This is a genomic window from Pseudoalteromonas sp. SWYJ118, assembly GCF_015864505.1.
Classification (GTDB): Bacteria; Pseudomonadota; Gammaproteobacteria; order Enterobacterales; family Alteromonadaceae; genus Pseudoalteromonas; species Pseudoalteromonas arctica.
The window spans coordinates 230,687-346,029 of sequence record NZ_JADYXC010000001.1 but is presented as its reverse complement, the minus strand read 5'-3'; the positions used below and the strand labels follow the sequence as shown (position 1 = coordinate 346,029).

At 39.1% G+C, this 115,343-nt stretch carries 105 protein-coding genes, 1 tRNA gene, 1 pseudogene and 1 riboswitch (2 of these 108 running past the window's edge); of the genes and pseudogenes, 38 read left to right on the top strand and 69 right to left on the bottom strand.

Translation table 11 applies throughout. The features are described 5' to 3' along the window. The 3 genes from I6F48_RS01685 to I6F48_RS01675 form a co-directional block, all read right to left on the bottom strand. Positions 1 to 1,009, bottom strand: the 5' portion of a protein-coding gene (locus tag I6F48_RS01685) for an Lcl C-terminal domain-containing protein (RefSeq protein WP_197118678.1). Its footprint begins 641 nt before the window's first position; 1,009 of the gene's 1,650 nt are visible here — the first part of the coding sequence; its start codon is at positions 1,007 to 1,009; its stop codon lies beyond the left edge, outside the window. Positions 1,010 to 1,078: 69 nt separating this feature from the next. Continuing rightward, on the bottom strand, positions 1,079 to 1,411 hold the full coding sequence (locus I6F48_RS01680; RefSeq protein ID WP_197118677.1) for a hypothetical protein: 333 nt from the start codon (positions 1,409 to 1,411) through the stop codon (positions 1,079 to 1,081). Between the two features lie 21 nt (positions 1,412 to 1,432). Then, the gene (locus I6F48_RS01675; protein WP_166377303.1) at positions 1,433 to 2,137 is read right to left on the bottom strand and encodes a DUF2982 domain-containing protein; all 705 of its coding nucleotides are present in this window, start codon (positions 2,135 to 2,137) and stop codon (positions 1,433 to 1,435) included. 246 nt (positions 2,138 to 2,383) lie between these two features. Between I6F48_RS01675 and I6F48_RS01670 the strand changes: the two genes are divergently transcribed. The 3 genes from I6F48_RS01670 (at position 2,384) to msrA (ending at position 7,160) form a co-directional block, all read left to right on the top strand. Beyond that, positions 2,384 to 3,436: an efflux RND transporter periplasmic adaptor subunit gene (locus tag I6F48_RS01670; RefSeq protein WP_024590017.1), complete on the top strand. Its 1,053-nt coding sequence runs from the start codon at positions 2,384 to 2,386 to the stop codon at positions 3,434 to 3,436. Positions 3,437 to 3,439: 3 nt separating this feature from the next. Further along, positions 3,440 to 6,538, top strand: coding sequence for an efflux RND transporter permease subunit (locus tag I6F48_RS01665; RefSeq protein ID WP_197118676.1), 3,099 nt, complete (start codon positions 3,440 to 3,442; stop codon positions 6,536 to 6,538). 85 nt (positions 6,539 to 6,623) lie between these two features. Continuing rightward, the gene (gene msrA / locus I6F48_RS01660; protein ID WP_197110885.1) at positions 6,624 to 7,160 is read left to right on the top strand and encodes a peptide-methionine (S)-S-oxide reductase MsrA; all 537 of its coding nucleotides are present in this window, start codon (positions 6,624 to 6,626) and stop codon (positions 7,158 to 7,160) included. A gap of 90 nt (positions 7,161 to 7,250) precedes the next feature. Here msrA and I6F48_RS01655 read toward each other — a convergent pair whose 3' ends face one another. The 3 genes from I6F48_RS01655 to I6F48_RS01645 form a co-directional block, all read right to left on the bottom strand. Further along, positions 7,251 to 9,080: a TonB-dependent receptor domain-containing protein gene (locus I6F48_RS01655; RefSeq protein WP_197118675.1), complete on the bottom strand. Its 1,830-nt coding sequence runs from the start codon at positions 9,078 to 9,080 to the stop codon at positions 7,251 to 7,253. A 37-nt stretch (positions 9,081 to 9,117) separates the two neighbouring features. Next, a riboswitch (cobalamin riboswitch) is annotated at positions 9,118 to 9,301 on the bottom strand. Positions 9,302 to 9,364: 63 nt separating this feature from the next. Continuing rightward, positions 9,365 to 10,150 carry an ABC transporter substrate-binding protein gene (locus tag I6F48_RS01650; RefSeq protein ID WP_197118674.1) on the bottom strand — a complete coding sequence of 262 codons (786 nt, stop codon included), beginning with the start codon at positions 10,148 to 10,150 and terminating at the stop codon, positions 9,365 to 9,367. Positions 10,151 to 10,351: 201 nt separating this feature from the next. Continuing rightward, complete coding sequence (locus I6F48_RS01645) at positions 10,352 to 10,834, bottom strand: YajQ family cyclic di-GMP-binding protein (RefSeq protein ID WP_007377833.1); 483 nt, start codon at positions 10,832 to 10,834, stop codon at positions 10,352 to 10,354. Between the two features lie 152 nt (positions 10,835 to 10,986). On the opposite strand from I6F48_RS01645, the gene I6F48_RS01640 reads away from it, so the two are divergent. Beyond that, the gene (locus I6F48_RS01640; RefSeq protein WP_007581666.1) at positions 10,987 to 11,340 is read left to right on the top strand and encodes a VanZ family protein; all 354 of its coding nucleotides are present in this window, start codon (positions 10,987 to 10,989) and stop codon (positions 11,338 to 11,340) included. Continuing rightward, positions 11,333 to 12,235, top strand: a complete 903-nt coding sequence (locus I6F48_RS01635; RefSeq protein ID WP_197118673.1) for a ketopantoate reductase family protein — start codon at positions 11,333 to 11,335, stop codon at positions 12,233 to 12,235. The genes I6F48_RS01640 and I6F48_RS01635 overlap by 8 nt, the downstream gene beginning before the upstream one ends. Positions 12,236 to 12,275: 40 nt before the next feature. On the opposite strand, the gene thiI is transcribed toward I6F48_RS01635, so the two are convergent. Together thiI and I6F48_RS01625 are read right to left on the bottom strand one after the other, a co-directional pair. Further along, positions 12,276 to 13,733: a tRNA uracil 4-sulfurtransferase ThiI gene (thiI, locus tag I6F48_RS01630; RefSeq protein WP_101164302.1), complete on the bottom strand. Its 1,458-nt coding sequence runs from the start codon at positions 13,731 to 13,733 to the stop codon at positions 12,276 to 12,278. Between the two features lie 324 nt (positions 13,734 to 14,057). Further along, a complete protein-coding gene (locus I6F48_RS01625) occupies positions 14,058 to 14,750 on the bottom strand; it encodes a TetR/AcrR family transcriptional regulator (protein ID WP_024592300.1) in 693 nt (230 codons plus the stop codon). A gap of 198 nt (positions 14,751 to 14,948) precedes the next feature. On the opposite strand from I6F48_RS01625, the gene coaD reads away from it, so the two are divergent. Continuing rightward, positions 14,949 to 15,440 carry a pantetheine-phosphate adenylyltransferase gene (gene coaD, locus I6F48_RS01620; protein ID WP_165727579.1) on the top strand — a complete coding sequence of 164 codons (492 nt, stop codon included), beginning with the start codon at positions 14,949 to 14,951 and terminating at the stop codon, positions 15,438 to 15,440. A gap of 35 nt (positions 15,441 to 15,475) precedes the next feature. On the opposite strand, the gene I6F48_RS01615 is transcribed toward coaD, so the two are convergent. The 10 genes from I6F48_RS01615 to argC all read right to left on the bottom strand — a co-directional run bounded on the left by I6F48_RS01615 (position 15,476) and on the right by argC (position 24,453). Further along, complete coding sequence (locus tag I6F48_RS01615; RefSeq protein ID WP_165727580.1) at positions 15,476 to 15,982, bottom strand: hypothetical protein; 507 nt, start codon at positions 15,980 to 15,982, stop codon at positions 15,476 to 15,478. 104 nt (positions 15,983 to 16,086) lie between these two features. Continuing rightward, positions 16,087 to 16,599 carry a hypothetical protein gene (locus tag I6F48_RS01610; protein WP_197118672.1) on the bottom strand — a complete coding sequence of 171 codons (513 nt, stop codon included), beginning with the start codon at positions 16,597 to 16,599 and terminating at the stop codon, positions 16,087 to 16,089. A gap of 494 nt (positions 16,600 to 17,093) precedes the next feature. Then, positions 17,094 to 17,591, bottom strand: coding sequence for a hypothetical protein (locus tag I6F48_RS01605; RefSeq protein WP_197118671.1), 498 nt, complete (start codon positions 17,589 to 17,591; stop codon positions 17,094 to 17,096). A gap of 5 nt (positions 17,592 to 17,596) precedes the next feature. Beyond that, positions 17,597 to 18,130, bottom strand: a complete 534-nt coding sequence (locus I6F48_RS01600; RefSeq protein ID WP_024590032.1) for a hypothetical protein — start codon at positions 18,128 to 18,130, stop codon at positions 17,597 to 17,599. 14 nt (positions 18,131 to 18,144) lie between these two features. Continuing rightward, entirely contained in the window at positions 18,145 to 18,354 is a 210-nt protein-coding gene (locus I6F48_RS01595; protein WP_024590033.1) for a hypothetical protein, read from the bottom strand. Positions 18,355 to 18,620: 266 nt separating this feature from the next. Continuing rightward, positions 18,621 to 20,486 carry an argininosuccinate lyase gene (gene argH, locus I6F48_RS01590; protein ID WP_007581654.1) on the bottom strand — a complete coding sequence of 622 codons (1,866 nt, stop codon included), beginning with the start codon at positions 20,484 to 20,486 and terminating at the stop codon, positions 18,621 to 18,623. A gap of 49 nt (positions 20,487 to 20,535) precedes the next feature. After that, positions 20,536 to 21,738, bottom strand: a complete 1,203-nt coding sequence (locus I6F48_RS01585; protein WP_007581653.1) for an argininosuccinate synthase — start codon at positions 21,736 to 21,738, stop codon at positions 20,536 to 20,538. Beyond that, positions 21,735 to 22,667 (bottom strand): ornithine carbamoyltransferase, encoded by a 933-nt coding sequence (locus I6F48_RS01580; RefSeq protein WP_024592295.1) that lies wholly within the window; start codon positions 22,665 to 22,667, stop codon positions 21,735 to 21,737. Before I6F48_RS01580 ends, I6F48_RS01585 begins: the two co-directional genes overlap by 4 nt. A gap of 7 nt (positions 22,668 to 22,674) precedes the next feature. Beyond that, positions 22,675 to 23,442, bottom strand: coding sequence for an acetylglutamate kinase (gene argB / locus I6F48_RS01575; protein WP_165727586.1), 768 nt, complete (start codon positions 23,440 to 23,442; stop codon positions 22,675 to 22,677). Next, positions 23,443 to 24,453 (bottom strand): N-acetyl-gamma-glutamyl-phosphate reductase, encoded by a 1,011-nt coding sequence (gene argC, locus I6F48_RS01570; RefSeq protein ID WP_197118670.1) that lies wholly within the window; start codon positions 24,451 to 24,453, stop codon positions 23,443 to 23,445. 223 nt (positions 24,454 to 24,676) lie between these two features. Here argC and argE point away from each other — a divergent pair, with 223 nt between their 5' ends. Further along, on the top strand, positions 24,677 to 25,837 hold the full coding sequence (gene argE, locus I6F48_RS01565) for an acetylornithine deacetylase (RefSeq protein ID WP_197118669.1): 1,161 nt from the start codon (positions 24,677 to 24,679) through the stop codon (positions 25,835 to 25,837). A 68-nt stretch (positions 25,838 to 25,905) separates the two neighbouring features. On the opposite strand, the gene I6F48_RS01560 is transcribed toward argE, so the two are convergent. Next, entirely contained in the window at positions 25,906 to 26,838 is a 933-nt protein-coding gene (locus tag I6F48_RS01560; RefSeq protein ID WP_024598619.1) for a hypothetical protein, read from the bottom strand. Positions 26,839 to 26,913: 75 nt separating this feature from the next. Continuing rightward, positions 26,914 to 28,299 carry a DNA repair protein RadA gene (gene radA / locus I6F48_RS01555; RefSeq protein ID WP_024590039.1) on the bottom strand — a complete coding sequence of 462 codons (1,386 nt, stop codon included), beginning with the start codon at positions 28,297 to 28,299 and terminating at the stop codon, positions 26,914 to 26,916. 362 nt (positions 28,300 to 28,661) lie between these two features. On the opposite strand from radA, the gene I6F48_RS01550 reads away from it, so the two are divergent. Next, positions 28,662 to 31,139, top strand: coding sequence for a PilZ domain-containing protein (locus tag I6F48_RS01550; RefSeq protein ID WP_197118668.1), 2,478 nt, complete (start codon positions 28,662 to 28,664; stop codon positions 31,137 to 31,139). 20 nt (positions 31,140 to 31,159) lie between these two features. Here the strand turns inward: I6F48_RS01550 and serB are convergent, their stop codons facing one another. After that, on the bottom strand, positions 31,160 to 32,188 hold the full coding sequence (gene serB / locus I6F48_RS01545) for a phosphoserine phosphatase SerB (RefSeq protein ID WP_197118667.1): 1,029 nt from the start codon (positions 32,186 to 32,188) through the stop codon (positions 31,160 to 31,162). Between the two features lie 152 nt (positions 32,189 to 32,340). Here serB and I6F48_RS01540 point away from each other — a divergent pair, with 152 nt between their 5' ends. Then, complete coding sequence (locus I6F48_RS01540) at positions 32,341 to 32,961, top strand: AhpA/YtjB family protein (RefSeq protein WP_197118666.1); 621 nt, start codon at positions 32,341 to 32,343, stop codon at positions 32,959 to 32,961. Here the strand turns inward: I6F48_RS01540 and I6F48_RS01535 are convergent. The 4 genes from I6F48_RS01535 to prfC all read right to left on the bottom strand — a co-directional run bounded on the left by I6F48_RS01535 (position 32,928) and on the right by prfC (position 38,249). After that, the gene (locus I6F48_RS01535) at positions 32,928 to 33,695 is read right to left on the bottom strand and encodes a TatD family hydrolase (protein ID WP_197118665.1); all 768 of its coding nucleotides are present in this window, start codon (positions 33,693 to 33,695) and stop codon (positions 32,928 to 32,930) included. The two genes, I6F48_RS01540 and I6F48_RS01535, sit on opposite strands and share 34 nt — an antisense overlap. Positions 33,696 to 33,716: 21 nt before the next feature. Beyond that, entirely contained in the window at positions 33,717 to 34,355 is a 639-nt protein-coding gene (gene pdxH / locus I6F48_RS01530) for a pyridoxamine 5'-phosphate oxidase (protein WP_197118664.1), read from the bottom strand. Between the two features lie 502 nt (positions 34,356 to 34,857). Then, on the bottom strand, positions 34,858 to 36,600 hold the full coding sequence (gene argS / locus I6F48_RS01525) for an arginine--tRNA ligase (protein ID WP_197118663.1): 1,743 nt from the start codon (positions 36,598 to 36,600) through the stop codon (positions 34,858 to 34,860). A gap of 59 nt (positions 36,601 to 36,659) precedes the next feature. Next, positions 36,660 to 38,249: a peptide chain release factor 3 gene (prfC, locus tag I6F48_RS01520; RefSeq protein ID WP_007581628.1), complete on the bottom strand. Its 1,590-nt coding sequence runs from the start codon at positions 38,247 to 38,249 to the stop codon at positions 36,660 to 36,662. An 852-nt stretch (positions 38,250 to 39,101) separates the two neighbouring features. On the opposite strand from prfC, the gene I6F48_RS01515 reads away from it, so the two are divergent. Continuing rightward, positions 39,102 to 41,768, top strand: coding sequence for an ATP-binding protein (locus I6F48_RS01515; protein ID WP_007581624.1), 2,667 nt, complete (start codon positions 39,102 to 39,104; stop codon positions 41,766 to 41,768). A gap of 75 nt (positions 41,769 to 41,843) precedes the next feature. On the opposite strand, the gene rimI is transcribed toward I6F48_RS01515, so the two are convergent. From rimI to guaB, 5 genes are all read right to left on the bottom strand, one after another. Further along, the gene (rimI, locus tag I6F48_RS01510; protein ID WP_165727697.1) at positions 41,844 to 42,311 is read right to left on the bottom strand and encodes a ribosomal protein S18-alanine N-acetyltransferase; all 468 of its coding nucleotides are present in this window, start codon (positions 42,309 to 42,311) and stop codon (positions 41,844 to 41,846) included. Next, positions 42,298 to 42,603 (bottom strand): hypothetical protein, encoded by a 306-nt coding sequence (locus tag I6F48_RS01505; RefSeq protein WP_197118662.1) that lies wholly within the window; start codon positions 42,601 to 42,603, stop codon positions 42,298 to 42,300. The genes rimI and I6F48_RS01505 overlap by 14 nt, the downstream gene beginning before the upstream one ends. Positions 42,604 to 42,667: 64 nt before the next feature. Further along, positions 42,668 to 42,744, bottom strand: a tRNA-Trp gene (locus tag I6F48_RS01500). Positions 42,745 to 42,899: 155 nt separating this feature from the next. After that, on the bottom strand, positions 42,900 to 44,477 hold the full coding sequence (guaA, locus tag I6F48_RS01495) for a glutamine-hydrolyzing GMP synthase (RefSeq protein ID WP_165727593.1): 1,578 nt from the start codon (positions 44,475 to 44,477) through the stop codon (positions 42,900 to 42,902). Between the two features lie 102 nt (positions 44,478 to 44,579). Then, the gene (gene guaB / locus I6F48_RS01490; protein ID WP_165727594.1) at positions 44,580 to 46,049 is read right to left on the bottom strand and encodes an IMP dehydrogenase; all 1,470 of its coding nucleotides are present in this window, start codon (positions 46,047 to 46,049) and stop codon (positions 44,580 to 44,582) included. A 135-nt stretch (positions 46,050 to 46,184) separates the two neighbouring features. Between guaB and xseA the strand changes: the two genes are divergently transcribed. Beyond that, positions 46,185 to 47,525, top strand: a complete 1,341-nt coding sequence (gene xseA / locus I6F48_RS01485) for an exodeoxyribonuclease VII large subunit (protein ID WP_165721065.1) — start codon at positions 46,185 to 46,187, stop codon at positions 47,523 to 47,525. Positions 47,526 to 47,537: 12 nt separating this feature from the next. On the opposite strand, the gene I6F48_RS01480 is transcribed toward xseA, so the two are convergent. Both I6F48_RS01480 and cysE read right to left on the bottom strand, forming a co-directional pair. Continuing rightward, positions 47,538 to 48,218, bottom strand: coding sequence for a hypothetical protein (locus tag I6F48_RS01480; protein WP_165740795.1), 681 nt, complete (start codon positions 48,216 to 48,218; stop codon positions 47,538 to 47,540). 35 nt (positions 48,219 to 48,253) lie between these two features. Then, positions 48,254 to 49,072 (bottom strand): serine O-acetyltransferase, encoded by an 819-nt coding sequence (cysE, locus tag I6F48_RS01475; protein ID WP_165727596.1) that lies wholly within the window; start codon positions 49,070 to 49,072, stop codon positions 48,254 to 48,256. A gap of 705 nt (positions 49,073 to 49,777) precedes the next feature. Between cysE and I6F48_RS01470 the strand changes: the two genes are divergently transcribed. Further along, positions 49,778 to 50,182 carry a hypothetical protein gene (locus I6F48_RS01470; protein WP_197118730.1) on the top strand — a complete coding sequence of 135 codons (405 nt, stop codon included), beginning with the start codon at positions 49,778 to 49,780 and terminating at the stop codon, positions 50,180 to 50,182. Position 50,183: 1 nt separating this feature from the next. After that, the gene (locus tag I6F48_RS01465; RefSeq protein WP_024598636.1) at positions 50,184 to 50,504 is read left to right on the top strand and encodes a helix-turn-helix domain-containing protein; all 321 of its coding nucleotides are present in this window, start codon (positions 50,184 to 50,186) and stop codon (positions 50,502 to 50,504) included. A 191-nt stretch (positions 50,505 to 50,695) separates the two neighbouring features. Here I6F48_RS01465 and I6F48_RS01460 read toward each other — a convergent pair whose 3' ends face one another. Then, positions 50,696 to 53,578: a M16 family metallopeptidase gene (locus I6F48_RS01460; RefSeq protein WP_197118661.1), complete on the bottom strand. Its 2,883-nt coding sequence runs from the start codon at positions 53,576 to 53,578 to the stop codon at positions 50,696 to 50,698. 250 nt (positions 53,579 to 53,828) lie between these two features. On the opposite strand from I6F48_RS01460, the gene I6F48_RS01455 reads away from it, so the two are divergent. After that, the gene (locus I6F48_RS01455) at positions 53,829 to 54,785 is read left to right on the top strand and encodes a methylenetetrahydrofolate reductase (protein ID WP_197118660.1); all 957 of its coding nucleotides are present in this window, start codon (positions 53,829 to 53,831) and stop codon (positions 54,783 to 54,785) included. A gap of 83 nt (positions 54,786 to 54,868) precedes the next feature. On the opposite strand, the gene I6F48_RS01450 is transcribed toward I6F48_RS01455, so the two are convergent. From I6F48_RS01450 to I6F48_RS01435, 4 genes are all read right to left on the bottom strand, one after another. Next, positions 54,869 to 55,753: a hypothetical protein gene (locus I6F48_RS01450; protein WP_197118659.1), complete on the bottom strand. Its 885-nt coding sequence runs from the start codon at positions 55,751 to 55,753 to the stop codon at positions 54,869 to 54,871. 145 nt (positions 55,754 to 55,898) lie between these two features. Beyond that, positions 55,899 to 56,882 (bottom strand): sensor domain-containing diguanylate cyclase, encoded by a 984-nt coding sequence (locus I6F48_RS01445; RefSeq protein ID WP_197118658.1) that lies wholly within the window; start codon positions 56,880 to 56,882, stop codon positions 55,899 to 55,901. Positions 56,883 to 56,940: 58 nt separating this feature from the next. Beyond that, positions 56,941 to 58,188: a DEAD/DEAH box helicase gene (locus I6F48_RS01440; RefSeq protein ID WP_024593280.1), complete on the bottom strand. Its 1,248-nt coding sequence runs from the start codon at positions 58,186 to 58,188 to the stop codon at positions 56,941 to 56,943. A gap of 176 nt (positions 58,189 to 58,364) precedes the next feature. Then, a complete protein-coding gene (locus tag I6F48_RS01435; RefSeq protein ID WP_007581602.1) occupies positions 58,365 to 59,066 on the bottom strand; it encodes a DUF3581 domain-containing protein in 702 nt (233 codons plus the stop codon). A gap of 112 nt (positions 59,067 to 59,178) precedes the next feature. On the opposite strand from I6F48_RS01435, the gene I6F48_RS01430 reads away from it, so the two are divergent. Beyond that, positions 59,179 to 60,048 carry a CPBP family intramembrane glutamic endopeptidase gene (locus I6F48_RS01430; RefSeq protein ID WP_165727601.1) on the top strand — a complete coding sequence of 290 codons (870 nt, stop codon included), beginning with the start codon at positions 59,179 to 59,181 and terminating at the stop codon, positions 60,046 to 60,048. A 104-nt stretch (positions 60,049 to 60,152) separates the two neighbouring features. Next, on the top strand, positions 60,153 to 60,545 hold the full coding sequence (locus I6F48_RS01425) for a hypothetical protein (protein WP_024593283.1): 393 nt from the start codon (positions 60,153 to 60,155) through the stop codon (positions 60,543 to 60,545). Between the two features lie 16 nt (positions 60,546 to 60,561). On the opposite strand, the gene I6F48_RS01420 is transcribed toward I6F48_RS01425, so the two are convergent. The 4 genes from I6F48_RS01420 to proB form a co-directional block, all read right to left on the bottom strand. After that, positions 60,562 to 60,861: a hypothetical protein gene (locus I6F48_RS01420; protein ID WP_021032137.1), complete on the bottom strand. Its 300-nt coding sequence runs from the start codon at positions 60,859 to 60,861 to the stop codon at positions 60,562 to 60,564. 436 nt (positions 60,862 to 61,297) lie between these two features. Then, positions 61,298 to 62,782: a glutamate--tRNA ligase gene (gene gltX, locus I6F48_RS01415; RefSeq protein ID WP_007581594.1), complete on the bottom strand. Its 1,485-nt coding sequence runs from the start codon at positions 62,780 to 62,782 to the stop codon at positions 61,298 to 61,300. A gap of 39 nt (positions 62,783 to 62,821) precedes the next feature. After that, positions 62,822 to 63,181: a glutaredoxin family protein gene (locus I6F48_RS01410; protein ID WP_007581591.1), complete on the bottom strand. Its 360-nt coding sequence runs from the start codon at positions 63,179 to 63,181 to the stop codon at positions 62,822 to 62,824. A gap of 116 nt (positions 63,182 to 63,297) precedes the next feature. Then, positions 63,298 to 64,401 carry a glutamate 5-kinase gene (gene proB, locus I6F48_RS01405; protein WP_165740286.1) on the bottom strand — a complete coding sequence of 368 codons (1,104 nt, stop codon included), beginning with the start codon at positions 64,399 to 64,401 and terminating at the stop codon, positions 63,298 to 63,300. Positions 64,402 to 64,520: 119 nt separating this feature from the next. Between proB and I6F48_RS01400 the strand changes: the two genes are divergently transcribed. After that, the gene (locus I6F48_RS01400) at positions 64,521 to 65,480 is read left to right on the top strand and encodes a DMT family transporter (RefSeq protein ID WP_197118729.1); all 960 of its coding nucleotides are present in this window, start codon (positions 64,521 to 64,523) and stop codon (positions 65,478 to 65,480) included. Here the strand turns inward: I6F48_RS01400 and I6F48_RS01395 are convergent. Genes I6F48_RS01395 through pdsO form a run of 3 tightly spaced genes read right to left on the bottom strand, consistent with a single transcriptional unit; the run spans position 65,375 to position 68,796 of the window. Next, positions 65,375 to 65,980, bottom strand: coding sequence for a class GN sortase (locus I6F48_RS01395; RefSeq protein ID WP_197118657.1), 606 nt, complete (start codon positions 65,978 to 65,980; stop codon positions 65,375 to 65,377). The two genes, I6F48_RS01400 and I6F48_RS01395, sit on opposite strands and share 106 nt — an antisense overlap. Continuing rightward, positions 65,977 to 68,013, bottom strand: a complete 2,037-nt coding sequence (locus tag I6F48_RS01390; RefSeq protein WP_197118728.1) for a marine proteobacterial sortase target protein — start codon at positions 68,011 to 68,013, stop codon at positions 65,977 to 65,979. The genes I6F48_RS01395 and I6F48_RS01390 overlap by 4 nt, the downstream gene beginning before the upstream one ends. Before the next feature lie 51 nt (positions 68,014 to 68,064). Then, positions 68,065 to 68,796: a sortase-associated OmpA-like protein PdsO gene (pdsO, locus tag I6F48_RS01385; RefSeq protein WP_197118656.1), complete on the bottom strand. Its 732-nt coding sequence runs from the start codon at positions 68,794 to 68,796 to the stop codon at positions 68,065 to 68,067. 204 nt (positions 68,797 to 69,000) lie between these two features. Here pdsO and pdsR point away from each other — a divergent pair, with 204 nt between their 5' ends. Together pdsR and pdsS are read left to right on the top strand one after the other, a co-directional pair. After that, the gene (gene pdsR / locus I6F48_RS01380; protein ID WP_197118655.1) at positions 69,001 to 69,690 is read left to right on the top strand and encodes a proteobacterial dedicated sortase system response regulator; all 690 of its coding nucleotides are present in this window, start codon (positions 69,001 to 69,003) and stop codon (positions 69,688 to 69,690) included. After that, entirely contained in the window at positions 69,690 to 71,825 is a 2,136-nt protein-coding gene (pdsS, locus tag I6F48_RS01375; RefSeq protein WP_197118654.1) for a proteobacterial dedicated sortase system histidine kinase, read from the top strand. The genes pdsR and pdsS overlap by 1 nt, the downstream gene beginning before the upstream one ends. 3 nt (positions 71,826 to 71,828) lie before the next feature. On the opposite strand, the gene I6F48_RS01370 is transcribed toward pdsS, so the two are convergent. Further along, the gene (locus I6F48_RS01370) at positions 71,829 to 72,860 is read right to left on the bottom strand and encodes a hypothetical protein (protein WP_197118653.1); all 1,032 of its coding nucleotides are present in this window, start codon (positions 72,858 to 72,860) and stop codon (positions 71,829 to 71,831) included. A 216-nt stretch (positions 72,861 to 73,076) separates the two neighbouring features. Here I6F48_RS01370 and I6F48_RS01365 point away from each other — a divergent pair, with 216 nt between their 5' ends. Beyond that, positions 73,077 to 73,241, top strand: a complete 165-nt coding sequence (locus I6F48_RS01365) for a hypothetical protein (protein ID WP_007581574.1) — start codon at positions 73,077 to 73,079, stop codon at positions 73,239 to 73,241. A gap of 5 nt (positions 73,242 to 73,246) precedes the next feature. Here I6F48_RS01365 and I6F48_RS01360 read toward each other — a convergent pair whose 3' ends face one another. Next, the gene (locus tag I6F48_RS01360) at positions 73,247 to 74,497 is read right to left on the bottom strand and encodes a multifunctional CCA addition/repair protein (protein ID WP_197118652.1); all 1,251 of its coding nucleotides are present in this window, start codon (positions 74,495 to 74,497) and stop codon (positions 73,247 to 73,249) included. Positions 74,498 to 74,629: 132 nt separating this feature from the next. Here I6F48_RS01360 and I6F48_RS01355 point away from each other — a divergent pair, with 132 nt between their 5' ends. Next, positions 74,630 to 74,857: a hypothetical protein gene (locus I6F48_RS01355; RefSeq protein ID WP_007581571.1), complete on the top strand. Its 228-nt coding sequence runs from the start codon at positions 74,630 to 74,632 to the stop codon at positions 74,855 to 74,857. 30 nt (positions 74,858 to 74,887) lie between these two features. Here I6F48_RS01355 and I6F48_RS01350 read toward each other — a convergent pair whose 3' ends face one another. From I6F48_RS01350 to I6F48_RS01335, 4 genes are read right to left on the bottom strand one after another with little or no spacing between them, the layout of a single operon-like run. Beyond that, positions 74,888 to 75,388, bottom strand: coding sequence for a DUF1543 domain-containing protein (locus I6F48_RS01350; RefSeq protein WP_165727610.1), 501 nt, complete (start codon positions 75,386 to 75,388; stop codon positions 74,888 to 74,890). Positions 75,389 to 75,396: 8 nt separating this feature from the next. Then, positions 75,397 to 76,746, bottom strand: coding sequence for a sigma 54-interacting transcriptional regulator (locus I6F48_RS01345; RefSeq protein WP_010553151.1), 1,350 nt, complete (start codon positions 76,744 to 76,746; stop codon positions 75,397 to 75,399). A 2-nt stretch (positions 76,747 to 76,748) separates the two neighbouring features. Next, the gene (locus I6F48_RS01340; protein ID WP_024607489.1) at positions 76,749 to 77,294 is read right to left on the bottom strand and encodes a hypothetical protein; all 546 of its coding nucleotides are present in this window, start codon (positions 77,292 to 77,294) and stop codon (positions 76,749 to 76,751) included. 1 nt (position 77,295) lies between these two features. Then, on the bottom strand, positions 77,296 to 78,753 hold the full coding sequence (locus I6F48_RS01335) for a sensor histidine kinase (protein WP_165740274.1): 1,458 nt from the start codon (positions 78,751 to 78,753) through the stop codon (positions 77,296 to 77,298). Positions 78,754 to 79,083: 330 nt separating this feature from the next. On the opposite strand from I6F48_RS01335, the gene I6F48_RS01330 reads away from it, so the two are divergent. From I6F48_RS01330 to I6F48_RS01315, 4 genes are all read left to right on the top strand, one after another. Next, the gene (locus I6F48_RS01330) at positions 79,084 to 79,317 is read left to right on the top strand and encodes a cag pathogenicity island protein Cag25 (RefSeq protein WP_007581561.1); all 234 of its coding nucleotides are present in this window, start codon (positions 79,084 to 79,086) and stop codon (positions 79,315 to 79,317) included. Between the two features lie 24 nt (positions 79,318 to 79,341). Further along, positions 79,342 to 79,569 (top strand): hypothetical protein, encoded by a 228-nt coding sequence (locus tag I6F48_RS01325; RefSeq protein ID WP_007581559.1) that lies wholly within the window; start codon positions 79,342 to 79,344, stop codon positions 79,567 to 79,569. Between the two features lie 187 nt (positions 79,570 to 79,756). Then, positions 79,757 to 79,993 carry a hypothetical protein gene (locus tag I6F48_RS01320; protein ID WP_007581558.1) on the top strand — a complete coding sequence of 79 codons (237 nt, stop codon included), beginning with the start codon at positions 79,757 to 79,759 and terminating at the stop codon, positions 79,991 to 79,993. Between the two features lie 9 nt (positions 79,994 to 80,002). Continuing rightward, positions 80,003 to 80,239: a calcium-binding protein gene (locus tag I6F48_RS01315; RefSeq protein ID WP_024598659.1), complete on the top strand. Its 237-nt coding sequence runs from the start codon at positions 80,003 to 80,005 to the stop codon at positions 80,237 to 80,239. Between the two features lie 57 nt (positions 80,240 to 80,296). On the opposite strand, the gene I6F48_RS01310 is transcribed toward I6F48_RS01315, so the two are convergent. Next, entirely contained in the window at positions 80,297 to 80,749 is a 453-nt protein-coding gene (locus tag I6F48_RS01310) for an energy transducer TonB (protein WP_165739632.1), read from the bottom strand. A 183-nt stretch (positions 80,750 to 80,932) separates the two neighbouring features. Beyond that, the gene (locus I6F48_RS01305; protein WP_197118651.1) at positions 80,933 to 81,454 is read right to left on the bottom strand and encodes an energy transducer TonB; all 522 of its coding nucleotides are present in this window, start codon (positions 81,452 to 81,454) and stop codon (positions 80,933 to 80,935) included. A gap of 172 nt (positions 81,455 to 81,626) precedes the next feature. Between I6F48_RS01305 and I6F48_RS01300 the strand changes: the two genes are divergently transcribed. Continuing rightward, entirely contained in the window at positions 81,627 to 83,309 is a 1,683-nt protein-coding gene (locus tag I6F48_RS01300) for an amidohydrolase (protein WP_165739628.1), read from the top strand. 55 nt (positions 83,310 to 83,364) lie between these two features. On the opposite strand, the gene I6F48_RS01295 is transcribed toward I6F48_RS01300, so the two are convergent. Then, the gene (locus I6F48_RS01295; RefSeq protein WP_024590070.1) at positions 83,365 to 84,204 is read right to left on the bottom strand and encodes an HDOD domain-containing protein; all 840 of its coding nucleotides are present in this window, start codon (positions 84,202 to 84,204) and stop codon (positions 83,365 to 83,367) included. A gap of 296 nt (positions 84,205 to 84,500) precedes the next feature. Between I6F48_RS01295 and I6F48_RS01290 the strand changes: the two genes are divergently transcribed. Beyond that, the gene (locus I6F48_RS01290; protein ID WP_024590071.1) at positions 84,501 to 86,201 is read left to right on the top strand and encodes a dipeptidyl-peptidase 3 family protein; all 1,701 of its coding nucleotides are present in this window, start codon (positions 84,501 to 84,503) and stop codon (positions 86,199 to 86,201) included. 41 nt (positions 86,202 to 86,242) lie between these two features. Here the strand turns inward: I6F48_RS01290 and I6F48_RS01285 are convergent, their stop codons facing one another. Next, positions 86,243 to 86,647, bottom strand: coding sequence for an HIT domain-containing protein (locus I6F48_RS01285; RefSeq protein WP_165739623.1), 405 nt, complete (start codon positions 86,645 to 86,647; stop codon positions 86,243 to 86,245). Positions 86,648 to 86,758: 111 nt separating this feature from the next. Here I6F48_RS01285 and I6F48_RS01280 point away from each other — a divergent pair, with 111 nt between their 5' ends. Both I6F48_RS01280 and I6F48_RS01275 read left to right on the top strand, forming a co-directional pair. Continuing rightward, entirely contained in the window at positions 86,759 to 88,984 is a 2,226-nt protein-coding gene (locus I6F48_RS01280; RefSeq protein ID WP_165739621.1) for a S9 family peptidase, read from the top strand. A gap of 142 nt (positions 88,985 to 89,126) precedes the next feature. Beyond that, complete coding sequence (locus I6F48_RS01275) at positions 89,127 to 90,764, top strand: methyl-accepting chemotaxis protein (RefSeq protein WP_007581540.1); 1,638 nt, start codon at positions 89,127 to 89,129, stop codon at positions 90,762 to 90,764. A gap of 72 nt (positions 90,765 to 90,836) precedes the next feature. Here the strand turns inward: I6F48_RS01275 and I6F48_RS01270 are convergent, their stop codons facing one another. Together I6F48_RS01270 and dinB are read right to left on the bottom strand one after the other, a co-directional pair. Next, entirely contained in the window at positions 90,837 to 92,357 is a 1,521-nt protein-coding gene (locus I6F48_RS01270; protein ID WP_197112398.1) for a M17 family metallopeptidase, read from the bottom strand. 129 nt (positions 92,358 to 92,486) lie between these two features. Then, positions 92,487 to 93,539 (bottom strand): DNA polymerase IV, encoded by a 1,053-nt coding sequence (gene dinB / locus I6F48_RS01265; protein WP_024590076.1) that lies wholly within the window; start codon positions 93,537 to 93,539, stop codon positions 92,487 to 92,489. 679 nt (positions 93,540 to 94,218) lie between these two features. Between dinB and I6F48_RS01260 the strand changes: the two genes are divergently transcribed. The 3 genes and pseudogenes from I6F48_RS01260 (at position 94,219) to I6F48_RS01250 (ending at position 96,754) form a co-directional block, all read left to right on the top strand. Further along, on the top strand, positions 94,219 to 94,653 hold the full coding sequence (locus tag I6F48_RS01260; RefSeq protein WP_010553137.1) for an acyl-CoA thioesterase: 435 nt from the start codon (positions 94,219 to 94,221) through the stop codon (positions 94,651 to 94,653). A gap of 9 nt (positions 94,654 to 94,662) precedes the next feature. Then, on the top strand, positions 94,663 to 95,715 hold the full coding sequence (locus I6F48_RS01255; protein ID WP_165739615.1) for an aldo/keto reductase: 1,053 nt from the start codon (positions 94,663 to 94,665) through the stop codon (positions 95,713 to 95,715). Positions 95,716 to 95,831: 116 nt separating this feature from the next. Further along, positions 95,832 to 96,754, top strand: a pseudogene (locus I6F48_RS01250) (ABC transporter substrate-binding protein). Here the strand turns inward: I6F48_RS01250 and I6F48_RS01245 are convergent. From I6F48_RS01245 to I6F48_RS01220, 6 genes are all read right to left on the bottom strand, one after another. Beyond that, positions 96,705 to 97,325 (bottom strand): fumarylacetoacetate hydrolase family protein, encoded by a 621-nt coding sequence (locus I6F48_RS01245; protein ID WP_165739611.1) that lies wholly within the window; start codon positions 97,323 to 97,325, stop codon positions 96,705 to 96,707. The pseudogene I6F48_RS01250 and the gene I6F48_RS01245 sit on opposite strands and share 50 nt — an antisense overlap. 379 nt (positions 97,326 to 97,704) lie before the next feature. Next, positions 97,705 to 99,672, bottom strand: a complete 1,968-nt coding sequence (locus I6F48_RS01240) for a response regulator (protein ID WP_197118650.1) — start codon at positions 99,670 to 99,672, stop codon at positions 97,705 to 97,707. Positions 99,673 to 99,682: 10 nt separating this feature from the next. After that, positions 99,683 to 100,144, bottom strand: coding sequence for a response regulator (locus I6F48_RS01235; protein WP_165739606.1), 462 nt, complete (start codon positions 100,142 to 100,144; stop codon positions 99,683 to 99,685). Further along, positions 100,145 to 101,629 carry a sensor histidine kinase gene (locus I6F48_RS01230; RefSeq protein WP_165739604.1) on the bottom strand — a complete coding sequence of 495 codons (1,485 nt, stop codon included), beginning with the start codon at positions 101,627 to 101,629 and terminating at the stop codon, positions 100,145 to 100,147. A gap of 35 nt (positions 101,630 to 101,664) precedes the next feature. Then, positions 101,665 to 101,874, bottom strand: a complete 210-nt coding sequence (locus tag I6F48_RS01225; RefSeq protein ID WP_166420498.1) for a histidine kinase dimerization/phospho-acceptor domain-containing protein — start codon at positions 101,872 to 101,874, stop codon at positions 101,665 to 101,667. Between the two features lie 14 nt (positions 101,875 to 101,888). After that, positions 101,889 to 103,229: a sigma-54-dependent transcriptional regulator gene (locus I6F48_RS01220; RefSeq protein ID WP_165727625.1), complete on the bottom strand. Its 1,341-nt coding sequence runs from the start codon at positions 103,227 to 103,229 to the stop codon at positions 101,889 to 101,891. 224 nt (positions 103,230 to 103,453) lie between these two features. Here I6F48_RS01220 and I6F48_RS01215 point away from each other — a divergent pair, with 224 nt between their 5' ends. After that, positions 103,454 to 103,969: an NUDIX hydrolase gene (locus tag I6F48_RS01215; protein WP_165727626.1), complete on the top strand. Its 516-nt coding sequence runs from the start codon at positions 103,454 to 103,456 to the stop codon at positions 103,967 to 103,969. 39 nt (positions 103,970 to 104,008) lie between these two features. On the opposite strand, the gene I6F48_RS01210 is transcribed toward I6F48_RS01215, so the two are convergent. Beyond that, entirely contained in the window at positions 104,009 to 104,503 is a 495-nt protein-coding gene (locus I6F48_RS01210) for a YgjV family protein (protein ID WP_197118649.1), read from the bottom strand. Between the two features lie 49 nt (positions 104,504 to 104,552). Then, a complete protein-coding gene (locus tag I6F48_RS01205; RefSeq protein ID WP_197118648.1) occupies positions 104,553 to 105,119 on the bottom strand; it encodes a Crp/Fnr family transcriptional regulator in 567 nt (188 codons plus the stop codon). A 358-nt stretch (positions 105,120 to 105,477) separates the two neighbouring features. Between I6F48_RS01205 and I6F48_RS01200 the strand changes: the two genes are divergently transcribed. Beyond that, on the top strand, positions 105,478 to 106,854 hold the full coding sequence (locus tag I6F48_RS01200) for an NAD-dependent succinate-semialdehyde dehydrogenase (RefSeq protein ID WP_165742193.1): 1,377 nt from the start codon (positions 105,478 to 105,480) through the stop codon (positions 106,852 to 106,854). A 636-nt stretch (positions 106,855 to 107,490) separates the two neighbouring features. On the opposite strand, the gene I6F48_RS01195 is transcribed toward I6F48_RS01200, so the two are convergent. The 4 genes from I6F48_RS01195 to I6F48_RS01180 all read right to left on the bottom strand — a co-directional run bounded on the left by I6F48_RS01195 (position 107,491) and on the right by I6F48_RS01180 (position 109,847). After that, positions 107,491 to 107,805, bottom strand: coding sequence for a hypothetical protein (locus I6F48_RS01195; RefSeq protein ID WP_197118647.1), 315 nt, complete (start codon positions 107,803 to 107,805; stop codon positions 107,491 to 107,493). A 254-nt stretch (positions 107,806 to 108,059) separates the two neighbouring features. Then, a complete protein-coding gene (locus I6F48_RS01190) occupies positions 108,060 to 109,136 on the bottom strand; it encodes an endonuclease/exonuclease/phosphatase family protein (protein ID WP_197118646.1) in 1,077 nt (358 codons plus the stop codon). A 23-nt stretch (positions 109,137 to 109,159) separates the two neighbouring features. Continuing rightward, a complete protein-coding gene (locus tag I6F48_RS01185) occupies positions 109,160 to 109,522 on the bottom strand; it encodes a hypothetical protein (protein ID WP_165727633.1) in 363 nt (120 codons plus the stop codon). A gap of 76 nt (positions 109,523 to 109,598) precedes the next feature. Continuing rightward, positions 109,599 to 109,847, bottom strand: a complete 249-nt coding sequence (locus tag I6F48_RS01180; protein WP_166378022.1) for a TIGR03643 family protein — start codon at positions 109,845 to 109,847, stop codon at positions 109,599 to 109,601. Positions 109,848 to 109,970: 123 nt separating this feature from the next. Between I6F48_RS01180 and I6F48_RS01175 the strand changes: the two genes are divergently transcribed. From I6F48_RS01175 to I6F48_RS01165, 3 genes are all read left to right on the top strand, one after another. Then, on the top strand, positions 109,971 to 110,660 hold the full coding sequence (locus I6F48_RS01175; protein WP_197118645.1) for a substrate-binding periplasmic protein: 690 nt from the start codon (positions 109,971 to 109,973) through the stop codon (positions 110,658 to 110,660). 29 nt (positions 110,661 to 110,689) lie between these two features. Then, positions 110,690 to 111,346, top strand: a complete 657-nt coding sequence (locus I6F48_RS01170) for a YoaK family protein (RefSeq protein ID WP_197118644.1) — start codon at positions 110,690 to 110,692, stop codon at positions 111,344 to 111,346. Positions 111,347 to 111,420: 74 nt separating this feature from the next. Beyond that, entirely contained in the window at positions 111,421 to 113,481 is a 2,061-nt protein-coding gene (locus tag I6F48_RS01165; RefSeq protein WP_197118643.1) for a TonB-dependent receptor, read from the top strand. Positions 113,482 to 113,517: 36 nt separating this feature from the next. Here I6F48_RS01165 and I6F48_RS01160 read toward each other — a convergent pair whose 3' ends face one another. After that, complete coding sequence (locus I6F48_RS01160; protein ID WP_197118642.1) at positions 113,518 to 114,309, bottom strand: AraC family transcriptional regulator; 792 nt, start codon at positions 114,307 to 114,309, stop codon at positions 113,518 to 113,520. A 106-nt stretch (positions 114,310 to 114,415) separates the two neighbouring features. Between I6F48_RS01160 and I6F48_RS01155 the strand changes: the two genes are divergently transcribed. Then, a protein-coding gene (locus I6F48_RS01155; RefSeq protein ID WP_165740952.1) for an MFS transporter crosses the window boundary here: on the top strand, positions 114,416 to 115,343 show its 5' portion. The gene runs 269 nt beyond the window's last position; the window shows 928 of its 1,197 coding nt (coding positions 1-928); its start codon is at positions 114,416 to 114,418; its stop codon lies beyond the right edge, outside the window.

Genomic DNA, 115,343 nt, shown 5'->3' with positions numbered 1-115,343 from the left:
CACAGTTAATGCGTTGGGTGTTGTTATAGCACTCACCAACACCACTATCGTTTATAAGCCCAAGCGCTTTTGGTGATACATCAACAAATAAAGAATCTGTATCGGTGCGTCCTTTTGAGTCGGTTACCGTTACTTCAAAGCTCAACGTGGATTCAGTATCTACATCAGAGGCAAAAAATGTCGTTGTACATTGGTCGCTATTACTTAATGTTTCGCTATTACCGGTAAGTTGTTGCCACTTACACTGATAGGTATCGGTGACAGTTTCGCTATTCGTTGCATCAAGCGTTACTTCTTCAAACTCTTCGACATTTTGATCAGCGCCTGCATTTGCATCCACTAGTTCATTTGTTTTATTAAGCGTCATTGAATATTGAGTACTCGCCTCACCGCCTTCATCATCAGTGACTGTTAGCTGCCAAGACAAATTTACGTTACTTTCTAGTAAAGGATGAGAAAAGCTAAGAGTTGACTCATTAAAGCTAGCAATATCTAAGTCAGGACCTGATAGCAGTTGCCACAAATAACTATCAATTTGGCCATTATCATCAGGATCGCTCGACTCAAGGGCGCTCAAAGTCACTGTATCTTTGTATACAGAAGGAAGTGTTTCAGGAGATGTTTGGGTAACAACAGCAAGAGGGAGTTGATTATTAGAGCTCACTGAAATAGAAATGTCGTCACTAACAGCGCTACTACCCGTGCTTTGATAGCTCACTCTTAAGATTATTTCACTATCAGTTTTTACGTCAGGGGCTGTCAATGTTTGCTCAGCGCCTTCAAGCGGAAAACCTTCTAAGCTTGGGCCGCTAACTTGTTGCCATGAAAACGTACCATCAGCGGGAGAACCTTGTGCTGTGATGGTAAATTCAGTTTTTTCGATAATTTGTAAATCGGTTCCAGCATTAACAGATGTTTCTACAACTGTATTATCGCTATCACCGCCACCTCCTCCACACGCACTCAGCAAACCGCAAGAAATGAGGGGGATTAAAGCAAACGCTTTCATACGCAGCACCTTATTATGTCAAATAATTACTATAGTGTAATTACTAGCAATAAAGATGCCATTAAAGTACTACATATATGTATCTTGATGAATGCGTACAAACAACTTCGTACCGATTTTACTGTAATCTACTTTGTATTCACGCCCATCTAAAGCTTGAATAAATAGTAATTGTTTTTCTTCGCCAAATACATCAGGGCTTCCAACATAGACTATTTCTAAATAGCGATCTTTTGCATCACGGCGGTTTTTAGGTAACTCTTCTTTAAATGGCTCTAAGCCATGTTGAGTCACTTTAATTTTAGGATGAATTTCAGAGTTTACAATCACTAAATCATGCTTTTTATCTTTATGTATTATGGTGTTTCGACCACTTTTTAAAAAGGCTCTGTCTTGGCTCATTTTCTTTCCTACAGCCGCAGCTTAATTATTAATTTGCGACGCTATAAACTGACTAGGTTCGCGCTTCCACTTATTTAAGTTAGCACTGAATACCCAAATATCTCTATCTAACACACTGGCTGGTAATAATAAATCGTAACCGGTTAACAGTTGAAGGTGCTTAGTCCTGTTAGCAAACATAGCTATAAGCCCAGTATAGCTTATCCCTTTATGGGATGTATAATGTGTATCTTCTATTAGCCATTCTGATGGGCAATTACCATATTTGCAATGTTTTTGAACAACTTGCATAAATAAGTTGCGCTGCTCTATTAATAACTTTCCGGCAATTCGAGGCGCTATACTTGTTAAAAAGTCATCTATGTCGTTTACCTTAACACCAACCGCATTTAATTCTAAATAATCAAAGCCATCTTCTACTTTGGGTATACCACTGTGATGAAAGTTACTGTGAGGCATACACCAAGCTCCGTACTTATGGCAATAAATGAGCTCAGATTCACTTAATATAAGGCTATGATATGGCTCTTGGGTTTTTAAAAAGCCAATAAAGATAGCAGCAAGGCACAAACTCACTAAAAAAACTTCAAGGATACTGATCTCCCCTGGCCTTAGTAAATTAAATAACATAATAAAGACTAAGCCTATTGCACCTGCAATAAGCACCTCAATTGCGTTTCGCGCACCTTGTGCCCGAAACTTAATGACATTGTTAGATTTATCCATGTTGGTAAAACATCATATAAAAAACAAACATAATAATAGCCCAAATCATGAGTTTTCTTGTTGTTATACATAAGTTACAAGTGGTTTTAAATTTCATACATTACCGCTTTTTCCTCAACAAAATAGGAACAATGAATAAATCTTATTTACTTTTACGCTTAACGCACAAATTTATGAGACACATAACCGCCTTTTCCCGGTCTTATTTCGTACAATACATATAATTAATTTTCAGGTATGAAAACGATGTACTCAAGACAGTCAGGTAAAGCACTTTTTCCATTTATTATTACGTTACTACTAATATTTAGCGTTTATTTATATTTACCCGCTAGCCACGGCGAACAAGCCGATTTATCACAAATGTCTACTCAAGTAACAGCTCATACTGTTACTTCTCAGGAAAACGCAGTGATGATAGAAGCGATCGGTAGCGCGCGTGCAAACCAAGCAATCTATATAAAAAGTGCGCAAAACGATTATGTCACAGATATATATTTTAAAGACGGCGACTTAGTCAGTAAAGGACAAAAGTTAGTACAGTTACAGAGCCAACAAGAACAGCTTGCCGTTAAAGAGCTTGGCATTAACTTACGTGAAGAACAACGTCAGTTAGATCGCCTAACCGAACTTTCACGCTCGCAATCAACGGCAAAGTCGTTACTTGAAGAGCAGTTATCTCGTGTTGATGCAACAGAGGCCCAACTAGAAAGCGCTAAAACTAAATTAAACGAAATGACTATTAGTGCGCCCTTTTCAGGCCTGTTAGGTAAGCGTGAAATATCAATAGGTGCTTACGTAAGTAATACAACAATAATCACAACACTTGATGATATTAGTATTATTAAAGTTGACTTTAAAGTACCTGAAAAATATTTAGCACAATTAAATATGGGCATGAAAGTGCTTACGCAAAACGATGCCTACCCAGGACAAACATTTAACGGCAAGGTAACGCATATTAGCTCGCGTATTGATTCGGTTACTCGCAGTGTTGAAGTTACAGCAAGTTTTGCCAATAAATCAGGATTACTTCGCCCTGGTATGTTACTAAATACAGCACTTGAGCTAAGCAGCAACCAAGCTTTAATGGTGCCAGAAAAAGCGGTTATACCTTTGCAAGACAAACACTTTGTTTTTCAAATTCAAGATGGGATAGCTAATAAAATTGAAGTGCATGTTGCTAGCAGAAATAATGGCTGGGTTGCTATCGACGAGGGCCTAACTGATGGCGAGCAAATTGTTACTGAGGGGCTAATAAAAATTCGCTCTGGAAGTAAAGTAAGCGTAAAGGGGTAATACGTGAAAATTACAGATACTAGCGTCAAGCGCCCCGTTTTTGCCATTGTAATTAATTTACTGCTTCTTACTTTTGGACTGGTTGCGTTTACTATGCTGCCACTTCGTGAATACCCGGATATTGAAACGCCGATTGTAAATATCAGCACTGAATACACAGGTGCTTCTGCCGAAATTATAGAAACCAAAATAACGCAAATAATAGAAAATCGAATTTCAGGTATTGAAGGTATTAAAAGTATTAACTCATCGAGTCGTAATGGACGTTCAAACATTACCATTGAGTTTGATATTAACCGCGACATAGATGCAGCATCTAACGATGTACGCGAACGTGTAGCACGTGCACTTGATAGTTTGCCGGATCAGGTACGCCCGCCAGAAGTATCTAAATCAAATAGTGATGAAAGCCCAATCGCCTGGTTTGTATTAAACAGCGAAACAATGGACTCGTTACAGCTCTCTGATTACGCGCAGCGTTTTATTGTTGACCGCTTAGCCGTAGTAGATGGTGTATCTAACGTACGTATTGGTGGTGAGCGCCAATACGCCATGAAAATTTGGCTAAACCGCCAAGCAATGGCTGCACGTGGCATTACCTCAAGCGATATTGAAAATACACTGCGTATAGAAAACGTTGAACTACCCGCCGGCGAAATAGAATCTATAGATCGTGACTTTACCGTGCGTACTGCCCGTAGTTATAAAGATCAGCGCGATTTTAAAAACCTGGTAATTAAACGTGGTGATGAAGGTTACTTAGTACGTTTAGGTGAAGTTGCCGATGTACGTTTAGAAGCTGCCGATGACGAAAGCTTATTTCGTGGTAACGGGCGTAATATGATTGGCTTAGGTATTGTAAAACAAGCTAAAGCAAACACACTTACCGTAGTAGATAACGCACGCAGCGAACTTGAAAAAATCAAACGCAACCTACCTGAAGGCACTACAATTCAAGACAGCTACGATTCGTCTGTATTTATTAAAGAGTCTATTAATGAAGTTTACAGCACACTTGCCATCTCTATGGGTTTAGTCGTACTCGTTATATTTTTGTTTTTAGGCAATATACGAGCAACGCTTATTCCTGCGGTCACCGTACCGGTCGCACTTGTTGGTAGCTTTATGTTTTTATTGGCAATGGGCTACTCAATTAACTTACTAACTTTACTTGCCTTAGTACTGGCCATTGGTTTAGTAGTAGATGATGCTATTGTAATGCTTGAAAACATTCACCGCCGTATTGAACTGGGTGAGCCGCCGTTACTAGCTGCATTTAGAGGCGCGCGTGAAGTAGGTTTCGCTATAGTAGCAACCACGCTTGTACTAATATCGGTGTTTGTGCCATTAGTATTTATGGATGGCCGTATAGGTGCATTATTTACTGAGTTTGCTATGGCGGTAAGTGCTGCCGTATTTTTCTCAAGTGTTACAGCACTGACTCTCGCACCAGCCTTGTGCTCTAAAGTACTTAAAGTATCAGACAAACCAAATAAATTTAGCCAATGGATGGACCGCCAATTTACTAAAATTGAAGTAAGTTACCGTAATTCACTCTCCACCAACATAACCCGTAAATGGGGTTTAATGGTGAGCTTATTATTAGCTGGCTTTGTTAGTTACTCGTTGTTTTTACAAGTTCCTTCTGAGCTAACGCCAAAAGAAGATCGTGGTACGTTCTTTATTATGATGAGCGGCCCTGAGGGCGCAAGTTACGAAAATAACGCCGCTAATATGGCTAAAATTGAAGAGCGCTTAATGCCTTACTCGCAAGCCGGTGAGCTAAGTCGCGTACTTGTTCGAGTGCCTGGCTGGGGTGGCAGCGGCGGTGTTGCGATTGTGGGTATGGCCGATTGGGATAAACGCAAACGCTCAACGTGGGAAGTAATGGATGAAATAAGCGGTAAAATGCAAGAAGTTACCGATGTTCGTGCATTTGCCATTATGCGCCGTGGTATTGGTGGTGGTGGCTCATCTCGCCCAATTGAGTTTGTACTGCAAGGTAATGATTACGCTCAACTAGCCGATTGGCGTGACCGTATAATTAAGCGTGCTGAACAAAACCCAGGTTTAGTAAGAATCGATCATGATTATAAAGAAACCTTCCCGCAGTTTTTAGTCAGCATAGATAAAAACAAAGCTGCCGATTTAGGCGTTTCGGTATCTGATGTAGGCCGTACACTAGAAACAATGCTTGGCCAGCGCCGTGTTACGACCTTTATTGACCGCGGTGAAGAATACGATGTGATTTTAAAAGGAACAAAAGAAGATTTTACCAATCCTACTGATATTTCAAATATATACCTTAAATCACGAAGCGGTGAACTAGTTCCACTTGATAGCCTTATCAGCTTAAAAGAAGAAGCAACAGCATCGCGCTTAAACCGTTACAACCGTATGCGCGCAATTACATTAAGCGCCAACTTAGCTGATGGCTATACACTTGAGCAAGCGCTTAACTTTTTAAACGAAGTAGCCGCGCAAGAAAACGATATAGATGGCGCAGTAGATTACAAAGGTGAATCGCAGCTTTATTACGAAGGCGCATCCGCGATGACCTACGTATTTATACTTGCACTCACCGTTACTTTTTTAGTACTTGCTGCGCAGTTTGAAAGCTTTATGCACCCGTTTGTTATTATGCTTACTGTACCACTTGGTTTAATGGGCGCTATGTTCGGGCTTTGGGCTACAGGACTTACCTTAAATATTTACAGCCAAATAGGTATTGTTATGCTCATAGGGTTAAGCGCTAAAAATGGTATTTTGATTGTAGAGTTTACTAATCAATTACGCGATAAAGGCGTTGAGTTTAGTGAAGCAATACTACAGGCAGCTACCCAGCGCCTTCGCCCAATAATAATGACCTCACTTACAACCGTTATGAGCTCTGTTCCTTTAGTTTTTGCTTCAGGCCCCGGCGCCGAAAGCCGTATGGTAATTGGTGTAGTTGTGTTTACAGGGGTTATTGTATCTACCCTGCTGACTCTTTTTGTTGTACCTGCTGCGTATTATGCTCTATCGAAAAATACACAGTCACCTGAGTTTTTACAACAAAAGCTGAATAAACAAGCTGCTGAAAAGCCTTTCGAAGAGATCTAATCTCTTTATTGCGCCGTAACCTTGTTGTTGCGGCGCATACAATTTATGCTCGCCTTTAAACTCCATATACATTTTAGGAATACTTATGAGCTCAACAACGCAAGTAGCAACATTTGGTGGCGGCTGTTTTTGGTGTATAGATGCAGCATTTAGACGTGTAAATGGCGTATTAGATGTGAGTTCTGGCTATACCGGTGGCGAAACCGACACCCCAACCTATAATTCAGTATGCTCTGGCACAACTGGGCACGCTGAGGTTGTTAAAATTGAATTTGATACTACTGTAGTTAGCTTTGAAACACTTTTAGCAATGTTTTTCACTTTGCATGATGCAACACAATTGAATCGCCAAGGTAACGATATAGGCACACAGTATAGAAGCGTTGTTTACTATCACGATGAAGCCCAACTAAAGCAAACCAATGAAATGATAGCTCAACTGCAAAGCCATGTGAGTGAGCCAATTGTGACAGAAGTCAGCCCTGCCACTACGTATTATCCAGCAGAGCATTATCATCAAGATTACTATAACGAAAACCCACAGCAGGGTTACTGTAGTATTTTAATAGCACCTAAATTACATAAGTTTGAAACCGTCTTTAAAGAGTTCTTAGCTGGCTAGCTAATTTGAGTAGTTAAATTGATTAGTTAAACTTAGCTACACATTAAAAAGCCCGACATAAGTCGGGCTTTTTAATATTAATAAATACCGTTAAAACTGGTAGCTTGCGCCTGCAAAAAAGCGACGCTCTGGAGTGTTGTAGTAATACACTTGAGCCGTTGTAAAATCAGTATTTGAATCAACAGCGTTATACTCTTTATCAAATAAGTTTTCTACACGAAGCGAAACTTCAATATGCTCATTTACTTGATAATTACCCGCTAAGTTCCAAAGCGTGTATGACCCTAAACGCGTCACAGCACCTTGTCGGTCGCTACGGTATTGCATGTCTAAGCTTGCATCAAAAGCACCAAACTGTTTTGCAAGTTCCCAGTTAAAAGTACGTTTAGCAACATTACGTAACTCTGCGCCCGTTTCTTCGTCTTCAGCGCTTAAGTAAGCAAAGTTAAGGTTGCTATCAAAACCAAAAAACTGCTGAGATAAGCTAAATTCAACCCCTTCGTAGCGTGCTTCATTTAAGTTGATAGGAAAGAAGTTAGAATCTAAAGATATCTTATCTTCAATATCATTTCTAAAAATAGCAACGTCAATACTTGCTATATCAAAATCTACATTTAACCCAATCTCTTGATTTAATGATTTCTCAGGCTCTAAATCAGGATTAGATGAAGGTGGAAAACCAGGAAAAGCCGGAAAGTATAAATCGTTAAATGTAGGTGCTTTAAAACCAGTGCTTTGGCTTATGCGGAACGTGGCGTCTTCAGATAAATGATAACCTGCAGCGGCTGTATATGTTGTTTCATCACCAAATTGTTCATCATCGTCTTGGCGAATTGTTAAATTAGCTAACACTTTTTCAGCATTGTAATAAGCCCCAACAAATACTGCTAATACATCACGCTCTTGCATATCATACTGCGTTGAACTGTGCGATACATCATCGTTGTACCAGTTAACACCACCGCTAATATTAAGCTCTTCAGATAATATATATTGACCGTTATAATCAAATTGCACACGTTTCGTTATAAAATCATTTACACCAAATGCTGAGGTATCGTGAGAATCATCTGTTGAAATAGCAATATCAATACTGTGCGATTGGTTAGTGTAGTTTTTACTCCAACCTGCAGAAAGCTGATAGTTTTTAAAATCACCTGTTTCCATAGTACTTGTGGCTGGACTAAAGCGACTGTCGTAATCTGCATAGCCTTCACTGTATTGACCTAATAACTTAAAGTCGCCGTAGTGTGCATCAGTATAATTTACTTTAAAACCAAGGTTTTTATTTTCATAGCCATCTTCATCTGGTGCTACGCCTTGCAGTGCATCAAAGTTATCTGTTTTTTCAAAGCCTGCATTAAATGCTGTTGTTATATCGCCTGATTTTACAGAGCCTGCCACTTGATAATTTTGGTAAGAATCAGAACCAAACGTAGCACTCACAGATAAGTTATCTGATTCACGCGTTATAATGTTAATTACGCCAGCAAGTGCATCAGAGCCGTAAACAGCCGCGCGAGAACCCTTAATAATTTCAATGCGTTCAATACTATTTAAAGGGACATTATTTAATGCTTTTTGACCAAGTGTTGCTGAGCCTGTACGTACACCGTCAATCAAAATTAGCGTATCGCCAGAGCCAGTACCACGAAGTGACACACCTGTATTTTGGCCAAAACCACCGTTTGGATTAACCTGAAAACCAACTCGCGTGCTTAATAAGGTTGGTAAATCGCGTACGTTGCTTGCTTCTATTTCTGCACGCTCAATAACATTTACACTTGCTAAAACGTCATTGATTGATTGCTCAAATTTATTAGCTGTAACGGTTATTTTTTCAATTGATTGCTCTGCGCCAGACACAGAAAATGAAAGCGCAGCAGAAATAGCAACGCCTAAAGTTGTTTTGTTTAACATGATGTCCCCTACCTTTGCCCACCGCAAAGATTTAAGTAAGTAAGATTGCATCAAGGCCGGTCTCCGGACTCAGTAAGCACATCAAAATATGCAATACTTTACCGTTGCGGGGGCAGTGTTGGGCTTGTAGTCATCATGAAAACGCACCAACTTCCCGATTATCCTGCTAAAAAAATCATTACATGAAGTGGCTAGCAAGCACCTTGAAAATATGTCGCTATTGTGAGTATTTTGTTTACAAATGTCAATGGACGTCTATACAGCTAAAAACCTTTAAAATGCAGTTAAGGGCTAGTATAGTTTGAAGGAACGCCATATTTATTAAGTAGCTTCTGAAGTTGTATTTGTGCAGTAGGTAAGCTTAGTATTTCATCCATTTTATTACTAGTGATCTTATTTGATTTAGAGTTAACTAAAAAGTGCGTTTCATAAACGGCATCTGGTACGTTACTTTTATAGAGTAAATCCATATTAAAAGTATTTTGATTTTTAAAATATTGGTAAGCAATATTATTTAAAACGCCTACTTCCGCGCGCTTTAATAGCAGCATTTTAACCACATTGAATTCATCAATGGTTAAACTTACTTGATGTTCCTCACTTAAAAATTCGGCATCTGTATTAAATCCAGCAAATTGATACGAGTACCCCAGAACCCCAACCTTTGTTAATGACGTAATGTCGTCAAAGTAAGCTTGCTCATTTGTATTTTCTTTAAGCGTATAAAGCTCATTTTTGGTAATGGTATAAAATTCGGTTTTTTTAATATTCTCTTGCGCTGATTGTGGGATCCATTGCAGTGCCATTAAAAATAAAACATCAAAATTATTTTTTTCAACTGACAAAGCAAGCCTTTTTACAGGTAGAGACTTAAGTACGAAGTTAAACTCCTGCTGTGCGCCGTTTAAAATCTTAATAAACTCAGGAGCAAAACCCTGTTTTTTTTGCGCATTAATAATAATGGGAAAGTAGCCATCTTCAACCAGTACATCAATATCAACTGTTTTTGATAAGCTTGGTTTGGTAAATGTAAGCAAAACAAATAACAAAAATAATTGATGAAGTTTCATTTTAATACCTTCTAGTGTGAAGTACTTAATTGCATGTGATTAAATATAATAGCTTAAATATCAAAAAGAAGATTAATACATACGGGAGTATCTAGGCAGCAAAGAGGGATAATAGTGAGATATTTAAAAAGAGTAAGTAGCTTCAATCTGTCTGTAAGTATAAACAGATTAAAGCATGCTTAATTTAAAACTATTTATTAATTAATCGCGGAAATTTTTAAACTGAAAAGGTTGACCTAGCTCAGCACTGCGCACTACTTGCATAGCCTCTTGAAGATCGTCACGTTTTTTACCCGTTACACGTACTTCTTCGCCTTGGATAGCAGCTTGAACTTTAACTTTAGAGTCTTTAATGGCTTTAACTACTTTTTTAGCCATGTCCTTTTCGATACCCTGCTTTAAGCCAACGTTACGAAATACATTTTTACCTGCACGGGTAATATCTTGAAGCTCTAAGCTTGATACATCCATACCACGCTTAGATATTTTGTTAGCTAAAATATCAAATAATTGCATAACCTGAGAGTCTGCTTCAGCTTTAAGCTTAATTGTTTTGTCATTTAGCTCAATAGATGCATCAACGCCTCTAAAGTCAAAGCGAGTCTCTAGCTCACGATTTGCATTATCAACTGCGTTTTTAGCTTCGTTCATTTCTACTTCAGATACAATATCAAATGAAGGCATTGGTTTGCTCCTAACTATTTAATCTTAATTTTATGTGGTAATTATAACGCTAAAATTATAAATCTTTACATTTTTCTGCATCTTGTTCAGGTGCGATATTAAATTAGTTTGATATACTTGCGCCTCTTTTTTAAGCGATTTTAGGATTTGTCGTGACAAGGCGTGTTTATCAAGCAATTTTTTTAATCAGCATAGTAGCTTTTACCTTTTTATTTGCCAAAGAAATAAAAGGTGGCGTTGTAAATTTATTTCCTCATGTTGATAAAGTCGCCCATTTTGGGATTTTTTTTATACTAGCCATAATAATGGATAAAGCGTTTAAGCTTCCTTTATATGCGCAAATACTTTTATTGGCTGGTTATGGCGCCTCTATAGAAATAATGCAAGACGCACTTCCATATAGGCAAGCATCACTCGGTGATTTTTTTGCTGATTTTGCAGGTGCCGCAAGCTACTTTTTACTTAGAGTAATTTTTACACCTCGAAAAAAGAACCCATATGGCTAATATTTTAATTGTCGGCGATGGTGCTATTGGCTTGTTACTTAGTCATTTTCTAAGTGCGTCGCATAATGTCAGTGTTTTAACTCGCAAAAGCCCAACAAATACCCGCTTTTATAGTCGAGGTAAGGGTGCATCTAAAAAAATTGACGCACAATTTATTGCATTAAATCAGCTAAATAAAGCGGCTGAATTTGATGTTGTTTTATTTACCGTTAAAGCCTTTCAAGTACTTGATGCATTTACGCAAATAAAGCCTCTTCTACCAAGTCATTGCTCTGTTGTACTTTCGCATAACGGCATGGGTAATGTTGATGAGGTAAATAGCCAGCTAAGCACTCACCAAGCACTCTACTTTTTAACGACAAGCATAGCGGGCTTTAAATCAAACCAATACATTGTGCAGCACACTGGTGAGGGACAAAGTGTTATTGGTGCTTGTAATGAATTAGCTTTTCAAAATAGCGCGCCAATAGCTGATATTTTTAAAGTAATACCCAGCCTAAAGTTTACTAATAACATTCAGCAGCTTCGTTTTGAAAAACTACTCGTAAATATTGCCATTAACCCATTAAGCGCTTTAAGTAATGTAAAAAATGGTGAGTTACGCGCACCTAAGTACAACGCTATAATTTTTAATGCACTCACTGAAGCATGCAATATAGCAAAGGTACAAGGGCTTAATATCCCATTGATTAAAGCACTTAATACCGCTTATAAAATAATGGAATTAACGTCTGACAATTACTCTTCAATGCAGCAAGACGTCGCGCATTGCAGAGAAACTGAAATATCAGCTATATGTGGCTATATTAGCCAACAAGGCAAACTTCACGGTATTCCTACACCTTACAACGATGAGTTGTTTGTCAAAATTCAGGCAAAAAAAAGCGTGGTATAAACCACGCTTATATAAATTCTTAACTTTAAGACGACAAACCTTATGGGCGGTAAACTTTTACCGTTTCAAAGCCTTGTTCGTGCAGCATAAGTGCCTGTAGTTGGCTCATTACGCCTCGATCACAATATAAATAGTAGTCGGTGTCTTTTGGTAAATCACCAAACTTAGTCGCCAGACGGAAGAACGGTAAATGAACCACTTCAACACCGTCGATTGCAAGCGGTGCAGCTTCTTCTTCTTCTGGTGAGCGAATATCAACTACCACAGAGCCTACAGGCAAATCAGCAACCGATTCAGCTTCTTTAAGTTCTTGTTTGGCTTCTACGTCAATATCACGCACGTCCATTATACGTGCGTTGTTTACAACGGTATCAAGTACATCAAAGTCGAACTTTTCTTCTTCACCAAGAATAACGTCTATTTTGGCTTTAACCGTTGGCTTTTTAGAAATAACACCACAGTATTCAGGCATTGTTTCTGCCATTTCGGCCGTACCAATTTGACGAGCAATATTAATAATTTCTTGCTTATCGTGTTGAATAAGCGGGCGTAAAATAAGCGTTTCAGTAACACGGTCAATCACGCTTAAATTCGCTAATGTTTGACTAGATACTTGGCCAATACTTTCGCCAGTGACAAGTGCTTGAATGTTTAACTTTTGCGCAACCACACTCCCTGCGCGCATCATCATACGTTTAAGTACAACACCCATTTGACTGTTTTCAACGTTTTCTAAAATTTCAGCAACAACAGGTTCAAAATCAACCGTTACAAATTTAACTTTATGTGTAGAGCTGTATTTTTTCCATAAGTAGTAGCTTGCTTGCTTAACGCCAATTTCGTGCGCTGCGCCACCTAGATTAAAGAATAAAAAGTGTGTGCGTGCGCCTTTACGAATCATTTGGTAACTTGCTACGCCAGAGTCAAAACCACCAGACATAAGCGAAAGCACATCTTCTTGAGTTGGCAAAGGAAAACCAGCCATACCAAAATGTGTATGAGAAACAATGTAAGCTTTATCGTCTTTTACTTCTAGGCGTATTGTTACTTCTGGGCGGCTAAGCTTTACGCTTGCGCCTTCAATATGCTGATTTAATCCACCACCAACATAACGCTCTAAATCAGTTGAGGTAAAATCGTGTTGCCCTATGCGCTTAGCACGAACACAAAAGGTTTTACCTACAATAGTATGACCAACTAAAGCGATGGTTTTTTGATAAATATCATCAAGAGTTTCGAATTGTGTTTCGGTTACTTCAATAAATTGAACAATGCCAGGGATGCGTTTAAGGCTATCGATAAAATCAAGGCGAACTTGCGCGTCTTCAAGCTTTGTAACAACTGAAATGTTATCCCAGTTATTTCTTACTTGTACTTTTTCGTCAACACGGCGCAATACAATTTTAATGTTATTTTCTAACACTTTAGTAAAGCGTTTACGGACTGAACGGCTTTTAATGGCTATTTCAGGATGTAGTTTGACGATAAATTTAAGCATAGTTCACTCTTAGACTGCGGGAATTCGCGCTCCCAGGCATTTGGCGCGGGATTATAGCAAAAAATTCAGCGCCTAGGAAACAGCCTATTACTATCGATTAAACTACAGCTAGGGCCTGTTTATCTTTCGAGGTTAAATTTGCAGCAGTGTGTTTGGTATTTAGGCAAGGCAGAGCCTATGTAGTGTGGTTATTCCCCATAAATAGGCGATAACGTAGCATAAATACCAAACAAGCGCTGCCCAAAGGGTTTAGCCTAGGGGCGATTAACTCTTTGTTGCTTGGTTTTTACTTAGCCCACTAGGTTACAAACCTCGCGTCGCGATTTAATCGCCCCTAGATTGAACAAATTTTAATCCTGAAAGGTCAACAGGCCCTAAGGCTTGTTGCGCTAATTCAGTATATTTTTCACGTAGCAGGTTCATTTTATCAATGCTTTTATCGGTACTGTACGCTCTAAATAATGTAAGTACTTTTAAAATGCCATGATATATATCTTGCTCAGCAAGCGTACCACTTGGCCTACGGGCTTTAATATAAGGCGTCCAAAAACTAACCGTTAACTTTAATGTATGTGCTAAATCAATGACATCTTGCTCATCAATAGCAATCATTTCACTGTCGCGAAGTCCTAAAATAATTTTACGAACTTGCTCTAACAACTCTAACTGAAAATCAATATAAGCTTGTTTTAAATCAGCATCTCTAGAGAGAATATCCCCGAGATTATCGTAAAAAAAATGATAGCGCCACATCAGCTCAAATAACGAATCTAGGTAAGCCGTTAAATGATTAAATGCATCATCATCTTTATTAATAGGTTTAAAGTGAGTATTTAAATGATCGCGATACAGCGCAAAAATATGACGGATAATGTCTTCTTTATTTTTAAAATGATAATAAAGATTACCCGGGCTCATCCCTAAGTTTGATGCAATATGATTTGTCGTTATTGCACGCTCACCATTTTCGTTAAACAACAAAATACTGGTGTGTATTATTTTATCCTTGGTATTCATATGCTAATACTCAAATTATCTATAGGCTACATTACACTCAAAAGAGGTAAACAGTATAAACAAATATGAATCATTAAAACACTCCCACCATGGACTGACCTGTTTAAAGAAAGTAAGTGTTTATATGCTTTTTTAGCTAGGCTGCTTTGTGGCATAAACACTGTTAAACTAGCGCTAAAATAATAAATAGTGAACATTATGAAAGTTATTGCAATTTACCCTGGCACCTTTGATCCACTAACTAATGGGCACACAGACCTTATTCAACGTGCAGCTAAAATGTTTGATACTGTATTAGTTGCGGTTGCTAATAACCCAAGTAAAAAACCCTGCTTTAACCTTGAAGAACGTGTTGAGCTTGCAAACACTATTTTAAGCCACATAGATAATGTTAAGGTGATTGGTTTTTCTGGTTTATTGGCTGATCTTGCACGCGAGCACAATGCTAATGTGCTTATTCGCGGTATTAGAGCTGTATCTGATTTTGACTATGAATTTCAATTAGCTAACATGAACCGCCGCCTGAACCCCGACTTAGAAAGTGTATTTTTAACACCCGCAGAGCGAAATTCATTTATTTCATCAACACTCGTTAAAGAAGTAGCTCGCCACAATGGTGATGTAAGCGAGTTTGTAGACCCTGTAATTGTTAAAGCGCTAAAAACTAAATTGGGTTGTGGTAGCAGTTAATAATAAATAAGGCCTGTTAGCACTGAAATCCATTACTAATAGGCCCTTTTATTAAACACTTTATTTAGCTTTCCTTCTAACCAAGTAAGTTTTAAAACATCTTTACCTATAAAGAAAACTAAAACCATGGTCAAATCTGTAAAATTTATACCTACTATGTACACCCACCAGAACCACCAAAAATCATAATGGTGCATAACATCATTATCTATATACATTGCAAAAAATAGTAAGGTGTTTATACCTAAACCAAATAATAAATAAATGTATATGCTGCTAATCTTTATAAAAAAACCAGATAAAATAATAACAAATAGAGTAATAATATCGAATAAGAAAAAATCGAAGTAAGTTATTGCGTCCATATCAATAAACATACTAGAAGAGTAAGAAAGTGCCATGATGAAAGATAGCCAAACAATGCTTTTATCTGCGCTATTTATAGAGCTTACTAAAGAATATAAAAAAGCCATCAAAAAGCCCCACTGTACAAAAACACCTATATAAAACGAGATATTTGTATTTAAAAGTAGCTCAACCATTTTACTCCAACACTAGATAAAAAATTATTATACCGCTTTACATATTACGGCAACATCAAATAAAGGCACAAAATCACTCTTCTTTTAAGTTGAGCTTTACTGCCTCAGCGATCTAAACTTAACTTTCTAACACATCTTAAAAGCTTGTTTAAGCCTAAAAAATCCTTATTGATGATTAATACCAATGCCATGGTAAAATCGACAAAATACATCCCGAATGTGTAAATGGTCCAAAACCACCAATAGTAAAGAGTGCCAACGATTACAATGTCGTAATGCATACCCAGGAACAGACACGCATTAATAAATAGACCAACAATTACATAGACAAAAGCAATGGAGACAGGATTTTTACATACAGCTCGCCAAAGTAATAAAGTACCTATGGTAGCAAAATCAAAATAAAAGTAATTTAAGTGAGAAGTCGAAGTTCGAGGATCCATAAAAAGACTTGAAGTATAAGAAACCAGCATAATGAATGATAACTGTAGCAGGCTTTTATCTGCCTTATTTATACTTGCTGATAGATTATATAAAAATGAAATTAAAAAGAACCAAGTAAATAATAGCCCTATATTATCGCCTAAATCGACAAGACTCCAGAGTAGGTCAGCCATCAACTGTCCTTTTCAAACTAGTAATCAAACCATTTCTAAATTTCATCAAGTATAAAAAATCTTTGTTTATAAAAAATATAGCTACCATTATAAAATCAGCAGCGTTGACCCCTATCGCGCAAGCATTCCAAAGCCACCAGTAGCTTGTATTATTTGATATATAGATGTCGTAATGCATGAGAAAATGCAGGGTTGAGTTTATAGCTAAACCAGTAATAATATATAGATAGGTAATACCATCATGCCAGAGCCGCCTAAGGGAAATGATAACTAGGAGAGTTAAAATATCGGAAAACAAAAAATCTAGATAAGTTACCGTATCCATATTTGTAAATATACTAAACGAATATGAAACACTCATAACCAAAGACAAATACACTCTTTCTTTATTAGGCTTATTAATCGAATGAGCAAGGGAGTACAAAAAAGCCATAAGAAACCCCCATTGTACAAATGCACCTATGTACAGAGAAATTGTTGGGCTAATTAAAAGCTCATTCAATATTTTTCAACTTTTTAAAGTTCAATGTAACCCCTCTTTTAAAAGTGGTATTTTTATTGAATACTAGTGAAAGAAACATTAAAACATCGAACATATTAACGCCAATAGAATAAACACTCCAATACCACCAAGGCTCATAGTTATATAAAACGTATAGATCGTAATGCAATATTAAGGTGAGCACAGCATTTATTATTAACGCAAAGATGATGAAGTGAAAAGCTATAGAGCGGTGAAGTACTTTAAAGTACTCTAAAATTAACAAAGCTAAAATTGTAATAAAATCGTAGAGCGCCCAATTTAAATATAAACTTTCTAATAAGTTTATGTAACCACTGGAAATATATGAGCAGAGCATAAGCGCAGATAAATAAACCGAGGATTTATTTTCTTTATTTATACTGGAAGCTAAACAGTATAAGAAGGCCATTAAAAAGCCCCATTGAGAGAAAGCTTCTACATAATCCATCAGGGCTTCAGTAACGTACATTTAAACTAGGTCGTTATTTTTATTTTTCTCGATTTAAACAATCGAATTAATTTTCTTTTTATCCTGTGTAGCCCTAAAAAGTCTCTATCTACAATTAATGCTACAACCATTGCTAAGTCATTAAAAGCAACGAAACCTACATATATTTCCCAGAAAAACCATGGTTCATTATTTTTATACACATATACATCTAAATACATTAACAGTACTAATAGCATATTTATTGATAGACCAACGATCAAATATAAGAAGGATGTAGTTGTTTTTTTCAATAATTTAAAGCTAAAGATGAGTACAATAATAGTAATTAAATCATGAATAGCCCAGTCCAAATATGTGGTGTTATAGTATGAAAGCCACGTATAGAAGTAATCTGTGGCTGTATAAGATATCATCATGATTAATGAACTGAGTAATAAGGTAGTCTTTCTTTTAACGTCTAAGCTATATACAAAAACATTGAAAAAGAAGGCCATTAAAAAAGCCCACATAACAAAAGCTGATAATGAGAAAAGACCAAAAAACTCAGTTAAAAACATTCAATACCTTATTACTACTTAGGACGAGTGCCTGTACCACCAGAAAGAATAGCAAGGCCACGTTCAACAGAGTTAACACTCGCAGCAGCCATACCTTCTTGAGAGATGCTTACTGTATCAGATTGCAGGGTTTTAGGGCTAGCAGTTTGTTCCATTGCAGGCTTTAATTGTTGTGTTTTGTTGTATGCTTGCATTTGTACTTGGCTATTAGCTGAAACTTGCATGTGATTGATCCTTGTAAAAGTTTTAATTATATTTGGTGCAACTTTTAACCACATTATTATGTAGATAAATGCATCACCTGTTTAAAGTAGTGATAGCTATTTTGCTATCTACCTTATACAAAGCAACCAATGTGCCAACTTTTTTTTGACACCTTAAAACTCACTCAAAACATACTTATATAATCAAACCAAACAGCTCCGACCAGTTTACTACAAACATAAAAAAACGCACAGGGATAACCGTACGTTTTTTGTATCCAGGGAGTTTAAGCTACGTATTTACACGGGATCTCCGCACGTGTACTTAGCTTCAAAATATATTCCATTGCTACTTCGTCACAATTTTCTTTACGAAGGCAAAGTTCACAATCTTTCATTACTTTTTCAGGCAAAGAGTCTTTGCTACAAAAAGTAAAACGTTGTTGTTCAAAAAAATCTGGTACGCGTGTTAATACAATAACTCGGTTAAGTGCCAATTTTTTGGCTTTAGTAAGTAGATGATCTACAAGCTGTCTACCCTGCCCCGACACTTTACTTTTTGGGTCTATACCCAATGAGCGTATTTCAGCAAGGCCGGTATCGTAAATGTATAACGACGCACAGCCCGACACTTTTCCATTTATTTCTGTTACTGCAAACTCGTTAATAGAGTGCACCATATCGCTTTTTGCACGAGGCAGGTTTTCACCTACCGTTGCCCAATGCTGTATAAGCGTGGCAATTGCTTCTACATCATCTAAATTTGCATCACGTACCGTTATTTGCTGTTTTTTTTTGGCTTCTTTAACAGCATTCGTTACTTGTTCAATAGACGTCCCACCAAGGGCTTTACGTGCTTTTATACATGCATCAATTTCAAGTACTGGGTAAACATCGTCTTCAAATACAGTGTTTACTGATTTGTACTGCTCAAGCGATAGCTCTTCAAGCGTTTTACCTTCGCTAATCGCAAGCTGTACAAGTACACCTACAATGTGATGCCCTTCTCTAAATGGCACACCTTTAGCAACTAAGTAATCAGCAAGTTCGGTGGCATTTGCATGCCCTCCTTTTGCTGCAGCAAGTGTCTTATCGCCGTTTACTTTAACGCCTTTAATACATGCTTGCGCCATATGAATACATGCAAGCCATGTTGGCATAGCGTCGAATAGCCCTTCTTTGTCTTCTTGCATATCTTTATTGTATGCAAGTGGCAGCGCTTTTAACGTCATCATCATAGCGCTAAATGCACCAAACACACGTCCGGTTTTACCGCGAATAAGCTCGAGTGCATCAGGATTTTTTTTCTGAGGCATGAGCGATGAGCCTGATGTTACGTTATCAGCAAGCTCTATAAATCCGGCTTCACCCGAATTATAAAAAATCAAATCCTCTGACATACGAGATAAGTGAATCATCGAAATAGACGCACAACTTAAAAGATCTAAAACAAAATCACGATCAGATACACCATCAAGGCTGTTTTTTGTAGCCGCTGTAAAACCTAGCCCATGCGCTAATGCTTGGCGATCAATCGGATAAGCTGTACCTGCTAATGCACCACTGCCTAATGGGCAAAAATTCATGCGCGCTTTAGCATCTTGCAAGCGGCTTTCATCACGCTCTAGCATCTCTACATACGCCATACACCAGTGGCTAAATAATACTGGTTGTGCGCGCTGTAAGTGCGTGTAACCTGGTAATATTGTGCCAAGCTCTCGCTCTGCAAGCGCTACAAACTCGCCTTTAAGCTGTGCAATAGCATCTAGTAAATGGTCAGCCGTATCACGGCACCATAATCTAAAGTCGGTGGCAACTTGGTCATTACGGCTTCGGCCTGTATGTAATTTTTTAGCTAAATCACCTACTTTTTCAATTAGAGCTGCTTCAACATGTGAATGAATATCCTCTGCACCTGAAGTAGCTACCGCTTGTGGATCTGCTTTAACTTCTTCAAGCAGCTCATTTAATGCAGCCACTAATCTTGTGTGCTCGTCACTTGAAAGTACACTTACCTGTTCAAGTGCACCAGCCCATGCCACAGAGCCAATAATATCTTGCTCTGCTAACTGGTAGTCAAAGGGAAGAGAGTCGTTAAATTGCTTAAACGCCTCATCTGGACCCGTAGAAAAACGTCCGCCCCATAATGCCATGAAATCTCTCCAAACCCTGTAGTGCCCCTTTTATGAGGGGCGTAATAAATTACTTTTTAGCGAGTGCTGAAATTCTGCTTGAAAGCGAGAATAAACGAATAAAGCCTTCAGCGTGTGATTGGTCGTACACATCATCTTCGCCAAATGTAGCAAATGCTTCGCTGTATAAGCTATTTGGTGACTGCTTTTGAACTGCAGTTACTTGGCCTTTGTATAGCTTAAGTACCACTTCACCTGTTGCCACTTTAGAAAGTGCTTCAGCACCGGCTAAAATAGAATCTTTAAGAGGCGTAAACCAACGGCCGTCGTATACTAAATGTGAAAACTCACCACCGAGTACTTCTTTCCACTTACGGCTTGCTTTATCAAGCACTAGCTCGTCAATGGCTTGAAGCGCTGCCATAATGACTGTGCCGCCTGGCGTTTCATAACAACCGCGTGACTTCATGCCAACTAAACGGTTTTCTACAATATCAACACGTCCAACACCATGAGGCGATGCAATATCGTTTAATTTAACTAAACAATCGTAAGGTTTAAGCTCTACGCCATTTACAGCAACCACTTCGCCTTCAACAACTTTTAATGTTACTAGTTCTGATTTATCTGGTGCTTGCTCTGGAGAGTTAGTCCAAGTCCATACTTGTTCAGTTGGTTGACACCATGGGTCTTCAAGCTCACCACCTTCGTGCGAAATATGCCATGCGTTAGCATCACGGCTATAAATTTTTGTAGCAGATGCTGAACACGGAATGTCACGCTCTGCTAAGTAATCAAGTAATGATTCACGGCTCGATAAGTCCCACTCACGCCATGGCGCAATTACTTTTAAATCAGGGGCTAGTGCTGCAAAACATGATTCAAAACGAACTTGGTCATTACCTTTACCAGTACAACCATGAGAAAGTGCATCAGCACCTACTTTACGTGCAATTTCAACTTGTGCTTTAGCAATAATTGGGCGCGCCATAGAAGTACCTAATAAATAAGTACCTTCGTAAATTGAGCCCGTTTTAAGCGTTGGGTAAATGTAATCACTTACCATTTCATCTTTTAAGTCAACTACGTAACATTCAGATGCACCAGAGGCAATTGCTTTAGCTTCTACGCCTTCAAGTTCTTCAGCGCCTTGACCTACATCGGCAACAAACGCGATTACTTCACAGCCGTAGTTTTCTTTTAACCATGGCACGATAGCCGACGTATCAAGACCACCAGAATAGGCTAAAACGACTTTTTTAATTGAACTCATAGGTGTTCCTTAACAAAATTTGGATTTAGTAATGTAACTAGCAGAGCATTTTGCGCATGCATGCGATTCTCTGCTTGTTGAATGATTTTTGATGCTGGACCATCCATTACCTCAGAGGTAATTTCAAATTCACGGTGTGCCGGTTGGCAATGTAATACCGTAGTCGCACCTGTTTGATCTAGCAATGCCTGGTTTAATTGATAAGGCATGTATTTTTCTTTTACTTGCTCAAGCGGCGTTGTATCACCCATTGATACCCATGTATCTGCGTATACAACGTTTGCACCAACCGCAGCTTCAACTCTATCGCTCACCATGACTGATGCGCCATTCATTGCTGCAATTTGCTCTGCTTTTTTAAGTATTTGTGAATCTGGCGAACACCCTTTTGGTGTTACAGCAACAAAGTCAGTACCTAGCGTTGCGGCAAGTAACATCAATGAATGAGTCACGTTATTGCCCTCACCTAAGTAAGCTACTTTAAGCTGACTCACATCGCCATGTACTTCTTGAAGTGTTAAAAAATCAGCAAGTGCTTGGCAAGGGTGGTACAAGTCACACAAGCTATTAACTACCGGTACCGATGAATATTCACCTAACGTAGTTAATGTGCTGTGCTGATTTACACGCGCCACAATACCATCAGCCCAAGTAGAAATATTAAGTGCAAAATCTTTAATTGATTCACGTGCACCCATAGCGCCATTTTGCTGATCTAAATAAACAGCATGACCACCAAGGCGATTAATACCTATATCAAACGATAAACGTGTACGTAAACTTTGCTTTTCAAACAATGTTACGATTGATTTACCCGATAATACTTGGCTGTATTTTTCTGGCTTTGCTTTTATATCTTGCGCTAACTTTAATAAATTAAGTGCGCCTTCTTGGTCTAATTCTAAACCCGTTAAAAAATTCTCAAACATAATAAACCTATGGTGTAATCTTTGTTCCGACATGCTCACCTTGCAGCAGAGCAGTTAAATTTTCTGGCTTTTGCCAGCTGGAAATATACACACCGCGTCGTAAATGTTGGGCAGCGTGAAGGCTGGTCTTAACTTTGACCTCCATCCCGCCCACAATTACTCCATCTGTAATTAAAGTATCAATGTGTTTTGTGTCAAGTTGATGTAACGGTTGTTTATTTGCGTCAAGTACCGCTTCTACATCCGTCATAAAAATTAGTTCTGCATTTAAATTACTGGCAATAGCCGCTGCAGCTTCATCTGCATTTACGTTGTACCACAAGCCTTGTTCATCAAAGCCGATAGAGCTAACAATAGGTAAACGAGAAATTCTAAGTAAATCATTGATGATAGAATCGTCGTTACTTGTGCATTTACCCACTAAGCAAAGCGCTTTTAATTTTTGGGTTGCAGTCACACCCGCCTCAAAAAGACTTAAGCCGACAGGCTTATGCCCTGCGCTTATAGCTTGAGTCATTAATTGTTTATTAGCGCAACCTGCAAGCGCACCTACTATATAAGGCATTTGCTCTGCTGGACTAATACGTAAACCTTGGTGTTTAGCACTAGCAAAACCCGCTTGCTTTAGCCATGTATCTACTAAAGAGCCACCGCCATGAACAATGACAAACTCATCATTTTTTTGCTCGCTTAGCACATCAAATAACGCTTTTGCTGCATTTTCTGTATTAAGTACTGCACCACCGAGTTTAATAACCCACGTTTTTTTACTCATTTAAAACGCTCCTTTTAAGCCCGTAGTGTGATCTAAATTCATAGAAATATTAATACACTGCAAAGCTTGTCCAGCAGCGCCTTTTAATAAGTTATCAATGGCAGACATTACAATTAACTGCGTGCCTTGTTGCTGCCAACCAATATCAACAAATGGTTGCTTAGCAACACCTTTAATTGAAGGTATTTTATCGCCTAACAAACGAATTAATGGTTCGTTAGCAAGCACTTGATAAGCAGATGCAACGTTTTCCTTGGTAACGCCAGGCTTAAGTTGTACATAAATAGTTTCTAAAATACCGCGCGCAAAGCTACCTAGATGCGGTGTAAATAATACTTTGTGGCCAAGGTGTTGTTCAATTTCAGGACCGTGGCGATGGTTAAACAAACCATAAGGTGCAAGCGATACCTCACAAAAATGTGTTCCTACACTCGCTTTACGCCCGGCACCCGTAACACCCGAAACGGCATTAATAATAATACTTTCGCTGCTCAATAAGCCTGCTTGTTTAAGCGGTTTAAGTGCATTGAGCGCCGCTGTTGGGTAACAGCCTGCAACAGCAATTAGCTTTGCGTTAGCGATAGCATCATGGTTCCACTCTGCTAAACCGTAAGCCGCTTCATTTAAAAGCTCTGGGTGTTGATGCTCAAAACCATAGTAAGTAACGTAATCATCATTATTTGCTAGGCGATAGCCACCAGATAAATCAAATACTTTTTTACCCATAGCTAAAAATTGAGGCGCTAAATCAACACTTACTTTGTGATCGGTACATAAACACACATAGTCAGCATCACTTTGAATGTCATCAAAAGCTGATGCACTAAGAGGAAGTAAAGGACAATCTAGTAAGCCAAGGTGCTCTGGGTATAAATCACTTAGTAATTTATTTTTATCTAAGCTACCCTCAGATACATAACAGCCTGTTAAGGTAAGGTTTGGATGCTTAGCAACTAAACTTGCTAACTCTGCGCCGCTATAACCGCTTGCGCCAATAATCACTACATTCATTTGTTACTCGTTATCTTAAAATTAGTTACTACTTACTTATAATGTTCGCTTAAACTAGCTTAGATGCTAATTAAGTCTTTTTTATTAATGAATTTTGATTATCGTCGCATTATTTTCATAGCGTTACTTTAATATATTTATGCTTAAAAAGTGAATTGATATTCATCATAAATACTTTTATATTGTTATGCAATTAAATTGAATACTTATTTTGGATTTTTTTATGCCTTTACCTTCGTTTATTTCTATGTATCAACAATTGATTGCAGCCCCTTCTATTAGTGCAATTGAAGACAGCTTGTGTATGAGCAATAAAAACGTAATTGAACTCCTTGCTAGGTGGTGCGAAACACTCGGTTTTACGTGTGAAATTATTGAATTAGAAGGAGGTAAAGGCCGCTTTAATTTATTAGCAAAGCGTGGAAAAGGCGATGGCGGGTTAATGCTTGCGGGCCACACAGATACAGTGCCTTTTGATGACAGCCGCTGGAACCACAATCCGTTTAAACTTACCGAACTAGACAATAAATTGTATGGGCTGGGAAGCATTGATATGAAAGGATTTTTTGCTTTTGTATTACAAGCGATTAGTGAATTTGATGAAAAGCAGCAAACTCAACCTATTTTAATACTCGCCACTGCCGATGAAGAAACAACTATGGCAGGTGCACAGCAAATATGTAAGCACCCTAATTTAAAACCTGCACGCTGTATAATTGGCGAACCTACTGATATGACACCAGTATTTATGCACAAGGGCCATATGAGTACAGCAATAAGAGTGGTTGGTCGCTCTGGGCATAGCTCAGATCCCGAACGTGGCCTTAACGCCATTGAAGTAATGCATAAAGTGATTACAAAATTGATGATCTTAAAAGAGCAATTAAAGCATAAGTATTCAATAAATCACTTTGAAATTCCTTATCCAACATTGAACTTGGGTAATATTCATGGCGGCGATAACGCGAATAGAATTTGTGGTTGCTGTGAAATGCACATAGATATGCGCCCATTACCAGGTTTAAGTGTACAAGAACTACAAGCATTAGTGCTTGATGCAACGAAAGAAATTAATGATCAATACCCTAATGCTGTGAGTGTTATTGATTTACACGAGCCCATTCCTGCATTTAGTGGCAGTACCGACAGTGCTTTAGTTAAAATGGCTGAAAAAATAGCGGGTCAAAAAGCGGTCGCGGTAAATTACTGTACTGAAGCTCCTTTTATCCAGCAACTCGGTTGTGAAACAATTGTAATGGGCCCTGGCTCAATTAACCAAGCGCATCAACCTGATGAGTTTTTAGCAATGGAAAAAATAAAACCATCCCAACAAATAATCACCGATATTATTAAAGCCAATTGCTTTAGCTATCAGGGTCACTAGCTGCTTATAACAACACAAATAATAAAGGCGCCAATCGGCGCCTTTATTAGATGATTAAATACTAATATTTAATCACCTTTAACTTCTAAATTAATAAACTTAACTAGCTCTTCAGGTTGCCCTACTAGCATCATAACCTGTTGATTAATTTCCATCATGGTTTTGCCTTCAGGTAGCTTTGCAGATACGCTAAATGAATTTAAACCTTTAGCAAAGCTAGTTAAAGCTGCGGCTATGTCTTCAGTAACAGGCGCTTGCTGCAACTGTTGCTCTAGCGTCATTTCCATCTGCTCAAGCGTCATACCTTGCTTTTCAAGCTCGCTTGATAATAAATCTTTTAGCTTACCTTGGTTATTTAAAACAAAGCTGACATTACGCGGCTCTAACTTACTCATTGCTTGCATAACAAGTGTTTGCTGCTGTAACTCTTGCTCGTAAGTAAGTGGCTGGTTACCCGCCTCTTGTTGCGCTTTACTAATCGCTAATGAGGCATCCATTAAGGCTTTTGAATTAGCCAAGCCCATATCCATGTTAAAACTAACAATGTCTTTTGCATCAAGCTTAACAACTACATCACTATTGCCAGACTCTTCATCGTAATCAAGTGATGAATGTAAGTCATAACTTGCCGACGCTAGCATTTCGTTTGTGTCAGCAGGTAATTTTGAAACAAAATCTTTGTCAAACTGAAAGCTTTTTACATCAAACGATGTATGTGGTGATATTTTATCTGGCTCGTAACCAGTTATTTCAATGCTTTGAATATTAGCAACATTGTCACCCTCAGGGCTTATTACTTCCATGTTTGTTATTTCTACGCTTTTTGAAATAACACTTGCTGATAAACCAGCATATTTAAATGTAGCGCCAGTTTGCTCGCTTACTAAAGCAAGTTGCTTATCTACTTCTGCACGCACTTCTTGTGTAGCTACATAATTTGCATAGCTCACGCCACCAACGCCCGCAGCTACAATTGCTGCAACTATTACTAACTTTTTCATGTTATTTCCTTATTCTATTATTTGTGTAAACCGAGTTTTATTAAGAGTAACATTACACATTAACACCCGTAAGTGTTAATTAATTAAACTAAGCAACTCATGTACTGTTTTAACTGGCGTAATTTTAGCACCAAGCCCTTCCATTGATTTATGATAATTACGAAATGGAATATATATTTCTGTAAAACCATGCTGAGCGGCTTCTTTAACACGTGGTACACCGCTATCGATTGGGCGTACATCGCCGTTTAAGCTAAGCTCGCCCATAATACAAGTGGTTCGCGGTACAACAAACTCATTTAAGCTGCTAAGTAGCGCGGTAACTAATGCTAAATCAATACAAGTTTCTGTTTCATCAATTCTTAGGCCACCCACAATATTAAAAAACGTATCGTGGAATATTTTGGTTTTAGTGTGTTTTCGTAATATGCCAGTCAGCATTTTTATGCGGTTCATGTTTAAACCAACGCACACACGCTGCGGAAATTCCGCCTCGGTTTCGGTCGTTAAACACTGAATTTCCAGCAATAAATTACGATTGCCTTTACGAATACAGGTAATTGTAGAGCCTGGCGAGTCAGTGGTTGAACCCGACAAGAAAATTTCGCTCGGGTTATCAACGCTTAACATCCCACGTTCGCACATTTTAAAAATGCCAACGGTATCTATATCACCAAAGCGGTTTTTATTTGCCCTAAGGGTTCGAATTTGCCCATCGTTGGTGTCTATGTGTAAAAGCGCATCGACAATATGTACAAGTGTTTGAGGACCTGCTATTTCGTTATTTTTATTTACATGAGCAATAATAAACATGGTTACATCATTTTGCTTACAGTATTGAGTCAATGCTTGGGCGGCACTTTTTACTTGCGAAGGCGAACCTGGGCTACCATTTGCCGTTTCGGTTACAACCGCTTGAATAGAGTCAATAACAGCAAACTTAATTTTATTTTTCTCGAGCTCTTCAATGATGGTTTCAACACTGGTTTCTGAAAGTAAATAAAGCTCGTCAGGGTTATAGTTTAACTTTAAACGATTTACCCTGTTTTTAAACTGCGATAATGACTCCTCGGCCGTACAGTAAAGTGACGGCATACGTTGTGACATTCTCGCCACTAGATCAGATAGCAAGGTTGTTTTACCAGCACCTGGATCACCCGAAATTATATTAACAGAGCCGGTAGTTACACCACCGCTTAGCACACGATCGAGCTCGCCTATTTCAGTTAGCTGTTTTTCTGCCTCTGACGTAGCAATATCATTAATTTTTTTAGAGCCGCCACCAGCACCGCCAGCATAACCACCTACATTTGCTCGAACTGACGCTTTTTTACTCTGCCCTGCTGAAGGTTTAAATTCTGCTAATGTGTTCCACGCACCGCAGCGGCATTGACCCTGCCAACGTGGGTAGTTCATGCCACATTCTGTACACACAAACTCTATTTTTGCCGCTTTAGTCATTTATAACCTTATCTACGATTCTCTAATTTTAAAAACATTTACTTCTAATAACTTATTTTGCCACTTCAAGCATTTACTTAGCAACAAACTCTTGCCTGCGTAAAAATCTAGCGTCACAATCATTAAATACACATGGTGTTTCTTTTTAGCTATAATTTAGGGCATACTTTTTGCTTTGAAATAGTTTAAAGTAACTTGCCAACAAAATGGCATATAACACATAATAACAAGAGCTAAACAGTAGTAACTAAAATAATTGTACCTATATTAATAACATAGCGCGATTTAACGTTTATTGAACTTCTAATAAATGGACTTAACAGTATACCTACTTTTTCAATTAGACGGTGATGGTTTTATAAATGGCTGATGACATAATGCTCAAACACGAAGACCTCGTGAATGAGTTAAAAACATATTTAGGCAATGCTAAATTTGACCTAATTTTCAAATCAAAAACCGCTGGGTTAACCAAACCTGAGCAATTTTTGATGAAAATGGAAATGTCACGCTTATCTCAGCCAGTGGCACGCTTTGTTGATCTTCGTGGATTAGTGACGGGCCAAGTAAAACCGTATGAGCATAACGGCAAACAGCACTTTATGGATGACACAGCCATTGAAGTGTTTGAAAAAGCACTTAAACAGCATGGTGAATATACCCTAGCCGTTTACGAAGCCGTAATGAATACAGAAAATAACCACCGAGTATTACAAAAACAAGCCGCCGAAAAATCAGAACTACAAGAATCAGAAAGTAACTTAAGCACTGAAGTCATTAAGTTTGCCTCTTACGAGAGCCGCCGTGAAGAACGGATGAATTACTCAATAAAAGTAACTATTGATTACAAAGATAAAAAGAACATTGCTGCTAGCACCTCAGATATATCTTTAAGCGGTTGTAAAGTTAAGCTTGCAACGCGCTACTCTATAAAAAAAGGTGAACTAATAGCAATGCGCTTGGTAGGCCTTGAACAAGACTTTGAACTTGGCCTAAAAAACGGTATTCAATACGAGGTTGTTGCCGTTGAAAATATCTCTCGTGAATACAACCACATTCGCTTAAAACGCACTTATATCGAAAATAACGACGCCTTTAATGACTTTTTAGAAAGCTTTATTCACGGTAATAAACGTCGTTATAAAGTAAATTTAGATAACACGCTCGATGCTGTAGTATCAAAGGGGTATGAGCAATACTACATCCCTCGTGTAACGTCTTTATATGTATTTTTAAGCAAAAAAGATGAACAGTATTACCCAAGCCTTAGCCTTACTACTGAAAATAATATTTCTATCCAGCGCTATTTTACCGATGAAAGAAAAACACCGTGTTTGTACAATATACTCAATCATCAGCGCATTACACAATTACTAACCCAAATTACCGCGGTCAAAGAAGATTACCTCTATACATTTACACATATATCATCGGGTAAAATTTATTACTACTCAGCAACGCGTACAGAACTAAGTAACAACCCTAATTTACGCGATTTATTTTTAGGTTTTGGTAGTCAAAAAGAGAGTTGGCAGTGCTTTAAAATACAAATAATGCCAAGCCACCCGGATGATTCTTTTATACCGCTTTCATTACCAAATAGTGCTGGTGAAAATATAGAAAAATTAAATAAGCCGCCTTCACCTCGTGTAAAAGGCCTTATAAAAGACGTTAAATATATTGTTGTACTCACTAGTATTGGCAATAAAGCAGAGCAAGCAGATTATAAACAGCTTACTTTTGATAAAGCATTAGTAAATCAGCTTAAGCATTTTGGTCATGCTAAACACAAAACTCCACCTTATTTAGATATTGTGCCACTTGAATACGTAAATTTACGCTCACATAAGCGCTACCTTTATAAAACACCGGTTAGTGTCACGATTAATGATGAAGTATTTAACGGTTATACACGTGACTTTTCAGTAATGGGTTTGCAGTTAGAGTGCGAACAACCAGCTACATTTAAAAAAGGCGACATTGTACTTTTAACATTTCCTGAGCTTCAAAAAATAACTAAAAAGCATAAACTTAGTGAGCTAAAGTACGAAGTAATGGCCATCAGTAAATCATTCACTACTATCAACTTAAAAGCGAATCGCATTGCTGATTTACCCCATGCCGGCGTGACCTTTTTCACTCAGCTAATAGAAGGGAATAAAGACAAACTTAAAGTATCTGAAGAAGCGCCAAAAGTAGAAGGCCTATCTACCGCACTTAGAAATATGGTGACGAAAAGCGTTTGCCAATTTCCGCTGTATTTACACAAAGAAGTAGCACACTTTAAAACGGGTGCAATTGGTTATGGTTTATACGCTAGCCCTATTCATGTGATTTTGCAAAACTTTGGTTTATTAGGCAATAAAACTGATTTTTCGAGCATTCTGACCGAAGAGCAGATTATTAATGTAATAACACCTAATATAAAAGATCGTAGCCGCCAAGACCCACCACTTGCTTTTACACTCGCTATTAATTTTGACCCTCGTAAAGGCAGTATTGAAGAGGCTATTGTTAGCCAATGCGCCCTAGGTGAAGACTACTCCAGCTTTTATAAACAAATTAGCAAAGGCATTACATCACAGCTTATATTTGTGATGCGTTTGTATATTTCGCGCACAGGCCGCCCCGATACTGACTACCTATCTAATGAGCTTAAATACGTAAGCCAGTACGCAATGCACAAAGCAAAAGATTTAGAAGAAGCATTATGGGCTGTTGCAGGCGTGGGTGATGTAGTAGATATAACTGAAGAAGCTTTAAGCCATTTAGAACTTAAAAAAGAGCAAGTTGAACAAATGGGCCGCCGTAAGCTAATTTGGTTAAACCGCTTGCGCTAAGCGGTTTAACTTAAACAACTTTAAAGAGCGGGCTCATTTTCTAACGGAATAGCCAACATATACAACAATTGCAATAATGATCCTTCACAAATAGCCGCTTGTGCTTGCTCAACTACTTTAGGCTTGCCATGTACTGCTACACCTAAACCTGCTTTTGCCATCATGATTAAATCATTTGCGCCATCACCAATAGCAACTGTTTGCGACTTCTCAAGCCCTAGTTTATGTTGTAACGACTCTAAAATAATTGCTTTTTGCTGTGCATCTACAATTGTACCTAGTACTTTTCCTGTTAGTTTATCGTCTTTAAATTCAAGTACATTAGCGTGTACTTCATCTAAATTAATAAGCTCTTGAACGCGCTCTGCAAACGGTACAAAACCACCTGATGCAATTGCTAAATACCAGTCATGCTGTTTTAGAATTTGACACAGCACTTTAATACCAGGCATGAGTGGCAATGCACTTTTTAGCTCTTCAATTAAGCTTTTTTCAATACCAGCCAGTTTAGCTACGCGCTGATTTAAACTCTCGCTAAAATCAAGTTTACCCGCCATTGCAAGTGCGGTTACAGAGGCAACTTCGTCGTAAACATCCGCAAGGCGTGCTATTTCGTCTATGCACTCAATAGTTATTGCAGTTGAATCCATATCCATAACCAATAAACCAGGCTCATATAAATTAGGCACAGTAGCAACTTGCACTAATTGACAATCTAGAGTGCTTGAAAACTCTTGTAGTACTAACGGGTTTATAGCTTGATCGGAGTTTTGCGCGTAAAAACACAGTGCTGGAGCTAACCCTAAATCTGGTTGATATTGGCATATAGCAGTGACGGTTTGGTTATGCATAGCTAAAAAATCAATAATGCTAACAATGTGTTTTTCTTCAAAATCACCCGCAAATGCGATGCTAAATAACCCTAATGCTTTGTTTGGTATATAATCAAGAGGTGTAAATGCACCACCACTATAGCTAAACCATTTATTTAGAGTTAAGTGTTGTAATGGTTGCTCAGCAGCTTGCTGTGCCATGTTGATTTGCGACATGGAATCTCCGTGTTTATTTTTATTTTCCTGATAATTGGCATATCATAACTGGTATTCTCAACACTAAATTCGCCATCAGGTGGGGTTTAAGGTTATAGTTAGTGTAGTTGTAACATCAAATCAAAATGCTGTCAGTAGCATAAACGGTGACTATGAAAAATAACCATATTAAAAACCCTATTACTGCTTCTCAAAGAAAACGACTTGTTCGCTTAATACTAGCGGCTGGTTGTTTTGTATTACTAAGCTGGGTAGGTGTTAATAGTAGTTTTCAGAGTCATCAGTTACTTTATGATAGTGCCGATAGCACGGCAAAAAGCCTCACTCAGTTTATGGCTTTAAATGTTAAAACACCGCTTATTGAAAAAAACAAACCACAGCTCAACGCCATTTGTAACGATATAAGTAAAGATGAATTTGTACTTTCTGCGACTATTTATGATCAACAAGGCATTTTAATTGCTAGCAGTGACAATTGGCAGTCACATCATATTTATGGACAACTCCCTGACTCTACACCGGGTATTAGTAAACTAAAAACACCTTTTATGGAACCCGTGATAAGCGATGATGACCGCCCTATAGGCTTTGTGTCTGTTACTTATTTAACTCGCGCCGCAATATCCGACAGCCATAATCATTTTCATGACTTAGGTCGTCAAGTATTGTTAATGCTAGTGATTGCATGTATTTTTACGTGGCAGTTAGGGCGTGGATTAAAACGTTGGCAGGTAAATCGCTATATGCAAAAAACATCTGAACAAGAACCGTAAAGCTGCTTTGCAAGCGTCCCTCTTTCACTATGTGGCTTTAAATCACATAACGCGTTAAATACATCAGGTATATGTAATGGCGTGTTAACTTCACCTTGATGACCGCTTAACGGCATTGAAGGTGAGTCGGTTTCAAGCACTAAGTGCTCTGGCTCAATAGCAGCAATAACAGCGCGTGTTTTAACTGCGCGATCATAGGTAATAACACCGCCTATGCCAAGCTTAAAACCCTGCTTAATATAGTACTGCGCTTGTTGAAGTGAGCCCGAAAAGGCATGAATCACTCCCCCGTTTTTTGGCTTACACTGCTTAAACGATTGCGCAATTAAATCATGGCTTTGCCTATGATGCACAATAAGCGGTAAATTAAGCTCATTAGAAAGCCCTATTTGCTGCTCAAATAAATAAGTTTGTTTAGGAAGGTTTTCAATACTTCGATCAAGCCCGCACTCCCCAATAGCAACCAGCTGATGTTTATTTGTAGTCGCGAATTCAAATAACGCTTCTATGTGCGATTCGTTATGTTGCTCTAAAAAGTAAGGATGTAGCCCTGCGGCTATTTTTATACTTGGGTAAGTTGCTTTGAGTTTTATGAGAGTATGTGATTGAGCAAGCGTAATACCCGGCACAACAAACTGATTAACTCCCTTTGCTACACACTCACTTATGAGCGATTCACGATTCGAATCAAACTCGCTAAAGTCGAGGTGGCAATGAGAGTCAATAAATTGCACGGTTACTTACTCATCTTTTAATTAAGGGTTTAAGCGTGTAATTTGCCAGCTGTTATCTGCTTGGCGCTGATATATAAAGCGATCATGCAAACGATGCGCCCCACCTTGCCAAAACTCAATTTTAGTGGGTACTACACAATATCCGCCCCAAAAATCAGGCAATGGAATTTCACATTTAGCAAACTTACTTTTCATGTTGGCGAAGGTTTCCATTAGTACTTTACGTGATGACACCGGACGACTTTGCGCTGATGCCCATGCAGCTAATTGGCTTTCTTTAGGACGAGATAAAAAGTACTTTGCCACAGCAGAGGTAGGTAATGGTTTAGCCTCGCCATATACAATAACTTGGCGTTCCATGTGGTGCCACGGAAAGTGCAGCGATATTTTATTATTACCTTTAAGCTCTTGCGCTTTACGCGAACCTGTATTGGTAAAAAATACAAAACCGTTATCATCCAGATGCTTTAAAAGCACAATGCGCTGTGAAGGTTGACCGGTTTCATCAACAGTTGCTACAACCATTGCTGTTGGATCGGGTAGTTTGCTTGCTACCGCATGCTCAAGCCATGTTTCAAACTGCTTGAATGGATCATCTTGCAAGTTATCTTCGCTTAACGCGTCTTGCAGGTATTCACGGCGGATATCTTCGAGTTTCATAACAAGTCCTTTAAATAAAGCCTTAGAAAAGAGCTTAGAGTAGCGAGCTTAAAACAATGGATGTTGAGTAGTAACAAATATTAAGATTCAGGTGTACGCGATAGCAATAACACCGAGTCTCGAGTGTATTCGATAGCAATAAACACAGAGCCTCAGGTGCATTCGATAGCAGTAAACATAGAGTCTCAGGTGTATCGTTGGGTTTCGTTTCACTCAACCCAACCTACAACGTAAACTACACAACTCAGATATCTGCAAGTGTAGAAGTGCTGACAAGACGGAGTGCTTTTTTATGCCAAGGAGCATACATTTAGTATGTGACTTAGGCTAAAAAAGCACGACAACGCAGTCAAAGCGAACTACACGCAGCAGACGGTTCACCTAAGTAGTTTAGCCTAAGACAAGGCATCCAACCCGACTTATCCCTATGAGCATACGGTTTGTATGTGATTAGGGTAAGTTGGGGTGGATAACGCAGTATTAGGTTAAAATACAACGGTGATTACATTTGCTCCATGACTTCAATGCCGAGTAAGTCCAATCCCGTTTCTAATGTTCTTGAAACCAAATTACACAACACTAAACGGCTGTCGCGCACGCTTGGCTCTACGCCCTCTTTAAGTACTGGGCAGGCTTCGTAAAATGTCATGTATAAGCTTGCTAGCTCATATAAGTAACCACATAATACGTGCGGTGTTGCTTCGCTGATCATTAAATCAAGTACTTCTTCAAGCTGTAGTAGCTTAAGTGCTAGTGCTTTTTCTTGAGGCTCAACAATTGCTACGTCTGAATTTAACGCAGCTGCATCAACGCCTGATTTACGGAAAATACTGCGTATACGTGTATAAGCATATTGTAAGTAAGGGGCTGTTGCGCCTTCAAAGCTTAGCATGCTGTCCCAGTTAAAAATGTAATCACTGGTACGGTGCTTAGAAAGGTCGGCGTATTTAACTGCGCCAATACCTACTTTACGTGCAATCTCGCTGCGATCGCTATCACTTAAATCCGATTCACGTTCAGCTAGTTTTGCAGCTGCACGGTTAATTGATTCTTCTAATAAGTCAGCAAGTTTTACTGTGCCGCCAGTACGTGTTTTAAATGGTTTGTTATCGGCGCCCATCATGGTGCCAAACGGGCAAAACTCGTAACTTGTTTCGTCTCGTAATAAACCTGCTTTACGCGCTGTTAGCTCTACTTGATTAAAGTGTAGATTTTGACGTGCATCTACAAAAATTAAGATACGATCAGCACCTAATTTATTTGAACGATAATCACATGCCGCTAAATCTGTTGTTGCATATAAAAAACCACCGCCAGATTTTTGTACGATAAACGCAGATGGTTCACCATCTTTGTTGGCAAGTTCATCTAAAAACACAACTTGCGCGCCTTGCGACTCTACTGCAATATTTTTATCTTTAAGTAGGCTAATAATATCGTTAAGTTCTGCGTTGTATGCGCTTTCAGCCATAATATCAGCTTGAGTAAGTGTTACATTTAAACGCTTGTATACTTCTTCAGAATGCTTAACTGAGGTAGCTATAAACAGTTTCCAAAGTTTTTCACAGTGCGCATCGCCGCCTTGTAATTTAACAACGTAATTACGTGCTTTATCAGCAAAGCCTTCTTCGTCGTCAAAGCGTTTTTTAGCATCGCGGTAAAAGGTTTCTAAATCAGCAAGCGCTACAGAATCTAAATCAACACCTTGGCTAATTTGATCTTCCAAATGCGCGATTAACATACCAAATTGCGTGCCCCAATCACCCATGTGATTTTGACGTACAACCGTATCGCCTCTAAATTCAAGCGCACGCACAATTGAGTCACCAATAATGGTTGAACGTAAATGGCCTACGTGCATTTCTTTAGCAAGGTTTGGTGATGAATAGTCAACAACCACTTTTTGCGGGTTAGCATGCTCGTTTACAGCAAGCTTTGCATCACTGTTAGCGGCTTGTACGCTTTGAGCTAAAAACTCAGGCTTTAAATGAATATTAATAAAACCTGGGCCAGCAATTTCAGTCTTTTGAGCAATATCGCTTACATCAAGATTATCTATAATTTTTTGCGCAAGCTCACGTGGGTTGCTTTTCATTTTTTTAGCCGCGCCCATTGCTGCATTAATTTGGTAATCACCAAATTGTGGACGTGTGCTTTGTGTTACTGCTGGGTTTGTATCTTCAGGTAAGCCTGCGCCCGCCATAGCGGCAATGGCTTTTTCGATTAAAATAGTACGAATATTCATATTTTTTACCTTTGTAAGCCCGCCAAAGCAGGCTTTCAGTTAACTGTAGTCAGTCGATTCTAGTTTTCGCGAGTGTGGTTAAATGTCACTTCTGGGTAACGCTCTACTGATAAATTAAGATTTACACGGCTCGGCGCAATGTAAGTTAAGTTATCGCCACCATCGAGTGCTAAATTACTTTCGCACTTGCGCTTAAAGTCTTCAAACTTTTTAACATCGTCGCTGCTTACCCAACGCGCTGTATTTACGTTTACACCTTCGTAAATAGCATCTACGTTATATTCGGCTTTTAAGCGCGCTACAACTACATCAAACTGAAGTACACCTACCGCGCCCACAATTAAATCGTTGTTTATAAGCGGTCTAAATACTTGCACAGCACCTTCTTCAGAAAGCTGTACTAAGCCTTTTAATAATTGCTTTTGCTTAAGTGGATCGCGAAGACGAATACGGCGGAATAATTCAGGCGCAAAGTTAGGGATACCGCTAAATTTAAGTTTTTCGCCTTGTGTGAACGTATCACCAATTTGAATGGTACCGTGGTTATGCAAACCAATAATATCGCCCGCGTAAGCGTCAGCTGCGCGCTCACGATCGCCCGCCATAAAGGTTACCGCATCAGAAATGCTCACTTGCTTGCCAATTCGCACGTGATTCATTTTCATGCCTTGGCTGTACTTACCCGATACAATACGCATAAATGCAATACGGTCACGGTGTTTAGGGTCCATGTTGGCCTGAATTTTAAATACAAAACCAGTAAAGTTTTCTTCAGTTGCAACAATAAGTCTGTCTTCGGTTTCACGAGGCAGTGGCGTTGGTGCCCATTTAGTTAAACCATCTAAAACGTGGTCAACACCAAAGTTACCAAGTGCGGTACCGTAATAAACTGGCGAAAGCTCACCTGCTAAAAACAGATCTAAATCAAATTCGTTTGATGCGCCAATAACAAGCTCAAGCTCATCGCGTAATTGCGCAGCTAAATCTTCACCAATGGCAATATCAAGTTCTGGGTTATCAAGACCTTTAATGGTACGAACTTCTTGAATTTTATGACCCTGACCTGTTTTGTATAAAACAGCTTCGTCATTATGAATGTGATAAACACCTTTGAACTCTTTACCACAGCCAATTGGCCAAGTAATGGGTGCACAGGCAATATTTAGCTCTGTTTCAACTTCGTCAAGCACTTCCATTGGGTCGCGAATTTCACGGTCACATTTATTCATAAACGTAACAATTGGCGTTGTACGCAGGCGTGTAACTTCCATTAGCTTACGGGTACGATCTTCTACACCCTTTGCCGCATCAATAACCATTAAACACGAATCTACCGCAGTTAATGTGCGGTAAGTATCTTCCGAGAAATCTTCATGTCCTGGAGTATCAAGTAAATTAACAAGTGCGTTGTTATATGGAAACTGCATTACAGAGGTAGTAACAGATATACCACGCTCTTTTTCCATTTCCATCCAGTCAGACTTTGCATGCTGGTTAGAGCCACGGCCTTTTACAGTGCCGGCTCGTTGAATAGCTTGTCCGAATAACAATACTTTTTCGGTAATGGTTGTTTTACCAGCATCTGGGTGAGAGATGATAGCAAAGGTTCGTCGTTTATTAATTTCGCTAAGGAGATTTTGATCTGCCATTAAAAAAGTTCTTTTAGTTTGTATACGGATATTATCCACTTTAAGTATGCTGAGCTTTCAAGGCTTAAATAATACCAATTGCATTAAATTAGCGTTCTATTATAGCGATAATAAAATAGCGCAATAACAAGGCGAAATTATCACATAGAGTTATTCTCTATGAATAATTTTTAACGTAGTTAGTGAGTTATTTAATACGCTAGAACGATCTTGTTTTTAATAAAATTGGTATAGAGCAACCTCGAAAGCTCAACACACCATCAGAAAAGCCCTAAATTGGCCCTTCACATGCGATCCGTTATGTTAATCGTAATTGAAGACTATTTTCGCTGATCTTGGCCTTATAAACAATCAATGGTTGGTTATTAGCTGATCTTTTTTATTAATATGGGTTTTGGGAAGCCTAACTGCAAATGAGGTACAAAAAAATCAGTAATAAGCCAAATAAATAGGATCAGCACACAATACACCAAGCCTCTGCACACCATTAGAATTTTTAAGCCTTGCTTGAGAATATAACCTAGTGGCCCGGCTAACAGCCCTGCGTTAACCCACTGGTATTTATAACTGAGAGTAAATTAGAATATTCAATTTTAAGTGATAGCATTTATCTTTAAAAAATGACTTTAAAAGATGTAAATTTATGTAAACTTTTTTGAACAATAAAATAACGGTTATAAGCATGTAACTTATTAAATTAAAATAACTTAATAAAATAAAAAAACACCAATACAGAGCTAAATACCATGCAACTACTGATTGTAATTTAGCCACCAAGACCGCCACAAGCTTGTGTAATAAAGTCGTAACGCATATTATTGATAGATTGCATGGAGGATAAGTCGTTTGGTCATGAAAACCAGTAAGTTAAGTATTAGATTATTATGGTATATAACACCCCTTGTTATTCTACCGCTGCTATTTTTAGGTGGCTTTACGCTCACCAATGTAACTAATTCAACACAAAAACAAGCTGATTTAATAATGAGCCGTTTTGTTGAGCAACAACAGCAAAAAATATTTAATTATATCGACTCTTTTCACTCTACAGCAAAACTACTTTCAACCTCGCCAGTACTTAGTGATTTTTTAGCAAACGACATTCGTGCCAACGGTAATTACACCCGAAAACTTGGCGCGCTTATGGATGTATTTGCCAGTTACAGTGAGGCTTATCCCGATATAATTAGCATTAATTTAGTTTCAGCCAGTGGTAAAAGCGATGCCTACTACTCTAACAACCTAACAACAGCGCCTAAAAGCTACCCGTTTTTTAATCAAGTATTGCAAAGTAATTTAAGTAAACAGCAATTTATGATTCAAAAGGATGATGGCACCACTAGTTTGTATTTTATTCAACGAATTTATAGTGTTGATTACTATTTAAAACGACCACAGCAGCTTGGTTTTATTGTAATACATATAGAACCTTCAATACTAAACTCTAGTATTTTAGAAGCGCCATATAACAACACGCTTAATTTAATGTTGACTAAAGACGGGAAAATTTTATTTAGCTCCGATTACAATATGCGTGGCCAATACATAAGCGAGTACGAACTTAATCAAGTGCACGACCTCGCTGATATCGGCATGCTTTCAACTATTGAACTCTCAAGCATAGACAAAATAGAGCGAATGATTTTTGCAGTGCAAATGCCCGGGGGATATTATTACGTATCGACCATTCCCAAAGGGGTGCTTTATCAATCAGGTAAAGCCATAAGTTTAATAACAGGCTTAATTGTTATTATTTCGGTGATCACCCTGCCTATATTAATTTTTGTAGTGGTCCGTAATTTATTACTTAACCCAATTGAGTTACTCGGGGCTGCCAGTCATCGTGTTGGTGATGGCGATTTGTCGGTGCACTTACCAGCTCATACAAATGATGAAGTAGGTGTTTTATTTAACGACTTTAACCACATGGTTAATCAAATAAGGCACTACCAACAACAGCTTGAAGAATACAAACACCACCTTGAAGATAAAGTGGAAAGTCGTACCCAAGCACTTGAAGCTATGAACAGCCAACTTGAGTTAGCTATTGGCCAAGCTGAGCAAGCTAATCAACTTAAGAGTCGTTTTTTAGCTAACATGAGTCACGAAATACGCACGCCGCTCACGGCCATTATGGGCTTTACAGAGCAGTTACTACACAACGATAAAGTAGCGAATGACAAACAACACCTAAGCACTATTTTACGTAATTCAAAACACTTACTAGAGTTAATAAATAACATACTCGATTTATCTAAAATTGAAGCTGAAAAGCTGGCTGTTGATTTGTCAGCGTTAAATGTAGTGCAGCTTGTGCACGACATTGAATCAATTATTCAACCACTGGCACAAGAAAAACAATTAACCCTTAATATCGACTATCAACTGCCGCTACCTCGCACCATTTATAGTGATGTGACCCGCTTAAAACAAATACTTATAAACATTGCTAATAACGCTGTTAAATTTACCGAAAATGGCAGCGTGTCTATTTGTGTGCATTATTTACAAGCAAGTCAAAAGCTAGAGTTTGTAATTAAAGATACTGGTATTGGTATGTCTGAGCATCAAATAGAACGTGTATTTAAGCCGTTTGAACAAGCCGATGCCACAACTACACGTCGTTTTGGTGGTACAGGTCTTGGGTTGTGTATTTCTAAAAACTTAGCACTGTTACTTGGTGGCGATGTAAACCTTGAAAGTGAAGTGGGTGTAGGTAGCCGAGTTACAATTAGGGTGGCATGTCAGCTATCTGATGATCAACCCATGCTTGAATTTTTAACGCAAGACAGCCAGTTAATACCAGAGAAAGACCCTCTCTTATCGTTTGCAACCAATAGCTTCGACGCCAATATATTAGTGGCTGAGGATAACCCAGATAACCAACTATTAATTAAATTATTACTGCAAACCTGGGGTCTTGAACCCGATATTGCCAGTAATGGCGCACAAGCTGTAGAAATGGCGCTCGTAAACGACTACCAACTTATTATTATGGATATGCAAATGCCTGTAATGGGCGGATTAGAAGCGACTAAAATGCTTCGTCATGCAGCGTATGATGGCCCTATCATTGCCCTTACTGCCAATGTAATGAACCATGATATAGGCACTTATCTAGAAGCTGGTTGCGACAAAGCACTGGCTAAACCCATTGATAAAGATGCTCTTGAAAATGTACTCGTAAGCTACCTGCATCTTGAAAAAGATAATCAAAATAAATGGGATAGCCTATTAAAGAGCGAAAAGTTTCAGCAAATTGCCGATAATTACTTAGCTAACTTACCTACATATTTAGAAGAAGTTAAAGCTTTGCAGCATTGTGATGATTGGGAAGCATTAAGAGGTATAGCGCACAGTGTTAAAGGCAGTTCTGGATGCTTTAACTTTGATGAAATTTACCATAGCGCTGCGGCACTTGAAGAGAACTTAAAAAGTAACAATAAAGTACCAAGAGACGAGCTGGTAAATGATTTAATAGCAGCCATTGAGCAAGCAATTAGCGACAAAGTAACCTAAAAAGTAAACTTACAAAACGGTACAAATGCAGTACTTTAGCGGCTCTATATTTTAAATGCTAATTACCGACTTTAATTATGAAAAGTTTAAACCTAGCGCCATACCCATTAAAATAGCGTCTTCAAAGCCATTTTTAGCAGGGTTATCGCTTGGGTAGTAGTTTTTACGCACTGACATCTCAGCAAAGCCTGCGCGCTCGTACAGCGCAATAGCACGCGTATTTGATTCGCGTACTTCTAAAAAGAGGTTTTCAGCATTTTGCTGCTCACCATATTCAATAAACTGCGCTAACAACTGCCTTGCAATACCCTTACTCTGGTGACTTGGTGTTACACAAATATCCATAAGTGTAAAATCAGGCCCTGCTTTTTCACCAATATAAAAACCAATCATGCTCGCCTCATCAAATGCGGCAACATTAAAATAGCGCCCGCCTATACATGAACCCATTGTATTTAAAGTCCACGGATGGCTATGACACGCTGTTTCGATGGCCATTAATTGAGGTATTGCAGTTTCATCTACTGATTTAAAGTTTATCAAGGTGTTCACTCATTAAAGCCCATAAAGCACGCTTCTCAGAGGCGTTGAGCTGTGGGGTTGGCAATGTAAGCTTATTGTCGTTTAATTGAATCTCACTGCCCTGTACAACGCTATTTATAATAATAGGTTCTGCACTGAGTTTAATGTCTGCAAGTAGTTGCTCATTTAGCGTTAAAGAACTAGCTATCGTGCTTTGCGATAAAGTATTAGCTTGATCATTTGCTTGAGGACAATAATGTTGATTGAGTTCAAGATTTTCTATATCAAAAATAGCTGCGTAACGTGGATGCATAACAACTCAGTAGATTAGACATTTGAACAATATAAGAAGTAATAAAAACGATGTAAAGAAGAAATGGCAGGGGCGGAGAGATTCGAACTCCCAACCATCGGTTTTGGAGACCGCTGTTCTACCAATTGGAACTACGCCCCTGCAATGACGACGAATTATAGAGAAGTTTCGCCAAAGGTAAAGAGAAAAATCACTCTTTTAGTTTAACTGCTTTTTAAATAAACAAAACGGCGAATTAGCATGCTAATTCGCCGTTTTTTAATCACTTAAAATTAGTTAATTAAAACTAAAATTAATTATTCCCATTCGATAGTTGCAGGTGGTTTACCTGAAATATCGTAAACAACACGAGAAATACCGTCTATTTCATTAATGATACGGTTTGATACCACACCTAAAAACTCATAAGGTAAATGTGACCAGCGCGCTGTCATAAAGTCGATTGTTTCCACACAACGAAGTGATACAACCCAATCGTACTTACGTGCATCGCCCATAACCCCTACCGATTTAACAGGTAAGAATACAGTAAACGCTTGGCTTACTTTATGGTAAAGCTCAGCTTTGTGAAGCTCTTCGATGAAAATCGCATCAGCGCGGCGTAATAAATCACAGTATTCTTTTTTGATTTCGCCAAGTACACGAACACCTAAACCAGGTCCAGGGAAAGGATGACGATAAAGCATGTCGTACGGTAAACCTAGCTCTAGGCCAATTTTACGTACTTCGTCTTTAAATAACTCACGTAATGGCTCAACAAGACCCATTTTCATGTCATCTGGTAACCCGCCCACATTGTGGTGAGATTTAATAACATGCGCTTTACCAGTTGCAGATGCCGCTGATTCAATTACGTCTGGGTAGATAGTACCTTGCGCTAACCATTTTGCATTTTTAAGCTTTTTAGCTTGTTCATCAAATACATTAATAAACGTGTGGCCAATGGCTTTACGCTTATCTTCTGGGTCTGACTTACCTGCAAGGTCATTTAAAAACTGCTCTTCAGCTTCAACTTTAACAATGTTTAAACCAAATTTATTACCAAACATGTCCATTACTTGCTGGCCTTCGTTTAAACGAAGTAAACCATTATCAACAAATACACATGTTAGCCTTTCGCCAATTGCACGGTGAATAAGCATAGCCACTACCGATGAATCAACACCGCCAGAAAGACCTAAAATAACTTCGTCATCGCCAACGGTTTCTTTAATACGCTCGATAGCATCATCGATAATTTTTGCTGCAGTCCACAATTTTTCACAGCCACAAATATCAATAGCAAAACGCTCTAATAAGCGCTGACCTTGATGCGTGTGCGTTACTTCCGGGTGAAACTGTACGCCATAAAAACGTTTTTCTTCGTTAGACATTGCAGCATGTGGACAAGTAGATGTTTTAGCTGTTGTTGCAAAACCAGCTGGAATATCCATTACTTTGTCGCCATGACTCATCCATACGTCGAGTATGCCGTTGCCACCATCGGTAATATGATCTTCAATTGCATCAAACAATGCACAATTACCTACTTTTTCAACTTGTGCGTAACCAAACTCTTTTTTATCAGAGCTGTGTACACTACCACCTAGTTGAGCAGCCATTGTTTGCATGCCATAACAAATGCCTAACACAGGCACGCCTGCATTAAATACGTACTCTGGAGCGCGCGGGCTGTTTTCAAGTGTTGTTGATTCTGGGCCACCAGAAAGAATAATACCTTGTGGGTTGAACTCGCGGATTTGCTCTTCAGTCACATCCCATGCCCATAGCTCACAGTAAACACCAATTTCGCGGATACGGCGCGCGATTAATTGCGTGTATTGTGAACCAAAGTCTAAAATGAGAATTCGTGAATCGTGAATATCTTTGCTCATGGAGTATCTCGTAAAGTCTGATGCTAAATGTCATTTGTTAATGTAAACGACTAAAAAGAGGGCTTGCAAAGCAAGCCCAGTATATTAAATTAATTACGCTGCTTAACCTAAGCGGTAATTTGGTGCTTCTTTAGTGATTTGCACATCGTGTACGTGCGATTCACCCATACCCGCTGAAGTAACGCGTACAAACTGTGGTTTTGTATTAAGCTCTTCAATTGTTGCACAACCCGTTAAACCCATAGCACTACGTAAGCCACCTACTTGCTGATGAATAATCGTTGCAATTGGACCTTTGTAAGCTACGCGACCTTCAATACCTTCAGGTACTAACTTGTCTGCTTCGTTTGATTTTTGGAAGTAACGATCTGATGAACCTTCTTTTTGATCCATCGCGCCCAATGAGCCCATACCACGGTAAGACTTGTAGTAACGACCTTGGTATAATTCAACTTCACCTGGTGCTTCTTCTGTACCAGCGAGAAGAGAACCCACCATTACACACGATGCACCAGCAACAAGTGCCTTAACAATATCGCCAGAAAAACGAATGCCGCCATCAGCAATTACAGGAATGTCGCGACCTTTTAAGCCTTCAACAGCATCTGAAATAGCGGTAATTTGTGGAACGCCACAACCGGTAACAATACGTGTAGTACAGATAGAACCTGGGCCTATACCTACTTTAACTGCGTCGGCGCCAGCGTCTGCAAGTGCAATCGCACCTTCTGCTGTAGCTATGTTACCGGCAATAATTTGTAAGTCTGGGTACTCTTTGCGAGTTTTAGTAACACGGTCAATAACACCTTGAGAATGACCATGCGATGTATCGATAAGTAAAACATCAATACCCGCTTCTACTAATGCAGCAATACGCTCATCAGTACCAGCACCAACACTTACAGCAGCACCTACACGTAAACGACCTTGGTCGTCTTTACATGCGTCTGGTTTGTCTTGGGCTTTTTGGTAATCTTTTACTGTTATCATGCCTTTAAGTTTAAAAGCGTCATCAACAACAAGGATTTTTTCAATGCGGTGTTCGTGCATTAAGCCTAAAATTTCTTCGCGAGCTGCGCCTTCTTTAACGGTAACAAGCTTTTCTTTTTTAGTCATAACGGTAGAAACAGGCTGTTCAAGCTTAGTTTCAAAACGCATGTCACGGCTAGTTACAATACCAACAAGTACATTGTCGCTATCGGTAACTGGAAAGCCTGAAAAACCTTTTTCGTGCGAAAGCTCAATTGCATCTGCAATTGTTAAATCGGCAGTAACCGTTACAGGGTATGAAACAATACCTGCTTCGTAGGTTTTAACTTTACGTACGTTTTTCGCTTGTTCTTCAATAGTCATGTTTTTATGAATAAAACCAAGACCACCTTCTTGCGCAAGGGCAATAGCTAAACGAGCTTCTGTAACAGTATCCATAGATGCTGAAATAAGCGGCAAGTTAAGTTTGATACCACGCGTTAAGCGAGTTGAAATATTTGCCGTGTGTGGCAAAACAGTAGAATGACCAGGTACTAAAAGTACGTCATCAAAGGTAAGAGCTTCTTTAGCGATTCTAAGCATTTTGGCAACTTCTCACATGTGGATCTAAGATAAGGAATTGCGGCCAAATTTTAACAGCGTTGTTGCCATGAGTAAATAATATTTAGCAAATATTTATGATAAAGTAGTGCAATAAATAGTTTTAGGTTGTTTTTTATGTTTTCGAAGCCTTCGCAGGCGGTTTACACCGTTTCACGCCTTAATAGAGAAATTCGCACAATCCTTGAGCAAGGTTTTGCATCTTTAGTGCTCACGGGCGAAATTTCTAACTTTATTACCCCTGCATCTGGACATTGGTACTTTTCGTTAAAAGACGATAAAGCACAAATTAAAGCCGCAATGTGGCGAGGCAATAATCGCAACCAAAGCTACCGCCCTGTAAATGGCGCACAAGTTACAGTAAAAGCGCGTGTATCGCTTTATGAACCTCGCGGTGACTACCAGCTTATTGTTGAGCATATGGAACCCGCAGGCGAAGGTCAGCTAAAACAAGAATTTGATGCGCTTAAAATGCGTTTAGCCGCCGAAGGATTATTTAGCTCTGCTCACAAACAGCCATTACCCCAAAATATTAATCGCATTGGTGTTATTACCTCAGCAACCGGCGCTGCTATAAAAGATATTTTAACGGTACTCAAACGCCGTGCACCGCAGCTAGAAGTCATCATTTACCCTGCTATGGTACAAGGCAAAGAAGCGCACGTGCATTTAATTAACCAAATTGAATTAGCCAACACACGTGATGAAGTAGACGTACTTATTTTAGGGCGAGGCGGCGGATCACTTGAAGATTTATGGTGTTTTAATCACGAACAGCTCGCCCGCGCTATTTTCAAAAGTGAATTACCGATAGTAAGTGCGGTAGGCCACGAAATAGATACCACTATTAGCGATTACGTTGCTGATGTTCGTGCAGCGACTCCATCAGCCGCAGCTGAGCTTGTAAGCCCTAATACGCAAGAGTTACACAACAAAGTAACGCAATTAGTTAATCGTTTATCTAACGCGTTTAAGCACGGCATTGCCGACAAGCGCGCACTAGCAACGCAGTTACAACACCGCCTTAATTTATGTCATCCGCGTAATCAGCTTAATCAAAAATCACAACGTTTGGATGAGCTAAGCATTGCGCTGCAACAGGCGATGCGTAATCGTTTATACCAACAAGAACGCACACTCAATAACTTAACGCCGCGTTTAATGCGCCAATCACCCGATAAAAAACTCGCTACAGCAAGCCATCAACTTTCGCAATTACAAGCTAGGCTAAACCAAGCTATACAACATCAGTTACAGCAAGCGAATAATAGCTTAGCACTGCAAGCAAGCAGGTTAGATTCAGTAAGTCCGCTTAATGTTTTAGCGCGCGGCTATAGCATCACTAAAACACAACAAGGCAAAGTGGTTAAATCTGTGGGGCAAATTAAAACAGGCGATGTTTTGATTACAGAGCTCGTTGATGGCTCTATAGAATCACAGGTTATACCTGTTACATAAAGTTGGTATTACTTAAAACTCTGTACTTAGCAACAATTTAAGCTCGCTATCGCTTGATGTGGAGGTAGTGCTTTTAAATTGTTGCCAAAACTCTTGCTTCATCAACTCGTCGTTTAGCTCTCGCCATTGAGAATTATCAAATGTGTCGTTATCAGCGGGTGCGGCAAGTTCAAATTCACATATCGTCGTTTTACATTTTGCGCTAACAACATCGGGTATAATCGCTAAATCAGCTGTTAATAAAAAATCTTGTAATGCCATTTCAGTACGATAAGCCCATTCTTCGTCACGCGTTTGCTTTTCAAATTTATCACGTAAAATCTTCTCAAAATCTGAAGGACCTCTCATTTGCTTTAAAATGCTTTTAACTGTCGCTTTCTGCTCAGCAAGTTGCTGCTTAAGCTGAGTTACTTGCTCTTCTAAAGGTAGCTCATCAAGCATTTGGGTTTCTGAATAGGTTGGAGGCGTCTCTTCAGCGGGCTCTATACTAGCGACTTGCTCAGGTACTGCAGAGTCTGCATTACTTAATACCTCATTACTTTGTTGTCCAGTATGAAGCTTTTGCTGTTTTTCATAACTTGGCTGCGACTTAACAGATTCTGGATGACTTGAAGCTGCATTAAAGTAGCTCCAAGTTAAACCTACACCCGCAATAAACCCAATCCCTAGAGCCAATAAACTATTCTTGTTCATGTTAATTCCTTTTAAGTTTTATTATTTTTAATTACTTATAGCATTGCACTCGTGTGCGATTCGTTTTCAGGCTCAGGATTTGCTAAAAAGTTTTGGTTCATACTTTGCGCCGGACACTCACAATCCGGTCGACCAATAATTTTAGCGGGCACGCCAACAGCGGTTGTGTGTGGTGGAACATTGCTAAGTACAACTGAGCCCGCACCAATTCGTGCGCCCTCACCTACTTCAATATTACCAAGTACTTTAGCGCCGGCGCCAATTAATACGCCCGCTCTAATTTTGGGATGACGATCACCCTGCTCATTGCCTGTACCGCCAAGCGTTACAGATTGCAAAATTGATACATTATCTTCAATTACCGCTGTTTCACCAATAACAATACCGGTTGCGTGGTCAAACATAATGCCTTTACCCACTTTACATGCTGGGTGAATATCGACCCCAAACACTTCAGAGTTACGGCTTTGAATAAAGCGCGCTAGCTCTTTGCGGTTTTGTTGCCACAAGCAATTAGCCAAACGGTGCGCCTGAATAGCATGAAAACCTTTTAGATTTAATATAACCGTAAGATAGGTTTCTGATGCAGGGTCGCGGTCTTTTACCGCTTTAATATCCTCAGCAACAAACGAGAGCATACGGTCACATTTTACAAATGCTTGATCGAACAGCTCTCGGATAGTGAATGCCGATACCACCGCATCAGCCAACTTATTAGCAACAATAAAGCTCAATGCCGAACCTAAACAATCATGATTCAAAATGCATGAATAAACATGACTTGCTAATAATGGTTCACGTGTTACTACATCGTTAGCTTCTTCGCGAAGCTGTTGCCAAATTGCATGACGCATAATACTGCACTGCCTTAAGTTGATATAAAATAGCCTTTTCCCAAGTCTAACGGATTTAAAGCCTAAGGTGTTAATCCCTTAGTTATTTGTTCTGGTTATTAGATATAACTAGGGCGTGTTGACCTTTGGTGATTGGGTTTGCAGCAGTATGTTTGGTTTTTAGGCAAGGCAGAGCCTATGTAGTGTGGTTATTCCCCATTAATGGGCGATAACGCAGCATAAAGACCAAACATGCGCTGCCCTCTGGGTTCTTTCTAGGGGCGATTAACTCTTTGTTGCCTACACGGATGTAGATAAGAGGCGTGAGCAGGACGCGGAAGCTTTGTTCGGTTTTTACTTATTCTTACAGGGATGTAAGTCAGTAGAATAACGCAGGAGCAGTTATCGAGCCCACTAGGTTACAAACCTCGCGCCGCGATTAAATCGCCCCTAGATTGAACAAATTTCAATCCACAGAGTTCAACACGCCCTAGCAACCAGAAATGATATTTTAAATACGTACCCACTTTTTAGATTAAGCTATACGACAGTTGCTAAAATTTCCAATACATACTTAAAATATAATAAATTAATAAAAATCAAAAGCTAACAACATATGACAGTTCACCTGTCATATGCCAAAATACATACTGGCGTACAGCTGACGGCGTAAATAACAAAAACAAACGCTAAATTAGCATCATCAACTCAACAAGGATAACGATGATGAAAAACGATGTATTAAATACAAGAAAATTAGGTTACAAATTTTACTTTCAAGATGGCGATAATCAAATAGCGTGTTTTGGTAGCTACTTTACAGGGAAAGAAGAAGTATACGTAAATGATGAACTTATAAGTAATAAGCGTAACCAAAGGATTCACAGTGGCCATCAATTTAATATTGGTGACAATGATTTTAAAGTAATGTTTGAAATGCGTAATATTTTAACTGGCAGGTTAGAGTGCTCACTTTATAAAAATGGCCAATTTATAAAAAGTTATGAACAATCATCATTATTAAATAACCCAAAAACTTCGTTAAAAGTGCTTTTTGGCTGCTTTTTTGGAGGCCTAGTTGGTGGCTACTTGCTAATTATAATTTTAGAATTCTTGATTAGGAAATTTTAAAATGCAACTTAATCCTAAAACAATAAAAGAACTTAGGCAGCAATTTAATTGGACGCAACAGCAACTTGCCGATGCCTGCGATGTAAGCTTGAGAACAATCCAACGGGTAGAAAAAGAAGGCGCGGCATCAAAAGAAACCACAATGGCTTTATGCGCGGTTTTAGAAGTACGCCAGGGTAAATTAATTAAGCTTGATGAAGATACAACACCTCTCGGTGGTGCAACAACTTTAAACAAGCACACTATAACCACGGTGTTAGCATTGTCATCAGTAGTCAGCTTCATATTAGGCATGATAACTGTTTTTTTTATTATGAAATAAGGAGCTGCAGCAATGTCAAAATATGAGTCGAAAGAGCTACGTGGCCACATCACTTTAGTTGTAATAATAAGTGCAATGATACTTTTTGGGTTAGGTGTAAAAATTGGTTCAATACTATATCCAATACCATAAAAAATGCCCCAATATATGGGGCATTTTAATTATCTTAACTTATATAACTATTTAAACCTTCATTGAAATACTTTATCAACTTTCATCACTTCAATATTTTTTGCAGGAATTGCTAATTTGTAATCAGCAATTACTTTATCTTCAGCCACTAATTCGGCAGGTTTATCGGTATTGTAAACCATTGGTGATGTTTGCTCAGACGCTAAACGTTTTTGCATATCAGCGCCGTCTGCGGTTATAAACACATATTGAACGTTGTCTGTTTGTAGGTTTTCTTTAATAACGCGATTTACATCAGCAACGCTTAGCGTTTTAAGTTTGTTAGTTACGTAACTTACAAAGCTATCTGTGTTGTAAAATTCGCTATCAAGTGCGTAACCTAATTGGCGGTTTTGACTTGCAACCATTTGCGGTACAAAGTTAATTAAAAAGTTACGCGTGGCTTCAAAGTCATCTTCGCTCATAGCATTTTTAATTAGCTTATCTAGCTCAAATAAAGCCGTACGAGTTGCAAAGTGCGCATCGTTATTAGAGCGAAGTGGGCGTAACCACACTTGAAATATTTGCTCAGAGCGCCCTAGGTTTGCATCAGGCTTGGTTTGAAACATACCACGTGGAAAGTATTCAATGTATGCGTAATCGCCGTAGTTCATGCCGCGGGTTTCACGAATGCGCTCATACAAAAAGCTGTTAGAACTACGGTGCTCACCAAAGTACGAACGCACAAGCCAAAGTGCTGTCCAGTCTTCGCTACTTCTTATTGTATCAATAGGAAAACCAAACGATACCGCAGTCGATTGCGCCGACTTTTCTACAATAGTTGCATGATGACCTTTAAGCGCTGGTGCATCAGGAATACTTAAACGGCTTTGATCACCTTTTGGTAGCGTTGCAAAATCGCTCATCATTTTAGCTTTAAGTTTTGCAGGCACAGCCCCAATTAAGCCAACCGTGAGTTTAGATTGCGTAAGCTCGCTGTTATAAAATGCTTTAACGTCATCCAGCGTCAACGCTTCTAAATCAGAAATATCACCGTAGTTGTAGCTTTCATAAGGATGATTTTTGTAAAGCGCGCTGTATAGCACTTCTTTGCCTAGCTCTTCATCGTTAGATGCTTTTAAGCCTGACTTAATACCGTCGATCATTTCTTTTTTGAGGCGTTTAAAGTCATCCTCTCTAAAGCCTGGGTTTAGTAATTGATCGCTCACAAGTGTATACCACTGCGACGCGTTATCTTTATGAATACGTCCTTGAAACGACAGCATTTCTTTATCTATTTGATAACCAAAGCTACCCGCAAGCGGATAAAGTGCTTTTTGAATATCTTTATAGCTTGTCGCCTCTGAGCCACCTTGTGCAAGCATAGCCGCAGTTAACGCAGCAACGCCTTTTTTGCCTTGAGGGTCGGCAGCCGCACCGGTATTGAATAAAAAGTTAACATCAATTAATGGCGAGCTATTGGTTTTATCAAGTACTTTAAATACAGGAGCCGCAGGTGCTTGTTTAAGCTTTGCAGTAAGCGCATTTAAATCAACTTCTTGCTCAAAACTTGGCGCTTCATCAAGTGCCGACATTGTTAATGTGGTACGTGCGTTATCAGTAAAGTATTTATTAGCAACGGCTTTAATATCTGCGCTGGTGATGTTATCTGCCGATTTATACAGCTGGTTTATAACCTCAGGATCGCGCTTAAAATGCATGTAGCTGGCAAGGGTTGATGCAATCGCTTGCGACGAATCTAAACCATTAATAAAGCTGTATTTAAGGTTCGATTTTAAATCACTCAGCTTTTGCTCATCAACAAGCTCAGTGCGTGCTTTTGCATAAGTTCGGTTAATGGCATCGCGTGCAGTGGCTAAATCGTCTGCGTTTTCTACTTTAACAAATACGTGTAATAAACCCGGATCTTTAGTCTCTGGGTTATAGGTAAACATTTGGCTGGCAATTTGTTTGTCGACCACTAGCTCTTGATATAAATCTGAATTACTTGAAAAATAAAGCTGTGAGATTAAATCAAGCGCCGCTCTGTCTTTTTTAGCAGGCTCCCACGCAGCGCCTTTGTACGATACAAGTAACCAATGACCTGGTAGCGCTTCATCTTGCTGGTGCAAATATTTTGGTGCTTGTTGCACAGGCTCTGCTTTAATGTCAGCAATATAGTTACCCTTTTTCCAGCTGCCCCAATGCTTTTTAACCATTGCCATTGTTGCTTGCGGGTCTACATCGCCCACAATAACAAGTGACACATACTCAGGCTTATAAAACTTAGCAAAAAATTCTTTACCATAGGCCATTTGATCAGGCATAGCTTCTATGTCTTTAAAAAAGCCCATAGTGGTGTGTTTATACGTGTGCTTATCAAACGCCTCTTCGCGTACAGCGCTTAATAATTTACGAATTGGGCTCGCGTTGTTTTTTAAGTACTCACCTTTTACCGTTTGTGCTTCTGTTCTAAATTGCTCTTCGGTGTAAGTTAAGTTTTGAAAAATATCAGCTTCAAGCTCAAGTACTTTATCAAGATGCTGCTTTGAAAAGTTTAAATGGTAGTTTGTAAAATCGTTTGTTGTATAAGCGCGGTTATCAACACCTGAATTTTTTAATATGTCTGAGTACACATCTTCAGGGTATTTTTGTGAGCCTTTAAACATCATGTGTTCAAAAAAGTGAGCAAAGCCTGTTTTGCCCTCTTCAACTTCGTTACGCGACCCAACCGATACCGGAATTTGCAGCGACACTACATCAGGGTAGTCGGTTTTAACAACCATGACACGTAAGCCGTTTTCTAGCTCTTCAATTAAATAATCTTGCGAGAAAACACGGTCATCAGCTTTATTTACTTGTTCTTGTTGTGCTGTTGTTTGCGTGCTTTGGTTTTGTTGCATGGCGCAACCTGTTAACGCCAGCGATACCGCTAAGCTGGTTGCTAATAATTTAAATTTCATTGTTGTCCCTTTTTAAATTGAGCAAATTTGTTGTCAGATTTAACTCTTTAATTATGCCCCAAAGCCAATAAATATAAGAGCCCAAAGGGAATTTATTATGTAAACAACTGTGTCAATTATAAATTATGGGAACAAGTACTATGAATAAACATCATGTTAGTTGAAAAACTTTCACTAAATAAATCTATCTAGACGTCTAAATGGCTGCTATATTAAATCCATCAAAACAAACTTAGCTGGAATGAGGATTATGGCTTTATCACTAAAAGAGAAGATAGTGGACACCAACCAAGGTGTTTATCTTATTGGTACTACCCCGCCTAAAATTGGCACCGATAAAGCGCAATTAAAAACCATTGCAGAAAAGCTATTAGGTCGCTTACACGAAATTGAATACGACGGCGTGATAATTTACGACATTCAAGACGAAAGCAGCCGAACTAATCAAGACCGTCCATTTGCGTTTAAACAAACCGTTGATCCGCGTGAATACAGCCATTTAATTCGTAATTTATCTGCACAAGATGTAATTACTTATAAAAGTGTGGCGCAGCGTGGCGTGGGCGAATTTAAAGATTGGTTAAGTGAAACTAAAAACGACTACGATTTACAAAATGTAGTTTTAGTAGGTAGCCCGTCATCGGTAGGCGATATAAAGTTAAGCCTGCCAGATGCATATAAAGCATTGGCTGAGCAATCAGATGATTTCTTTTTAGGTGGCGTTACTATTGCTGAGCGCCATTTAAGCAAACGAAATGAGCACGAACGATTAATAGAAAAAACAGCACAAGGTTGTCAGTTTTTTATATCGCAAGCTGTTTACGACGCACAAGCGACTATAGAGCTAATTACTAGTTACGCGCGTACATGTAAAGCACAAGATATTACACCACAACGTATTATATTAACGTTTACCCCGTGCGGCGGCGAAAAAACCTTAGACTTTATGAAGTGGTTGGGTATTTCAGTGCCAGAAGCTACAAAATGGCGCATGCTTGATGCAGACAATACATTAAGCGAATCAGTGCGTATTTGCCGCGAAAACCTCGACTTAATAATTAAAAGCTGTGCGCATTTAGATGTGCCGCTGGGATTAAATATTGAAAGCTTAACAAACCGTAAAGAAGAAATTGACGCGTCAATTAACTTATACCGTTTATTAAAGGCAACAATGGAATTAAATCTAGCTGAAAAGCTAATAGCTTAGGGCTTAAAAAAATTCACACCCTTCTTGGCAAGCCTAATGGCTTGCTTTTTTATGTATAAAGCTAGAACCGAAAAAAGTAAGGCTTAGATCCTTGGAGTTCCGTGTAATTTACCTCGAACGGAAGTATTTTTAGTACGATTACGCATCATTTTCTTACCAACAAGACTTTCAATTGCATCTTGGGCTGCTTCTACAGAAAAATCATTTTTTACATTCGCAACTAAATGATAGTGTTCGTCACTAACCTCAACCATACCTACATTTTTTAAACCGGGATGGTCTACCAATGTACTCACATATGCTTTAATATCTGAACTGTCGCGATGCCCTAAACAAATATCTATATCTGAATCTTGATTATTCCTTTCGTACTTACTAAAACCTCCAGATCTATCCAGACGGTTTATTGACCGCCTAAGAGTTTTTAACTCTTCAAGTATATATTCCTGTCCAGAAACCTCTTTTTGATCAATTTTAGCGACTTTAAACTCACCAAAATGTTTCAAGAAAGTCGTATAATTACTATCTGTTGTAGATTTTTTATATGTAGCAGATATTTTATCTGCCAGTTTCTTTTTAAATTCGACAACTTGACTAAACCTGAGATCTCGAGGGTATTCTAAATGCTCAATTGCAGAGGTATCAAAAGAGTAAGAGGTCTCGTCATCTTTAATTATAATAGTTGGTTTATCGAAAGCTAAACGCAAACCCAGCTCAAACATTACATTTGGGTTTTTACAGCTTACATCGCAGACTACTATTGGATTATCGTAGAGATTCTGAATAATTCTTTTGTGGATAATACCAACATCATCAGCGTTACTAACTAAATTCCCTTCAAAACCGGCTTCATCTATCGCGTCAGAGAGTATATTTAGCACTTCTGACCAATGTGTTTCATTACAATCATCAGTGCTAGATATTGGCATTACAATGCCGCATACCTTTTTTTTATCCATGTCTGTCATATTACATCCTTATAAGTAATAGCTTTTAGCTACTATAGGCTCTCAAATTACACACTAAAAAATAAACCCTTAAACATCAATTCATATTAAATCACTTTAATCTAATATAACAATTAAATGTGTAGGGGTTAAATAATTACATTTTCTATTCTGCGGCTTTTTTAGCGAGCTTGTACGCTTGTTTGTTTTTATACATTGCCTGGTCTGCATCATTTAATAGCGCTTCAAAGGGCTGCTTTTGTTTATTAGTAAAACTATAACCAATACTAAGCGATAAATCGCAAACCTCCTCTTTGAGTAAGGCTTTTGAGTACTCAGAGGATATTTTATCCATGATGTAGTTAACCTTACTTTTATCGCTTACTTGCATTACTGCAACAAACTCATCACCACCTAAGCGCCCTACTATATCCGCATCTCTTAAATGCGTTTTTAACGTATCTGCCAATATAATTAATGCTTTGTCGCCCACTTCATGTCCGCAGGTGTCGTTTAATTTTTTAAAGTCGTTTATATCAATAAACAAACAACACACGTCAAAGCCTAAACGTAGCGCTAAGTTAAGTTTTTGCTGGGCTAATAAGTTAAGTGCTCGGCGATTATAAATATTTGTTAATGAGTCTAACATGGCTATTTCGCGCATTTGCTCATAGCTATACACAAGCGCTAGGTCGTCTTCAATCAAATCACGTAGTTGTTCTATGAGTTCAAAATATTCATCGGTATAGCTTGTTTTCTGAGTGTCTTTTAAGCATAGCGTGCCAAATACTTCGCCTTCAGGCCAATGAATAGGTAAACCTAGGTAGGATTCAACACCATCTTCAACTACTTCTGGTAGGGTGTTCCATGCATCGTTATTGCTTGCATCATTAACATATAAAATATTTTTAGTTTCAGCAACGTACCGACAAAACAGAGGTGTTTGAGGAGGAAGTATAGGATTGGTCTCAAAGTTAGAGCCACCTTCGTTACTTCTAATAACAACGCGATAGCCTTTGCTTGTTGCCTGAACTATATAACCAGACGGGGCTGAAAAAAGCCCCGTTATAAGGTCGATTGTTTTTTGCCATTTATGCAAAGATATTTGGCCATCAATACCAGAAAATGCCCATTGATCAATTTCAAACATTGCTTTACCTCGGCTATTTAGTAGCTCCAGTATAGGCAAAAAAGCAAAGTAAAAGCTATTATTTACGACGTCTGCTTGGCTCTCTTTTACCAGTGATGCGTTTTTTATCGCGATCTTTTCGCGACTTGTTAGTATTTTTACGATTATCTTTTGGCTTTTTATTAGGATCTGGCTCGTAACCTTCTAACCACTGCGGCGTTAAACGCGTATCGAGTAGTACTTCAATTTCTTCTAGCAGCCATTGCTCATCAAGACTTACCAGCGACATAGCAAGTCCTTGTTCGCCAGCACGACCTGTACGGCCAATACGGTGCACGTAATCCTCGGCAATGTACGGTAGTTCAAAGTTAATTACGTATCTAAGTGTAGAAATATCTAAACCACGCGCAGCTACATCGGTTGCAACAAGTACGCGTGTAATACCTTCTTTAAAGTTTTGCAATGCACGGTCGCGTGCGCCTTGCGATTTGTCACCATGGATTGATTCGGTTTTTAAACCGTCTTTACACATTTCTTTAGCAAGCTGATCAGCCATTTGTTTTGTGCGAGTAAAAATAAGCACTTGGCGCCAGTTTTTCATACCAATCATGTGCGATACAAGTTCGCGCTTACGATCCTCATCTACAGCGTAAATAACTTGCTCTACTTCAACCGCGGCTGAGTTACGTTTATCAACTTCAATTAGTTCTGGGTTTTTAAGTAACTTTTTACTGAGTTCAAACACGCTGTCATCAAACGTAGCTGAAAATAGTAAAGTTTGGCGATCGCCTGGAATATGGCGCAATATGCGTCTTATTTCATCAATAAAGCCCATATCAAGCATGCGGTCAGCTTCGTCAAACACTAAGGAGTCTACACTTGAAAGTACCACACTGCCTTTAACTATATGATCAAGCAAACGCCCAGGTGTTGCCACTATAACTTGCGCTGTTTTAAGTGCTTTTATTTGAGGGCCAATACTTGCGCCACCATAGGCTAAAGCGCCATTGATATTAGTGCCTTGTGCGTACTTTTCAAAGCTTGCAAATACTTGCTGAGCAAGCTCACGGGTTGGCGTTAAAATGACTACACGTGCAAGGCCTTGCTCATCTTTTTTAGGGGTATTTAAAAGCTTATGTAATAAAGGTAAAACAAAGGCGGCAGTTTTACCCGTACCTGTTTGCGCGCTGCCCATTACATCACTTCCGGCTAAAATAGGCGGAATAGTTTTAATCTGAATTGCGGTAGGTTGAGTGTAATTATTTTGCTCAATCGCTGTTAATAATAACGGGTCGAGATTAAGTGATGAGAACGTAGTGGCAGACATAGGCTTAGCTTTAAAATAACAAAGAGCGCTATTGTACGCATATTACTGTACTGCGTAAATTAACCAGTCCAGAAAAGTATTTAATCGTGGTTGCTCACTTTCACTTTAGCGCTAAAACAATAAAAAAGGCGCTAAATAACAGCTGTATTTAGCGCCTTTTATAATTTTATGTAGCTTTAAGCTGGCTTTAGTGTCGCTTTACGCTCGTTGTAAAACGCTATTAAATCGTCAACTGTTGCTTGGCAGTATTCGCGAATACCCGAAACTACCATATGCTTTTCACCACTACCCACTTTAACGCCGTTTTCTAACAGGTTAAAACGTAGTGTGATTTTTCCGCGTTTGCCTGCATATTCAAAACTTGGCTCTGCAAACTCAAGTTCTGGTGCTGTAATATCAAGATTATCAAGGTTGATAAGCATTGATTCGTAAATGATCATTGGGCGAGCAGGGTTAATCATTACCTCTTGCTTACCCATTAATGGAATAATTACATGCGGGAAAGTAGTACCAGAAAACTCAACATAATTTTTTATTAGGCTATTAGTCAGTGCTGGGCATTGGCTGGTTTTACCTTTGCGCTTTACCTTTAAAATAACTTTTTCGCCATTGGTTACATCAAACTCATCAGCCCCTTCAGGGAAGTTAAGTTTGGTGTTTTCATCAACCATACCGGCAAAAGTAAATTCCATTTGTTCACTAATACCGTAGCGGTCTAGTACCAATGAAAAAAGTAAGTCTCCTGGCGCGCAAAACTTTTTGGCATCTTTGTCGTGAAGTGGATTGTAATCGTCAGCAACGCATTTAGCGAATCGACAACCTTGCTCACGAGAGATAGAAACATAATCAGCATGCTGCTGAAAAAAAGGACTTAACATAGTTTGTTCACTGCTTAAACTGCTTATAACCTATCTATATTACCAGAAAAAAAATACTGAGAGGTCGAATCTGTTAGATTAGTTGCTAAATAAAACAGAGCAATAAAAAACAATGACCTTTTATTTATTAGCGCTATCAATTATATGTGTTTTTCCGTACTGCAAAATATCAATAATGCGGCAACCCCTTTGGCACTACTTACTAGCTTTAAGTGTTGTAAGTGCATATTTTCAAGGTTATATAAATTTATATGCCCTGCTGTTAACCGGGCTTTACGTTGTTTTATACTACTGTGCGCTAAATACAAAGCAGGCAATAATACGCGCTACTTTAAGTACTGTTTTTATAGTTTCCTCATTGGCATTAGCACTTCATTGGATGCCTGGTTTTAATAACCTCCCTATTGTTATAAACGAGCGTATTACAAGCGATGCGATTGCATTTACCCTTTATGCTAATTTTGATAAAGCTATGGCGGGTTTATTTCTTTGTGCTTACTTTTATTCGAATAAAAAAGCTTTAAAAGCAGACTCTAATAAAGCGGGCCCATTAAACGTTAAACAACCCATTTTAATAGTTATTGCTACTGTTTTAGCTACGCTCACTGCGGCTTTAATGCTTGGACTTGTAAGCTTCAACCCTAAGGTTCCTGGCTTTTGGTTAGCCTTTATTGCTATTAATCTTTTATTTACCTGTGTTGCCGAGGAAGCTTTATTTCGAGGTTTACTACAAACTAAGCTTAGCAAAATAATTACACCGACCCGTTTAGCAATACTTGCCCCTGTAATTACTGCAGGTATTTTTGCTTTGGCACATTTTGCTGGAGGAATTAACTATGTATTGGTTTCATTTATTGCCGGCTTGGGGTATGGCTATGTTTTTTATAAAACGCAGCGCTTAGAGTGGGCTATTTTATGCCATTGGTTGGTTAATGTTTGCCACTTCTTTTTGTTTACTTACCCGATGCTCAATAAAATCTAAATACATTTACAAATGCTAACAATTTACTTAGTAGTAAACATTGCCCGCATTTGATTTTGTTAGTAATTTACTATTTCAAATAATAAATTAAGGGACTAATAAATATGCTACGTTTTATAACGGCAATAACAGTGCTCGCCACAATAACGGGTTGTTCAAGCATGACTTATCATACAGATATAGACAACGGCGTTTTATCTCAAGAAATTGGCACCTACGTTAATAAAAGAGATTTACAGCAATTTTATAGCGACCAAGAAGCACACGAAAGTGGCGCTACACTCCTAGGCCGAATAGAAGGTGAAAGCTGTGATGGCGACGGTATGGGTAACAATAATGTAAGCTATAACCGCTCTAAATCAAACGCAATTGATTTACTTAAAGCTGATGCCATGCGCAGAGGCGGAAATGCTTTTACTATTAATTCTTGTAGTGAAACGTCTGTATCGTATTGCGACCTATCTGTTTTATGCACCGGACAGGCCTACGACTATTAATAAGTAAAAGTGCAAATTATATATTAAGCGCAAAGCTAAGTAGTACGCGCTTTCCAGACTCGATTTTAGATACGCTGTGTTCGTACTTATCGGGTCTGAATAAATACACGCGATTAAATAAATTTATAATGCATTTTGAGCATTTAAATACCCCACCCGCTTTAGGTTTTTCTAATACAAAGTTGAGCTTGTAATAGCGCCCTTGCTGCACAGGGTCAATATGGTTCATTACGCTGTGATTAGTTGGGTAAGTAACAAGGTTTATCGAAAATGTATTACTGCTAAAAATAGCTTTGTTTTTAACGGTTGCAATCATACTGCCTCCATATTGTTTATGTGTCTTATTGTATCATTGGGCTGGGTCTTACTTCGTTTTTAAACGAGACTAAAACGCCATGATATATAGCCAATCAGACTAGGGTCTGTTGTTCTTTGCGGATTAAAATTCATTCAAACTAGGGGCTATTTAATCGCGGCGCGAGATTTGTAACCTAGTGGGCTAAGTAAAAACCGAGCAACAAAGAGTAAGTAGCCCCTAGGAAGAACCCTTTGGGCAGCGCCTGTTTGGCATTAATGCTACGTTATCGCCCATTTATGGGGAATAACCACACTGCATAGGCTCTGCCTTGCCTAAATACCAAACAGACTGCTGTAAATTTAACCTTGAAAGAACAACAGACCCTTATATAAAACTATCTGACACAAAAAAGCCGAGCTTAATAAGCTCGGCTTTTATAAGTGCATTTTAGTAATTATGCACTTGGGTATTCGCGGTACGCACGCTCTATATTTTTAGCCTGCTTTTTAGAAATACCTAAATGAGCAAGTGCAACACGTAAACGAGCACGTGATAAGTCAGACCCCAATATTTCCATTGCATCAAGCACTGACGTACTTGACGTTTTGCCAGTAATTGCGACAAATATTGGCTCTAAAAAGTCTTTAATCTTAAGCTCGTGGAATGTTGCAACTTCTTTTGCAATTGCAAAAATAGCGGGCTTTTCAAAGCTACGTAAACCTTCAAGCTGCCATACAAAAAATTGTAGCGCTTGGCGAATCACGTTTTCGTCTGCTTTGCCGGCTGTTAATAGCGCAGGATCGTAAGTTGGAATACCACCTACAAAGTGCCCTGCAAGCTCAACCATATCCGACAGCGTATTAATACGAGTTTTAACTTCTGGTAATATTTTAGCGAGCATTTCGCCATTAAACTTCCAATCAACAAAGCGCTGAATTAACTGCTCGTCGGTTAGGTTTTCGCGGATCCACATGCCGTTTAACCAGCTTAATTTATCTACGTCGAATACCGGACCACCAAGCGATACGCGCTTCATGTCGAAGTTTTCAATCATTTCATTGAGTGTGAATTTTTCACGCTCATCAGGCATTGACCAACCCATACGGCCTAAATAGTTAAGCACGGCTTCTGGCAGGTAGCCCATTTCTTTATAGTAGTTAATAGACGTTGGGTTTTTACGCTTAGACAGCTTTGATTTATCTGGGTTACGTAATAACGGTAAGTGACCAAGTACTGGCGCTTCCCAACCAAAATCTTCATAAAGCTTTAATAGCTTAGGCGCTGAGTTAATCCATTCTTCACCACGGAAAATATGGCTAATTTCCATATGGTGGTCATCAACTACGTTCGCTAAAAAGTACGTTGGAAAACCATCTGCTTTTAAAAGTACTTGCATGTCTACGTTTTCCCACGGGATCTCAATTTCATCACGTAGGTAGTCGTTAAACTTAAATGTGCCTTCGCTTGGGATTTTCATACGTATAACGTAAGGTTTGCCTTCAGCTAAGTTTGCTTTAATTTCTTCATCTGTATGGTTTAAACCACGACCGTCATATTTAGGGCGTAGGCCTTCTGCCATTTGCTCTTCACGCATTTGATCAAGCTCTTCGCTTGTTGCAAAGCAGTAAAACGCTTTACCATCGTCAACTAACTGATGCGCGTATTTTTTATATAAATCGCTACGCTCAGATTGACGGTAAGGACCAAATTCGCCACCCACATCAGGACCATGATCCCACTCAAGCCCTAACCAACGTAGGCTATCCATAATCGCAAGTTCAGACTCTGGCGTGCTACGTACTTGGTCTGTATCTTCTATACGAAGTACAAATTCACCGCCTTGTTGTTTAGCAAAACAGTAGTTAAATAAGGCGATATAAGCGGTGCCAAGATGCGGGTCACCAGTTGGCGACGGGGCAACACGGGTGCGAATTGTCATGGTATATTCTCTTTAAATAAGTGAGATAGTAAAAGTGGTTTATGCAGCTACTTTGTTTAAGTAAGCAATAATATCGTTTGATTCGTACAGCCATTGTACTTGGCCGTTTTGCTCTATACGCAGGCAAGGCACTTTAACTTTGCCGCCTTGCTCTAGTAGCTCTTGACGATATTGCTCATTGTCTTTTGCATCACGCGTTTCTATGTTTAAGCCTTCGCGTTTAATAGCGCGACGTACTTTTACACAAAACGGGCATGCTTTAAATTGATACAGTTTAAATTGTGAGGTTTGCTGATCAAGCTGTGCTTGCTCGTCGCTTGCACGCTTTTTACTGCGAGGAGTAAATACAAAATTAAAGAATAAGATTATACAACCTAAAAACCAACGAACTAATTTCATGTTCTGTGCTCTGCTTACAACAATTTAAGGAGCCAGATTTTAGCACAAATTTACAATCAAAAAAGTGTAATACTGCGAGAATTACACTCAAGTAATTTAATTTACTAAAAGTGCTTCTATAGCAATACCATATCATCCCTATGAAGTACTTCTGCGCCACTATCGTAATCGAGTAATAGGCCTATTTGACTAGAGTGCGCACCCTTTATTTTATTTACCTCGGTACTACTAAAGCGCGTTAAGCCCCGTGCAATTACTTGATTTTTATTATCTATTAAATCAATTAAATCACCGCGTTCAAAACGTCCAAATGCATTAGTAACGCCTTTAGCAAGTAAGCTTGCGCCTTTATTTTGCAGCGCTGTAATAGCACCTGCATCTATAACAATTTGGCCGGTACTTTTAGGCCCGGCTAGTAACCATTTTTTACGGCCATCTTTTGGAGCGGTGAGTTTTAAAAAACGCGTGCCTGGTAACTCGTCACTCATGCATTTTAAAATAACGTTTTTACCTGCGCCTTTAGCAATAATAACTTCAACGCCTGCGCGCCTTGCAATGTCAGCGGCTTGCAGTTTAGTCGCCATGCCGCCAGTACCTAAGTTTGTACCACTGCCACCAGCAAGTTGGCGCAGCTCATCGTTTATATGTGTTACTTCGCCAATGAGGGTGGCATCGGCATTTGTGCGAGGATCGCTGGTAAATAACCCTTCTTGATCGGTAAGTAGCAATAATTTATTAGCATTAGCCAAAATAGCGACAAGTGCCGATAAATTATCGTTGTCGCCTACTTTTATTTCACTGGTAGCGACTGCGTCATTTTCGTTAATGATGGGCACAACGTCGTAATTTAATAACGCATTGAGTGTATCGCGGGCATTAAGGTAGCGCTCTCTGTCGTCTACATCAGCGCGAGTAAGCAGCATTTGCCCTACATTTACCCCATATAAAGCAAACAAGCTCTGCCAAATATGAATAAGTTGACCTTGTCCAATTGCAGCAAGCATTTGTTTATCAATTAAGCTTCTGCCACAGGGTTTTAATAGTTGTTCGCGCCCAGCAGCTACCGCGCCGCTCGATACTAAAATAACCTGATGCCCCTGCTTTTTAAGCTCGCAGCATTGGCGTACTAATTCAACCATATGTGCTTTGTCTAGCTTATCGGTGCCACCAGTAAGAACGCTTGTACCAAGCTTTACAACTATTACCTGTTCCCTTTGCATGTGCTTTTTACTAATCATTAATTAAAGATGAATTAATTTATACCAGCTCGGTATTTTTGAACAAGTTAAAAATATTCATGCTAGGATCTGATTTTATTAAATTATGTAAATTACTCTCTATGCCTGCCAGTTTATGTTTAATTATTGCCACCTTTTTATGGGGCAGCTCTTTTATAGCGCTCAAATACGCCATTGCTATTTATGACCCTGCATTGGTAATATTTTTACGCATGCTCACCACGTTAGTTTTATCGCTTTGTTTATGGCGCTATGTTATTCGGTTTGAGTATTTAAAAGGTGACTGGAAGTATTTAGTGGGTATGTCGCTTGCTGAGCCTTGTTTGTACTTTTTATTTGAAGGCCATGCAATGGAATATACTTCGGCTTCGCAGGCCGGTGTTATTGTATCGTGCTTGCCTATAATTATTGCGCTACTTGCCTTTTTATTACTTAAAGAATACATAAGCAAAGCCATTGTTGTTGGTTTTACGCTGTGTATTGGCGGCAGTATTTTACTTACGCTTCTTTCACCCAATTCTGAGCAGGCACCTAATCCGTTGTTGGGTAACTTTTTAGAGCTTATGGCTATGGTGTGCGCTGCATTTTATACCGTAAGTATTAAACATTTAGCTAATCGCTACTCGCCCCTGACTTTAATTGCGTTGCAAGGTATTAGTGGCAGCTTGTTTTTTGCGCCATTTTTATTTTTTATCGACCTACCAAGCGAAAACCAACACGACTTAACCGCACTTATGAGCATTTTGTATTTAGGCTCGTGTGTAACCCTTGGCGGCTACGGCATGTACAACTACGCTATTAGCAAAGTATCGGTATTAACCGCTGCTGCGTACTCTAATTTAATTCCTATTTTTACACTTATTTTGTCAGCTATTATTTTGGACGAAGTGCTCAATGTGTGGCAATGGCTGAGCATATTTGTGGTATTTATTGGTGTAATGGTAAGCCAGCGCCATCAAGAACTTGTGGTTGATATACCGCTTAGTGAATCAGGCGAAGACATTTGCGCAGATACAAGCAATCTTAAATCAGTACCCGAGGCAAGCGAATCAAAAGGGTAACAGGTAAGCAAATACAGCCCAGGTGTTTGTAAAAATGAGTTTTGGGATTGATGAATAACCTCAATCCCCGTTACCTTATAATTTTGAATCACCCCACTTTGCAGTTGTAAAGTAAACGCCTCTCCCACTTTTGCGTTTTGTAAAAATGCAAAGTGGGTGTCGTTATGCCCTGCTATTAGCGCGCCTTTTTCGTTTCCAAACTCTTTTCCGCCAAGCTCTCCTGCAGGTAAAAATTGGCTTGGCGCAAACGCTAAATTACGACCACTCGCTCCAGCCAATACACTTAATGTTTTATTATGGCTTGGCCAATCAAGCTTTGCAGTAACGTAGCTGTCGGCGTAATACCACGGCCTTACTTTAATCCCGGGTAATTTAAGCGCCTCTTGCCATGCTTGCTCAATTAATACTTGAGCAAGCCACGCTTTTGCCTGCATATAAGCGCCGTGCCCAAATAATCCAAGCCCAGCTATTAGTAAGCCCACGCTTAGCCACCTTTTCATTTACGTGCCCTGCTTAATTTAAATGATCGGTTTATTTTAAGAGCACCAAATCCCAATAATAAAATACAGCCTAGCAATATATGTAATCTGCTTTGCCCATCGGTTTGTGGTAAACGCATTGCCATACCTTGTGGTACTGCATTACTAGCTTGCGCCGTTTGCTCTGCCGCTTCTTTTATTTGAGTTTGTTCAATTGCTATAAAAGCAGTAAACGGGCTAAGTAATTGATGAGTAAGTGCAAGCTCTTGTACTTCACCTTTAACTGTATTTTGCTCGTTGTATAAAAGTAATGACTTAATTTTTTGGCGCGCCCACAGTTTTGCTATACCTTGAGCGCTTGAGCTATTTTGTGTACTTAATTTAATACTTAAAGGCCCTTGTGCTGTTTGCCCAGTAAGAACCACATTTTTTACGTTATTGAGCTTTATCGCCGCCATAATGGGTTCACCAAAATATAAATCGGGTAATGGTGATGGCCAAAAATCTAAGTTGTTACCGCTTTCATCGCTTAGCGCCAAATTAGTAATCGCAGGATGTGCAAGCTTATCAAACAACTGCTGCATTTTAGGTTGTACCTCGCTTGTGCTGCCTATAAACGTAAATGAGCCTTTGCCTATATCTGCCGCTCGGCGCATAAAAAAGCTGTTAGGTGCGCTGCCAATACCCACTGTAAATAAGCGGCTATCACCTAATTTATTTTGAATATTTTTAAACAATACATCCTCATTACTAACGCTACCATCAGTTAAAAATACAACTTGGCGTACAAAACCATCAAACTCGCTGCCATCAAGTACGGCATTAAGCGCACCTTGTATTTCTGTGCCGCCGTCGGCTTCTAGGCTATAAATAAATCGCTCTGCACGGCGTAAATTAAAGTCGCTGGCTATAAGTGGTTTATCGCTCATTGGAGTCACTATGTTGTCAAAACCAATTATGTTAAAGCTGTCGTCGCTATCAAGTAATGACAGCGCATAAAATAAGGCTTTTTTAGCTTGCTCCATAGATTGCCCGTGCATAGAGCCTGACGTATCAACTACAAATACCATTTCGCGAGGTAAGCGCTGAGTTTGTGTAAAGTTATCCCCCGGTGGCATTAGCATAGCAAGCCCGTATCGGTCACCATTTTCAAACTGCTGAGTAAAAAATGCGGCTTGAGCTTGCTCTTTTTGCAGCGGTTTAAACTCAAGTACAAAGTCGCGATTAACTGCATTAGCCTCATTTAACGCTATTTTATATTGCCCAAATGCGGTGTTTTGCACATCAACATTATGAAATTTAGAATTGATATCCACCAGCTCTAAGCCTACGTCTATATCAATGTTTAAGCTAAATTGGCTGCTTGGTACGTTATCAGTTTGAATGCTATTTTGAGTGATGTTTTGAGTGCTATAAACAGGGCTTAACCAGCCTGTTGGTGATGGATTAAATGCTGTTTTTTCGGTATTACTTTGCTCAACTTCACCACTAATAGCGTGATAACGCGGTGTAATGGTAGTAGGAAACCTAATAGCAAATGTGCCGCTGCTGTAGTCAATTATCTCTTGATACTCAAGCTCAATAATTACTTGCTCACCAGGGCCAATGTTTGCCACATTAGTAATAAACATATTAGCGCGTTGCTGGCGTACCAGTGCTGCTTGCTTACCTGCTTTTTTAGCCTCTTCGTATTTTTTTTCGGCCTCCACTTTTTTATCAATTTGGCCTTTAATGATTCGCTCACCAATGTGCATGGTCATGGCATGCACGGCGCTTTCATCAGGCAATGGAAAAACGTAGCGCGCATTAACAGCAAACGGGTTTTCGTTTTGATAGGTTTGCGTTACTACAACGTGATTAATTAGGCCGGTTAAGGTCATATTGGCGTCGCTTTTTAATATTATTGCGGGGCCTGCTGGCGCACCACTGCTATCAAAAAGCTCTAACTTGGGTGATTGCGCATGGCTTCTAAAGCTTGCTAACATCACAAATATATTTAGTATAAAAAGGCTTACCCATTTAAGGGTAAGTACTTTGGTTGGTTTACTCAATATCAACATAAATCACTCCATCGAACGCTTAGCTTTACTTAAATTTAGTTAGGTTTAGTTACTCGCCGTTTGGCCATTTACACTATTCATTGAGCGAGTGGTAAGCGTTACGCGTCTATCAAAAAAGTTATCTTCTACTGTGTTGCTGTTAGCTAATGTTTGTTGCTCGCCAAATGCCTGCGTGCTCAAGCGTTTGTGGCTCACACCGTGTTTTATTAAATAGCTTTGCACCGCATTTACACGCGCTTTAGAAAGTAAAAGGTTAGCTTGCTCATCGCCGCGCTGATCGGCATAGCCACTTAAATCAAGCGCGAGTTGTGGTTGCTTGTTTAAAAGTGTAACGAGTTGGTCTAACTGCAGCGCAAAATGCGGAGAAATTACACTTGAACCTGTTTTAAATTGCACCGTCATCGCCAATAAGTTATTAATTTGAACTTGAGTTAATTGCTCATTTTGATTGGCAAGTACCTCTAACTGTTGCTCTAACATATTGTTGTGGTTAAGTACGTGTTGGTAATCGCTGGTTTTTTCTTTCATGACCGTAATTGCACGCTCTTGCTCTGCAATTTTGTTATCAGCGACTTTTGAATCGCCTATTAAGCCTCCGGCAAATGCCCCAATAAACGCACCAATTGGCCCGCCTACTACGCCGCCAATAATAGCGCCAGCACCTAAACCAATAGCCGTTTCTTTATGGGCTTCTTTTGATGGCGTGTTAGCTGTTGAGGCAATTGCTGGAGTACAAAAACTAGCAACGAGTGTTAACGCGATTAATGTCTTCTTCATGATTTGATCCTTAAACTTACTTTTTAATTTGTGATGCTTTGTTTTGATGGCTCTATTAAAACAAGCTCAAGTGGCAACAAAGGGGATCAAAAATGGCAAACTGCTGAGCAATTGTGGCAAAAAAATGGCAATTGCCTTTTTAAGCGTACTTAGCTTAAAAACTTCGTTATAGTGCACAACAGAGGCAATCAGATAATGATTAGAATGAAAAAAATAGCCATCGTTGAAGATGAACCCGCAATCCGCGAAAACTATATAGAGATGCTTAGCGCACAGGGCTACCAAGTGAGTGGCTTTGCCGATCGCGCCAGCGCAGAAGTTGAATTTAAAAATGCCCTACCCGATTTAGCCATTGTTGATATTGGCCTAGGCCATGAAATAGATGGGGGTTTTTTACTGTGCCAAACATTGCGTTCGCTTTCTAAAACACTGCCTATTATTTTTTTAACCGCCCGCGATAGCGAAATAGATACCGTATGCGGCCTGCGCATGGGCGCCGACGACTACCTAACAAAAGACATAAGCCTGGCTCACTTGGCTGCACGTATTGGTGCACTATTTCGCCGAATGGAAGCACTTGAACAACCCGCTGATGCAAACGCACTCATAACACGCGGACAGTTAACGCTCGACACGCAACGTATGCAGGTTTTTTGGCAGCAACAACTCGTTGATTTAACCGTAACCGAATTTTGGATGCTGCATTCACTCGCCCAACGACCCGGCCATGTTAAAAGCCGTAACGAATTAATGAGCGATGCAAAAATTTACGTAGACGACAGCACCATTACCTCGCACGTAAAGCGTATTCGTAAAAAGTTTGTAGCACTCGATAGCGCCTTTGATTGCATAGATACCGTGTATGGTATGGGCTACAGGTGGGAACAACACTAATGCTACGATTTGGCCTGCGCAGTAAATTTATATTACTTTCATGTTTTTTGTTTTTGCTACCGTGGCTTGGCTACGAGTACGTATGGGAAATGGAAAAGTTTTTACGCCAAGGCCAAGAAAAAACCCTCGTAGGCACTACTCGCGCACTTGCGACTGCATTGCACGAACGCCCCGCATTATTTGACGAACAAACCAACTTTTTAGACCAAGTAGTAAAAGGGCGCGATTTATATGCTTATAATCTTAAAAACCCTATTCAATTAGACGGTAAACTCACCGATTGGGACAGCTACCAACCACTATTTTGGCATTACGATAAACGCTACTTACAAAAAACAAACAGTACTCATAAAGCCAGCGACTTGTCGTTTGATCACATGGTGGGCAAGTTTGATACTTACTTATATGCGCTATTTAAAGTAACTGACGACACGCTTATCTATCGCGCTAAAAATAGCTTAAGCATTACCAATAACGACTATTTACAAATTGGCCTAAAAACCCCTGACGGCCAATTTAATACCTACATTATTGCGCCGCGCCAAAACGGTTGGGTTAATGCGTTTGATGCTAAAACCAAAATACCTTTTACAAAAATTCAGGGTTATTTTGAAAGTACTGACATTGGCTACAATGTAGAACTGCGCTTTCCTATAAGCATGCTGGGCAACAAACTTGGCTTTGCCATTGTTGACATTGATAATAAAGAGGCATTGTTAGAACCAAAAATAATGTCGACCTCAAACTTAAATAACCCGAACGATTTAGGCTCGGTATTAGTCCCTTCTCCAGAAATTAGCCGTATTTTAAAAGGCATGGGCCACAGTGGCAGCCGTATTTGGGTAGTCGATAATCATCATCGGGTATTGGCACAAACCGGCACTATTCAAAATGCCGATGGCGTATGGGCTGATGGACTTACTAACCAGGCTCCCGAGACGTGGTGGCAGCGCTTTGAGCAAAATTACTTGCACCCAATTTACTATAAAATATTAACGCGCCCAGAAAATGAGTTTTTAGATACCCTGCACGATGTAGCTTCTATGCAAGGCACGCACTTAGCAAAGGCATTAAAAGGCCAACCTGCATCGTCTTGGCGCCTAACCCCCGACAGCAAAGCCGTTATTTTATCGGCCGCTTACCCTATTTGGATTCAAGATCAAGTAATTGGCGCGGTAATAGCAGAGGAAACCACAAACGGCGTACGTACGCTGCGTAATAAATCGCTCGAAAAACTATTCAACGTTATTTTAGCCGTGATGCTAATTGGTACTGTCACGCTATTCTTTTTTGCCTCGCGTATATCGAGCCGTATTAGGCGACTGCGCGATACAGCTGAGCAAGCAATTGACTCACAAGGGCGTGTTACTGGCAGTATTAATTACAGCGACGCTAATGATGAAATTGGCGATCTGTCGCGTAGTTTTTCAAACATTGTCAGCCGACTTGGTGGCTATACCGATTACTTAGAAAATATGTCGTCGCGATTATCACACGAGCTGCGCACGCCTGTTGCCGTAGTGCGTTCGTCCCTCGAAAACTTACAAAGCTTGCCGCAAAACGAGCTGAGCCAAAAATACCTCGATCGCGCCAGTGAAGGCGTTGAACGCTTAGGTAAAATAATAACGACCATGAGCGAAGCCACTCGCCTCGAGCAAAGTATTCAAAGTAACGAGCCAGAGCCTTTTGATTTACAAAAAGTAATAAATGGCTGCATGCAAGGCTATCAGCTTACTTACCCAAACCAGTTATTTGCGCTTGATGTATGCCAAAGCAAACTACCCATGCAAGGTGCGCCGGAGTTTATAGCTCAGCTGCTTGATAAGCTTATTAATAACGCGCTGGAGTTTAGTGAGGCCAATACGGCGATTAATGTAAGCCTTAAGCAGAGCGAAAATAAAGCAACATTAACAGTGAGTAATACAGGTCCAGCGTTACCCGAAGGACTCACTGAGCATATTTTTGACTCTATGGTGTCGGTACGTAGCCAGCAAATGCAGCAACAACCGCATTTGGGATTAGGACTTTATATTGTAAGGCTGGTGTGCGATTACCATAAAGGCAGTGTAACTGCGCAAAACAACGAACAGGGGGATGGCGCGGAGTTTACCGTAACCCTACCGTTAGTTAAATAAGGATTAATGGGGATGAGTATAAGATCCAGTAGCTTCTTTTATCTTGGTCGCATGTAAATGTTCAATTATATTTTTACCTTCTGCTTCAAGGAATTTATCACCTACATCTATATATTTTAAATGATTTTCATCAGGTTGCATTGAGCTCTCACCTGCAAAATCACATAAGTTATCATAAAACCCTTTTGCATATCGATATGCTGAAACTGCCTCCAAAGTTCTGGAACCAACTGTTAATATTTCAAGTTTATCCCTACTTGCTGTAGTTACAGGGACTAATGTACTTTTTTCAGCTAAAGTATCATATATTTCAGGTAAGCCTAGCATCTCACTTAACCTATAAATACAGCTGCAAAAATTCAAAATATATACATCATAAGCTAAATCTAATGCATTACTATCGTTAAGATTAGCACTAAATATCATATGAAGATTAATTCTAGCTGAGCTTAGTTCATTTTCAATGTTTCTAAAGCTTTCTGGATTTACATATGGGACTCCTTGCGCAGGTTTTCCCATAAAAAATACTTTATGTAACCTAGGCCTAACTTTGTATTTCCCAGTAATCACACCGAAATAATTCATTTCATCAATCTGATTAAAATAGCTAAAAAGTTCATTTCTATGCGAATTGAATAAATCTATATTATTTTTCATTCGTGTTATTTTAATTTGTTCAGCTGTCTGCTTTGTAGCATGAAATCGCGATACTAAAACTGAAAAGGGTATTGCTAATGAAAGTAAAGTTAATGGTAAAGTGCTAATTGAAAGAAACTTGCTTAGCCCTTCCTCTGAAATAGATATTTCGTATCCAGACCATATAATTGAACCTATGAATAAAAAGTAGCAAACCGGACATAAAATACTTAGCCATAGAAGTCCTTGGCTAGATAACCCTTTATCTGAATTTAATGTTAATGCTTTTATATACCTTTGTTTATCCCACTTCCCTTTACCTAAAAGCCAAATTATCAATATGATTGGTATTAATACTGGAAGAGTAATCAAAGTACCTAAATAAAAAAGATCCAACAAAATGGACTCCTTGAGGTTAAAAATTTCAAGATTCAAACTAGCAACGATTGTATAAAAATAAAATACATTTCCTACCAGCTAGGTATTTATTAGCAATTCATTCCTCAAAACTGCCGATTACAATTTAGTACAACTTCAAATGTAACTATTCACTTTTAATTCAGTCGAATGACCATACCCTACATCATATTAAAGTATTAAATTGAAGGAATACTCATGAAACCATCACTAGAGCGTGAAGAACTAGACTTTATTTTTGACTTATACAGGCCCTCTAAAAAACCTGAGTCTGAAAATGTAAAACCAAAAAGTACAAACTACAAAGAGCTAAGAAAGCACGACGCGACTAAAAACCAAGGCGTATCGCACTACTTAGTCTAATTTTATTACGCTTGGGACTTCTCATGTTCTAAAAATGCTTTAATGCAGTTTATTTCTGCAAGTTTTACTTCTTCGCCTATTTCAGGGCCTTTTTTGCCATTTTTAAGTGCATTTTGCACTACCAGCTTCTTATCCATTTTTTGCAGTTCAGTATGAATTGCTCGCAGCTTAGCTGATTGCGGGTATGGCTTATCAACAAGTGTTTCACCACGCCCTTGTGCATCGCATTGGCATGCTTGGGTAAACGCTATAAAACGTTCTGGGTGTACCAACGCATTTAAGTTAGTCACTATTAGCTTGTGAATGGTTTGCGGCCTTAACTGATCAATCGTGTGGCAAAGGGTGTGATTATCACTGGTGAGTACACCAACATCGCGAAAACGGTTAGGCACTTTTAAGCGCTCACAAAACGCCTCAATAACTGCAACACCTTCGCGTTCGTGCCCACGTAGGTTTCCATATTTTTTAAAACTAAGCGCTTTTCCAAAATCATGGGTTAGTGCAGCAAAACGTGTTTCTAAATTAAAATTTAAATCGGCTGCACGCCTAAGTACCAGCATAGTATGTACAAATACATCACCTTCAGGATGATGGTTTGCCGGTTGCGGTACATTAACCATGCGCTCAAGTTCTGGAAAAATACCTAAGCCTTGCAGTGCTTCAAAATAAAGCTCAGGGTGCTTTTCACCCAGTGCTTTTTCAGTTTCAAGCCACACGCGCTCAGGTACTAAATGATTTAGCTCACCTTTATTTTTAAGCTCGCGCATTAATGCATACGTACTTGGGTGAATACGCCAATCACTGCCATAGCGCGCTAAAAAACGGGCAATACGCAGTACTCGAACAGGGTCTTCTACAAATGCCTCAGTGGTGTGGCGCAGTGTTTTATTTTGTAAGTCAGCTTGGCCATTAAACGGGTCAATAATATTACCGTGTTCATCAAGCGCCATTGAATTTATGGTTAAATCGCGTCTTGCTAAATCTTCTTCGAGCGTTACCGTTGGGCTGGCATCAACCACAAAGCCAGTATAGCCTTTGCCACTTTTACGCTCTGTGCGCCCAAGTGCATATTCTTCTTTTGTTTTTGGGTGCAAGTAAACCGGAAAGTCGCTACCTATTGGTACAAAACCAAGCGATTCCATCGTTTTTGGTGTTTCACCAATCACTACATAATCGTTATCTTTTGATTTTATATTTAGCAGTTTGTCGCGCACTGCACCACCAACGAGGTAGACTTGTTTTAAGTTACTTTTCACTTTATTCCCATAAACATTAATAAAATTGTTTGATACTAATCATAACATTAATTAAAAAATTCTGCGGTGTTTGCCAAGCTTAAGTAAGCTCATTACAATGGCGCATTATTTTCAGCTATAGCCTCACAATTAATGAAAAACCATTCATCAAAAAAAGAACTTATGTTACTACCCATTTTATTAGTGGTTATTTTAATGTGTGTGGCGGGTCACTTTTTACTACAAGCAAACTTTCAAGACAGTAATGTGGTTGAATACATGTTAGCAGCACTGCCGTTTGCTATGTTTGGATTGGTTATTGTGGCGTTTAAAATGGCGGCTAAAAGCGAAAAGGATGAACAAAACGAGCAGGACTCTTAATCCTACTCAGTTTTAGCTACTTATTATAATTTAAAGTATGTGATAGCCAAACCAGTCTGGCTTTATAGGCTGCGATATACCGCTGGGCGTGAACTTAATGTTTAGCTGGCTGTCGAGTAAATCAATGGCAAAGCAATCGTCTACGTCATGTAAATCATCTTTATGAATATGGCTAAGCCCTGCTAGCAAATCGCTTTTAGCCCGCTCTTTAGCTTCATGGCTACTGCTTGCAACATACAGTGCAAAGTCGTGTTGCTCAGCCATAGAATCACTTCTGTAAGCGCCTAAATTTACAAAATAGAGTTGTTTATTTTGTTCAACGTACGTATCAACAATCTCTACTTTAAAGCCATCAATATCATTAATTGCCATGTAGCTATCCATGTGAACACTACTTCTGTCGCCTACCCATTGGCTTTTTAACTTTGTATAAGTTTGCTCGATGTTTTGCCCTACAACAAAACGAATATCATGCATTTCAATGTGGCAACCTTGAATCCGGCCACCTAAATACACCATAAATAACTGCATGCTTTTCCTTAACCTAAATTATCAACATCAATATTATGCTTTTTAATCAACTTATAAAAATCTGAGCGATTGCGCTTGGCAAGCTTAGCGCCTTCGGCTACGTTACCACCTGCCATTTTTAAAGTGTTAATTACATAGTCGCGCTCAAACTCTTTTTTAGCGTCGTTCAGTGATAATGGTTCTACGTTTGTTTCGTTACTATTTAGCGCAGCTAATACTAAGTGCTCTGAAATAACATCGCTTGGCGTTAATGCTACAACCTGCTCTACTACGTTTTGTAGTTGGCGGATATTACCTGGCCAGTCGTAACGCACAAGCGCATGCATGGCATCGCTGGCAAAGTGTTTTTCAGTTTGCTTCATGCGCTTAGCAATACTTGCACTAAAGTGCTGTGCTAATAAGCTTATATCTTCGCGGCGTTCACACAGTGGCGGTAATTTTAAATTAACTACGTTTAAGCGATAGTATAAATCTTCTCTAAATTGCTGGTTTAAAATAGCTTCAGGAAGATTTTTATGTGTTGCCGATACAATACGTACATCAATTGCTATTTCTTCTTGAAAGCCTACGGGGCGAATTGTTTTTTCTTGTAATACGCGCAATAACTTAACCTGCAAGTTAAGTGGCATATCGCCTATTTCATCTAAAAATAGCGTGCCGCCCTCAGCTTGTTGAAACAAACCTTGATGATCTTTAATTGCGCCCGTAAAAGAGCCTTTTTTATGACCAAATAATTCTGACTCTAAAAGCTCACCCGGTACAGCGCCGCAGTTAATTGCAACGAAAGGGCCACCGCTTACATGACTATGCTGATGAATCGCCTGTGCGAGTAGCTCTTTACCTGTACCACTAGCCCCCGAAATCAATACATTAACCTGCGTTGGCCCAAGTAGTTTTACTTGCTCTAACAAGTGCAGCATTGCACCACTGCGCGTAACTATATTACTTTTAGGTGCTGCTTCATCTGCATTAACACCATGTATTTCTATCGCTTTAGCAAGGCTGTCAAATAGCTCATCTTTATCTACAGGTTTAGTTATAAATGCAAAAATGCCCTGCTTAGTTGCCTCTACGGCATCAGGAATTGAGCCATGCGCTGTCATCATAATGACAGGTAATGCAGGGTAGCGGCTTTGCAGCTGACGATGCAGTGCCATGCCATCCATTTCATCCATACGTAGGTCGGTTATTACGGCGTCAAACACTTGGCTTTTAAGTATTTGTAGTGCGGTTAAGCCGCTTTCACAGGTCGTTACTTCGTATCCTTTTGATTCGATACGAATAGCGAGCAGTTTTAATAAGCTAGCGTCGTCGTCAACGAGTAATACTTTTGCACCTTGCACTTTAGTTGCTGCCATAGTTACTGCTCCTTAGTTTCTTCTCGTAGTAAAAGCTGCTGCTCAATAGTTGCTAACGATGAGAGGGTTTCTTGCATTTTATTGTTAAGTGCTTGCTGCTCTTTTTTAGCATTTATTTGCATAGTCACTTGCTGCTTTTGAAGCCATAAATATTGCTTTATATCATCTGGCCAAAAGTAAGCAAGATCGAGTTTTAGCAACTTAGTCATTACCGTATTTGGATCATCATTTATGTTTAAGCACATAAATTTAAAAAAACGTTTAAGATCGTTTTCACCTGTAAAAATATCTTTTTTTGGCACCAATTTAAATCCGCCACACTGATTAGCGTGCCATGCAATAACTTGCTCTGCAGGCGGATAGCTTGGTTCAATTTTTGGTCTGGGTTTTGGACTAGGTTTACTGTTTTTGTCATTCGTTATTTTGGTATCGACCACAGGTGCAGGTGTAATTGACACACGCTCTTCTTGCCCATTATTAATTTCACAACCTGATATAACCATGCTGCTACTGAGCACACATAAAATAGCGATTAAACGCAAGCGCATGTTAATTAACTCCTAGATTTTTTGTTATGGGAATTTTAATTGAAAACCGGCAACCATGCGGCTCGTTATGCTCAACAGTAAGTGTACCTCTTAGCTGTTCAACAGACTCTTTCACAATAGTTAAGCCAAGCCCACTGCCTTGCAGCGTAACATTTTTACTGTGTTTACCTTGATAAAATGCGCTGAAAATTTGAGTTTTTTCTTGCTCTTTAATACCGCATCCTTTATCAAGTACAGCAATACAAAGTTGGTTTTGCTCAAGCGCTAAATTAATAGTAACGCTTTGCTTATCTTGTGAAAATTTTAAGCCATTTGAAATAAGCTGAATTAAAATCATCTCAATAAGCTCACTAGGCAAAGCAAGCTGTTTATTAGGTAAGTTATTTTGCCACTGTAGAGCTTGCTGACGCGCACTTAAGCGATGTTCAAAATGGCTATTAATTTTATTAATAAGATAGCTAAACTCAACTTCGCTTAGGCTGTCTTTACTGGTGCGAATCGCATTATAACTCAGCAGGCTGTCAATCATTGTACGAAGGCGCACCATAGATTGGCTAATAAGCTCAAGCACTGCTTTTTGCTCAGCAGTAATTGGGCCTACTATTTCATCAGTTAGTAAATCAGTGCCTTCGACCATTGAAGCAAGCGGCGTTTTTAGCTCATGGGTAACATGGCGTAAAAAGGTATCTTTTTGCTGCTCAAGCATATGAAGTTGCTCTTGCACCCATTGGAGTTTTTCTCCTAGCTCAACTAGCTCAGCGGAGCCTTTCACAGATATTTTTTGCTGCCAATGCCCCTGCCCTAGTTTATCAATAACTGTAGTTAACCCTTTTAGTCGCCCACTTATACGCCATAAAAAACCACCACCAACAATTAAAGTAAGCGGAATAAGTGCCACCAGCCAGTTTATAAATGAAGTTTGTAGGCTTGTAAGCTCATTTTGGTTATTGGTAATTTGCGCTTCATTTTTATCACGTAACCATAAAGTAAGCTCAGCAACTAAATCGCTCACTGGCACAAATAGCTCCGCTTGCTGTTGTTTTTGCTCAACAAGCTCTACATGCGCTGTTTGTAAGGTGACATATAAGCGTTGCCATTGGTAGGTGTAATCTTTATCCGTGTTAACAAATTTAAGTTCATCAATACTTTGCAGGGATGATTGCCATTTATCGACAATGAGCTTATCTAACGATTCGCTTTTTAATACCCAGTTTTGCCTAGTGGCGCGCTCAAGGCTGTTGAGTTCTTGTTTTAGAGTGTTAAACGATTTGGTAACTTGGTAGTTGTTACTCACGATACTTTGAGTCACTGCTAATTGCTTGTTAAGCGCATTTAAAAATACAATCACCACTATAGAAAGCGGGAGTAACGAAAGCAGCATACTCATTGCAAATTGCCCAATTAAATTAGGCCGCCAGTTAAGCATTGCATGGTATTTTTTAGCTATGGTTGCTGGCATTTCGTTTAGTCCTTTTAAGTTAAGCGTTCTATTATTAAGTGCTTACCTTATACACTAGCTGAACCAGCAATTATATTTAATACGATTAACAGCCAGCGCTACAAAAACAATGTGTCGCCAAATAGAGACAACGTAAACCATTGATTTTTAAACCCTACCTTTAATCTCACTACATAGTGTTGCAAAAGGCACACAAAAATTACAATAAACCCCGTAAAAACTTCCCACCTCTTTCAAGTTAAAAATATAAACACTTGAAAATTAACAACAATTATTTTTGGCATCATTTTTGTAGTAGGAGTAATAACTTTAATCAATAAGGAAATAATTATGAACAAACGCATTTTAGTAATTTCATCATTACTGGCTTTAGGCTTTTTAGGCGCTAACGCACACGCAATGGACGTTCACGCGACTTTTAACGAGCTTGATAAAGACAGTAACGGCACATTAAGTGAAGCCGAAGCAGGTGAAGATGCCGTTCTACACGAGAATTTTTTACAAATTGATACTAATCAAGATGGGCAATTGTCGCTAGATGAATTCAAAAAATTTATTCAATAAACTCATTTAATAAGGAACGTGATTATGAAACAACTTATAGCCGCTTTTTCATTAATGTTTTTAGCAATTAGTGCCACCGTAATTGCATCGCCAACAAACGTGCGCTTTGCCCATTTAGATAAGGATATGGACGGGCAAATATCAATTGTAGAAGCTAAGGAAGACAAGGAAGTAATGAGACAATTTGCCGACTTAGATGAAGACGGTGATGAAAAAGTCTCAAAAAAAGAATTTGAAAGCTTTAAGCCTTAATGAGTAATTACTGATCAAGCTTTACTTAAGTTTGTTACAAGTAAACTGAATTTAAAAGCATTTGCCATAATCCCTGAGGGAGTGTGTAAAAGGATTTAATGTTGGGAGTTAAATTACGGCAAGTGCTTTTTTCCTTTTTATTTTATTTTAGCCACGAACTTTTAATACATCTTTTGGAAGGAAAACCATGAAGATACTTTCCCTTGTTATAAGCATTTTAATGCTATTAAGTTTTGATGCCGCGGCACTTGATGTAAAGCAACGCTTTGATCACCTAGATAGCGACAAAAGTGGCTATTTAACACATGACGAACTTGATCCCCAACCACAACTTTTAAACACCTTTGTAAAATGGGACAAAAACCAAGATAACCAAATTTCGCTAGTCGAATTTAAAAGTTATCTAACTAACAACCTTTACTAAGTGATTTGTATGAAAAGCATTAGCTATATAACGCTGCTGGCGTTTAGTATTTTTAGCACATTTAGTTTTGCCGCAAGTAACGACATTGCAAAGCAATTTAAAAAGCTAGATAGGAATAAAGACGGTTTTTTATCACGTTCAGAAACCGCTATAGACCCGGCTTTGTGGTCACGGTTTTCAAGCTACGACAGTGATAAAGACGGTAAATTAGCATTAAATGAATATGGCTTATATGCAAGTAAGTAGTTTTATAGCTAGGTAAAAAAACACCTAGCTTATTATATTTATATCTATTAATTACGTTCAGGTTTTACTTTTAGAACAATGCGCCAAATACTCTGCATCAGCAGGTTTTGGGCTTACCATAAAATCCATTTTGAGATAAGTTAGAACAGGTTGATTACTCGTATTTTCAGTTGTCGCTTTCCAGCGCCATAAACCCACAGCAGCTGCCGCATTATTATCAAACACGCCCTCTGGGTAAGACGAGATAACCTTATACCCTTGGGCTTTACCTTGTGAATTAATTAACGTAGCAAGCTCAACACAACCTGAAATACTTTTCTTTGCAGCTTCTATCGGATATCGCGGCTCTACTCTTTTAACAACATCCCAGTATTCACCTGCCTTACTTCGCAGTTCAGGACTCGATAAATCAATAAAACTCAGCATTTCATCGCTTACTTGTTTATCAGACGTTGAACTACAGGCTATTAGCATCATACTCAAGGGGAGTAATAAATAGAGAGCTTTCATAGCATTTCCTTATTCTTGATGCTTATTTAGTTATTTGTAATATTCGTATTAAACTCATACCCATCAGATTTTATAAAGGTTCGATCCAAAATATTACACACACCGAAAGTAACTTTAAAGTGAGGTAAATAAGTACTTTTTTTTTCAAACCTTGTAATTTTTCTCGTTACTTGAAATGTTTCATCAGTAGGAGATTTTTTTAATTTTACCTGTTACTTGAAATGTTTCGCCAGCCGGACAATTTTTTAGATATTTTTTACCTACAGGTATTGAATCAATCATGAAATCAATTCTGATATGCGTAAGTACAGGTTGTTTAACTACATTTACGTTAGTAGGCAGCCAGGCCCATGTATTTAAAGATTGAGCTGCTGCTTCATCAAATAACCCTTTAGGATATGAAGAAATTACTTTATATCCTTGCGCCTTACCCTCAGAATTAATAATAGTCATGAGTTCTACACAACCTGCAAGACCTTTTTTTGCAGCAGCTATTGGATATCGTGGTTCTGTTCTTGTGGAAATATTCCAATAGTCTTTCACCCTGTCGCGCAGTTCAACACTTGATAAATCTATATAATCGCGTATTTCAGCATTTGATACATCAGTATGGTTTAGCTTTTCTACACTTTTATCTGCAGTAGGTATCGATCCACATGCCGCAAGTAATGAAGTTAATGGGAGTAATAAATAGAGGGCTTTCATAGCGTTTCCTTATGCTTTATTGATTATTTTACATACTAAATAATTACATCAATTACCTATTTTGTAAACAGTTAATATAGAGAAAAGCCTTAAAATGAGGTCTATCAATTCATTGGTATTATAAAATCAAGTTTGTTAATGTAAGTAAATTAACAATAAAAATTAAGTAACTATGCCACTCAAAAAAATAATCAAACCACTCATACTAGCCAGCCTTTGCGCTAGTTCTAGTTACACTCTCGCACAAACAAAAGTAATTTATAACGCCAATGGTTATACCCCTTTATACAAAGGTGAAGTACAGCAGTTTTCTACCCTCGTTATTAAAAATGGCAAGGTAGTTAAGCTCGGTAGCGAAACACTTAAAGATAGCTACCCAGATGCCAAGCTAATTGACGCGCACGGTAATACCTTATTACCTGGCTTAATTGATGCTCATGGGCACGTTATTGGCCTTGGCGACAATTTATCGCAACTTGACGTACGCGGCGCAACATCGGTTGATGAAGTAACAAATAAACTAAAAGTATTTGCCGATAACAAACAAGGTTGGATTATTGGGCGAGGTTGGAACCAAGAGCTTTGGGCTGATACACGCTTTCCTACAGCTAAAGATTTAGACAAAGTAGTGAGCGATCGACCTGTGGCTCTTTCGCGGGTTGATAGTCATGCCATTTGGGTTAATTCAAAAGCGCTCGAACTTGCTGGTATTAACGCCCAAACAAAAGCGCCTGAAGGCGGTGAAATAATTAAAGACGAATTTGGCAATCCTACGGGTATTTTTGTAGATAAAGCAGAATCGCTAATTACCCAGCATATGCCAGCCCCTTCAAAGCAAGATATAAGTGACTCACTAGATGCAGCAGGTAAGCATTTATTAAGTTTAGGCATTACCTCTACTCACGATGCAGGTATTGATAAAGCCACATGGGAGGTTTACAAAGAGCGCGGCGACCTTGGTAATTTACCGCTACGTATTGTGGCAATGTTAAGTGGTGCAAGCCCTGATTTAAATACAATGTTAAAGGCAGGCCGATACCACGACAAAAATGACTTTATGGAAATTCGCAGTGTTAAAGTTTACGCCGATGGCGCACTTGGCTCTCGCGGAGCCGCTCTGATTGAAGAATACGCAGACAGACCTGGTCACCATGGTTTAATGCTTGAAACACAAGAAAAACTCGAAGCGCTCTTTACACAAAGCTTTAAAAGCGGCTTTAGCGCAAATACCCACGCCATTGGCGATAAAGCAAATAAAGTAGTACTTGATGCTTATCAAAATGTGTTTAAAAAAACGGGCGGTATATTACTACGTAACCGAATAGAGCACGCACAAATTGTAACGCCTGTGGATATCCCTCGCTTTAAAGCGTTAAAAATAATCCCTTCAATGCAGCCAGTACATGCCACTTCTGATATGCATATGGCAGAGCAACGCTTAACTGAAAAACAATTAAGCGGTGCCTATGCTTGGCAAACATTTTTAAAGCAAGGATCGGTTGTTGCAGCAGGCTCTGATTACCCGGTAGAGCTTGCAAATCCATTTGATGGTTTGTATTCAGCCATTACACGCATGGATCATAACAAACTACCTGAAAACGGCTGGCGCGCAAGTGAAGTACTAAGCCGCGAAGATGCATTACGTGCATTTACTCTCGGTGGCGCTTATTCAGCTCATCAAGAATTTAAGGTGGGTAGTTTAGAAAAAGGTAAATGGGCCGACTTTATTTTAATTGATAAAGACTACTTTAAAGTACCTGTTGACGAGATATACAAAACAAACGTGCTGCAAACATGGGTAGCAGGAATAAAACGATACGAAAAAACTAAAACAGAAAATACCACCGAAAAATAAAACTAAAAAAGGGTTAACGCAAGTTAACCCTTTTGGGTTGTGTAGGAAGGCACTTTTAGCTAAACATGTTTTTCACATCTTTTAGCATGTCGTTGTACTCATCACTTGTGAATAGCTGCATAGACGGTATAACGCCTTTGTCTATATACGTTTGCAGCGCTGCTGACTTATCAGAAACCTGTAATGTTCCCTCTAAAATAGCGCCTACTCGAATAAAGTCTACGTAACTAACTTTATCAGGTTTGTAACTTGGATCTGCCCAGCTTAGAGCTACATCAACAAACTCTTTAGGAAATTCCCACGCTTGCATAATCGACGAGCCAATTTTCCCACTCAGCTTTTGAATTGCGTGCGCTAAAAAGCTTGGGTTGGCAAACACTTCAGGGTGGCGCTCAGCTTCTGTTAAAATTGGTAATACACCAATATTGTAAACAAGCGCAGCTAATGTAATTGAATCACGATTTAATGAAGTGTGTTTATTGTTTTTTAAGTAAAACTCCATGAGTGTTATTGAATGGCTAGCAACGGTTAATGTTTTTTGCCAAGCCTTGCCCATGTAGCCTTTAATTAGCTCATTGTTTGATACAAATAATTGCTCCATAGCCATAGCCGTTGCAATATTTTTAATTTGGCGCAACCCAATGCGAGTCACTGCTTGTTGTAAATTAGATACTTTTACAGAACGTCCCATAATCGCACTATTAGCTACTTTTATCATACGAGCTGAAAGCGCTGGGTCTTGTGAGATTACATCTGACATTTGCATTAAATTCACATCAGGGTTATCTGCAGCTTGGCGAACCTTAATCGCTACTTCAGGTAGCGTTGGTAAAACCAACGTATCGTTATTTATTCTATCGACTAGAATCGTTAATAAAGCGTTTTCTGTAGACATAAAGCTGCCGTCCTTTTGTGTTCAGCCTGTAAAGTAACTGCAAACTCAGGCAGTTAATTTTCGTATTAGTAATATAATTAGTATTGTCTAACTTACCGATAAAGTTAAGAAAGTTATAGAAGTTTATTTTTATTTATAATGCTTTATCGCTCATGCTTGCCTTACAACGCCAAATACTTGCTATTTACTATTTAGTTTTGCTTTAATGCACTCACAATAAGGAAGCGTTTGTACATATTTAGTCTTTTAACTAAAGCAGTACAAATTATTAAACTTACTTTTTAACAGGCAATATAATGATCTTAAATAAAATTAGCCAAGCAATTATGCTCTCTGGTGTCGTTTTTCTTAGTGCATGTTCTGAACAAGCGCCGTCTTCTACCGACAACACAGCCACAGAGCTTGCTCAAAAAAGCAGTGCACAATCAGGCCCTGAGCTTATTAATGCAAATAACCAACGTTTAGATATTTACACCGACTTTAGCTTACAAAGTGATTTATCGCACTTAAGCGATAACCAACGAGCAATGGTTGCAAAGCTTATTGATGCTTCAAAAATAATGGACGAGTTATTTTGGAAACAATCTTTTGGCGAAAATAAAGACGCTTTTTTAGCAAAACTAAACGACGACAAAGTACGTAAATTTGCCGATATTAACTACGGTCCATGGGATCGTTTAAATGGCGATGAAGCGTTTTTATCCAGCTATAAAGAAAAACCTCTTGGCGCACAGTTTTACCCTGCCGATATAACCAAAGAAGAGTTAAACAATGCAGATGTTGAAGACAAAACAGGCCTTTACTCTGTAATTAAGCGTGATGAGCAAGGTAAGCTTTACAGCGTGCCATATTCAAAAGAATACGCTAATGAGCTTGCAAAAGCCGCTGACCTTTTACGTCAAGCTAGCAAACTTGCTGACGATAAAGAGTTTGCTAACTATCTAAACTTGCGTGCTGATGCTCTACAAAAAGATGACTTCCAAGTATCTGACTTTGCTTGGATGGATATGAAAAACAACCCAGTAGATGTGGTTATTGGTCCAATTGAGACCTATGAAGATCAATTATTTGGTTACCGCGCAGCTTATGAATCTTACGTACTTATTAAAGATTTAAAATGGAGCGAACGCTTAGCTAAGTTTGCCGCATTTTTACCGGAGCTTCAAAAAGGCTTACCCGTTGATGCTAAGTACAAACAAGAAGTACCAGGCTCTGACGCCGACCTAAATGCATATGATGTTGTTTACTACGCTGGGCATTCAAACGCTGGTAGTAAAACAATAGCGATTAACTTGCCAAACGATGAGCAAGTACAGCTAGAAAAAGGAACTCGTCGCCTGCAACTTAAAAATGCGATGCGTGCTAAATTTGATAAAATTTTAGTACCTATTTCAAAGCAGTTAATTGTACCTGAGCAGCGTAAACACATTACTTTTGATGCATTTTTTGCCAATACGATGTTCCATGAAGTCGCTCACGGTTTAGGTATTAAAAATACAATCACAGGTAAAGGTACTGTTCGTCAATCATTACAAGAACACGCAAGTGCGCTTGAAGAAGGTAAAGCCGACATTTTAGGCCTGTACATGATTGAGCAATTACTTAAAAAGGGCGAAATTACAGAAGGAACTATTGAAGATTATTACACGACCTTCATGGCGGGTATATTCCGCTCAGTTCGTTTTGGAGCATCAAGTGCGCATGGTAAAGCAAATATGATCCGCTTTAACTTTTTTGCTCAAGAAGGCGCTTTTTCTAAAAATGAAGAAGGCCTGTACCGCGTTAATATGGAAAAAATGAGCATTGCAATGGCCAAGCTTTCTCGCTTAATTTTAACCTTACAAGGTGATGGCGATTACGAAAAAGTAGATCAACTAATTGCAACGCATGGCGATATAAAAGAAGAACTTGCTGAAGACTTAGAAAAACTAAGTAAAGCAAATATCCCTGTAGATGTAACGTTTAAGCAAGGTAAAGAAGTACTAGGGCTTAAGTAGTTTTAGTTAAACTTAGCTAAACCCTAAAAAAGCGTTGCAGCTTAAAACTGCAGCGCTTTTTTTAACTCTGTAATTTGTACATCTGTATACGGCACAGCTGGATACTTACCCCAAATTGGCGCAGGCCAAGCAGCATCAGTAGTAAAGCGTGCAATATGGTGAATATGTAATTGCGGCACCATATTACCCAAAGCCGCTATGTTTAACTTATAAGGGCTAAACACATCCATTAATAATTTACTTAGCTTGGCTGACTCTTTTAAATACACAATTTGATCATCCTCAGATAAATCAATTATCTCTTTTAAGTTAGCCTGCCTAGGCACTAATACAAACCACGGATATTGGCTGTCGTTCAATAAAAGTACTTTACACAGTGGCCAATCGGCAAGCTCTATACAGTCGCGTTTAAGTTCTGGCGCTAGTTTAAATTCAGGGTTAGTCATTGTTATGTCCTACTTTGTCTTTAATAATCGCCACTTTATAGCATTTAGTTGCAGTTGCACACGCTTGGCTTTACCATCAAAGCAATATTTATAATAAGCTAAGGCAACCTTGTGCTAAAAAAAATAAAACACCTCTCACTAGCCCTCCCATTAATGGTTGGCGCTATTAGTGTTCAAGCAAAACCTTTATCGTTGGAGCGTATTTTTGACGATCCGAGCCTTTCGGGTAAATCACCTGTACAACTTAAATTTTCGCCTGACGGCAGCCGTGTAACTTATTTACAAGGCAAAAGCGATGACTACAATCGCTACGATTTATGGGAATACAATCTAAAAGATAACACCAACCGTGTGCTAGTTGATTCGGCAAAGTTATTTTCAGGCCCAGAAAACCTATCTGATGAAGAAAAAGCACGCCGCGAACGCCAACGTATTTTTGGTAAAGGCATATTAGAATACAAATGGTCTAAAGACGGTAAAGCACTTTTATTCCCACTTAACGGCGACCTTTACTATTACGATTTAGCCTCTGCTAAAAGTAAAAAACTAACCGACACTGAAACATTTGAAACCGATGCACGCTTTTCACCTAAAGGTAACTACGTATCGTTTATTCGAGAGCAAAACCTATTCGCTTTAGAGCTTGAATCAGGTAAAGAGATTCAGCTTAGTAAAGATGGCGGCGGCGTAATTAAAAACGGCATGGCCGAATTTGTAGCTCAAGAAGAAATGAGCCGCATGACGGGTTACTGGTGGTCAGGTGATGAAACTAAAATTGCTTATACCCGCGTTGACGAAACTCCAGTAAAAGAAGCTATCCGTAACGAAATTTACGCTGATGAAGTTAAATTATTTAACCAACGCTACCCGTTTACAGGTACTGATAACGTAAAAATTCAACTCGGTGTGGCTAAGCTAAATGACCAAAAAGTAGATTGGATTGATTTAGGTAAAGATGAAGACATTTATATCGCGCGTGCTAAGTGGCTAAAAGACGGCAATACACTGTCTTACCAATGGCAAAATCGCTCGCAACATAAATTAGAGCTTCGTTTTTATAACAGCGAAACTAAAGTCCAAAAAGTAGCATTAATCGAAAACAGCGAAACGTGGATTAACTTACATTTTGATCTTGAGTTTTTAAAAGACAAAAAACATTTTGTATGGGCATCTGAGCGCGACGGTTTTAAACATCTATACTTATATCGCACAAACGGTCAACTTGTTCGCCAAATTACCTCAGGTGATTGGGCTGTTGATAGCTTAAAAGGTATTGATGAGAAAAAAGGCATTGTTTACTTTGCCGGTCGAAAAGATACACCGCTTGAAAGCCATTTATACAGCGCGCCTTTATTTAAAAAAGGCGATGCCAAACGTATCACCGAAAAAGGTCAGTACCATAATGTTGTGCTAGCAAAAGATAGCAAAACCTTTATCGATAATAGCTCGTCTGATAATAAACCAAACTCAGCAGCGCTTCGTAAAGTAAACGGCGAATTTATTACATGGCTTGAAGAAAATAAGCTTGATAGTAACCATCCGCTTACTCCTTATTTAAGCGACTTAACAAAACCAGAATACGGCACAATTAAAGCCGAAGATGGCCAAGTTATGCATTACCGTTTATTTAAGCCTAGCAACATTACTGATGGCAAAAAGCACCCTGTTATTGTTAACGTATACGGCGGCCCGCATGCTCAACGAGTGACGAATAGCTGGCGCAGTAAAAACTTGTATTTTCAATACATGGCGCAACAAGGTTACGTAATTTTTCAACTGGATAACCGTGGTTCGTACAACCGTGGTAAAAAGTTTGAAGATGCTATTTATAAAAACCTAGGCGTGGTTGAAGTTGCCGATCAAATTAAAGGCGTAGAGTTTTTACGTACACTTGATTACGTAGACCCACAACGCATCGGTGTTTATGGCCACAGCTACGGCGGCTACATGGCACTTATGACTATGTTTAAAGCAGGCGATTACTTTCAAGCCGGCGTATCGGGTGCTCCTGTAACCGATTGGGCTCTATACGATACGCATTACACAGAGCGTTATTTAGGTCACCCTGATACGAATGCTAAAGGGTATGAAGACAGCGCAGTATTTCCATATGCTGATGGCTTAAAAGGCCCATTAATGATTTATCATGGAATGGCTGACGACAACGTATTGTTTACGCATTCAACTAAATTGTTTAAACAACTGCAAGATAACGAAAAACAGTTTGAAATGATGACCTACCCAGGCTCTAAGCACAGCCTACGTGGTAAACAAGTGCAAACACACTTACATCAAACAATTACAAACTTCTTTAATCGTCATTTTGATGTTAAATAAGCAAGTAAAGTAATAACAGACTAAAGGCTGATTGATAAATCAGCCTTTTTTTTGCATTAATGGGCGTTAAGCCTAGATTAAACTCTTTTTTTAGCTACGCTTATTCTATGCGCTAAAGCGCACACTTTTTGAGGATAAATGTATGCCTAGTCTACGTAGTTTTAGTATATTCCAACGTTTCTCGCTGCTCATAGCTATTGTTGTATTTGGGCTTATAGCGCTTAGTGTAGCCAGCCTAACTCACCAATATAGCTCTCTTAAAAACGAGCAGTACCTTAAAACACAAAATGTAGTAGAAACTGCGTACAGTATAATCGAGCACTTTTATGACCTTGAGCAAAATAATACTCTCACTCAACAACAAGCTCAATCGCAAGCACTTAATGCAATAAGAGCTCTGCGCTACGACAAAACCAATTACTTTTGGATTAACAATTACCAGCCAAAAATGGTTATGCATCCTATAAAACCTGCGCTTGAGGGAAAAGATTTAACCAATAATAAAGACCCTGACGGCAAAGCATTGTTTGTTGATATGGTTAATATAGTTAAACGCTCTGGCGAGGGATTTATTCCTTATAAATGGCCAAAACCAGGTAAAGAAAAACCAGTTGAAAAAATCGCATTTGTTAAAGGTTTTAATCAATGGCAATGGATTATTGGCTCAGGTGTTTATCTTGATTCAATTGACGAAGCATTTAGCGAGCAACGTAATCTAATAGTCGTCAGTGCAACAATTATGATTATTGCTGTTATTTTACTTAGCTACTTTATAGGCAAGAGCATTTTAATACCTACTCGTTTAGCAGCCGATATGATGAAAGATATTTCACAAGGTGAAGGCGATTTAACTCGTACATTAAATGAATCCGGTAACGATGAAATATCTGAACTATCACACTCATTTAATTTATTTGTTTTAAAAATGCGAGAGTCTCTTGTTCATGTATCACAAAGTGCAAACGATGTAAGCGAACATGCGCATACAGTTGATGATTCAAGTAGAACAAGCCACTCGTTTATTGAGCTTCAAAACGATAGCTCAACCCAAGTTGCAGCTGCCATGGAGCAAATGACTCACCAAATACATGATGTAAGCCGTAACGCCGAAGCCGCAGAGCAAGCAGCTAAAGATGCAGCACAAAACGCATCAACGGGTAAAAATGTGGTTGCGCAAACAATTACAGCAATAGAAACACTCTCAAGCAACATAGAAACAGTCAGTCGTGTAACAGAAGATTTAGCCAACGAGAGCCATAATATAGGCTCTGTACTTGATGTAATAAGAAGCATCTCGGAGCAAACAAACTTACTGGCATTAAATGCTGCCATTGAGGCTGCTCGCGCAGGAGAGCATGGCCGAGGATTTGCTGTTGTTGCAGATGAAGTAAGAACACTGGCCAGTCGTACAGGCCAAAGTACCGACGAAATTCAAACCATGATCACTAAACTTCAAGAAGGTGCAAAAGCAGCAGTAGAAGCAGTTAAATCAAGCCAAGCACTTTCAGTTTCTACCGTAGATCAGGCGTCATCAGCCAATACTTCACTTAATGAAATAGAACGACTTGTTTCAATTATTACCGAAATGAACAGCCAAATCGCACGCGCCACAGAGCAGCAAACTCAAGCTGCCGACGAGGTTAATTTGCGTATTAATGAGCTATCTCAATCAACTGAGCAATCATTAAATAATACTAAACAGCTTACCGATGCCAGTGATAATCTTAAACAAAGTAGCCAAGAGCTTTCGAGCGTAGTTAATCGTTTTAAATTAGATTAATCGATACCGTTCTCATAAAATGCAAAAAGCCCTGAATTAACAGGGCTTTTTTATTGCATGTAAGTTTTTAGCTTACAAACAGTAACGTGCAAACAAGCTGGTTACTGATGCAGCCGTTGGCTTGCCATGCTGCCAATCACCGCCTTCAACACCGCTTCCTGCAATGTCCATATGCACATAAGGCAAAGGTTGTGCAGAGTCGTTACCGTGCTTATCAAGCCCACCAACAATAGCCATAAACGCCATAGGGAACTGATGTCCACGCGCAGTAACAGCAGATGCTGCGTTATTGCTAGATAAAACATCGTCAGCTAGCGTGCGTGGTTTAATAAAGTCGTAATCTTCACGGCGAGAACGCGATACTTCAGCGCCATCGGCCCACAAATCTCCAAGGTCAGCTATTTGACGTGAAACACCAGCGCTACGAGCTGGACCATTTTCAACATACGCACCGTAAGGGCCCATTGCACGTGCCGCGTGACCCGTTAATGTAGCTACAGTAAATAACGTTGGGTTTATTTCGCCTTTAGCTAAATCTTTCATTTCGCTAAGCAGGTCACCCATTGCTAAGCGCCCTTCTGCATCGGTATTACCAATGCGTACACGGATACCTTCGCGGCTAGTAATAATTTCATCTGGCACAAAACAATCAGAACCAATAGAGTTACGAACAACAGCCAAGTACGATACTACTTTAACGCCTTTAGGCTGATAATCCGCAACAGCTTTCATAAAGCCCGCAACAGAAGCTGCGCCGCCTTTATCACGGCTCATGCCTGCCATATGGCCACCTACTTTTAAATCTGCCCCCCCTGTATCGTATACAAGACCCTTACCTACAAACATAAGTGTACGAGTAATTTCGCCCTCTGGTACATATTCAAGCTTAACAACACGTGGGTGATGGCGCTCAACTGCATACGATGCACGAGCAACAGTGCTTAGCATTGGGTAGTTTTTATCAATAGCTGCAATATCATCAATTACGTCAACTGCAATGCTTGAGCCTTTAAATAAATCAACGCAGTAATCAGCAAAACGTGGTGGAGCCATACGCTCAGGTTCGGTGCCACACAAGTCACGCGCGGCATATTGGCCTGCAGCAATTGCATTAACAGCTTTGATTGTTTGCTCGCTTGCGCCAACTAAACCAATTTGAGTAATAGGTTCAATACTTTCACCGTGATATTCACGCGCTTCTAATGGCTGCCATAAGGCTTGGCAAGCGCCTAAATAAGCAACTTCTAAAGCATGCTGATAACGGCTATCGCCATTTAAATTTGGTAAAAATAATGCAGGATTAACACTACCCGACGCTTTTGCTTCGTTAATTGCTAATTTAGCAGCATCAAAATAACGGCGAACATCGTCGTAATCTCTATTTAACGGACCCGTTGGCGCAAGTACAACGCGTTTGTTTTCAATCACTAATAAAGTAACTTGTTTACCAATACGAGAATCAACTTTTGCTTGGTCTAAAATAGCATCACGTAATGAGTTATTTGGTAATAGAGAAAAGTCATCACTAATAATAATAAGCGCATCATGAGATGTGCATTCAAGGCTTGCACTAACCGCTTGAGGGTATGCCATAAATAAAGTCCTGTTAGAAAACATAAGCCCCTATTATCGTCGATTTAAATATTGAAGACCAGCAAGGTGCGATGAGCTAATTATACAACTTGCCAATAAATGGCAACTTGGGGTTACAGGCTTTATAGCTTAATCGAGAATACTCAGTTGGAAGTTTTGTTCTGGCTCGCTTTTAATGCCAACGCCTATGCCAAGTAATCTTACAGGTTGTTGTAGCCCTCGTTGATAGGCCTTAGTAAGGAGTTGAATAAATATTTCTGTGTTTAGCTCGTGGTATGCCTGATCGGCTGAGGTTACTACAAAATTTGCAAACTTCACTTTAACACTCAGCTTATTAATACGGTTTTGTAATTGCTGTTTATTAAGCCTTAAAACTAATTCGTCTAACAATTTTGGCAGCTCATCTAAGCACTCTTGCAAACTTGTTTTGTTGTATTCGTAGGTATGTTCAACACTCAGCGACTTTCTGATGCGATCTGTTGATACTTTACCAACATATTCACCTGCACATTTTTGATAAAGCGACACACCAAAATTACCCACATGTTGCTGCATCCAGTTAACGCCTTTTTCACGTACATCCTTGCCGGTATATAAGCCTTTTAAATTTAGCTTTTCGAGCGTTACTTTACCCACCCCCGGAATTTTCCCCAGCGGTAATTGCGCTAAAAAATCATCGACCTCATGAGGCAAAACGACAAATTGACCATTCGGTTTTTTTTCGTCGCTGGCTATTTTGGCAATAAATTTAATCGGTGCAATACCAGCTGATGCAGTGAGCCCTGTGGCATTGTAAATATCGGCTCTTATTTGCTGTGCAATAAGTGTGGCACTGCCTTTACAAGCGGTGCTGTCTGTTACATCTAGGTAGGCTTCGTCTAAAGAAAGAGGTTCAACTAAATCTGTGTAGCGGCTAAATACTTCACGTATTTGATTTGAAGCTTCTTTGTATACAGCCATGCGCCCAGGAACAATAACTAAATCGGGGCATAATTGTTTAGCATGATAGTTCGACATAGCCGATCGCACGCCATATTCTCTCGCTATATAGTTAGCGGTTGAGAGCACGCCTCGTCGGCTATTGCCTCCAATAGCAAGCGGTACACATGCAAGTTTTGGATTATCTCGCATTTCTACTGCTGCATAAAAGCAATCCATGTCTATGTGAATAAACTTCTTCATCACCACAACAACAACTGGTTATTTATACAGTCATTATTATAGAATCAAATGTGATAAGCAAGCCTAGGGCCTGTTTATCTTTCGAGGTTAAATTTGCAGCAGTATGTTTGGTATTTAGGCAAGGCAGAGCCTATGTAGTGTGGTTATTCCCCATAAATAGGCGATAACGTAGCACAAATGCCAAACATACGCTGCCCGAAGGGTTCTGCCTAGGGGCAATTTACTCTTTGTTGCTCGGTTTTTACTTAGCCCACTAGGTCACAAACCTCGCGCCGCGATTAAATAGCCCCTAGATTGAACAAATTTTAATCCTGAAAGGTCAACAGGCCCTAGTTAGCGATTAAAAAAAGCGCTTATTACCTTCTTGCTCTTTATAACCGCGCAACCAAAACATAACCTCGAAAAAAAACCCTGCTAACATCAAAATAATAGCGCCTGATTCGTTACCCATTGCGTAACAGGTAAAAGAGGCTATAAAAACCAAACAAGCTAAGGACCAATTAATTATGTTCTGCATATTTCTACCTCTGTGTGTTTTTGTGTTTGTCTGTGTAATTTAACTGTAGACCTAAAATTAAATAGGTACAATCATCTTATAAAAAAACATGCCATTAATTACCTTGAGCTCGTAACCCCATGTTGATAATCTAAGCACTTTAAAATTAAGGGCCAATAAATAATGCAAACGTTTAAAGATCAGCACCCTATCCATACCGACATCACCGTAGCGTGGGCTGATATGGATGCACTACAACACGTAAATAATGTAGTGTATTTACGTTACTTTGAAATAGCCCGAATCGACTTCTTAAATAAAATAAATCTGTTCGATACAATAAGCCCTAATGGCGTGGGCCCGGTAATAAGCGAAAATAACATTCGTTATAAACGCCCAGTTACATTCCCAGATACGCTTACAGTCGGTGTTACTATTTCTGATATAAAAACAGACCGGTTTGTTATGAATTACACCGTATTTAGTCACGCACAAAACGCTATAACAACCACAGGCACTTCAAAAGTGGTTATGTTTGATTTTGAAACAGGCCAAAAAGCCCTCATTGCAGAGCCTCTTTTATCGGCGTTAGTTAGCTACTCTCAAGACGAGCAATAAGGAATTCTCATGCAATACAGCCCACTTGGCAGCAGTGGTATTAACGTTTCAAGAGTATGTTTAGGCAGTATGACTTGGGGTAAACAAAATACTCAAAGCGATGCTGATGAACAAATAGCCTATGCGCTAGAGCAAGGCGTAAACTTTATTGATACAGCCGAAATGTATGCAGTACCGCCCTCTCCAGAGACCTATGGTAAAACTGAGGAAATTATTGGCGATTGGCTATCGCGTAATCAGCAAAAGCGCAGCGATGTGGTACTTGCTACAAAAATTGCAGGCAATGGATTATCGTGGGTACGTGATGGTGGCAATATTACGCGCCAAACGGTAATAGAAGCCGTAGACGATTCACTTAAGCGCCTTAAAACCGACTACATTGATTTATATCAGCTGCATTGGCCAAACCGCTCTACCCCGCACTTTGGCAGACAATGGCCCGGCACTCTTAAATTTACCGACGTAAATACACAAGAGCAGCAAGCTAGTATGCTTGATATTCTAGAGGGCCTTAATGAATGTGTTAAAGCAGGTAAAATTAAGCACTGCGGTTTATCTGACGATACGCCATGGGGTATAAGCCAGTTTTTAAGTTTGGCCAAAGAGCATAACTTACCGCGTATGGTATCTATTCAAAATGAGTTTAGCCTAGCGCACGCTAAAGATTGGCCGTATTTAATAGAACAATGTGTTCATGAAGATATTGCGTATTTACCATGGTCACCTCTAGCGGCTGGTTTATTAACGGGTAAATACTTAAACGGCGCGCGCCCAGAAGGATCTCGTTGGACCTTCATGCAGCGCAACGGTATTTTTAGAGATACACCCAATGCAGAGCAAGCCACTAAGCAGTATGTTGAGCTGGCTCATGCAAACAATATTACTCCAGCACAACTAGCACTCGCATGGTGCAACCAAGTAGATGGCGTAACCTCTTCAATTATTGGTGCAACAAGCATAGCCCAATTAAAAGAAGATATTGATGCATTTAACATCACGTTAAGCGACGAAATTCTTAGTGATATTAACACTATATTTAGAAACCATCCGATGCCTTATTAAGCATGTATGAGTTAAAGCAGCCTTGAATGAGGTTGCTTTTTAACTAAAATATTTGACCCTACTACAACCAACACTATACTTTTATTAAGTTTTCTTAATTCAACGAACACTTATCAATGCTGAAAAACGGATACTATGCATTTTGCTTATTAATTGTATTTAACGCGCATGCTGTTGAACAAAAATTACAGCCTCTAGAAGAAATTATTTGGCTACAAAGTTACACGCCCCCTTTTCATATAGCTAAAGCGAAAGTGCACCCCAAGGCGGTATTTGCGACAACCTAACCGAGCAACTCATTAGAACCATAACAGATGTAAAACATACCCGCTTAATTGTCCCTCAGCAGCGTATAAATAAATATTTAAGTGAAGGAAAAAGCGTATGCTTCCCGTGTGTTATTTATAAAAAGCATAATAACCAACTACTTAACTACTCAAATCCAACAACGGTATATCCCCCATTTTCAATTATCACGACTAAAGAGCTAAAGCCCAAATTAGAAGAAAAGCACGGCTCGCCTATTCATTTGATTAATTTATTAACCGACCCGCAATACGTATACGGCCAAGCGGCTGCACGTAAATTTACAACTAAAATTAATACAATTATTGAAAACACAAAACAAGATAAAGAATCGTCGTTAAGTTGGAGTAGCGAAAATGAAAGTCAGGCTGTTATAGCACGCTTGAGTCATGGCTTTTTAGACTACTCAATTGATTACCCGTTTATGGCCGATTACTTTAATAAACAAGGGGAATATACGAATATAGAGAGTGTACCAATTGCAGAAAATGACATTCAATTTATACGAGGAGCAATAGGTTGTGCGGCTAACGCACCTAATAATTTTGCACAGCAAGCGCTTAAAAAAATTAACCGCGCACTAAAAAACAATGTACTACAATCGCCTGAGTATCAACAAAGTCAGCATAATTGGCTTAAAACTACCTTTGCCGACTTTGATCAACACTACCAACAGCAAGTTATTAATTTTTACTTACTTGCCACTGATGCTCAAGCAAGCACTGATCATTAGCATAAAGTGCCACAGCAAAAATACTTTTAGCTGTTACCTCGCCTACGCCCGACGGTGTGCCGGTCATTACTACATCACCATCTTCTAAGCTCATAAATTCACTAATTTCTTGTAAAATTGAGTCCGGATTATGCAGCATAAAATGAGTATCGCCTTGCTGAACTACTTTATTATTAATTTTAAGTTCAAAGGTAAAGTGCTTCATTGCATCAGTTAGCGCTACAAAATCAGTTAAAATTACAGAGCCGTCGAACGCTTTAGCGCGCTCCCATGGAAGCCCTTTATTTTTTAATTTACTTTGCACAGTACGCTTAGTTAAATCAAGGCCGAGTCCAACACCTACAAATTTTTTATTTTTAACTACAAAACATAGCTCGGTTTCATAATGCAACGTATCGCCGTTGTGAGCTGCAAATAACGTGTTAGTAATTGCGCTATTTGGTTTGTTAAATAAAACCATTTGATCTGGCGTTTCGTTATTTAGCTCTGCAATGTGTGCTGTATAATTACGGCCAACACACACTACTTTTGATGGTGTTAATTCTTCAGATACTAACTTTATTGAATGCATATAAATAATGTCTCAGTTATTGGACCTGTTGACCTTTCAGGATTAAAGTTTGTTCAATCTAGGGGCTATTTAATCGCGGCGCGAGGTTTGTAACCTAGTGGGCTCGATAACTGCTCCTGCGTTATTCTACTGACTTACATCCATGTAAGAATAAGTAAAAACCGAGCAAAGCTTCCGCGTCCTGCTCACGCCCCTTACCTAAATCCATGTAGGCAACAAAGAGTAAATAGCCCCTAGGAAGAACCCTTTGGCAGCGCCTGTTTGGCATTAATGCTACGTTATCGCCTATTTATGGGGAATAGACCACACTGTATAGGCTCTGCCTTGCCTAAATACCAAACAGACTGCTGCAAATTTAACCTCGAAAGATAAACAGGCCCTAACTAATAAGCGTTTCAAGCAAGCTCAAATTAATAGGTTTAAGTAAAACTCGATCAATATTTAAATCTTTTATTTCTTTAGGATCTGGCTCTGCCCCACTTACAATTACTAAACGTAGCTCTGGATATCGCTCATTAACTTGCTGGCCTAAATCAATGCCACGCCCATCGGGTAAATGCATGTCTAACAATACCTTATTAAATTGCTGGTCGTGATTAAGTATTTGCAAACATTGTGCGCAGCTAGACGAAATGACGGTTTCAACGCCTAGACTTTCTAAAAGTAGCTGCGTAATTTGCGCTGCATCGTGATCGTCTTCAACAAGTAAAAAGCGCTGCTTTTTCTCGGTTAAGCCCTTACTACAATTTATATCTTTAGCTTGTGGTGCATGCTCTGGCGCTACCAAATAATCTTGCAAACATTGATATAAAGCCGCGCTATCAACAGGTTTTGGTATTACATCGTTAAAGCCTAGTGCAGCAAGCTCCTCATGTATGCCTTTCATAGTAGCGGCAGTGAGCGCGATTATTGGGCCTTTGTAACCCATTTTTCTAAGCTCTATGGTAGCTTCCTTGCCGCCCATTACAGGCATATGAATATCAATAAAAATAATGTCGTAAGGCGCTTTATACGCATCTGCAATACGCACTTTTTCAAGCGCTTGTTGGCCATGTTCGGCATAATCAACTCGTGCACCGCAGGTACTGATCATATGACCAACTAGCATGCGTAAATCACGTAAATCATCAACTACTAATACTCGCCCATGCACTTTACAAGGAGCCAGTTTACTTTGTAGTTGCGGAGCACTGCTAAAGTTAAGTACTTGGCGCTCTTCTTCACTAATATCACCGGGGTAAACCGAAATAGTAAACGTAGAGCCTTTACCAACTTCAGAGTGCAAACTAATATCACCGCGCATACGCGCTAACAGCTCAGCACATATTGCTAAGCCAAGACCTGCACCACCTACAGAGCGCGATTCTACATCAGCTATTTGCTCAAACGGTTTAAATATCAGTTCTTGTTTTTCAGGGGCTATACCCATTCCTGAATCTTTAATACTAAAAAATAGCATTTCAGTGTCATTAACCCATTGCGTCCACGCATTAACAACAATTTCGCCTTTATCGGTAAACTTAACCGCATTATTTATTAAATTTATTAAAATTTGGCGAACTCTTGTTGCATCAAGTCGTGCAACTAAAGGTAATGGCTGATGAGATTCAAAGCGCAGCGTAAGCCCCTTATCAAGCACCGATACGCGCATTAACGTGTATACATCGGCAAGCATGCTATCAAGGTTAACTTCACTTAAGGTTAGCTCTAACTTATCGGCTGCTATTTTAGACAAGTCGAGCACATCGTTTAATAGGCTCAATAAGTGTTTACCGTTTCGATAAATTACACCTAACTCATTTTCTGCTTGCTGACTAAAGTCGCTCTGCATTAATAGCTCGGTATAACCTAAAATAGACGATAGAGGAGTTCGTAATTCGTGGCTTAAATGCGCTAAAAATCGGTCTTTAGAACGGTTTTCTGCTTCGGCTTTTAAACGCTCTACTCGCTCACCTTCAACATCTTTACGCGCCAAAGCATAGCGAATAGCACGCGCAAAGCGGCTAGAGCTCATTTCTGTTTTTATTAAATAATCTACCGCGCCAGCATCAAGTGCCGCCGAATCTAGTTCGTCGTTTGACTGCCCGGTAAGCATAATAATAGGGCCGCTAAAACCATTCGCAATGGCCTCTTTTAATACATCTAAACCATTAGATGCACCCAAGCGGTAATCAAGCAGGCAAATGTCATGCTCATTTTTGCTAAGCGTTTCAATTGCCTGCTCTGGGGAGCTTATCCATTGAATGTTAAACGTGTGTGAATCCAATTGGTCCAGATAGTCGCAGGTGAGTATGTAATCATCTTCATCATCTTCTACAAGCAGCAACTGAGTCACTTTATCTAACATACAATCTCCTTTAATCGTTAAATGTTGTCGGTAGCTCTACAAATTCTACCCAGTATTTTCCAAGTGTTTTCATTAAATCAACTAGGCCATCAAACGTTACAGGTTTTGTAATGTAAGATGCAGCGCCTAGGTTATACCCTTTAACCATGTCTTCTTCTTGCTTAGACGTAGTTAAAATTACAACCGGAATACCCTTTAAGTTAGGGTTTGCTTTAATTGCTTCAAGCGCTTCACGACCATCCATTCTAGGCATATTTAAATCAAGCAATATAAGCCCTGGACGAGGCGATGTTGTTTTGTCTACAAACTTACCTTTACGCTCTAAATATTCAAGTAACTCAACGCCATCTTCAACAAAGTGAAGCTCGTTAAGTACACGGCTTTCGGCAAGGGCATCTTGTGTTAACAAACGATCATCTTCATCATCGTCTGCCATTAAAATAGTAATCGGTTTTACTTTTGTATAGGGCATTTAAGCCTCTCCTTGCAATGTGAAAAGCGCAGCTTCCACAGGTAGTTTTATGGTGAAAGTTGCACCTTCACCGTCTTTACTTTGGGCTGTAATTGTTCCGCCATGTCGCTCCACAATACGCCTACATACAGAAAGGCCAATACCCGTGCCTTTATACTCTGAGCGGCCATGTAAACGCTGAAACGGTACAAATATTTTATCAGCGTAGTCTTGTGAAAAACCAATGCCATTGTCTTCTATTGTAATAACTTGAAAACTTAATTCGGTATTGTGGTCAGCACTAAATATATTTTCATGCTGGTAACTAATTTTAATATGTGGACTTACATCTGGGCGTCTAAATTTCACCGCATTCGACAACAAATTTAAAAACAATTGCTGCATTTGGCTTTTATCAGCCTGAATAACCGGTAAGTCTTCTACATCTACTTGTGTATTAGACTCATCTATCGCAATTTCTAAATCACTTAATATATCAGTTAGCACTTCGTTTAAATTTGTATCGTCAAAGTCTTTACCACGCGTTGCTATACGCGAAAACTCTAATAAATCGTTTATTAAGTTAGACATACGTTGAGCTGCATTTTTCATACGGCCAATGTAATCAATCCCTTTTTCACCAAGTTCATCTTTAAACATTGTTTCAAGGCGATCGCTAAAGGCTTGAATTTTTCTAAGTGGTTCTTGTAAATCATGGCTCGCCACAAAAGCAAACTCTTCAAGCTCTCGGTTACTTCGGCTCAACTCGTCAGAATACAACGTTAACTCTTGCGTACGTTCAGACACTTTCGTTGCTAGTGTTTCGTTTTGTTTTTCAAGCTCAAAACGATACTGTGCTGAATTTCTTAAATTAAGGCGCGTCATAATAAACATACCAATAATAAGTAGTGCACTTGTTATTGCCGTTATAGCAAACGTAATTTTAGCCTCATTTTTTATCTTTGCTAACTTAGAAAAATGACTCACTTTGAAAAGTAATTCGCGGTCTTGTATTTCATTTACGTGTTCACGGATTTGCCTATAAAGATCTCGTCCTTTATGTGTATTTAGCACATACAATGCACGTCTTTCTCTATCATCAAGTGCAAGGTTAACGGTTTTTTTAAGCTCGTTAATTTTACTATCTACAAGCACTAGTAACTGAGCAATACGATCTGCTTGGCCATCAATTTCAGAGTGGAGCGATTTAACATGATCCGTTTGTGCCTGTATTTGCCCAATCGCATCATAGTAAGGCGTTAAATAATCAGCCTCTTCAGTTAATAAATAACCACGTTGACCCGACTCAGCCTGCACTATAGATAAATGCAATTGCTCAATTGCCGTTGTCAGCATACTTGTGTTGTCTAAACTCTTTTGGGTTTGTGTTAAACCTTGAATAGTGTTCAATGCTAAAAATGCGTTACCTACAATAATACTCAACACAACAACTATAAAAGCTGCCCAAGTAATATTCGCTTTGCTTTGATGTTTTTGCTTGTTCATTAGCTTCCCGAGTTAGTGTTTAAACAACACTGTATTTATTGAGAGTCTGATATTTTTTGTAAACTTTCGCTGCACTGTTGGCAATTATTGATAATTTTATCAAGTGCATCTAACGCTTTTTCTTTTGGCATATCGTTTTCAAGTACCAATTTAATAAGCTCGGCATTCATCGAAATACGATTTAGCGGCCCTCTTGCATCGTGTACTAATTTATTAAGCTGCTCTGTTTTATTGTCTGATGTCATACCCTTCCTCAGATCTATTTATATTCGCCAATACCGCCATACGCATTAAGGCGGTTATAAAGTGTTTTTGTACTAATACCTAACATTTGCGCAGCAAGTGTTTTATTACCTTGCACTTTATCAAGCGTTGCATGAATAAGTTCTTTTTCAACTTCTTCAATTGTTTGCCCTGCCGATACTGGCTTTTCTGCAGTTTGATTATTAACACGCGAAAACGGCGATTCTAAATTATCAGGCAAAATAATATCGCTAGTTTGCGGATCACTCATAATAAATGCACGGTGTATCGCATGGCGAATTTCGCGCACGTTACCCGGCCATTCATAGCTTTGCAACTCTTTAAGCTGTGCTGGCGTCCAACTAAAGGCAGTGCCATTTTCGTCATTAAGTTGATCTAAAAACGCTTTAGCTAATAAAGGAATATCTTCTTTTCTATCGCGAAGTGGCGGTATATCAATAGGAAAAACCGCTAGCCTAAAGTAAATATCTTCACGAATAATATTATTTTGCGCTAAATCGGTAAGCGAGCGGTTAGTGGCTGAAATAACACGGCAATTTGTTGGTATTTCTCTGTTACCACCGACGCGCGTTACTTTTTTAGTTTCAAGCACTCGCAGTAAATTTGGCTGCATATCAATTGGCATTTCGGTTACTTCATCTAAAAATAAAGTACCGTTATTTGATTGCTCAAATACCCCTTCTTTACGAGCTATAGCACCGGTAAAAGCGCCTTTTTCATGGCCAAATAATTCACTACCAATTAACTCTTTTGAAAGCGCACCACAGTTACTCGCCACTAACGGGCCTTCACACTGGCTGGCGTTATGGATAGCTTGAGCTACAACTTCTTTACCTGCACCACTTTCACCCATGAGCATCACGTTAGCATTTGTTTTAGCAACGCGTTCAATCATGTTGTAAAGCTTGTGCATTACCTCTGATTCGCCAATTAAGCCACCAAAGTGACGCGTTATACCACTCGACTTTGCTTTTTTAACTGCTTTTTTAGGGCCATTTAAAACCAGTTCTAAATCTTCGCGTTGTAATGGCTTTAATAAATGCCCAACATTTGGCTCACACATTTCAGCTAAAATACCCTTCACTGAAGGGTGGCCCGAAATAAGTGTAATTTTTGGAGATTGCCCAATCATTTTTAAATGATCGAGTAAATGCAGGCCGCTGCCATCTGGCAACATAAAATCTAACAGCACATGGTCAAAGGTATTATTTTCAAACCATTGATGTGCTTCTTTTAAACTGGTGGCGGTGCTTATATTGTGGCCGAGGAATTCGACTATGTGGCATACAACGTCACTAAACTCGACGTCATCATCTACTAAAAGTATGTTTAACATGATAAATCCCTATGCTTTTTTCTTATTCTACGCATCATAAATACTAATTTAAAGGCGTACTTAAAACCTTATAGCTTAAATAATTAAGTGATTTGATGCTACTTATGTTACTAACTCAATATTTACGTATGCTTAAAAAAATCGATCATAAAAAATAATTTAAATCGTTCCTATTCACACAATGATAGTAACTGATAATATGAACATCCCACAAAGGAGATGAAATGCAGCAATTAAAAACCCTGATTCATTCAGGTATTAATATCGACCAAGGCACTCAATTTACTCGCATAACAGGGCGTGCCATTGTAATTAAAAATAGTAAAATACTTTTAATGTACACAAACCGCTATGAAGATTATAGCTTGCCCGGTGGTGGCGTGGATGAAGGCGAAAGCATTGAGCAAGGCTTAATACGCGAACTAAATGAGGAAACCGGTGCACAGCAAATAAGTGTAGTAAAAGCCTTTGGACTCTACGAAGAGTATCGCCCTTGGTATAAAGACGATTTTGACATTATCCATATAAAATCGTATTGCTACGTATGTAATATTGCCGACGAACTTGGTAAAGCCCAGCTTGAACATTACGAGCAACAAAATGGCATGACTGCTAAATGGGTCAATATTAATGATGCAATTGCACATAACGAGCGCACGCTTGCCAACAGCGAAAAACAAGGGCTTTCTATTTTGCGAGAAACCTACTTACTTAAAAAGATTGCTGAACAGCTTTTTTAACGTCTACTTACCTGTTTAAAAAACGAAATATACCGACCCCTAAGCTAATTTTTTAGGGATATAAAACCGATATAGTCCTACTAAATTACTGGCCATAAATAGGCTTTCCATTAATACAGCTATCGGCGAGCCTACTAACATATTATGACTTATCCAAAGCGATGTACCCACCACCATAATTAAGCGTAAATACAGATCATTTTTTTGAAACGAGGCAAAAGTCTGAATAAGTGTTGCAGCAAGTGCCAAACCACTTAGCCAGCTATACCAAGTAAAATGAACTGCTAAGCAACTAAGTAACATAAACGCCAACATTACCCATGTTTTTCGAGCAAATACACAATATAAATAACGTATTGCAGCAATTAACATTAGGCTACCCGCACTGGCATGGCCAAGCATAAAAAAATGAACTGACGTAAGTAAAACAGAACTAAATAAACACATTAAAATAAGCGAACGAGACTTAAACTGAAAAGAAGCTAAATCTAATACAGTAGCGATGGCTACCAAGCACTGAGCAAATAAAAACATAGTGACTCCTGAAAAAGCAGCAGTCTAACCAGCTTTACTATTTTTCCCCTTAACTTAAGTTAAGTCGTTTACGAATTCGTGATAACGAAATAGCCGATATACCAATATACATAGCCACTTCGGTTAAGCTTAGCTGTGCAAGCCAGTGCGGCTTTTTTAGTAACAAATAACGATAACGCTGCTCAGGGCTATTAAGTAGTAAAAAAGCCTCCTTTGCCTCTTTAAATATAAGCTGCTGAGCAACAAGCTGGTTTTTAATGTCGACCCATTCACTGTTATCAAATATATGTAATGGGACAATGATAACTGTGGCAGCCTTTATAACCTTTAACTGATAAAAAGCCTCTGTGTTTGTAAGCCAATTAGCAAACAATAGCGCAAATTCATCTTTAAAATAAAACTCCTTACACCTTTGCCCTCCATCAATTGTAGAGTGCAAAGCGCCAAGTACACCGTCAATAATTAAATAACCATAACGCTGCGTTTCGCCTTGTTGTAATAGCACTGTATCTCGGGAAAATTGCTTAACTGAGTATTGCCCCGCCAGCTTTTGTTTTAAAACGTGTGTAAGCTCGGCATAACTATCGCCCAGTTCAAATACATATGTTTGACTCATTTATTTGCCATTTTAATCATTTGCGAATTTTAGCTGCACTCGTATTAGCATATTGAGTAAACAACCTTATATTATCAGCGCTGCACTAAGCTTTATACGTGCGCAGTAACCATCAGTAATCTATAAGTAGTAAGTGAAGATTAGAAGAAACGTATCATTTTAATCCCTATGTAACTTTTTCTGCTAATTGCATTATTTACAGAACATATCAGAAAGCATTTTAAATAAAAATTATACTTTTATAAAAGTTAAAATAAAAACTCAAATATTACATATAGTTATAAATAATTTATTGATAACTACTAATCTGGCTTTTGTTTTGCACCCTTATAGATAATTAATTTGTAAGGAGATAGAAATGAGTAACACAGTTAAAACGATTAATCCGGCAACTGAGCAAACCATTAATACCTACACACTACTTTCTCAAAAGGAAGCTGAGCAGGTAATCGAAAAATCTCACGAAACATATTTAAAATGGCGCTTAACGTCGTTCACTGAACGTGCGAGATATCTTAATAAGTTAGCCTCACTTTTCGAAGAGCAAAAAGAAGCTATTGCAAAACTTATGACCGAAGAAATGGGCAAAGTTTACGAGCAAGGCTTTCAAGAGGTTGAGCTGTGTGCAGCTATTTGTCGTTACACCGCCGAAAACGGCCCACAAGTACTTGCCGACGAAGAACGTGATATGGAAGGTGGCCGCGCTATTATTAGCTACCAACCAACGGGCGTATTATTAGGTATTCAGCCTTGGAACTTCCCGCTTTATCAGGTAATTCGTTACAGTGCAGCCAATATTATGGCGGGTAACACAACCGTACTTAAACACGCGGGTAACGTATTTGGCATGGCTGAAAAAATCGACACCTTATTTAAACAAGCAGGCTTCCCTGAACATTGCTTTAGCAACTTACTTATCGATGGTAAAACAGCAAGTTCATTAATCGCACACAAAGCAATTAGCGGCGTAACCTTTACAGGTAGTGATGCTACAGGTAAAAAAGTAGCTGAAGAAGCTGGCAAGCATGCTAAAAAGACGGTACTTGAGCTTGGTAGTAACGATGCCTACTTAGTACTTGATGACGCAGACTTAGAGTTAGCAGTTAAAACCTGTGTAACAGGCCGTATGATTAACAACGGCGAAACCTGTGTTTCAGCTAAACGTTATGTAGTGGTTGAGTCTCTTTATGATGACTTTAAAGCGCAAATAAAAGAGCAATTTGAAGCCATGAAAATGGGCGACCCAATGGCAGATGATACAGACTTAGGTCCAATGGCACGTGAAGACTTGCGTGACGGCATTCATGACCAAGTTATGCAATCGGTTAAAGCCGGTGCAAACATAGTAACGGGTGGCGAAATTCCATCGCAAACAGGTTACTACTACCCTCCAACGCTATTAGATAACTTATCGCCTGGCATGCCAGCTTACGATGATGAGTTATTTGGCCCAGTAGCTTCGCTAATAAAAGCGAAAGACAACGACGATGCAATGCGCATCGCCAACGACTCTCGCTACGGTTTAGGCGGTGGTATTTTCTCTAAAGATGAGAAAAAAGCTATTGAGCTTGCTAAAAAGCACTTTGACACCGGCATGATCAACATTAACGGTTACGGTTTAGCACAGCCTAACTTACCGTTTGGTGGTGTTAAAGGCAGTGGCTATGGCCGAGAGCACGGCGGCTTTGGTATGCGTGAATTTGTGAATGTTAAAAGCATCATGATCGCCAGCTAATTTAGCTAAAGCAGTTAAGTTGCGTATTGAATAAATATTTTTAATACACCTTTTAAAATCAAAAAATTATTAAGCCTAAAAGTGGGTAACCGCTTTTAGGCTTTTTTATGACTTTTAGAAAGTAATTTTCAGGAGAGAGTACTTAGTTTTTAGTAAGAGATAGTACCGAGTTTTGGATATATTCGTAGGTGCGATTTTATATCGTGCTTTTAATATAAATATGAGGAGTTAAAAACTAAAAAACAGCCTTTAATGTGAAATAAATACCGTGGTCTAATTTTATATTTAATCGTAAACTCTCATACCCAACAAGTGCTCAGTCGTTTTCTAATATCCTTGCTAAATAATTTACTACGGCCTGAACAACTAGCTAATCAATTAGCATCCTTCGCTTATCGCTTTACTCATAGCGAGTCCTAGTATTAACTCTTGCTCATGGTTATTTAATTTCTAATGATTGCTACTTGGAGTTTTCACCAGATAATTTAATGACGAATGGAAAATGATCAGTGCTATATTTAGCTAGGCACTCAAAGCGTTTTTTTCAAAGCCCTACTATTAGAAATAGTTATCGAACGCTCGGTGTATAAATATCTGAAATTATATTTTTAGTTTTAATAAATTTGATGTCTTTTTTCACGTTTCGTACTTTGCTGGAGCATCCATAAAGTGAAAACTGCCCCAGAGTAATAGTAAAAAAAACATGGGCAAAGAAGCCAATATAAGGTCATATTCTTTAAAATTATCGCTAAACCAATCGCATCCAAAAAATACAAAGGGATATATTAAAACGCCCCATAAAAAGAATTTATTCATGATTCTATTAAACAAAGGAATATCAATATGAGGCTTACTTCCTAAACCCATAAGGCTAGGGATAATCGCAAATGGGTATACAACCAAAGGTATAGCGCCTAAAACCAGCAAAGTAAGCCTGAAATACTCAAACATATAATTAAAAACCTAAAGTTTTAAAAAGTTAACGCTTATTGTAAATAACTTAAAATACAAACAAGGAGAGTTAACTGCCAGTCTTTATTTCGAGAGTTTTAGCATTGTCTACTTCTAATAAAGCAAATATGTATTTTAAAAATAAAGTCTAAACCAAAGAGCACAGTAATAATTCAGCACTCCGCAATTCAACACAAGTCGGCCTCAACTATTAGTAATTTAGTACTTTATATAAATACCGCTACATCTGATGTTTACTCGTCAAATTTTGGCACTTTTCGCTTATCTGCCTTGCTCATAGCTAGCTCTTGGATTTCTTCATGCTTTAGATCTTCGGGTTTATCTTCTAGTGACTCCTGATTGGCATTCTCATAAGAAAGCTCAGTAAGTAGTGCAAAGTGATCAGAGCCATATTTAGCAAGACGCTTAATACGCTTTACTTTAAAGCCTTCGCTGTGAAATAAGTGATCAAGCGGCCAGCGCATAAAGAAGTAACTTGCATGAAATGTGTTATAAAAACCACGGCCTTTTCGAGGGTCTAAAAAGCCACTTATTTGCATAAACAAACGCGTGCTGCGCGACCATGCTACGTCGTTTAAATCACCGGCAACTATGGTAGGGCGAGTTGGGTTTTTAAGTGCTTTAGCCACCATTATTAGCTCTGAGTCGCGTGGGCGCGATGAGTCTTCCTCCGTTGGGCTTGGCGGTGCGGGGTGAATAAAATGCCCTTGCATTTTAAGGCCCTCGTCGTTTTCAAACAGTATATGAATAGAAGGAATATCGTCCTCTATTAACTCACATATTTGGGCATCGAGTATTTTAAATTTACTGTATAAGTGCATGCCGTAGCGGTTGTCTTTAGGGCATTCTATAAAATACGGATAGTGTTTTTTAATAACTGATAATTTATTTTCCCACCAGCTATCGCTTTCAAGCGTGATAAGTAGGTCGGGTTGATGCTCATCAACAAGACTAATTAACTGCTCACTTTTATGATTCGACATAAGTACGTTTGCCGACATAATTCGGACGCTATGGTCTATGTGCTTTGGTGCGCTTTGCACTTCTTTTTTAGCAAGCCACGTGTACGGGTAAATCCACTTACCTTGTAAAATCATTATAAGTAATGAGGTTAAGGCTATAAACACGTAACCTATTGCGCTACTTTGCCATAATAAAAACAGCGAAGTAACAGCTACAAAACTGGCAATATAAAATACCTGTAAGCGCACAAAGTCGCAGCTACGCACTAAGTAATGCTGGCTGTACGACATAGGTAATAGGGTAACCAGTAAAAAAAAGCCAATAATTATAGCCAGCGCAATGAGCATTTTAATATCCTTATAAAGTTAATTTAGCGACTTAAAATTGAAAGTATTTCTCGGGTGTCGTGCACCATGTGAATAACTGTACGGTCTATCTCAATGCTTACTGTACCATTATCTCTAGAGCGTTCAATAACTCTACCTCGTTTATATAAATCGCGCTCTAAAAAGTCGCCTCGGTGGTAGCTTTTACTTAGCCCTGGTGGCGTCCAACCTGCGCGAATTAACTGCTTTGCCTCTTTTTTAGAAAGGTAGTCATTGTCGTTATGTTTATGCGAATGATGCTTTTTATGGCCGTGTTTATGACCATGTTTATCTTTATGCGGTTTTGCGTCTGCGCTTATTGAACATAAACCCAATGCTATTAGTGCTGTGTATATTACTGCTCTCATAAATAATCTCTAGCGTAGTTAATAGCTAAAGATTAACAAACATGGATGAACATCGTATGAAACACCCACCCCTCGTTTAACGTTGTTTATATTGAGTTTTACAATGGCTGCGCATAATAGCGGGATCGCGTAATTTTAAGTGTTTTGTTTTACGCCCTGCATGGCGTTTACGCCACACTTTAAAACTGCCTTTTGAAATATGTTCGCGCATAAATACCACCAGCTGCGGGTATTTTAATCCGTATAGCTGCTCTATTGCCTCATAAGGGGTTCTATCTTCCCACGCCATTTCAATAATGCGTGACTGTTGCTCTGGGTTAAACATGATGTTTCTCACAAAATTTAACTTATACGCTAGGTAAAAATACTTAGATCAATGCAATTAAGCTCAGTAACTGTATAATTGGCGTTCAATTTATGTACTTTAAAAGATATCGAATTTATATTTATGCGCGCAATATTCCTGTTTTTAGCTTTAACTTTACCTTCGTTATTACTTGCAGCGCCAAGTAAAACCCTGCGCTGCGTAACAACCCACTACCCGCCTTTTACTATTTACGATGAAAAAGCCGATACATTTACAGGTTTAGATATTGATTACATTAAGTTTATTGAAAAAAACTTAAACCTCAAGATTGACGTTGTTCATTTACCTTGGGCGCGTGTTAAAAAAGAGATGGAGCTGGGCTATTACGACTGCTATTTCTCATTGGCCAACTATAAAGAGCGTACAGAATATTTAGACTTTACTAGCGAGCCTTTGCATACCACTAAGTTTGGTTTATTCACGTTAAATGAAGATAATCTGCTTATTGATGATTTATCAAAAGCCGCTATAGCTATGTTACGCGGTGTTATTCTTCCCAAAATTATCGCTAAAAAGTACAGCATTGATGAGAATAATCTGCTTCGTTCACTTTCAACTAAAGACACTTTTGAGCTACTTGAAAAAAAACGTGTTGAATACGCAATAACTAACTATCAAGCAGGTTTGTGGTACTCAAAGGAATATAAAAACATTTATGCTCGGCAATTAAATGAGTTTACATTTCCTACTTATATTGCTTTTAAGCGTGGCGTAATTGATACAAAATTAGTTGATGAGCAAATAAAGCGTTTTAAAGCACAAGCTCAATAATTAACTCTGCACATATTAAGAGATAACCAATGTTTACAAAACTACCAAAGTGGGTTGAATATGGCGCGTTTACGCTCGCATTTATAGCGGGCGTAGTAAACGCTGTTGGCTTATTAGGATTTGAGCACCAGGCTATTTCGCACTTATCTGGCTCTGTTACCTTGTTAGGTATTAAACTAATGAGCAGTACTTCAGCCGCTTTACTGTTATTGAGCATACTAATAAGCTTTATGCTGGGCTCTGCGCTTTCTGGTTTTTTACTTGCAGGGCGTTCATTAAAACTTGGCCGGCATTACGACACGCTCTTATTTATTGAAGGCGCTTTACTGTTAGCAAGTGCCTACCTACTTAATCAATCTTATGTTTATGCAATTACGCTTGCATCAGCAGCATGTGGTTTACAAAACGCGTTAGCGACTAATTACAGTGGCGCAGTAGTTCGTACCACACACTTAACGGGTATTTTTACTGACCTTGGTTTAATGATAGGAAAAGCACTTAAAGGTGAGCAATTTGATACGCGTAAAGGCGTTATGTTTTTACTTATTATTGCGGGCTTTTTATTAGGTGGTGTAATCGGCTTTATTTTATTTGAACACTACCAAGTGCTTACTTTGGTGTTTCCTGCTGTGGCTTGTTTTGTTTTATCAATTACGTATCGGGTTTATAGGTTACGTACGCTTTAACGCAACGAGTTTAAAAGCACATTAAAACCTCATATTATAGAGGTAATGCAATATAGATTACTTTCAAGGAATGTATGAAACCTTATTTTTTGCCGCTGCTATTACCCTTTAGCCACACTGCGTTTGCCGATAATCAAAACAACGATGCAATAGAAACCATAACAACTACGGCATCACGTATTGAAGCGCTATCTACCCCACTTCCTTTATCAATAAGCACACTAACGCAAGCGCAGCTAAATAGTATAGCGCCTACCCATATTGAAGAAGCTCTACAACGTGTAGCAGGTGCTAATATTCAACGCGGAAATGGCCAGGAGTATTTACCCGCGCTTCGCTCACAAGTGCTTTCGGGCGCAGGCGCTTGTGGTGGCATATTGACTTTGGAGGATGGCATACCACTGAGAGCCGCTGGGTTTTGTAATATAAACGAGCTATTTGAGGCGCACAGCGAAATGGCGCAGCGCATTGAAGTGCTAAAAGGCCCTGGCTCTGCACTTTATGGCTCAAACGCTGTGCACGGTGTTATTAATGTAATAACGCCCGACACCACACAAGGCGGTGGTTTAGTTGGTCTAGATTATGGTTCATACGGTTATGCTCGTTATAAATTACGCGCAGGGCAAGATTACGGCAACAGTGGTATAGGCATTAACGCAAGTGTTACCGACGATAGCGGTTACCGCGACGACGAAAGCGTAGAGCAACAAAAAGTTAATATTCGCCATCGCTATTCAAATAATAATTTATTACTTACCTCAGGCCTTACTTACACAAACCTCGATCAGCAAACGGCTGGATTTATTACAGGCTTTGAAAGCTATAAAAACGAAGACCTCTCGCAAAAAAACTTTGACCCAGACGCATTTAGAAAAGCACGCGCATTTAGAGCATGGAGCAATGCAACATGGCAATTAAATAACGATGATGTGCTCTCTACTACGTTATATTTTCGCGACCAAAGCATGGACTTTTTTAAGCACTTTTTACCCGGTACACCGCTTGAAAAAAACAGTCAAACCGGCTTTGGTGTGCAATCGCTTTATCAACATAATTTACAAAGTAATGTAAAAGTAAACCTAGGGCTTGATGGCGAATACACGCAAGCCGACTTTACTCAAAGCCAAAATGAGCCCACTCAAGGTTCTGCATTTTTAGTTGCTACAGTGCCACAAGGTAAGCATTACGATTACGATGTAAACGCCACGCTTTATGCCCCTTTTGCATCTATTGATTGGCAATTAAATAAGTGGTTACTTACCGCAGGTGTGCGCTACGAGCATATGCAGTACGACTACACCAATAATATGCTAGCAGGCAGAACAAAAGACGATGGAACAGAATGCGGCTTTGGTGGCTGCCGATACAGCCGCCCTGAAAGTGGAAAAAATAGTTTTAGTAATCTATCGCCAAAGCTTGGGGTTAGTTATCAGTACAATACAAATAACACGCTTTATGCAAACTTTTCTCGCGGTTACAGAGCGCCACAAGCGGCTGAGCTCTACCAATTACAACGCGAGCAAACCACTGCAAATTTAAGCGCCGAAATAGCCAATAACGCAGAGCTGGGTATTAAAAGGATTTACGAAAAACTACGTTATGGCGTGTCGGTTTACGCTATGAGTAAACACAATACGATTTACCGCGATAGTGACTTTTTTACGGTAAATAATGGCAGCTCTCGCCATCGCGGTATTGAGCTTGAACTTGACTACCAGCTCACAAAGTCGCTTGCGCTTAACTTTGCAGGCACTCACGCAAAGCATACTTATACTAACAACCAAATACTTAACGGTTTAAATATAAACGGCAACGACATAGATACCGCGCCGCGTAATATTGCTAATCTCGATTTAACCTGGCAGGCATTAAACAACGCGCAATTTGCTTTGCAGTGGCACCGCGTTGGTAACTACTACACCGACCCAGAAAACTTAAATAAATACCAAGGGCATGATGTTTTAAGCCTGCGCGCTCAGTGGCAAGTTACTAATAACCTTGAAGTGCTTGCTCGCATTATTAATTTAACCAATGAAGCTTATGCAGAGCGCGCCGACTACACCAGTTTTACCGGCGACAGATACTTCCCGGGTAGACCTCGTAACGCGATGCTTTCGGCAACTTATACGTGGTAATGCTTATTTAAGAGCTAAACTGATTTAAAGGCTAAGCTAATTTAATTGATTTAAGTCGCTCATGTATTTCATGGGCGACTTTTTCATTACCTTTTTAAACATAGTAATAAATGCACTCACCGACTCATACCCTAGTAACTCCGACACCTGCTGCACACTTTGCTTATCTGAAAGCGCTTTTAGGGCTGTAATTATATGTAATTGCGTACGCCACTTTCCAAATGTCATACCGGTTTCTTTTTTAATTAACCGCGCTAATGTGCGCTCAGTTAATGCAAACTGCTTAGCCCATTGTGGTAGTGTTTTTCGATTGTTTGGCTTGTTTATAAGCTGATCGCTCATAGTTTGAATTACCTCATTTTTAGATAATACAAAATCCAGTGGCTGTACGGGCATTTCAATAAGTTGATCAAATAACACCTGCGCTAAACGCGCTGTTTTACTATTTAAAGTATAGTGCTGATTATGCGCAGACAACTCGCACATTAGCTCTTTAACTAACGGCGTAATAGCTAACGTACAGGTATTTAGCGGCATACCGTTTTTACTACTATCAATAAATAAATGACAAAGCTTTGCGTTATCAGACGCCCTATTACTATGCACCTTTTGTCCTGGGATCCAAATTGCACTGTGCGTAGGCACCATCCACATTTTTGCCGACACTTCACATGTTACATAACCATGCAGCGCTAAAATTAACTGCCCTTTAGGATGGGTATGTAGTGGTATTTCGTGACTTGCATGGGCGTGCTCTATTTTGGCTATTATGGGCTGCGCCATAGTTTCAAAATTTTTAATGTCGTCCCAGCCAATTGCATCAAACATAGTTTTGTCTGTTTTTAGTTATTTAATGTCATTATCTCTAAATTATAGTTTTTGCTAAGCCTTTATACTAGCGCCCATTAAGTATTAGCTTTAATGGTCTTCCCTTTTGTTAAATAACACACCTAAATCACGCTTTGCTGGCATATTACTTGTGCTTGGCATATTACTTATTGCCGCAAATTTACGCGCCACATTTACAGGTATTGCACCTGTGCTTGAACAAATTATTAATCACTTTGGGCTTAGCGCATCGCAAGCTGGGTTTTTAACAACATTGCCACTCATTGCCTTTGCGGTTGTATCGCCAATGGCCGCAACTCTTGCTAAAAAGCAGGGGCTAGAGCGCACCTTGTTTGTGGCTTTGTTATTTATACTTGCGGGGGTTGCAGCGCGGGTAATAAATACCTCAGCCATGCTTTTTGTAGGCACCGCTATTATTGGTGTAGGTATTGCCATCGCAAACGTATTATTACCAAGTTTAATTAAGCGCGACTTTCCTGCAAAGGTTGCGTTAATGACCTCAGCCTACGTGCTTACTATGGGCGTGGTATCGGGTGGGTTTTCCACTTTGGTATTTCCGCTTAGTCAGTTAAACGGATTAGGATGGCAACTTGCGCTGGGCTCATCAGCTCTTATTACTCTGGCGAGTATTATTGTATGGATCTCGCAATTAAGTAAGCACACAAAACCCGCGAGTATTGCTCAACACACTGACACGTCAAAAAGTGTATGGCGCTATTTACTAGCATGGCAAATTACCTTGTTACTGGGTTTAAACTCTTTTTTAAATTATATAATTATTACGTGGTTGCCCAGCATATTAACCGAAGCAGGCCAAAGTGCTACGCAAGCGGGTGCTTATCATGGAGCTTTTCAAATTGCGACTGCATTACCGGGTTTAATATTAATCCCCCTATTGGCAAAATTAAAAGATCAAAGCGCGCTTAGCTTTATTTTAGCTATGCTCAGTGCATTTAGTGCATTGGGGCTGCTTTACATGCCTAACTATGCCTTTGTGTGGACCTTAATGCTGG

What these genes read in the sequence shown, in the direction of transcription:
- I6F48_RS01680 (WP_197118677.1), bottom strand. Translation starts at nt 1,411, where the DNA reads ATGAGCCAAGACAGAGCCTTTTTAAAAAGTGGTCGAAACACCATAATA.
- I6F48_RS01675 (WP_166377303.1), bottom strand. Translation starts at nt 2,137, where the DNA reads ATGGATAAATCTAACAATGTCATTAAGTTTCGGGCACAAGGTGCGCGA.
- I6F48_RS01670 (WP_024590017.1), top strand. Translation starts at nt 2,384, where the DNA reads ATGTACTCAAGACAGTCAGGTAAAGCACTTTTTCCATTTATTATTACG.
- msrA (WP_197110885.1), top strand. Translation starts at nt 6,624, where the DNA reads ATGAGCTCAACAACGCAAGTAGCAACATTTGGTGGCGGCTGTTTTTGG.
- I6F48_RS01655 (WP_197118675.1), bottom strand. Translation starts at nt 9,080, where the DNA reads ATGTTAAACAAAACAACTTTAGGCGTTGCTATTTCTGCTGCGCTTTCA.
- I6F48_RS01650 (WP_197118674.1), bottom strand. Translation starts at nt 10,150, where the DNA reads ATGAAACTTCATCAATTATTTTTGTTATTTGTTTTGCTTACATTTACC.
- I6F48_RS01645 (WP_007377833.1), bottom strand. Translation starts at nt 10,834, where the DNA reads ATGCCTTCATTTGATATTGTATCTGAAGTAGAAATGAACGAAGCTAAA.
- I6F48_RS01635 (WP_197118673.1), top strand. Translation starts at nt 11,333, where the DNA reads ATGGCTAATATTTTAATTGTCGGCGATGGTGCTATTGGCTTGTTACTT.
- thiI (WP_101164302.1), bottom strand. Translation starts at nt 13,733, where the DNA reads ATGCTTAAATTTATCGTCAAACTACATCCTGAAATAGCCATTAAAAGC.
- I6F48_RS01625 (WP_024592300.1), bottom strand. Translation starts at nt 14,750, where the DNA reads ATGAATACCAAGGATAAAATAATACACACCAGTATTTTGTTGTTTAAC.
- coaD (WP_165727579.1), top strand. Translation starts at nt 14,949, where the DNA reads ATGAAAGTTATTGCAATTTACCCTGGCACCTTTGATCCACTAACTAAT.
- I6F48_RS01615 (WP_165727580.1), bottom strand. Translation starts at nt 15,982, where the DNA reads ATGGTTGAGCTACTTTTAAATACAAATATCTCGTTTTATATAGGTGTT.
- I6F48_RS01610 (WP_197118672.1), bottom strand. Translation starts at nt 16,599, where the DNA reads ATGGCTGACCTACTCTGGAGTCTTGTCGATTTAGGCGATAATATAGGG.
- I6F48_RS01605 (WP_197118671.1), bottom strand. Translation starts at nt 17,591, where the DNA reads ATGTACGTTACTGAAGCCCTGATGGATTATGTAGAAGCTTTCTCTCAA.
- I6F48_RS01600 (WP_024590032.1), bottom strand. Translation starts at nt 18,130, where the DNA reads ATGTTTTTAACTGAGTTTTTTGGTCTTTTCTCATTATCAGCTTTTGTT.
- I6F48_RS01595 (WP_024590033.1), bottom strand. Translation starts at nt 18,354, where the DNA reads ATGCAAGTTTCAGCTAATAGCCAAGTACAAATGCAAGCATACAACAAA.
- argH (WP_007581654.1), bottom strand. Translation starts at nt 20,486, where the DNA reads ATGGCATTATGGGGCGGACGTTTTTCTACGGGTCCAGATGAGGCGTTT.
- I6F48_RS01585 (WP_007581653.1), bottom strand. Translation starts at nt 21,738, where the DNA reads ATGAGTTCAATTAAAAAAGTCGTTTTAGCCTATTCTGGTGGTCTTGAT.
- I6F48_RS01580 (WP_024592295.1), bottom strand. Translation starts at nt 22,667, where the DNA reads ATGTTTGAGAATTTTTTAACGGGTTTAGAATTAGACCAAGAAGGCGCA.
- argB (WP_165727586.1), bottom strand. Translation starts at nt 23,442, where the DNA reads ATGAGTAAAAAAACGTGGGTTATTAAACTCGGTGGTGCAGTACTTAAT.
- argC (WP_197118670.1), bottom strand. Translation starts at nt 24,453, where the DNA reads ATGAATGTAGTGATTATTGGCGCAAGCGGTTATAGCGGCGCAGAGTTA.
- argE (WP_197118669.1), top strand. Translation starts at nt 24,677, where the DNA reads ATGCCTTTACCTTCGTTTATTTCTATGTATCAACAATTGATTGCAGCC.
- I6F48_RS01560 (WP_024598619.1), bottom strand. Translation starts at nt 26,838, where the DNA reads ATGAAAAAGTTAGTAATAGTTGCAGCAATTGTAGCTGCGGGCGTTGGT.
- radA (WP_024590039.1), bottom strand. Translation starts at nt 28,299, where the DNA reads ATGACTAAAGCGGCAAAAATAGAGTTTGTGTGTACAGAATGTGGCATG.
- I6F48_RS01550 (WP_197118668.1), top strand. Translation starts at nt 28,662, where the DNA reads ATGGCTGATGACATAATGCTCAAACACGAAGACCTCGTGAATGAGTTA.
- serB (WP_197118667.1), bottom strand. Translation starts at nt 32,188, where the DNA reads ATGTCGCAAATCAACATGGCACAGCAAGCTGCTGAGCAACCATTACAA.
- I6F48_RS01540 (WP_197118666.1), top strand. Translation starts at nt 32,341, where the DNA reads ATGAAAAATAACCATATTAAAAACCCTATTACTGCTTCTCAAAGAAAA.
- pdxH (WP_197118664.1), bottom strand. Translation starts at nt 34,355, where the DNA reads ATGAAACTCGAAGATATCCGCCGTGAATACCTGCAAGACGCGTTAAGC.
- argS (WP_197118663.1), bottom strand. Translation starts at nt 36,600, where the DNA reads ATGAATATTCGTACTATTTTAATCGAAAAAGCCATTGCCGCTATGGCG.
- prfC (WP_007581628.1), bottom strand. Translation starts at nt 38,249, where the DNA reads ATGGCAGATCAAAATCTCCTTAGCGAAATTAATAAACGACGAACCTTT.
- I6F48_RS01515 (WP_007581624.1), top strand. Translation starts at nt 39,102, where the DNA reads ATGAAAACCAGTAAGTTAAGTATTAGATTATTATGGTATATAACACCC.
- I6F48_RS01505 (WP_197118662.1), bottom strand. Translation starts at nt 42,603, where the DNA reads ATGCATCCACGTTACGCAGCTATTTTTGATATAGAAAATCTTGAACTC.
- guaA (WP_165727593.1), bottom strand. Translation starts at nt 44,477, where the DNA reads ATGAGCAAAGATATTCACGATTCACGAATTCTCATTTTAGACTTTGGT.
- guaB (WP_165727594.1), bottom strand. Translation starts at nt 46,049, where the DNA reads ATGCTTAGAATCGCTAAAGAAGCTCTTACCTTTGATGACGTACTTTTA.
- xseA (WP_165721065.1), top strand. Translation starts at nt 46,185, where the DNA reads ATGTTTTCGAAGCCTTCGCAGGCGGTTTACACCGTTTCACGCCTTAAT.
- I6F48_RS01480 (WP_165740795.1), bottom strand. Translation starts at nt 48,218, where the DNA reads ATGAACAAGAATAGTTTATTGGCTCTAGGGATTGGGTTTATTGCGGGT.
- cysE (WP_165727596.1), bottom strand. Translation starts at nt 49,072, where the DNA reads ATGCGTCATGCAATTTGGCAACAGCTTCGCGAAGAAGCTAACGATGTA.
- I6F48_RS01470 (WP_197118730.1), top strand. Translation starts at nt 49,778, where the DNA reads ATGAAAAACGATGTATTAAATACAAGAAAATTAGGTTACAAATTTTAC.
- I6F48_RS01465 (WP_024598636.1), top strand. Translation starts at nt 50,184, where the DNA reads ATGCAACTTAATCCTAAAACAATAAAAGAACTTAGGCAGCAATTTAAT.
- I6F48_RS01460 (WP_197118661.1), bottom strand. Translation starts at nt 53,578, where the DNA reads ATGAAATTTAAATTATTAGCAACCAGCTTAGCGGTATCGCTGGCGTTA.
- I6F48_RS01455 (WP_197118660.1), top strand. Translation starts at nt 53,829, where the DNA reads ATGGCTTTATCACTAAAAGAGAAGATAGTGGACACCAACCAAGGTGTT.
- I6F48_RS01450 (WP_197118659.1), bottom strand. Translation starts at nt 55,753, where the DNA reads ATGACAGACATGGATAAAAAAAAGGTATGCGGCATTGTAATGCCAATA.
- I6F48_RS01445 (WP_197118658.1), bottom strand. Translation starts at nt 56,882, where the DNA reads ATGTTTGAAATTGATCAATGGGCATTTTCTGGTATTGATGGCCAAATA.
- I6F48_RS01440 (WP_024593280.1), bottom strand. Translation starts at nt 58,188, where the DNA reads ATGTCTGCCACTACGTTCTCATCACTTAATCTCGACCCGTTATTATTA.
- I6F48_RS01435 (WP_007581602.1), bottom strand. Translation starts at nt 59,066, where the DNA reads ATGTTAAGTCCTTTTTTTCAGCAGCATGCTGATTATGTTTCTATCTCT.
- I6F48_RS01430 (WP_165727601.1), top strand. Translation starts at nt 59,179, where the DNA reads ATGACCTTTTATTTATTAGCGCTATCAATTATATGTGTTTTTCCGTAC.
- I6F48_RS01425 (WP_024593283.1), top strand. Translation starts at nt 60,153, where the DNA reads ATGCTACGTTTTATAACGGCAATAACAGTGCTCGCCACAATAACGGGT.
- I6F48_RS01420 (WP_021032137.1), bottom strand. Translation starts at nt 60,861, where the DNA reads ATGATTGCAACCGTTAAAAACAAAGCTATTTTTAGCAGTAATACATTT.
- gltX (WP_007581594.1), bottom strand. Translation starts at nt 62,782, where the DNA reads ATGACAATTCGCACCCGTGTTGCCCCGTCGCCAACTGGTGACCCGCAT.
- I6F48_RS01410 (WP_007581591.1), bottom strand. Translation starts at nt 63,181, where the DNA reads ATGAAATTAGTTCGTTGGTTTTTAGGTTGTATAATCTTATTCTTTAAT.
- proB (WP_165740286.1), bottom strand. Translation starts at nt 64,401, where the DNA reads ATGCAAAGGGAACAGGTAATAGTTGTAAAGCTTGGTACAAGCGTTCTT.
- I6F48_RS01400 (WP_197118729.1), top strand. Translation starts at nt 64,521, where the DNA reads ATGCCTGCCAGTTTATGTTTAATTATTGCCACCTTTTTATGGGGCAGC.
- I6F48_RS01395 (WP_197118657.1), bottom strand. Translation starts at nt 65,980, where the DNA reads ATGAAAAGGTGGCTAAGCGTGGGCTTACTAATAGCTGGGCTTGGATTA.
- pdsO (WP_197118656.1), bottom strand. Translation starts at nt 68,796, where the DNA reads ATGAAGAAGACATTAATCGCGTTAACACTCGTTGCTAGTTTTTGTACT.
- pdsR (WP_197118655.1), top strand. Translation starts at nt 69,001, where the DNA reads ATGAAAAAAATAGCCATCGTTGAAGATGAACCCGCAATCCGCGAAAAC.
- pdsS (WP_197118654.1), top strand. Translation starts at nt 69,690, where the DNA reads ATGCTACGATTTGGCCTGCGCAGTAAATTTATATTACTTTCATGTTTT.
- I6F48_RS01365 (WP_007581574.1), top strand. Translation starts at nt 73,077, where the DNA reads ATGAAACCATCACTAGAGCGTGAAGAACTAGACTTTATTTTTGACTTA.
- I6F48_RS01355 (WP_007581571.1), top strand. Translation starts at nt 74,630, where the DNA reads ATGAAAAACCATTCATCAAAAAAAGAACTTATGTTACTACCCATTTTA.
- I6F48_RS01350 (WP_165727610.1), bottom strand. Translation starts at nt 75,388, where the DNA reads ATGCAGTTATTTATGGTGTATTTAGGTGGCCGGATTCAAGGTTGCCAC.
- I6F48_RS01345 (WP_010553151.1), bottom strand. Translation starts at nt 76,746, where the DNA reads ATGGCAGCAACTAAAGTGCAAGGTGCAAAAGTATTACTCGTTGACGAC.
- I6F48_RS01340 (WP_024607489.1), bottom strand. Translation starts at nt 77,294, where the DNA reads ATGCGCTTGCGTTTAATCGCTATTTTATGTGTGCTCAGTAGCAGCATG.
- I6F48_RS01335 (WP_165740274.1), bottom strand. Translation starts at nt 78,753, where the DNA reads ATGCCAGCAACCATAGCTAAAAAATACCATGCAATGCTTAACTGGCGG.
- I6F48_RS01330 (WP_007581561.1), top strand. Translation starts at nt 79,084, where the DNA reads ATGAACAAACGCATTTTAGTAATTTCATCATTACTGGCTTTAGGCTTT.
- I6F48_RS01325 (WP_007581559.1), top strand. Translation starts at nt 79,342, where the DNA reads ATGAAACAACTTATAGCCGCTTTTTCATTAATGTTTTTAGCAATTAGT.
- I6F48_RS01320 (WP_007581558.1), top strand. Translation starts at nt 79,757, where the DNA reads ATGAAGATACTTTCCCTTGTTATAAGCATTTTAATGCTATTAAGTTTT.
- I6F48_RS01315 (WP_024598659.1), top strand. Translation starts at nt 80,003, where the DNA reads ATGAAAAGCATTAGCTATATAACGCTGCTGGCGTTTAGTATTTTTAGC.
- I6F48_RS01310 (WP_165739632.1), bottom strand. Translation starts at nt 80,749, where the DNA reads ATGAAAGCTCTCTATTTATTACTCCCCTTGAGTATGATGCTAATAGCC.
- I6F48_RS01305 (WP_197118651.1), bottom strand. Translation starts at nt 81,454, where the DNA reads ATGAAAGCCCTCTATTTATTACTCCCATTAACTTCATTACTTGCGGCA.
- I6F48_RS01300 (WP_165739628.1), top strand. Translation starts at nt 81,627, where the DNA reads ATGCCACTCAAAAAAATAATCAAACCACTCATACTAGCCAGCCTTTGC.
- I6F48_RS01295 (WP_024590070.1), bottom strand. Translation starts at nt 84,204, where the DNA reads ATGTCTACAGAAAACGCTTTATTAACGATTCTAGTCGATAGAATAAAT.
- I6F48_RS01290 (WP_024590071.1), top strand. Translation starts at nt 84,501, where the DNA reads ATGATCTTAAATAAAATTAGCCAAGCAATTATGCTCTCTGGTGTCGTT.
- I6F48_RS01285 (WP_165739623.1), bottom strand. Translation starts at nt 86,647, where the DNA reads ATGACTAACCCTGAATTTAAACTAGCGCCAGAACTTAAACGCGACTGT.
- I6F48_RS01275 (WP_007581540.1), top strand. Translation starts at nt 89,127, where the DNA reads ATGCCTAGTCTACGTAGTTTTAGTATATTCCAACGTTTCTCGCTGCTC.
- I6F48_RS01270 (WP_197112398.1), bottom strand. Translation starts at nt 92,357, where the DNA reads ATGGCATACCCTCAAGCGGTTAGTGCAAGCCTTGAATGCACATCTCAT.
- dinB (WP_024590076.1), bottom strand. Translation starts at nt 93,539, where the DNA reads ATGAAGAAGTTTATTCACATAGACATGGATTGCTTTTATGCAGCAGTA.
- I6F48_RS01260 (WP_010553137.1), top strand. Translation starts at nt 94,219, where the DNA reads ATGCAAACGTTTAAAGATCAGCACCCTATCCATACCGACATCACCGTA.
- I6F48_RS01255 (WP_165739615.1), top strand. Translation starts at nt 94,663, where the DNA reads ATGCAATACAGCCCACTTGGCAGCAGTGGTATTAACGTTTCAAGAGTA.
- I6F48_RS01245 (WP_165739611.1), bottom strand. Translation starts at nt 97,325, where the DNA reads ATGCATTCAATAAAGTTAGTATCTGAAGAATTAACACCATCAAAAGTA.
- I6F48_RS01240 (WP_197118650.1), bottom strand. Translation starts at nt 99,672, where the DNA reads ATGTTAGATAAAGTGACTCAGTTGCTGCTTGTAGAAGATGATGAAGAT.
- I6F48_RS01235 (WP_165739606.1), bottom strand. Translation starts at nt 100,144, where the DNA reads ATGCCCTATACAAAAGTAAAACCGATTACTATTTTAATGGCAGACGAT.
- I6F48_RS01230 (WP_165739604.1), bottom strand. Translation starts at nt 101,629, where the DNA reads ATGAACAAGCAAAAACATCAAAGCAAAGCGAATATTACTTGGGCAGCT.
- I6F48_RS01225 (WP_166420498.1), bottom strand. Translation starts at nt 101,874, where the DNA reads ATGACATCAGACAATAAAACAGAGCAGCTTAATAAATTAGTACACGAT.
- I6F48_RS01220 (WP_165727625.1), bottom strand. Translation starts at nt 103,229, where the DNA reads ATGTTAAACATACTTTTAGTAGATGATGACGTCGAGTTTAGTGACGTT.
- I6F48_RS01215 (WP_165727626.1), top strand. Translation starts at nt 103,454, where the DNA reads ATGCAGCAATTAAAAACCCTGATTCATTCAGGTATTAATATCGACCAA.
- I6F48_RS01210 (WP_197118649.1), bottom strand. Translation starts at nt 104,503, where the DNA reads ATGTTTTTATTTGCTCAGTGCTTGGTAGCCATCGCTACTGTATTAGAT.
- I6F48_RS01205 (WP_197118648.1), bottom strand. Translation starts at nt 105,119, where the DNA reads ATGAGTCAAACATATGTATTTGAACTGGGCGATAGTTATGCCGAGCTT.
- I6F48_RS01200 (WP_165742193.1), top strand. Translation starts at nt 105,478, where the DNA reads ATGAGTAACACAGTTAAAACGATTAATCCGGCAACTGAGCAAACCATT.
- I6F48_RS01195 (WP_197118647.1), bottom strand. Translation starts at nt 107,805, where the DNA reads ATGTTTGAGTATTTCAGGCTTACTTTGCTGGTTTTAGGCGCTATACCT.
- I6F48_RS01190 (WP_197118646.1), bottom strand. Translation starts at nt 109,136, where the DNA reads ATGCTCATTGCGCTGGCTATAATTATTGGCTTTTTTTTACTGGTTACC.
- I6F48_RS01185 (WP_165727633.1), bottom strand. Translation starts at nt 109,522, where the DNA reads ATGAGAGCAGTAATATACACAGCACTAATAGCATTGGGTTTATGTTCA.
- I6F48_RS01180 (WP_166378022.1), bottom strand. Translation starts at nt 109,847, where the DNA reads ATGTTTAACCCAGAGCAACAGTCACGCATTATTGAAATGGCGTGGGAA.
- I6F48_RS01175 (WP_197118645.1), top strand. Translation starts at nt 109,971, where the DNA reads ATGCGCGCAATATTCCTGTTTTTAGCTTTAACTTTACCTTCGTTATTA.
- I6F48_RS01170 (WP_197118644.1), top strand. Translation starts at nt 110,690, where the DNA reads ATGTTTACAAAACTACCAAAGTGGGTTGAATATGGCGCGTTTACGCTC.
- I6F48_RS01165 (WP_197118643.1), top strand. Translation starts at nt 111,421, where the DNA reads ATGAAACCTTATTTTTTGCCGCTGCTATTACCCTTTAGCCACACTGCG.
- I6F48_RS01160 (WP_197118642.1), bottom strand. Translation starts at nt 114,309, where the DNA reads ATGTTTGATGCAATTGGCTGGGACGACATTAAAAATTTTGAAACTATG.